This window comes from Psychrobacter halotolerans, assembly GCF_039680845.1.
Lineage (GTDB): Bacteria > Pseudomonadota > Gammaproteobacteria > Pseudomonadales > Moraxellaceae > Psychrobacter.
Genome location: NZ_JBDKWD010000002.1, coordinates 1 through 115,343, shown reverse-complemented (window position 1 = coordinate 115,343; position 115,343 = coordinate 1). Strand labels below are relative to the sequence as shown.

92 protein-coding genes and 1 tRNA gene (1 of these 93 running past the window's edge) are annotated in these 115,343 nt (G+C 44.0%); 49 read left to right on the top strand and 44 right to left on the bottom strand.

Annotation, left to right across the window (positions count from 1 at the left end; translation table 11 throughout):
• The 5 genes from AAJP47_RS04190 to AAJP47_RS04170 all read left to right on the top strand — a co-directional run.
• Nucleotides 1-693 carry the 3' portion of a DUF2157 domain-containing protein gene (locus AAJP47_RS04190; RefSeq protein WP_346716663.1) on the top strand. Its footprint begins 432 nt before the window's first position, so 693 of the gene's 1,125 nt are visible here — the last part of the coding sequence; its start codon lies beyond the left edge, outside the window; it ends in the stop codon at nt 691-693.
• Nucleotides 644-1,870, top strand: a complete 1,227-nt coding sequence (locus tag AAJP47_RS04185; RefSeq protein ID WP_346716662.1) for a DUF4401 domain-containing protein — start codon at nt 644-646, stop codon at nt 1,868-1,870. The genes AAJP47_RS04190 and AAJP47_RS04185 overlap by 50 nt, the downstream gene beginning before the upstream one ends.
• Nucleotides 1,867-2,496 carry a GDYXXLXY domain-containing protein gene (locus AAJP47_RS04180; protein WP_346716661.1) on the top strand — a complete coding sequence of 210 codons (630 nt, stop codon included), beginning with the start codon at nt 1,867-1,869 and terminating at the stop codon, nt 2,494-2,496. The genes AAJP47_RS04185 and AAJP47_RS04180 overlap by 4 nt, the downstream gene beginning before the upstream one ends.
• Nucleotides 2,497-2,803: 307 nt before the next feature.
• A complete protein-coding gene (locus tag AAJP47_RS04175; protein WP_346716660.1) occupies nt 2,804-3,781 on the top strand; it encodes a zinc-binding dehydrogenase in 978 nt (325 codons plus the stop codon).
• 274 nt (nt 3,782-4,055) lie between these two features.
• Nucleotides 4,056-5,075, top strand: a complete 1,020-nt coding sequence (locus AAJP47_RS04170) for an oxidoreductase (RefSeq protein WP_346716659.1) — start codon at nt 4,056-4,058, stop codon at nt 5,073-5,075.
• An 80-nt stretch (nt 5,076-5,155) separates the two neighbouring features.
• Here AAJP47_RS04170 and AAJP47_RS04165 read toward each other — a convergent pair whose 3' ends face one another.
• The 8 genes from AAJP47_RS04165 to guaA all read right to left on the bottom strand — a co-directional run bounded on the left by AAJP47_RS04165 (nt 5,156) and on the right by guaA (nt 12,922).
• A complete protein-coding gene (locus AAJP47_RS04165; RefSeq protein WP_346716658.1) occupies nt 5,156-6,211 on the bottom strand; it encodes a hypothetical protein in 1,056 nt (351 codons plus the stop codon).
• A 308-nt stretch (nt 6,212-6,519) separates the two neighbouring features.
• Nucleotides 6,520-7,200, bottom strand: a complete 681-nt coding sequence (locus AAJP47_RS04160; protein WP_346716657.1) for a DUF2628 domain-containing protein — start codon at nt 7,198-7,200, stop codon at nt 6,520-6,522.
• 200 nt (nt 7,201-7,400) lie between these two features.
• The gene (locus AAJP47_RS04155; RefSeq protein ID WP_346716656.1) at nt 7,401-7,922 is read right to left on the bottom strand and encodes an NADPH-dependent FMN reductase; all 522 of its coding nucleotides are present in this window, start codon (nt 7,920-7,922) and stop codon (nt 7,401-7,403) included.
• Nucleotides 7,923-8,190: 268 nt separating this feature from the next.
• Entirely contained in the window at nt 8,191-9,258 is a 1,068-nt protein-coding gene (locus AAJP47_RS04150; RefSeq protein WP_346716655.1) for an SDR family oxidoreductase, read from the bottom strand.
• Nucleotides 9,259-9,619: 361 nt separating this feature from the next.
• Nucleotides 9,620-10,345, bottom strand: a complete 726-nt coding sequence (locus tag AAJP47_RS04145; protein WP_346716654.1) for an ArsR/SmtB family transcription factor — start codon at nt 10,343-10,345, stop codon at nt 9,620-9,622.
• Between the two features lie 2 nt (nt 10,346-10,347).
• On the bottom strand, nt 10,348-10,731 hold the full coding sequence (locus tag AAJP47_RS04140; RefSeq protein WP_346716653.1) for an amino acid-binding protein: 384 nt from the start codon (nt 10,729-10,731) through the stop codon (nt 10,348-10,350).
• A gap of 15 nt (nt 10,732-10,746) precedes the next feature.
• Nucleotides 10,747-11,049: an antibiotic biosynthesis monooxygenase family protein gene (locus AAJP47_RS04135; RefSeq protein ID WP_346716652.1), complete on the bottom strand. Its 303-nt coding sequence runs from the start codon at nt 11,047-11,049 to the stop codon at nt 10,747-10,749.
• A 262-nt stretch (nt 11,050-11,311) separates the two neighbouring features.
• Nucleotides 11,312-12,922 (bottom strand): glutamine-hydrolyzing GMP synthase, encoded by a 1,611-nt coding sequence (gene guaA / locus AAJP47_RS04130; RefSeq protein ID WP_346716651.1) that lies wholly within the window; start codon nt 12,920-12,922, stop codon nt 11,312-11,314.
• Between the two features lie 579 nt (nt 12,923-13,501).
• Between guaA and AAJP47_RS04125 the strand changes: the two genes are divergently transcribed.
• From AAJP47_RS04125 to AAJP47_RS04115, 3 genes are all read left to right on the top strand, one after another.
• On the top strand, nt 13,502-15,055 hold the full coding sequence (locus AAJP47_RS04125) for a YadA-like family protein (RefSeq protein WP_346716650.1): 1,554 nt from the start codon (nt 13,502-13,504) through the stop codon (nt 15,053-15,055).
• Between the two features lie 144 nt (nt 15,056-15,199).
• Nucleotides 15,200-16,000 carry a hypothetical protein gene (locus AAJP47_RS04120; protein WP_346716649.1) on the top strand — a complete coding sequence of 267 codons (801 nt, stop codon included), beginning with the start codon at nt 15,200-15,202 and terminating at the stop codon, nt 15,998-16,000.
• A 637-nt stretch (nt 16,001-16,637) separates the two neighbouring features.
• Nucleotides 16,638-18,533, top strand: a complete 1,896-nt coding sequence (locus tag AAJP47_RS04115) for a BCCT family transporter (protein ID WP_346716648.1) — start codon at nt 16,638-16,640, stop codon at nt 18,531-18,533.
• A 153-nt stretch (nt 18,534-18,686) separates the two neighbouring features.
• On the opposite strand, the gene AAJP47_RS04110 is transcribed toward AAJP47_RS04115, so the two are convergent.
• Complete coding sequence (locus AAJP47_RS04110; RefSeq protein ID WP_346716647.1) at nt 18,687-19,853, bottom strand: MalY/PatB family protein; 1,167 nt, start codon at nt 19,851-19,853, stop codon at nt 18,687-18,689.
• Nucleotides 19,854-20,170: 317 nt separating this feature from the next.
• Between AAJP47_RS04110 and AAJP47_RS04105 the strand changes: the two genes are divergently transcribed.
• Nucleotides 20,171-20,668, top strand: coding sequence for a cupin domain-containing protein (locus AAJP47_RS04105; protein ID WP_346716646.1), 498 nt, complete (start codon nt 20,171-20,173; stop codon nt 20,666-20,668).
• A gap of 68 nt (nt 20,669-20,736) precedes the next feature.
• Here the strand turns inward: AAJP47_RS04105 and AAJP47_RS04100 are convergent, their stop codons facing one another.
• The 3 genes from AAJP47_RS04100 to AAJP47_RS04090 all read right to left on the bottom strand — a co-directional run bounded on the left by AAJP47_RS04100 (nt 20,737) and on the right by AAJP47_RS04090 (nt 25,163).
• Nucleotides 20,737-22,149 (bottom strand): McrC family protein, encoded by a 1,413-nt coding sequence (locus AAJP47_RS04100; protein WP_346716645.1) that lies wholly within the window; start codon nt 22,147-22,149, stop codon nt 20,737-20,739.
• Nucleotides 22,127-24,274 (bottom strand): McrB family protein, encoded by a 2,148-nt coding sequence (locus AAJP47_RS04095; protein WP_346716644.1) that lies wholly within the window; start codon nt 24,272-24,274, stop codon nt 22,127-22,129. Before AAJP47_RS04095 ends, AAJP47_RS04100 begins: the two co-directional genes overlap by 23 nt.
• Before the next feature lie 73 nt (nt 24,275-24,347).
• Nucleotides 24,348-25,163: a crotonase/enoyl-CoA hydratase family protein gene (locus AAJP47_RS04090; protein ID WP_346716643.1), complete on the bottom strand. Its 816-nt coding sequence runs from the start codon at nt 25,161-25,163 to the stop codon at nt 24,348-24,350.
• 407 nt (nt 25,164-25,570) lie between these two features.
• Between AAJP47_RS04090 and AAJP47_RS04085 the strand changes: the two genes are divergently transcribed.
• Both AAJP47_RS04085 and rlmF read left to right on the top strand, forming a co-directional pair.
• The gene (locus AAJP47_RS04085) at nt 25,571-26,281 is read left to right on the top strand and encodes a LysE family translocator (RefSeq protein ID WP_346716642.1); all 711 of its coding nucleotides are present in this window, start codon (nt 25,571-25,573) and stop codon (nt 26,279-26,281) included.
• Nucleotides 26,282-26,346: 65 nt separating this feature from the next.
• Nucleotides 26,347-27,369 (top strand): 23S rRNA (adenine(1618)-N(6))-methyltransferase RlmF, encoded by a 1,023-nt coding sequence (rlmF, locus tag AAJP47_RS04080; protein WP_346716641.1) that lies wholly within the window; start codon nt 26,347-26,349, stop codon nt 27,367-27,369.
• Nucleotides 27,370-27,589: 220 nt separating this feature from the next.
• Here the strand turns inward: rlmF and gyrB are convergent, their stop codons facing one another.
• From gyrB to dnaA, 4 genes are all read right to left on the bottom strand, one after another.
• The gene (gene gyrB, locus AAJP47_RS04075; RefSeq protein WP_346716640.1) at nt 27,590-30,190 is read right to left on the bottom strand and encodes a DNA topoisomerase (ATP-hydrolyzing) subunit B; all 2,601 of its coding nucleotides are present in this window, start codon (nt 30,188-30,190) and stop codon (nt 27,590-27,592) included.
• A 680-nt stretch (nt 30,191-30,870) separates the two neighbouring features.
• Complete coding sequence (recF, locus tag AAJP47_RS04070; protein ID WP_346716639.1) at nt 30,871-32,061, bottom strand: DNA replication/repair protein RecF; 1,191 nt, start codon at nt 32,059-32,061, stop codon at nt 30,871-30,873.
• A gap of 162 nt (nt 32,062-32,223) precedes the next feature.
• On the bottom strand, nt 32,224-33,399 hold the full coding sequence (dnaN, locus tag AAJP47_RS04065; RefSeq protein ID WP_346716638.1) for a DNA polymerase III subunit beta: 1,176 nt from the start codon (nt 33,397-33,399) through the stop codon (nt 32,224-32,226).
• 446 nt (nt 33,400-33,845) lie between these two features.
• Nucleotides 33,846-35,291: a chromosomal replication initiator protein DnaA gene (dnaA, locus tag AAJP47_RS04060; protein ID WP_346716637.1), complete on the bottom strand. Its 1,446-nt coding sequence runs from the start codon at nt 35,289-35,291 to the stop codon at nt 33,846-33,848.
• 663 nt (nt 35,292-35,954) lie between these two features.
• On the opposite strand from dnaA, the gene rpmH reads away from it, so the two are divergent.
• The 8 genes from rpmH (at nt 35,955) to AAJP47_RS04020 (ending at nt 43,634) form a co-directional block, all read left to right on the top strand.
• Nucleotides 35,955-36,089, top strand: coding sequence for a 50S ribosomal protein L34 (rpmH, locus tag AAJP47_RS04055; protein ID WP_007394757.1), 135 nt, complete (start codon nt 35,955-35,957; stop codon nt 36,087-36,089).
• Between the two features lie 194 nt (nt 36,090-36,283).
• Complete coding sequence (gene rnpA, locus AAJP47_RS04050; RefSeq protein ID WP_346716636.1) at nt 36,284-36,655, top strand: ribonuclease P protein component; 372 nt, start codon at nt 36,284-36,286, stop codon at nt 36,653-36,655.
• A gap of 1 nt (nt 36,656) precedes the next feature.
• A complete protein-coding gene (gene yidD / locus AAJP47_RS04045; protein ID WP_346716635.1) occupies nt 36,657-37,034 on the top strand; it encodes a membrane protein insertion efficiency factor YidD in 378 nt (125 codons plus the stop codon).
• A gap of 216 nt (nt 37,035-37,250) precedes the next feature.
• Entirely contained in the window at nt 37,251-38,933 is a 1,683-nt protein-coding gene (gene yidC, locus AAJP47_RS04040; protein ID WP_346716634.1) for a membrane protein insertase YidC, read from the top strand.
• Nucleotides 38,934-39,125: 192 nt separating this feature from the next.
• Nucleotides 39,126-40,577, top strand: a complete 1,452-nt coding sequence (gene mnmE, locus AAJP47_RS04035; RefSeq protein ID WP_346716633.1) for a tRNA uridine-5-carboxymethylaminomethyl(34) synthesis GTPase MnmE — start codon at nt 39,126-39,128, stop codon at nt 40,575-40,577.
• 88 nt (nt 40,578-40,665) lie between these two features.
• Complete coding sequence (gene nrdR, locus AAJP47_RS04030; RefSeq protein WP_346716632.1) at nt 40,666-41,124, top strand: transcriptional regulator NrdR; 459 nt, start codon at nt 40,666-40,668, stop codon at nt 41,122-41,124.
• Nucleotides 41,125-41,300: 176 nt separating this feature from the next.
• A complete protein-coding gene (gene ribD / locus AAJP47_RS04025; protein WP_346716631.1) occupies nt 41,301-42,356 on the top strand; it encodes a bifunctional diaminohydroxyphosphoribosylaminopyrimidine deaminase/5-amino-6-(5-phosphoribosylamino)uracil reductase RibD in 1,056 nt (351 codons plus the stop codon).
• Nucleotides 42,357-42,959: 603 nt separating this feature from the next.
• On the top strand, nt 42,960-43,634 hold the full coding sequence (locus AAJP47_RS04020) for a riboflavin synthase (RefSeq protein WP_346716630.1): 675 nt from the start codon (nt 42,960-42,962) through the stop codon (nt 43,632-43,634).
• A gap of 148 nt (nt 43,635-43,782) precedes the next feature.
• On the opposite strand, the gene AAJP47_RS04015 is transcribed toward AAJP47_RS04020, so the two are convergent.
• On the bottom strand, nt 43,783-46,605 hold the full coding sequence (locus AAJP47_RS04015; protein ID WP_346716629.1) for a response regulator: 2,823 nt from the start codon (nt 46,603-46,605) through the stop codon (nt 43,783-43,785).
• A gap of 204 nt (nt 46,606-46,809) precedes the next feature.
• Here AAJP47_RS04015 and fmt point away from each other — a divergent pair, with 204 nt between their 5' ends.
• From fmt to AAJP47_RS04000, 3 genes are all read left to right on the top strand, one after another.
• A complete protein-coding gene (gene fmt, locus AAJP47_RS04010) occupies nt 46,810-47,877 on the top strand; it encodes a methionyl-tRNA formyltransferase (RefSeq protein ID WP_346716628.1) in 1,068 nt (355 codons plus the stop codon).
• A 169-nt stretch (nt 47,878-48,046) separates the two neighbouring features.
• Complete coding sequence (locus AAJP47_RS04005; protein WP_346716627.1) at nt 48,047-49,609, top strand: transcription antitermination factor NusB; 1,563 nt, start codon at nt 48,047-48,049, stop codon at nt 49,607-49,609.
• A gap of 80 nt (nt 49,610-49,689) precedes the next feature.
• A complete protein-coding gene (locus tag AAJP47_RS04000) occupies nt 49,690-51,036 on the top strand; it encodes a KAP family P-loop NTPase fold protein (protein ID WP_346716626.1) in 1,347 nt (448 codons plus the stop codon).
• A gap of 2 nt (nt 51,037-51,038) precedes the next feature.
• Here AAJP47_RS04000 and AAJP47_RS03995 read toward each other — a convergent pair whose 3' ends face one another.
• Nucleotides 51,039-51,575 (bottom strand): hypothetical protein, encoded by a 537-nt coding sequence (locus tag AAJP47_RS03995; RefSeq protein ID WP_346716625.1) that lies wholly within the window; start codon nt 51,573-51,575, stop codon nt 51,039-51,041.
• 216 nt (nt 51,576-51,791) lie between these two features.
• Between AAJP47_RS03995 and thrC the strand changes: the two genes are divergently transcribed.
• The 10 genes from thrC to AAJP47_RS03945 all read left to right on the top strand — a co-directional run bounded on the left by thrC (nt 51,792) and on the right by AAJP47_RS03945 (nt 61,889).
• The gene (thrC, locus tag AAJP47_RS03990) at nt 51,792-53,213 is read left to right on the top strand and encodes a threonine synthase (RefSeq protein WP_346716624.1); all 1,422 of its coding nucleotides are present in this window, start codon (nt 51,792-51,794) and stop codon (nt 53,211-53,213) included.
• 207 nt (nt 53,214-53,420) lie between these two features.
• Entirely contained in the window at nt 53,421-54,518 is a 1,098-nt protein-coding gene (locus AAJP47_RS03985; RefSeq protein WP_497198680.1) for a LysM peptidoglycan-binding domain-containing protein, read from the top strand.
• A gap of 61 nt (nt 54,519-54,579) precedes the next feature.
• Nucleotides 54,580-55,824 (top strand): DNA-processing protein DprA, encoded by a 1,245-nt coding sequence (gene dprA / locus AAJP47_RS03980; protein ID WP_497198695.1) that lies wholly within the window; start codon nt 54,580-54,582, stop codon nt 55,822-55,824.
• Nucleotides 55,825-55,994: 170 nt separating this feature from the next.
• Nucleotides 55,995-56,624 (top strand): L-threonylcarbamoyladenylate synthase, encoded by a 630-nt coding sequence (locus AAJP47_RS03975; RefSeq protein WP_346716622.1) that lies wholly within the window; start codon nt 55,995-55,997, stop codon nt 56,622-56,624.
• 116 nt (nt 56,625-56,740) lie between these two features.
• Nucleotides 56,741-57,259 (top strand): GbsR/MarR family transcriptional regulator, encoded by a 519-nt coding sequence (locus AAJP47_RS03970; protein WP_346716621.1) that lies wholly within the window; start codon nt 56,741-56,743, stop codon nt 57,257-57,259.
• Nucleotides 57,260-57,360: 101 nt separating this feature from the next.
• Nucleotides 57,361-58,308 carry a fatty acid desaturase family protein gene (locus tag AAJP47_RS03965; protein ID WP_346716620.1) on the top strand — a complete coding sequence of 316 codons (948 nt, stop codon included), beginning with the start codon at nt 57,361-57,363 and terminating at the stop codon, nt 58,306-58,308.
• A 57-nt stretch (nt 58,309-58,365) separates the two neighbouring features.
• Nucleotides 58,366-58,797 (top strand): hypothetical protein, encoded by a 432-nt coding sequence (locus tag AAJP47_RS03960; protein WP_346716619.1) that lies wholly within the window; start codon nt 58,366-58,368, stop codon nt 58,795-58,797.
• A 217-nt stretch (nt 58,798-59,014) separates the two neighbouring features.
• Nucleotides 59,015-59,512 (top strand): hypothetical protein, encoded by a 498-nt coding sequence (locus AAJP47_RS03955; RefSeq protein WP_346716618.1) that lies wholly within the window; start codon nt 59,015-59,017, stop codon nt 59,510-59,512.
• A 27-nt stretch (nt 59,513-59,539) separates the two neighbouring features.
• Nucleotides 59,540-60,514 (top strand): TIGR01777 family oxidoreductase, encoded by a 975-nt coding sequence (locus tag AAJP47_RS03950; RefSeq protein ID WP_346716617.1) that lies wholly within the window; start codon nt 59,540-59,542, stop codon nt 60,512-60,514.
• A 184-nt stretch (nt 60,515-60,698) separates the two neighbouring features.
• Entirely contained in the window at nt 60,699-61,889 is a 1,191-nt protein-coding gene (locus AAJP47_RS03945) for a metallophosphoesterase (protein ID WP_346716616.1), read from the top strand.
• A gap of 71 nt (nt 61,890-61,960) precedes the next feature.
• On the opposite strand, the gene AAJP47_RS03940 is transcribed toward AAJP47_RS03945, so the two are convergent.
• Nucleotides 61,961-63,400: an alpha/beta hydrolase gene (locus tag AAJP47_RS03940; protein ID WP_346716615.1), complete on the bottom strand. Its 1,440-nt coding sequence runs from the start codon at nt 63,398-63,400 to the stop codon at nt 61,961-61,963.
• Nucleotides 63,401-63,951: 551 nt separating this feature from the next.
• Here AAJP47_RS03940 and grpE point away from each other — a divergent pair.
• The 6 genes from grpE (at nt 63,952) to AAJP47_RS03910 (ending at nt 69,911) form a co-directional block, all read left to right on the top strand.
• Nucleotides 63,952-64,551 carry a nucleotide exchange factor GrpE gene (grpE, locus tag AAJP47_RS03935; RefSeq protein ID WP_346716614.1) on the top strand — a complete coding sequence of 200 codons (600 nt, stop codon included), beginning with the start codon at nt 63,952-63,954 and terminating at the stop codon, nt 64,549-64,551.
• Between the two features lie 181 nt (nt 64,552-64,732).
• A complete protein-coding gene (dnaK, locus tag AAJP47_RS03930; RefSeq protein ID WP_346716613.1) occupies nt 64,733-66,676 on the top strand; it encodes a molecular chaperone DnaK in 1,944 nt (647 codons plus the stop codon).
• 337 nt (nt 66,677-67,013) lie between these two features.
• A complete protein-coding gene (locus tag AAJP47_RS03925; protein ID WP_346716612.1) occupies nt 67,014-67,553 on the top strand; it encodes a porin family protein in 540 nt (179 codons plus the stop codon).
• A 202-nt stretch (nt 67,554-67,755) separates the two neighbouring features.
• Nucleotides 67,756-68,328 (top strand): porin family protein, encoded by a 573-nt coding sequence (locus tag AAJP47_RS03920; protein ID WP_346716611.1) that lies wholly within the window; start codon nt 67,756-67,758, stop codon nt 68,326-68,328.
• Between the two features lie 193 nt (nt 68,329-68,521).
• Complete coding sequence (locus AAJP47_RS03915; RefSeq protein ID WP_346716610.1) at nt 68,522-69,025, top strand: NfeD family protein; 504 nt, start codon at nt 68,522-68,524, stop codon at nt 69,023-69,025.
• A gap of 25 nt (nt 69,026-69,050) precedes the next feature.
• Nucleotides 69,051-69,911 carry an SPFH domain-containing protein gene (locus tag AAJP47_RS03910; RefSeq protein WP_346716609.1) on the top strand — a complete coding sequence of 287 codons (861 nt, stop codon included), beginning with the start codon at nt 69,051-69,053 and terminating at the stop codon, nt 69,909-69,911.
• A 231-nt stretch (nt 69,912-70,142) separates the two neighbouring features.
• Here AAJP47_RS03910 and hemN read toward each other — a convergent pair whose 3' ends face one another.
• Both hemN and AAJP47_RS03900 read right to left on the bottom strand, forming a co-directional pair.
• Nucleotides 70,143-71,684 carry an oxygen-independent coproporphyrinogen III oxidase gene (hemN, locus tag AAJP47_RS03905; RefSeq protein ID WP_346716608.1) on the bottom strand — a complete coding sequence of 514 codons (1,542 nt, stop codon included), beginning with the start codon at nt 71,682-71,684 and terminating at the stop codon, nt 70,143-70,145.
• Between the two features lie 478 nt (nt 71,685-72,162).
• Nucleotides 72,163-74,610, bottom strand: coding sequence for a penicillin acylase family protein (locus AAJP47_RS03900; protein ID WP_346716607.1), 2,448 nt, complete (start codon nt 74,608-74,610; stop codon nt 72,163-72,165).
• A gap of 215 nt (nt 74,611-74,825) precedes the next feature.
• Between AAJP47_RS03900 and AAJP47_RS03895 the strand changes: the two genes are divergently transcribed.
• Entirely contained in the window at nt 74,826-76,382 is a 1,557-nt protein-coding gene (locus tag AAJP47_RS03895; protein WP_346716606.1) for a YifB family Mg chelatase-like AAA ATPase, read from the top strand.
• A gap of 91 nt (nt 76,383-76,473) precedes the next feature.
• Here the strand turns inward: AAJP47_RS03895 and AAJP47_RS03890 are convergent, their stop codons facing one another.
• Nucleotides 76,474-77,166: a phosphoglycolate phosphatase gene (locus AAJP47_RS03890; RefSeq protein ID WP_346716605.1), complete on the bottom strand. Its 693-nt coding sequence runs from the start codon at nt 77,164-77,166 to the stop codon at nt 76,474-76,476.
• 169 nt (nt 77,167-77,335) lie between these two features.
• On the opposite strand from AAJP47_RS03890, the gene AAJP47_RS03885 reads away from it, so the two are divergent.
• The gene (locus AAJP47_RS03885; RefSeq protein ID WP_346716604.1) at nt 77,336-78,181 is read left to right on the top strand and encodes an EamA family transporter; all 846 of its coding nucleotides are present in this window, start codon (nt 77,336-77,338) and stop codon (nt 78,179-78,181) included.
• 11 nt (nt 78,182-78,192) lie between these two features.
• On the opposite strand, the gene AAJP47_RS03880 is transcribed toward AAJP47_RS03885, so the two are convergent.
• Complete coding sequence (locus AAJP47_RS03880) at nt 78,193-78,693, bottom strand: DUF4385 domain-containing protein (RefSeq protein ID WP_346716603.1); 501 nt, start codon at nt 78,691-78,693, stop codon at nt 78,193-78,195.
• Between the two features lie 307 nt (nt 78,694-79,000).
• Between AAJP47_RS03880 and AAJP47_RS03875 the strand changes: the two genes are divergently transcribed.
• Nucleotides 79,001-79,345, top strand: a complete 345-nt coding sequence (locus tag AAJP47_RS03875) for a hypothetical protein (RefSeq protein WP_346716602.1) — start codon at nt 79,001-79,003, stop codon at nt 79,343-79,345.
• Nucleotides 79,346-79,425: 80 nt separating this feature from the next.
• Here the strand turns inward: AAJP47_RS03875 and AAJP47_RS03870 are convergent.
• A tRNA-Phe gene (locus tag AAJP47_RS03870) sits at nt 79,426-79,501 on the bottom strand.
• A gap of 123 nt (nt 79,502-79,624) precedes the next feature.
• Nucleotides 79,625-80,047, bottom strand: coding sequence for a hypothetical protein (locus AAJP47_RS03865; protein WP_346716601.1), 423 nt, complete (start codon nt 80,045-80,047; stop codon nt 79,625-79,627).
• Nucleotides 80,048-80,417: 370 nt separating this feature from the next.
• Between AAJP47_RS03865 and hisB the strand changes: the two genes are divergently transcribed.
• The 4 genes from hisB (at nt 80,418) to AAJP47_RS03845 (ending at nt 83,907) form a co-directional block, all read left to right on the top strand.
• Nucleotides 80,418-81,080, top strand: a complete 663-nt coding sequence (hisB, locus tag AAJP47_RS03860; RefSeq protein WP_346716600.1) for an imidazoleglycerol-phosphate dehydratase HisB — start codon at nt 80,418-80,420, stop codon at nt 81,078-81,080.
• Between the two features lie 278 nt (nt 81,081-81,358).
• Nucleotides 81,359-81,994 (top strand): imidazole glycerol phosphate synthase subunit HisH, encoded by a 636-nt coding sequence (gene hisH / locus AAJP47_RS03855; RefSeq protein WP_346716599.1) that lies wholly within the window; start codon nt 81,359-81,361, stop codon nt 81,992-81,994.
• Nucleotides 81,995-82,190: 196 nt separating this feature from the next.
• Entirely contained in the window at nt 82,191-82,580 is a 390-nt protein-coding gene (locus tag AAJP47_RS03850) for a hypothetical protein (protein WP_346716598.1), read from the top strand.
• A 415-nt stretch (nt 82,581-82,995) separates the two neighbouring features.
• Nucleotides 82,996-83,907, top strand: a complete 912-nt coding sequence (locus AAJP47_RS03845; RefSeq protein ID WP_346716597.1) for a DJ-1/PfpI family protein — start codon at nt 82,996-82,998, stop codon at nt 83,905-83,907.
• Between the two features lie 77 nt (nt 83,908-83,984).
• On the opposite strand, the gene AAJP47_RS03840 is transcribed toward AAJP47_RS03845, so the two are convergent.
• Complete coding sequence (locus tag AAJP47_RS03840) at nt 83,985-85,304, bottom strand: valine--pyruvate transaminase (RefSeq protein WP_346716596.1); 1,320 nt, start codon at nt 85,302-85,304, stop codon at nt 83,985-83,987.
• Between the two features lie 613 nt (nt 85,305-85,917).
• Between AAJP47_RS03840 and AAJP47_RS03835 the strand changes: the two genes are divergently transcribed.
• On the top strand, nt 85,918-87,714 hold the full coding sequence (locus tag AAJP47_RS03835) for a retron Ec67 family RNA-directed DNA polymerase/endonuclease (protein WP_346716595.1): 1,797 nt from the start codon (nt 85,918-85,920) through the stop codon (nt 87,712-87,714).
• 35 nt (nt 87,715-87,749) lie between these two features.
• On the opposite strand, the gene AAJP47_RS03830 is transcribed toward AAJP47_RS03835, so the two are convergent.
• The 13 genes from AAJP47_RS03830 to AAJP47_RS03770 all read right to left on the bottom strand — a co-directional run bounded on the left by AAJP47_RS03830 (nt 87,750) and on the right by AAJP47_RS03770 (nt 103,083).
• Nucleotides 87,750-90,386, bottom strand: coding sequence for an ABC transporter permease (locus AAJP47_RS03830; protein WP_346716594.1), 2,637 nt, complete (start codon nt 90,384-90,386; stop codon nt 87,750-87,752).
• A complete protein-coding gene (locus AAJP47_RS03825) occupies nt 90,386-91,090 on the bottom strand; it encodes an ABC transporter ATP-binding protein (protein WP_346716593.1) in 705 nt (234 codons plus the stop codon). The genes AAJP47_RS03830 and AAJP47_RS03825 overlap by 1 nt, the downstream gene beginning before the upstream one ends.
• The gene (locus tag AAJP47_RS03820) at nt 91,090-91,962 is read right to left on the bottom strand and encodes an arylesterase (RefSeq protein WP_346716592.1); all 873 of its coding nucleotides are present in this window, start codon (nt 91,960-91,962) and stop codon (nt 91,090-91,092) included. Before AAJP47_RS03820 ends, AAJP47_RS03825 begins: the two co-directional genes overlap by 1 nt.
• Before the next feature lie 133 nt (nt 91,963-92,095).
• A complete protein-coding gene (locus AAJP47_RS03815; protein WP_346716591.1) occupies nt 92,096-93,343 on the bottom strand; it encodes an MFS transporter in 1,248 nt (415 codons plus the stop codon).
• A 402-nt stretch (nt 93,344-93,745) separates the two neighbouring features.
• Nucleotides 93,746-93,991 carry a (Na+)-NQR maturation NqrM gene (nqrM, locus tag AAJP47_RS03810; protein WP_346716590.1) on the bottom strand — a complete coding sequence of 82 codons (246 nt, stop codon included), beginning with the start codon at nt 93,989-93,991 and terminating at the stop codon, nt 93,746-93,748.
• Nucleotides 93,992-94,114: 123 nt separating this feature from the next.
• On the bottom strand, nt 94,115-95,233 hold the full coding sequence (locus AAJP47_RS03805; RefSeq protein ID WP_497198694.1) for an FAD:protein FMN transferase: 1,119 nt from the start codon (nt 95,231-95,233) through the stop codon (nt 94,115-94,117).
• Nucleotides 95,234-95,614: 381 nt separating this feature from the next.
• Entirely contained in the window at nt 95,615-96,415 is an 801-nt protein-coding gene (locus AAJP47_RS03800; RefSeq protein WP_346716588.1) for an SDR family NAD(P)-dependent oxidoreductase, read from the bottom strand.
• A 539-nt stretch (nt 96,416-96,954) separates the two neighbouring features.
• Nucleotides 96,955-98,190, bottom strand: a complete 1,236-nt coding sequence (gene nqrF, locus AAJP47_RS03795; RefSeq protein ID WP_346716587.1) for an NADH:ubiquinone reductase (Na(+)-transporting) subunit F — start codon at nt 98,188-98,190, stop codon at nt 96,955-96,957.
• Nucleotides 98,191-98,313: 123 nt separating this feature from the next.
• Nucleotides 98,314-98,922, bottom strand: coding sequence for an NADH:ubiquinone reductase (Na(+)-transporting) subunit E (gene nqrE, locus AAJP47_RS03790; RefSeq protein WP_346716586.1), 609 nt, complete (start codon nt 98,920-98,922; stop codon nt 98,314-98,316).
• Nucleotides 98,922-99,593 carry an NADH:ubiquinone reductase (Na(+)-transporting) subunit D gene (locus tag AAJP47_RS03785; protein WP_346716585.1) on the bottom strand — a complete coding sequence of 224 codons (672 nt, stop codon included), beginning with the start codon at nt 99,591-99,593 and terminating at the stop codon, nt 98,922-98,924. Before AAJP47_RS03785 ends, nqrE begins: the two co-directional genes overlap by 1 nt.
• A 1-nt stretch (nt 99,594) precedes the next feature.
• Entirely contained in the window at nt 99,595-100,509 is a 915-nt protein-coding gene (locus AAJP47_RS03780) for a Na(+)-translocating NADH-quinone reductase subunit C (protein ID WP_346716584.1), read from the bottom strand.
• Entirely contained in the window at nt 100,490-101,725 is a 1,236-nt protein-coding gene (locus tag AAJP47_RS03775; protein ID WP_346716583.1) for an NADH:ubiquinone reductase (Na(+)-transporting) subunit B, read from the bottom strand. Before AAJP47_RS03775 ends, AAJP47_RS03780 begins: the two co-directional genes overlap by 20 nt.
• Nucleotides 101,726-101,730: 5 nt before the next feature.
• Complete coding sequence (locus tag AAJP47_RS03770) at nt 101,731-103,083, bottom strand: Na(+)-translocating NADH-quinone reductase subunit A (RefSeq protein ID WP_346716582.1); 1,353 nt, start codon at nt 103,081-103,083, stop codon at nt 101,731-101,733.
• A 1,111-nt stretch (nt 103,084-104,194) separates the two neighbouring features.
• Here AAJP47_RS03770 and hisA point away from each other — a divergent pair.
• The 3 genes from hisA to AAJP47_RS03755 all read left to right on the top strand — a co-directional run bounded on the left by hisA (nt 104,195) and on the right by AAJP47_RS03755 (nt 107,063).
• Nucleotides 104,195-104,935 carry a 1-(5-phosphoribosyl)-5-[(5-phosphoribosylamino)methylideneamino]imidazole-4-carboxamide isomerase gene (hisA, locus tag AAJP47_RS03765; protein WP_346716581.1) on the top strand — a complete coding sequence of 247 codons (741 nt, stop codon included), beginning with the start codon at nt 104,195-104,197 and terminating at the stop codon, nt 104,933-104,935.
• A gap of 109 nt (nt 104,936-105,044) precedes the next feature.
• Complete coding sequence (locus tag AAJP47_RS03760) at nt 105,045-106,676, top strand: mechanosensitive ion channel domain-containing protein (protein WP_497198693.1); 1,632 nt, start codon at nt 105,045-105,047, stop codon at nt 106,674-106,676.
• 81 nt (nt 106,677-106,757) lie between these two features.
• A complete protein-coding gene (locus AAJP47_RS03755) occupies nt 106,758-107,063 on the top strand; it encodes a hypothetical protein (RefSeq protein WP_346716579.1) in 306 nt (101 codons plus the stop codon).
• Nucleotides 107,064-107,132: 69 nt separating this feature from the next.
• On the opposite strand, the gene rnr is transcribed toward AAJP47_RS03755, so the two are convergent.
• From rnr to AAJP47_RS03730, 5 genes are all read right to left on the bottom strand, one after another.
• On the bottom strand, nt 107,133-109,397 hold the full coding sequence (gene rnr / locus AAJP47_RS03750; protein ID WP_346716578.1) for a ribonuclease R: 2,265 nt from the start codon (nt 109,395-109,397) through the stop codon (nt 107,133-107,135).
• 140 nt (nt 109,398-109,537) lie between these two features.
• Nucleotides 109,538-110,782, bottom strand: coding sequence for a toxic anion resistance protein (locus AAJP47_RS03745; RefSeq protein WP_346716577.1), 1,245 nt, complete (start codon nt 110,780-110,782; stop codon nt 109,538-109,540).
• A gap of 396 nt (nt 110,783-111,178) precedes the next feature.
• Nucleotides 111,179-111,682, bottom strand: a complete 504-nt coding sequence (gene infC / locus AAJP47_RS03740) for a translation initiation factor IF-3 (protein ID WP_346716576.1) — start codon at nt 111,680-111,682, stop codon at nt 111,179-111,181.
• 23 nt (nt 111,683-111,705) lie between these two features.
• Complete coding sequence (thrS, locus tag AAJP47_RS03735) at nt 111,706-113,640, bottom strand: threonine--tRNA ligase (protein WP_346716575.1); 1,935 nt, start codon at nt 113,638-113,640, stop codon at nt 111,706-111,708.
• Between the two features lie 587 nt (nt 113,641-114,227).
• Complete coding sequence (locus AAJP47_RS03730) at nt 114,228-114,584, bottom strand: GNAT family N-acetyltransferase (protein ID WP_346716574.1); 357 nt, start codon at nt 114,582-114,584, stop codon at nt 114,228-114,230.
• Between the last annotated feature and the right edge of the window lie 759 nt (nt 114,585-115,343).

Sequence of the window (115,343 nt, the reverse complement as noted above, 5' to 3'; positions counted from 1 at the left end):
ATCACGCCATGGGTCGTCATCGCGTATTTTCCGGCGCTCTGGTTATTATGGCTGGGACTTATTAACGCCAGTCTGTTGTCGTATTTTGAGGTCATAGGTTTGCCATTTCTCAAGAACGACTTTCAAGAGCTATGCCAAATCACGGTGTTGGCCTTGGTCAATCTCGTTGCGCTGTACGGCTGGCTGACTATTTTTGAGCACAAACGCGCCCTCCCCTCCTCGCAATTGTCTTCTAGCCACGCCAATAGTCATACTGACAAGGCAGATAATAACCCCACAGATCCCGCGCAAACAACGTCCGCCTTGCACTGGAGTACGTATGTCGTCGGTCTAGTCGGCGCGATCTTTATGACCTCCCTTGCCCTTATCGCGGTTTTTGACAACCGCCCTCTTCTAGTCACCTTTATCTCGCTCACGTTATGGCTCGGCTGGTGTGGGTTTATGGTTTGGCAGTTTTATAAGCGGCGCATTGATTTATTGATGCTGACTTATTTGGCGTTTTCTCTGATTGCTGTGCTGATATTTTGGGCAAGTAAAGGGATATTGGATGTGCTGGGTGATAGCGGATTTTTAGCATTGGCGCTGCTACTGATTGCGCTGAGTTCAGCCGCTATCTTATGGTTACGAAAAGCGACACTCTTGGATGACCGCGTTAAAACTGATACGACTCAAGGAGGCGCTAACGATGAATGAGGACAAGCAAGCGCTGACACAGCTCAAAGATCTTGGCTTGGTTGAGGCGAAGCTGGCTGATGACTATTTGGCGTATTCTCCATCAGCGCCTAGCGCTTCCAATAACGCCATGAGTGATAGGCGCAAAGCAAAAGACGATCCTTGGTTTTTACAATTGTCCTTTGGCTTTAGCGGTATTCTCGCCAGCCTATTATTTATTGGGTTTGTAAACTTAATACTGAATAGTACAGGTGTCCTTGATAGCGCGGCACTGACAGGCATTGTTGGCCTGTTATTAAGTCTAGTTGGCTTTCTTTTATTTAAGTATGAGCGTACGCGCGGTAGTACGTTTTTAAACAGTTTGGCATTTACGATTGGTGTGGCCGGTCAAGCGTACGTGATATATGCTTTGACGAGCGGCGATATTGAGCATCCTTTTGATATTTGGCTGTTTTTACTGCTACAAAGCGCCTTAACACTTATCTTCCCAAGCTTTATGTACCGTCTGCTTAGTAGTTGGTCGGTTTTGGTGTGTACGGTATATTTGCTTGACTACTACCATCTACCTGAGGTCAGTTTGGGATTGTTGGCACTAATGGTGGTGGTCAGCCATTTGCAGCGTTATAAACTGCTACAACGTGTTCCTATGAAATGGCAAGCGGAGGGCGTCGATATTATAAAAGCCGTTGGTTATGGTAGTGCGCTGGTGCTTTTAGGCATCTCTGTTTACTTCATTGCCGCTGAGTCTGGACATCGTTTTGATAGTTATGGTGAGACACCTAGCTATAATTATTACTGGGCGCAAGGACTGCTCACTCTTGCCAGCCTTTACGCTGCTTTTCTGATTTTGGCGCGTTACCGTATTAAATGGCGGTCGGTGGTCGGACTGCTCGTTGGCGTGACTATCGCTGTGCTGGGAGTTCTATCGATTTACGTCTCAGGCTTACTGGCGACCAGTTTGATTATCGTGATCGCTATGGCCAACAGCCAGCGCACCTTATTAGGTGTCGGGATTTTTGCCTTGGTTGGTTATATATTTTGGTACTACTATCAACTCGATACCTCTTTGCTGGTCAAATCCGCCTCCATGCTGGTGGTCGGTATCGCGCTGCTGCTTGTGCGCTTTTTGCTTATCAAACGTTATTTTGCTCAGCGGCGTACTCATTCTGCGAGCAATAACAAGGAGCGTTTGTCATGACCGTGTCTCATAATCATGACGCAACAGAGGAACAAATGGCAGTAAGTTTGTCTGACACAGCAACGAGCTTACACCGCACTCCAAAACCGACCCACCCTTGGTGGCAAAGACGTGCTGTGTCCATCACCGTTGCCATGCTTGGTTTGCTCAGCGTGTTAACTTTTATCAGTCTAAACGCCATCAAATACGAGACGCACCTAGCCACTGGTGATACGGTCTTATTAGCACTCGCTCCTGTCGATCCGCGCGGCTTTATGCAAGGGGATTATATGAGGCTCAATTACGCGTTAGAGCGTGAGATTTTGGATACGCGTGCGCAAACAAGAAACCGTGATCAGACAAATGAGGGTTATGTGGTCGTCGCTTTGGATAGGCAAAACGTGGGTCATTTTGTGCGCTTGGCTGACAGCCATGAGACTGCATTAGCCGCTAACGAAATGGCCATTCATTATCGTCTGCGATTGGGTTCAGTCAAGCTTGCGACCAATGCTTTTTTCTTTCAAGAAGGTCAGGCTGAGGCCTTTGAGGAGGCAGAATATGGACAGTTCCGCGTGAATAACCAAGGCGAGCCACTACTGACCAATCTGGTCAACGAAGCGTTTGACGTGATTGCACCAAAAAAATAAATGCTGTGCAGACTGGTAAGAAAAATATGTGCCAGTCACGTCCCACCACGTTGTGTCTCTATTTTGTCTAAAACGGACGGTTATAAGCTGCCTGTGAGCAACGGATAACGTTCCTTAACCAAATGATTACTGATAAAGGCAAGGCAGAGTTGTTACTGTATTGAACGTGTTGCGCGCCTTCATCGGGCGTGTCTATTCTTAATAATTAGTTATCAATAATTAGCCGTTAACAACCCGTTAATAATTGACAATTAATTGATCTTTAAAAGTAAAATTATCCAAACAACAATAAATATAGGAAACGATCATGCGTAGTGCAACTTATAACACCTTTGGTAAACCCACGGAAGTACTGAGCCTAGGCGACAGCCCTATCCCTGAGCCAAAAGCGGATGAAGTCCGCGTCAAAACCACACTGGCATCTATTCACAATCACGATTTGCTTACCATTCGCGGTCAATATGGCTTCAAACCTGAGCTGCCAGCCATTGGCGGTAGTGAAGCGGTCGGCGTGATTGATGCCGTCGGTGACAATGTCAAAGACTTAAAAGTCGGTCAGCGCGTTGCAGCCGCCAGTGTCCAAGCGACTTGGGCTGAGTATTTTGTCGCTTCAAAAGACATGGTATTTACCGTACCAGATAGCTTAGACGACCCCATAGCAGCGCAGCTCATCGCCATGCCACTCAGTGCCTTGATGTTGATTGAGTTTTTGGACTTAAAAAATGGTCAATGGGTCATCCACAATGCCGCAAATGGCGCAGTCGGTAAATCGCTTGCCATGCTAGCCGCTGCCCGCGGTATCAAGACCATCAACCTCGTCCGTAGTGCTGACTCGCTCAAAGAGCTGGACGCGCTCGATATCAAAAACAACGTCAACACCTCAGACGATGACTGGAAAGACCAAGTCCGTAAGCTCGTGGGCGATGACAAGATCAGCGCAGCGGTCGATTCTGTCGGCGGCGATTCAAGTAACGACTTACTATCGCTACTCGGTCATGGCGGTACCTTTGCCTCATTCGGTATCATGTCAGGCAAACCGATGACGCTAGACCCGACCAACATTATCTTTAAACAAGCTGTCATTAAAGGCTTTTGGGGCAGTAAAATCAGTCAAGAGATGAGCGTGGATAACAAACAACGCTTGATCGATGAGCTGATCGAACGCGCGACCAATGGCAATCTAAAACTGCCTGTTGAAGCCACCTTTGATTTGACAGACATCAAAAAAGCAGTCGATGGTGATTTGCAGTCCAGCAAAAACGGTAAAGTACTATTAAAGCCATAATAAACGGGCCATTTGCAACATGATTGCCAAAAAATGGCATCAAAAGATATAAAAAAGCCCATGAGATCGTGGGCTTTTTTTGTTTTAATGGTAACGGTAAGCTGCTAATGATGCAGCTAATTCAATTTAAAAAGAGTGCCGGTTGCTGGGATGAATTTTCTGATGCCTCTGTCGGTAACGCCACAGCAAGCGAGGAAAATTTATACCAGCATAACGCTCTTTTGTTTTGAACGGATTATAAGTATTAATATTAACCATAAATAAGGATACCACCATGTCTAACCATACAACGTCTAACAATACCACTTTTAAAGCTTTAGTCGTCCGCGAGGTCAGCGACGGTAACTTTGAAAAAAGCATTCAAGAGCGCAGCGTCAATGACCTGCCAGATAACGATTTGCTGATCGAAGTGCATTACTCGTCACTCAATTATAAAGACGCTATGTCAGCCTCAGGTAATAAAAGAATCACCAAACACTATCCGCATACGCCCGGTATTGATGCGGCGGGCATCGTCGTCAGTGACAAGTCTGGCACATTTAAAGAAGGCCAAGAAGTCGTGGTATTCGGCTATGATCTCGGTATGGACACACCGGGCGGGCTAGGACAAATGATTGCTATTCCAGCCGATTGGGCAATCGCATGTCCCGAGTCATTGACGCTAAAAGAGGCGATGATCTATGGGACTGGCGGCTTAACGGCAGCGTTAAGCGTACAAAAACTAGAAAAAATGGGCGCGACACCTGCCGATGGTGCAGTCGCGGTGACGGGTGCAACGGGCGGCGTCGGTAGTATTAGTATCGCTATCTTAAAGCATCTCGGCTATGACGTAATTGCCTTCTCAGGCAAACCTGAGCAAAGCGACCATCTAAAAGCAATGGGCGCAAGCGAAGTCCGCCACCGCGACACCATCAATGAAATCGGTAGCAAACCCATCGGCCGTGAGCTATGGGCAAACGCCATCGATACGGTAGGCGGCGATTACTTAGCGAACTTGCTCAAGCAAACCAAAGCAGGCGGCGCAGTGACCAGTTGCGGATTGGCAGCATCACCTGAGTTTTCTATGACGGTCATGCCATTTATCGCAAGGGCGGTGTCATTACTGGGTATTGATTCGGTCACCATACCACTGGCTGATAAAAAAGCGATTTGGCAGCGCGTTGCCACCGACATGAAGCTTCCCAATCTTGAGCAGTACTGTGAAGAGATTACACTTGAGCAAACGCCTGAATACTTAGATCGCTTCACAGATGGAAAAGTGGTGGGTCGTTATGTGGTGAATGTGCGGGGTTAGGTTTTTGGTTTTTGACAGATAAGTTCGATGAATAAGGGCAGCACTCATTTTGGGGTGCTGCTTTTTTTATTATGTATTAGCTACACGGATACTTGTACGTCTTGATATTCTTTACCTCTACCAAACACATATTGATGACAGTTCTGTACAGCGTGTTTGTTATGATGCACAAGTTCAGCCCAACCACATGTTTCCAACGATAAAGCTGTATTTTTTTCTGAAAACATTTCCAAAAACAAACCTATATGGAAATCCACACCTTTTTTAGTAAGCTCATAACTTACCTCGGATTCTTCAGCAAGTACTTTAATTGCATCTTCAGTATAGAATTTTTTTGGATTAAAAAATTTAAAATCAATATATGTGTTTGGGTCTACACTAAACTTAAAAGATACAGAAGACTGACCCTCTGAAGATATGTCATATACTTTATCTGAGAGCAGTTTATCTTCGTTACCTTCGTATCTATCTATTGTTATAATACAGTAGATTTCTCGTTCTTTAAGAGAGTTATAAGTAATATTTTCAATATCTACTTGATCATTATTGATAGCAGCAACTATACCTTCTGTCCATCTTATAAAGCCTTGTAACTCCTCACTTGGGCTGTTATTACCTATATAATTATCGACTATATTACTATTCTTTATTTTCTCCTCGCTTTTATCACTATCTAAAAATAATCTATAAAAGCAGATAAAATCTTTATTGGCTAGTGTATTTTTCAACATGTTCAAATAATGATAGACAAATACATTAATAATCTCTGAAGGTGCTTCTTGTAGCTGTTCTTCCTCGTCCATTTTTTCAGCATTATCTATGATATTTTTTGTATAAACATCAATGTTTTCTTCATATTTTTTTATAGCCAAATCAATAGATTTTAGTAAATCAGCACTGAATATATTATCTTCAATAGTTTCAAGGCCGTTTAAAATACTTTCTAGCTCTACTTTTTCTTCACTTGCTAGCTCTATATGACTGTTCTCTCTATCTTTTACTCTAAATTTATAAAAACCTGTACTATAGTTCTCGTGTTCTATTGGTGCCTCCTCTTCTATAGTATGACTCTTGTCCAAGTTGTCGTAACTTTTCTCACCACCAAACCACGCCTTAATGCTATTAAGAAAACCCATATTTTAACCTATCAAAGACCTTATAAAAACAGCCATACCTATTCAGCTATGGGCGGTTTTATTGACAATATTAATTTATATTCTTGAGCAAAAAACTACTCGAAAGGTAAGACGTACAGTCAAATCAAAGCACGACAAGCCTACCTATGCAATTATAAAGATTAAGTAAACTACCTTATTATACTTAAATAAGACAAATGTTCAATAAAATAGGTGTATTCTCTGGTTTTGGTATCATTTACGAAAAAAAACCCAACCAAGTTGAGTGTTTTTTAGCTACCTATCATTTAAGCACAAACTCGAACCTATCACTCTATCCAATACCATTCAGGGGCAAAAAAGTAAGTCAGGACGACTGATAAAGTAATAATGACTATACTAACGCCAATGGCGCCAACCCACGACGTACCACCTTTTTTAGCCAACTGCTCTCTTATCAAATTTGGATCTGAGGTAACGCCGGTCGTCTTCTGAATCTGTCTAACGCTATGATCAAAATACAGATAATTACCTAAAATACCAGTCATGACAATCCAGACAAACACAAAAGTAGATTGACCCAATACGTTGTAGCTTTCCATCCCCAACACATACATCATGATAAGATCGATGACCGTGATAGCGAGCATAATCAGAGCAGCAGCTATATACATCTTACGATAGCAAAGCCAGAAAATACCTAAGAAAAATCCAGCGACATTAAAACTCCGCATATTCATCTTTGTTACGTCTTTATCTAAAGTGGGTACATGGTTTTTAAACCATTTCTCACGATAATAACTGTCATACTTTTCACCGACAAAGGCGGCCAATAACGTATCAGCAGTATCAGAATCAGAGCCGCGTTGTACACTTTGCGCCTCTTTTGCGATATTAACGGGGGTTAATGGGGGCGGCATTTGTGCTTGAGTATTAGCAAGACGTTGCTCACAATTTGAGCAAACCTGAGCATCACGTGAGTTCTCTTGACCGCAATTAGTACACCGCATCGTATCCCTTATTTTTACTAAAAATGATGGTTTTAATTTTATCGCCAATAAAAAAGCCAATTAAAGTTGACATATTATAATCAACTAAAACAAAAGTTCAATAAAAAATAAGATTATCCTTATCTCAGTTATTTTGGACAAAAAAAACACCCAACCAAGTTGAGTGCTTTTTTAATTATCTCGTACAGTTACATCTAAGCTTACAGCGTATTGATAATTTCATTCAGCTTTTGATTGAACGTCTCATCCGTGACCACGCCTTTTTCTGCATCAAAATTATCAAAGAAATTGGGCAATGACAGAGTACCTTTTACGTCTCCTGCAAAGTAAGGCGCTGAGCCTTGAGCAGCAGCCAACACACTTTGTGCGCCGCCTGGGCCGGGAGAGGTAGACAACATAATAATGGGTTTGTTTTGGAAGACTTTCATGTCTATGCGTGACGCCCAGTCAAATAGATTTTTATAAGCAGAGGTATAAGAGCCGTTGTACTCAGCAAATGAGATGACGACGGCATCGGCTTCACTAATGGCTTGATAAAAATCATGGGCAAGCGGTGGAATACCTGTTTCTTTTTCGCGCTCTTCACTAAAAATAGGCATCTCAAAATCATGAATATCGAGCAATGTGACGTCAGCATCGCTGATTTGCTGGGCGGCATAAAGCGCCAGTTTTTGATTGATGGAGTTTCTACTGTTGCTAGTGCCAAAGGCGATTACTTTCATTTTAGAATCCTTATGATCTGTCTTAAATGGGGGCTGAACATATTGTTAAATGTATCACTGTTATAGTGAGAGGATAGTACCGGTACGTATAGACGCATCATCATAAACACTGCGAGCGGGTTTGTGCCAGTGCTCAATGCAGCTTTATTTGGGTGCTTGATAGCGATATCAACCACAAACATGAGATTTGCTCAGCAACTTTTTTAATCCAAAAATAACTTTCAAAAAAATTGGTTCCAGTCTCGCTCTATCCTTGCTTGTATCCATTTTATTTAGGATCAACTATAGCTTGGGGATTGGGAATTAATCCGTCTTTTACCATATTGTCTAAATGCGCGATGATTTCATCGTCTGTACGCAAACTCATTTCATTAAATCCAGCCTGACGGGCTTTCGTCACATCAAATATCCCATCATTTTCGACATGAAAAATGAAATCGCCAAAACTGCCTTGAGCAATACGGTTAATATCTGATTCTTGTAAATCATATTGCTTTGCCAGCGCTTTCCATTCGGAATCTGACGCTTGATTCAAACGTTGCTGTAGATTAATTGGCTGCGGCTCACCGACGTCCAGTCCAAACCATTCCGCCAATTTTGGCCAGAGATACTTCCAGCGGCATACATCGCCGTTGGTCACGTTATAAGCCCCATCCTTGTCATTGTCAGCCGCCCAAACGACCGCCTTACCCAATAAGCTTGCAGTCGTAAAGTTAATCAATACACGATAAGCTGCGGCAGAACCCGGAAATTGCATAGCAACGCCAAAGTGTTTACACAAGGTGCCATAGAGACCAATCAAGTTACCCATATTCATAGCAGAACCCAGCGAATGACCAATCATGATGTCGGGTCGCAAAGCAGTCCAACTGATACCTTGATTCTCTAACGTGCGAGCATAGTCTTCGTGTTCAAAATATAGGTTTGGTGGATAATGACGGCTGTCATCCTCTCGGGCTGGCGTTTTATATACCCCAAGATGAGCTCCATAAACCTTGCCCCCTTGCAGAAATATCACCCGCTTCAAATCCGCCCCAGCGGCTATCACACTTTCGATGATATTCTTAAACATCAAGCCATTTTCTTGTGCTTCTGTCTTTGCATCATCGGAGGGTTTGATTGCCGCATAAAAAATATGTGTCACATGAGCCAGACTGTCTGAATGCTGCTGTAGTGAGGCTTTATCCAGTAAATCGGCAGATAAGTGTGCTGTTTCATGGGGAGGCTCAGCCGCTCGCGATAGCGTTGTTACCTTCCATCCAGCGTCTTGTAATGCGGCAACAGCCCCGTTTCCAGTCACACCTGAACCACCTACGACAAGCATATGAGGGTGCATGATATCTCCTTAAGTAAATTAGAATTAGTAACGTAGAGTTTTTTGATAGAAGCCAGCCACTAGCAAAGCTGGTTTCAAAAACTCATTTGTCTTACAGATTAGGGGATACAACCACTGCCGTCAACATTGATCACGATACCATTGGTAAAGCCATTTTCAAGAATAGCCCATGCTGCGTGAGAGAAGCCTTTCGTTTGATTAATAAGTCAAGTAGGAAGCGCTTAATCATGTTAATAAAGATGGACTACTACGAGCAACCTTTCGTTTTACAGCAATCAATGATTTTGATAGGTTTTTCAGAAAATACAATTTCTAATCGATAAACCACAAAAAATGCCAATCAGTATGATTGGCATAATCTCTATCTAATGGCTTCAAATTGGTTATCAATGAAGAAATGCCTGCGAAACTCTTGGTGACCTTTCGTCGTAATAGTAACTTCCCGATATCCATGAACGCGCTCAATCCAGTTATTTTTTTCAAAACAATCCAATAAGGATGCGCCTAACTGCCCACCAACATGAAATCTTCTTTCGCTCCAGTCTAAACATGGACAGCATTTTTTCCGCTTAGTTTTTTCATCTATATTGATCCCTAACTGCAAAAATTGTTCTTTTCCTTTTGCCGTCAGGTCACAACCGTCACTGCTAATCCATTTATTCTCTAATAAAAAATTATATAGTTTGACAGCAACTTCCCCTGCCATATGGTCATAGCATGTCCTTGCTTTTCGTAATTCTTTTGGGACTTTTGAGCGAGATGAGTTATTTACTTGAAAAGTGATTCCCATCATATTTTCAAGTAATAAGGCGATATTGTTACTATAGAGACGAAAATACCGATGGCGTCCCTGAGATAAACAGGTAACAAGGTTGGCTTTGAGCAAACGAGATAAGTGAGCACTGGTGGTAGAGGCAGCGATATCTACTATCGAGCTTAGTTCAGTCGCCGTCCACGCTTTTCCATCCATCAAGGCACAAAGGATCTTCATGCGCGAGGGATCAGACATGGCAGCTGCTAGCACTGCCATTTCGGTTTCTTGGTTGTAATCTGTCGCCTCTATCAAAGAGATATTTTTTTTACTCAAGTTCAAACAGCCCACTCAATCGTCGCTTTTTCAGCTAATATAGCGTTATCGGTGACAAGGATCAATCGATTGTCATGATCACTATATTGAACGATAATGTTTACACCATTGTCAGACAATGCTTTGGCAATTGCACCCAGTTCTCCGGGCTGTTCTTGCTTTAGCTTTCGTATAAGTGGAAGTGCGACACTTTTTACTTCAAACCCGTGTTCAGTAAGAACATTCTTGGCCTTCTCACCATCTTCAACCAAAAAGTGAGCATGGCTTTGATTGTTCACCATAAATACGCCACCACCTTCTAACCCGATGCCATTGCTTCCCAATACCTTACCGAAACTGGCTAATTCTCCGGGACTGTTTTTTAAAATGATATGTATATCATGCATATTTATATATCCTTGCTATTGCGAGCTATATTCGCGAGTTGTGGTTAGAATACTGATCTTGTACGAAGAAAAAATAAACCTTTTTCCTTCCTCTTGAGCCAGTTTATGTTGAACGTTTTTTTTCCAATGCTTAATGGCCTCTTCATGTTCCCACCAAGATATAGAGATAAACTTGTCTGGGTTGGTTGTGCTTTGAAAGCGTTCAATCGATATAAATCCATCGATATTGGTAAGAAGTGGTTTCAATTGTTCAGCCAATTGAAAATAACGGTCTTTCTTTTCTGGAACAGCTAAAGCTTCAAAGAACACGGCTATCATGCTTTCCCCCTCAAGTTCATTAAGTTGTCTTGGATATTTTAACTACATAAAAAACTAATGCTTCGGTCATGAGCGAAATGTGCTGGTCGGGTAAGCCGCTTAGCTCATAGAGGAAAGAATTTTAGGAAAGCAGTTAGAAAATATAGATGGGCTAGCTAACAAGTACAGAGCAGATGCTCGTTAAATAGCTATGTCTAAAACACAAAAAAGCCCACGCTATCGTGGGCTTTTTTAATAGTTTTAAGTAACGTTTAGAGAATAATTATTCCCACTCAATCGTCGCAGGTGGCTTGCTCGACACATCATAGGTCACGCGTGAGACATCTTTGATCTCGTTCATGATGCGGTTGGAGACCGTTTCGATCAGATCATACGGCAGATGAGCGAAACGCGCGGTCATAAAGTCTACGGTCTCAACCGCACGTAGCGCAATCACCCACGCATAGCGGCGGCCATCACCGACCACGCCGACCGATTTGATTGGTTGGAATACGGCAAACGCTTGCGCCGTCTTGTCATACCAGCCTGAACGCTCAAGCTCCTGCATAAAGATGGCATCGGCCAAACGCAAGATATCAGCGTATTCTTTTTTGACTTCACCCAAGATACGCACGCCCAAACCCGGACCTGGGAACGGATGGCGATAGATCATTTTTTCTGGTAGACCTAGCGTGATACCCAATTTGCGTACTTCATCTTTGAAGAGGTCACGTAATGGCTCAACCAACTCAAACGCCAAGTCATCTGGCAAGCCGCCCACATTATGATGGCTCTTGATGACGTGCGCTTTGCCTTGATGCGACTTGGCTGATTCGATCACGTCTGGGTAAATTGTACCCTGCGCCAAGAATTCAACGACTTTGCCGTCGCTTTGCTCGCTCACTTCACGCGCGCTATTGGCGAATACGTCAATAAAGGTTTTACCAATGATTTTGCGTTTTTTCTCTGGGTCAGACTCGCCCGCCAGCGCATCTAAGAATAAGTCTTCGGCATCGACGCGAATGACTTTAACGCCCATGTTTTCGGCAAACACTTGCATGACCTGATCGCCTTCGTGCAGACGCAAGAGGCCATTATCAACGAACACACAGGTTAGCTGATCGCCAATCGCTTTGTGCAAAATTGCCGCAACCACTGAGCTATCCACACCGCCTGATAGACCAAGCAATACTTGCTTGTCACCGATTTGCTCTTTCAACTGAGCCACGCGCATGTCAATGATGTTGTCTGGCGTCCACTCGCCTGCACACTCACATATCTGATGCACGAAACGACTAAGGAGCGCCTGACCTTGCAAGGTATGCGTCACTTCAGGATGGAACTGTAGACCGTAATATTGCTTGTCATCATTGGCCATGATTGCAATCGGACAGCTTGGCGTACTAGCGACAATGTCGAAGCCTGCTGGCGCTTCGATGACTTTGTCGCCATGACTCATCCATACGTTGAGCTTGGCTGACTGACCACCGGTACGGCTGTCTTCGATGCCTTCGGTTAAATGCGAATGACCTGTCACCTCAATCGTCGCAGCGCCAAACTCATGAATGTCGCTAGCATGAACCTGCCCGCCAAAACGATCCGCCATCGCTTGCATGCCGTAGCAAATGCCCAATACTGGCACACCCAAGTCAAACACCGCATCGTTGATACGCGGGCTGTCTTCTGCGTGTACGCTCTCAGGGCCGCCTGATAGGATGACGCCTTTTGCGCCAAAATCGATAATACGCTGGCTGTCGATGTCATAAGGGAACATCTCACAAAACACCCCAGAATCACGCACACGGCGGGCGATTAGCTGACTGTATTGCGAGCCAAAATCAAGGATTAAGATGCGATCTTGTTTAATTGCAGGAGTAGCAGCGGCAGTGGTCATAAATCGATGTCCATCAATAGAGAAATTGGTGCCCTATTTTAACAAGTTTAGCCGCATCAGGGTTACTTCCTGAGCAAAATTTCGTTATTCAAGCCGTTTTTATAAAAAAGCGGCTTATGACGCCCATTGTGTCGTTTTAGAGAGTAGCGATTTATTTGATATTGCCACTTATTAAATGATTTCTTCAACATAATAATCATTGTAATTTTTTGAAACTTAACGTTAGTAATGAGTCGAACTGTGTTACAGAAACATGTACAGTAAAGCAGTGAATGCCAATTATGTGAGTTGCTGATGTGCTGTTATTCAGGCGTAAAACATTTGAGTGAAGTTGTTGGCTGACTTTGACATTTCACATTGGATTGGCTCATCAATCGCAGGACAGCGTTTAGGCCAATCTAAGATAGCTCCTTTATTAAGTGACCAATATTAAGTGAACAAGTACCACTATAAGCGCCACTCTCTGGTCAATTGTTAGATTACTCATGTCAGAGCGCCTTAACACTAAGCGCGCAATGATCTCTGTCAACATCCAACCAAACCACTGTAAAGCCATTACGGCTTTTTAAAAGGACACAAATGATGAAAATGGAATTCTCGTCGCGCTCAGCGCTCAAGATCAGCACCCTCACCCTAGCAGTTGCCGCTGCTTCTTTTACTACTTCAACCGTCATGGCCGCTGAATGCCAACTCAATGATGCAAATGGTAATACAACCACCTTAGGCGCAACCAGTAGTGGCGTCACTGCTCTTGCTTGTGGCAATAACGCGGTCGCTGGCGGAACTAACGACACAGTCGCCATCGGTAATGCTGCCACTGCAACTGGAAACTCTACGACTGCGATTGGCGGTGAGGCTTTCACTGGAACTGTCGCTGCAGACACTGACTTAAACGCAGGCTCCCTCACTTCTACAGGTGATACTCCAGGCGCTACTGCCATTGGTTGGCGTGCAACAGCGACCGCAGAGAGAGCGACCGCGGTCGGTCATTTAGCCAGTGCTTCTGGCGTTCGCGCGACTGCAGTCGGTGAAGATGCCAGCGCCAGTTCAGACAATGCGATTGCTATTGGTAACCAATCAGTAGCCTCAGGTCTTGATGCGGTTGCAATAGGCGGCGACAGAAGTGGCGAGCGTCAAACAACTGCCTCTGGTACCTCGTCAACCGCTATCGGTGCTCAAGCACAGGCCACGCAAGCAGGTGCGACTGCGATGGGTTGGCAGTCCACTGCAAGTGCTGAGCGTGCTCAAGCCTTTGGTCATCTGGCATCAGCAACGGGCGTGCGCTCAACTGCAGTCGGTGAGGCCGCATCTGCACAGGGCGAACGCTCTGTGGCAATAGGTAATGAAGCGGTTGCTGGCGGCGCCAACGATACCGTGGCTATCGGTAACAACACACAAGCGAATGGTAATTCGACGACTGCGTTAGGCGGTGAGGCCTTCACTGGCATAGTAGCCGAAGGTACAGACCTAAATGGCGGTAATTTGACATCGACAGGCGAAACAGCGGGTGCGACCGCAGTCGGTTGGCGCGCAACAGCGACCGCAGAAAGAGCTCAGGCTTTTGGTCATCTCGCCAGCGCTTCTGGTGTTCGCTCAACCGCCGTGGGTGAAGATGCGGCTGCACAAGGCGAGCGCTCTGTCGCGCTAGGTAATCAATCAGTGGCAGGCGGTTTAAACAGTATCGCTATCGGTAACGGTGCAACGGCAGCAGCTGACAATCAAATCGCTTTGGGTAACGCAGGCCAGCTTCAAGCCAGCACAGCATCGCAGTCAGGCGGCACCAATATCGTAACAACCGATGCAAACGGTACGCTCGGCACCAGTGTCAGCATAGACTCATTAGCCACTTCACAACAGTTTAACGACTTGCGTAGCCAGTACAATCGTCAAGAAGACCGTTTAGATGAAGCAGAAGACGGTATCGCCATGGCTCTGTCTATGGAGACCCCAGTTATTCCTGCAGGTAAAAGATATGCCATGGGACTTGGCACGGGTTATTACAATGGCAGCACTGCTGTGAGCGCGTCTTTTGCGGGACGAGCAAGTGAAAGCGTGACCATTTCAGCAGGTGCTGGTGTTGGTGCTGATACTGGCAAAGTTGGCGCGCGTGGCGGCGTCTCTTTCGCTTGGTAAACTGCTCCAAACCACATCGCTATCTACCGCTCTCGACAGTCTTTGTGAGCAAAACGCGGTAGATACGCAGTACCTTTTATACTTTTACAATCATTAAATCAATCAAAACGCCTTTAAGGCTCTTAAATAACAGGATAAAAAACGATGAAAATGGAATTATTATCGCCCTCAGTACTTAAAATCAGTGCACTTACACTAGCAATGGCTGCCGCTTCTTTTAGCACCACTGCTGTCATGGCTGCTGATGTCAGCACAACGGCTCTGGCCTATGGCAATCAAGCCATGGCAGGCGGAACCAACGACACGGTTGCACTCGGTAATAAAGCCAATGCGGGTCTTAACTCTGCGACTGCGGTCGGTGGTCAGGCCAACGCAGCCGGTCTAGGCTCAACCTCCATCGGTTGGCAATCAAAAGCCACGGCTGAGCGTGCGCAAGCTTTTGGTCACTTGGCAGATGCCAGTGGCGTACGCTCAACCGCAGTGGGTGAAGCAGCAATGGCTGGCGGCACCAATGATACCGTTGCAGTCGGTAATAAAGCCAGCGCTGGTATGAATTCCGCCACCGCTGTCGGTGGTCAAGCCAATTCAGCAGGTCTAGGCTCAACCTCTATCGGTTGGCAATCAAAAGCCACAGCTGAGCGTGCGCAAGCCTTTGGTCACTTGGCTGATGCCAGTGGTATGCGCGCGACCGCAGTGGGTGAAGCGGCAATGGCACAGGGCGAATCTTCTATTGCGATTGGTAACATGTCAGTGGCAGGCGGTTTGAACAGTCTGGCTATCGGTAATGGCGCCAATGCCAAAAACAAACATCAGGTCGTCCTAGGTAATGCAGGTCAAGTTCAATCGAGTACAGCGTCACAGACAGGCACGGTCAATATCGTGACGATTGATGAAAACGGTACGTTGGGTACGATGCTCGTTGACTATTATAAGTCAGCTCAGTAAACCCCTTATAACGATCAACTTAATCCATCTGTCTGTGCAGACAAGGCACAGTAGATACCATCGATTTTCATCAACCAAATAAAAACCCTGCTATGGCAGGGTTTTTTGACATCTACATATAACCAATCTGTGAGCGGGGATTTAAGCAAATTTTAAATACAAAGCAAAAGTAGTCAGTAAATAAAAATTGATAAGTTATGGAATATAAAGCAATTTGACCGAAAAAACTTGTTACTATGCTGTTCCTCAGTACTTTTTTACTGTGAAACATGATCAGTATCGCCGTCAGTAACAAGCGCTTGTTTCATAATGCCATGTCAGATAATGTCTTTAAACGCAGCGACGCCAAAAGCGCAAATGTCTGCAATCTCTATAAACCGTGCATGAACTATCATCATCCGTTCAAAATAAAAAGGATATAAAAATTTCGACTTGTCACTGCTATGAACGTTTTTTGCCTGCTACTTACACAGAAGCGGCGCAACATTCGAGCCAGTAGCACTATATTCTTTTTAAATTGAATTTAGCATGCACGTAACGCTTTAACATTGAGAGTATCAAAAGATTGGCACAAGACAGATCTGTCGTGCGTACTTGTTACTGTCATTTTTAGCTTCTTTAAAACAGGAAACAACAAATGCGCAACTCCGATAGTGGACAGGATGGCCAAAAGCTCAATAGCAGGGTGGCCAAACCTGTTTCAAAAGAATATCTTCCAGACTATGTAAAAGCACGATCAAAACATCAAAAGCCCCCTCATTTAGGGACTTTTGATGTGGGTATGTCCGTCCCGCAGTGGCGACCTGACCACGTACCAGATACCCGTATCGATAAGTTTACGTTCGGTATGGTGCTGGTCATACTGTTTAGTATCGCTGTCCCCTTAATACTGTTCCCTGAGGAGGGCAAAGCTTGGGTGGGCGTTGCGCGCGCGTTCGTAGGAGACAACTTTGGTTTCGCCTACTTATTATTTGGCGTCCTTGCCATGCTGTTTGTCATCTACATCGTGTTCTCTGATATTGGCAAAATCAAACTGGGACGACCAGAAGAAACCGCTGAGTTCTCCGATGCATCATGGGCGTCTATGTTGTTTTGTGGCGGGATTGGTGCCAGTATTCTTTACTGGGGTCTTATCGAATGGGCGTATTATTATCAAAGTCCGCCTTTTAATATCGCAGGCGGCTCACCTGACGCTATCCGCTGGGCAACCACCTACGGTATTTTTCACTGGGGGCCTGTCGCTTGGTCCATCTATTTAGTACCTGCCGTGCCTATCGCTTATTTTTATTATGTGCGCCAAACGCCGGTACTCAAGGTCAGCCAAACACTGATGCCATTATTGGGCGAAAAGCTGGCTGGTAGCAACTGGGCCAAGATGCTTGATGTGTTATTCGTATTCGGTATGGTTGGCGGCGGCGCAACGACGCTCGGTCTTGCCTCTCCGCTCATCAACGAAGGTTTATACAATCTATTTGGCTTACCGCGTAACGTCACCATGCAGATTGTGGTGTTGTTAGTGACCACCATGATTTTTGCTTATAGTGCTTATCAGGGACTCAAAGGCGGTATTCAAAAACTCTCCAATATCAATTTTTATTTGGCCGTCGCCTTCTTATTATTTATCCTAGTTGTTGGGCCGACCGTCTTTATTTTGAATGCAGGTTTAGAAGCCATCGGGCGCTCGATTACCGAGATGCCGCGCATGATGACTTATATTGAACCCTTTAAAGACTTTCAAGAATTCGGCTTTGAGCACACCACCTTCCCGCAAGATTGGACCGTCTTTTATTGGGCGTGGTGGCTGGTATTTGCCCCAACGATTGGACTGTTTATCGCCAAAATCTCAAGAGGTCGTACGATTCGTAATATGGTCTTAGGATCGATGTTTTACGGCTCACTCGGCTGTGCGATGTTTATGGTAATCTTGGGCAATTACGGTCTCTATCTACAACTCACAGGCGGCGTCGATGTGGTTGCTATTTTGAATAATGAATCGCCGACTGCTGCTATCTTTGCTATTTTAAATAGCTTACCGATGTCTTATTTGGTCATCGCCGTCTTTACCTTTTTGGCCGTTATCTTTACCGCCACCACCTTTGACTCCATCTCTTATATCTTGGCATCGGTTGTGCAAGTGGAAGTGGATGATGAGCCGCATCGTTGGAATCGCCTGTTTTGGGCATTTACCTTATGCTTATTGCCTGCGATTTTGATGTTTTTGGGCGACTTGCAAACCTTGCAAACGGCGTCTATTATCGCGGGTGCGCCCTTGATTATCATTCTCTCTATGATGATGATATCGGTGATTAAAGCGGCGCGCTACGATCTTGCTTATCAGCCAGATTACAGTATAAAAACCATCCATATTGAAGAGCTGCCTGACAATGCACCGTGGGAGGAAGGTGAAACCTCCGAATCGCTTGAAGGCTCGGTCATGCATCAGCAGGAAGAATGGGAGCAGATGCGTGAGGATACGGAAAATGCTGAAAACAATGTAAATGATGCAAATGACGTAAATAAAAAGTCGCCTTAATTAAGTATCTTTAATCTATCAAATAAAAAGGCTGGGCTACGTTGGTAGCCCAGCCTTTTTGCTGTTTTATCTGTGATGATCCGTCCAGTTTAAGAGATGGTCAGTTGAAAATAAAACGGTGATATAAATTTAAACGCGCTACTAGTACAAATTTTACAATGACTTAATGCCACTACTCAAAGCAGTATCAATACGATTTAGCCCTTCTGTCAGTAATGCTCTAGGACAGGCGACGTTTAAGCGCATTTTTAGATGGCCTTCTTGACCATATTTGATGCCCGCATTCAGCTCAACTTTAGCCGCTCTTAAGGTGTCATAAAGCACTTGATCGTCTTGAGCATACGCTGAACAATCCAGCCAAATCAAATACGACGCTTCTGGGCGCATAACCTTGATATCAGGTAGGTGCGCTTCTAAAAACTCTATAGCAAAGTCAATATTGGCTTCGATATAAGCAAGCGCCTGCGCCAACCACTCATCGCCTTGCTCATAAGCACTACGCATCGCGGTATAAGCAAATAAATTTAGCTCGTACTCATCATTTAATTGCTGCTGCTGGCTGATTCTGCCGATCAACTCATCATTTTTGGCAAATATCATTGAGCCTTTGATACCCGCGAGGTTAAAGGTCTTGGTCATCGAAGTCAGACTGACCACCTTATGCTCATAACCCTTTGCTAACGTCAAAAACGGCGTAAATGTGTGACCGCTCAAGGTTAAGTCTTGATGAATCTCATCGCTGACAATCGCCACGTTGTGCTTTTTACAAATCGCAAGGAACGCTTCCAGCTCCTCGCTCGTCCACACGCGCCCGCCCGGATTGTGCGGATTACAAAGCAGATAAAGCTTAACGTCATGCTCTATAATCTTAGCTTCGATATCAGCCAAATCCAAACGATATTTACCCTCATCTTTTTTTAGGGCTGAGGTCACAAGCGTGCGACCGTTTTGCTCAACCTTACTCATAAACGGCGCATAGATAGGATCATTGATCAGTACCGCGTCCCCTACTTCGGTAAAGACGTTCAATATTAACGCCAAACTTGGCACAACACCGGGGGAAAATAAGATGTTTTCTTTGTTAAGCGCCAAGTCATAGCGACTGCCATGCCAGCCAATAATCGCCTCATACAACGCCTCGGTGGGTTTGGTATAACCCAATATGCCATGCTGAACCACTTGCTCAATCGCGTCTAGGATAGGCGGCGCGGCCTTAAAGTCCATATCTGCCACCCATAGCGGAATCGTGTCATCGCTATAGTGCCATTTGGATGATCCTGTACCCCGTCTGTCGATCACTTCATCAAAGTTGTATTGCACCCGCCTTCTCCTTCATTGAATATAGTGGTTTAGAGTACAACATGAATGCCATCATCACCAATCGCTTTATGGGTATATCGTCATCTCAAAATAAAATCGATACATCAATATTGATTCGCTACTGATATAAATTTTACTTGCTTGCTGTGTCTGCGCTGACAGAGGCTGCGTAAAATGTATCGCAGCAGCTTTGTATCGGTTTTAAAGTGAATCAACGATATCAGCGTGCTACGGATATACCTCTCTTTTGTCACGTTTGAAACCTAGCACTATTGGCGAATAGTGAGGTACACTCAAAATATCAATCACGGAGACAGATGATGACCCTACCTGACCAAAAGCCGCAGACGGACACGCACGCTTACGTCCTAACCAAGTCCGATATCGACAATACCACTGAGAGCAAACACGTCCATCAGTTCAATGAAAAGGCCATTCGCCATACCGTCTCGCTAAGTGACATCGTCGGTCTCACAAAATGCGGCCTGCACCTTGTGCGAGTTGAGGCAGGCGATGAGACGACGACACATCACTATCACGAAGAGTCAGATGAGTTCATTTATGTGCTGTCAGGTGAGTTGTCGCTACAATATGGCGATGAGCAGTATCAACTGAGCGCTGGTGATTTTGTGGGTTTCCCTGCACATGGCGCGGCGCACTCAATGCGCAATGATAGTAATGCCGATGCCACTTACCTGATGGGCGGCAGCCGACCACCGATTGACATTACTCTGTATCCAGAGATTAAGCGCAAGATGTATAAGATCCATGGCAAAAAAGAGTATGTGGATTTTGAGGATTTGGGTGAGGTTTGAGGGTGGTATAGTTGATAGCCGATACTACTGAGACGCGTCTCAAAGTAACTATTAAATAATTGCATAATTTAGATAGTAGTGAATGACTCATTATTATTTTGCTCAGAAGACAGCGCTTCAATAGACGTAATCAGCTGCGTTTCATTCTTAGTAATAGCATTTTTAAATTCTTGGTAATTTGCTACCTGTTGCGGAATTGCCAACTTAAACTTATGAATACCACCACCGAAACCATTAAGTAAACCCATATTCAGCGCTAAATTATCGTCTTCTGTAGGAGCAATATAACCACCAATATTAGCTTGATATAAAAACAAATAAGAAAGGACTTGGTTTAAATCGTCACGGTCAATGCTATTTGCTTTCATGCGCTTATATTTGGCGTCCAAAATAATACGATTGTCTTTCACAAAGTCAGGATAACGCCGCACATTATTACCCGAAAACTTCTGTACATAGACATCTATACCACCTTTTCGATTATTATTAGTGGGATGTTTATAGCCGATGGGGCACAATAACGTATTGAGATATTCTTCCCACAGCCACGCTCCATCGAACAAAATACCGTAGGCTTTGTCGTCGTTTTTGGCGTACTTAAGACCTTCATGACGCAGAATTTGTAGGCAGATTTTTTGCAGGCCACTGTATTCTGTAAAGTAGGGATGAACAAAGGGTTTAAGGTTGGTATGGATAATAGTATGCCTGTCCCATGCATGATAAGACGGGGTATGCTGGACAATCAAATTGACGAAAGCAAGGGTTTCGCTGTCACTATGCAAGACGTCTCTTAAATTAGGTTTTTGTTTGATAAGCTCAATGGTATGGCGGATGAGCTGTGTTATCGGATTATCAAAGCTGTGCTCTCGCACACGGTAGGCGACGCTACCTCGAAATGGTAAGTTTCGTTGCAGGTGCGTTTTGATATTTATAGCACCTTTGAGATTGCTGTCGTTATAAGTTTTCTTTTGATACTCTTTGTATAAACTCTGAGACAAGGCTTTTTTGAGGAAATAAGGAAATAAATATACCAAAAAATCAAACACGTTAGTTTGACTATTACTATGCTTTACATCAAACAAGTTAATGCACAATACTTTTTGCAACATATAGTGTAGAAAGTAATCTTCTTCATTACCTTCTTCTTGATTGGCTTGGTCATCATTATCAACAACAGAAGGCTGAGTAAAACGAGATTGGATTTTTAGCTGTGCATTCTGCACACCAATAAAACCCATGACATTTCCTGTCTCTAAAACTGTCTGTGACTCATTAATCTTTAATTCAAAGATTGGTTTACTGGCAATATCGTCTTCGTTATCTTTAAAATGCGCAGGGAAAATCAATAAATTTGGGTATTCTTTCACTAGCTCGCCAATATTTTTACTAGCGAGTAGTGATAAATCAGCTATAACTTTATTAAAGTTTGGCACATTAGAATCTAAATTTAATGAAGTATTATCCGTCGTTACGATCATCATTAGACCCTAACCGTAGATTATAGGCATCTTTTAATCCTTGAATCTGTTGCTCAGCATCAGGATAACCACGCAGATATTCACAAAGTAACGACTCTAAATGGTATGTCCATAACTTGTCAAAATCACCATTATAGTTGGTAAGCTTTAAGAAATACGCTGGGCCAACGTGATAAGCTGCACTCAACCCCTGTATAGATTCGATAGCTTTGTTTAAAACGATTAAGCGCTGCTTGGCTTCGTCTGACCATTCGTCAATTTGACCGTCCCACATAGTTAAACGGTCTTCTGATTTGATTTCTTTCCATGCAAAACGGCGACGCATCGCAAAATCAAACGACTCCACACTGCGATCAATATCGTTCATTGTGCCGATGATATAAACGTTGTCTGGGATATAAAAACCCTTTTTAAAGACGTCTTCTTCGGTTTGCAAGTTAGCATATTGAGTGGTAACTTTGCCACTCTCACCTCGATAGCCAGGGTCAATGGAGAAAAAAAGCTCGCCTAGAACCTTTGAGATTTCAGCGCGATTAATCTCATCCAAGATAAGGATAAACCTCTTGTCTTTATCGCCAGTATTGGCCATTTCCAAATCGTAGTTCGCTTTTATGTACTCACATACTGGTATTACATAAGGCTTCCAATCAATCACTTCTCCTGTTTCAAAATAATTTTGAATATAGCTTTTAGTAACTATCATCGGTGTTTGTTTGACTGTATCAGGAATGGCTGTACAGCTTTTTTGAGAATTTATTTCAACTCTGAATGGTTTTTTTTGAGATGGAGTAATTAATTGTAATCCATTTTCTAGAACATCATCAGTAAACTTTTGATATATCTCATCGAAATTGCTGAGTTTTTGATTGTTCTGATATTTCAGTGCTTCTTTACAGAATTTTTTAAAACTACCGTCTCGTAATTCAAAACCGACTTCTCCAGCTTCACTTTTAATGGGTCGTAAGCCTTCAACAAAGTCAGTATAATCATACGATGGATGAAACTGAATAAGCTTATACTCTGCACCCCACGCTTCAGCTAATATTTTAGCTAAATAGGTTTTACCTGTTCCTGGTGCACCTGTTAATATCAAGTTTTTATTAGCGAGTAGTAATTCACTAATTTCCCGCACTAACGAATTGGTAATAGGCTGTTGAAAATTTTGATTACTTGATTGATTGTTCATAGTTAGCTTGTTTGCAATCTCAAATATTCGTTTGTACAACTCAAACAGATCACCTTTTAAATCATTGATAATACCGTAATAATCTATTAATGGAAGCTTGCTATCGGTCAATGGAACAACCCGGCCAAATAGGTTATATCCACCTTCACTCATGCTTTTTAAAGAGTTTAAATCAATCTCAAAGTCTCTGTTTCTGAGAGTGTTGACTATGTCACTATTTTGAATAGATGAAAATGCTTCGACAAAAGGCTTGATGTGCTCAAGTGACGTTTTATCGTTATTGAATGGGACATACTGAGCGTTAAAACCTAGCCCATAACCAACCTCATCATCCCTCAAAAATATGTGATACTGAATTTCATTGTGTCCACCTTCATTTATAGCCCAGTCTGCATCATCACCTTTATTTTTAAAAAGAATACCTGATGTTGTTGCCCTCTCCTTATTTGATAAAACTTTCCTTGTTTTTCTGAACCCTATTATAAATTCACTCAAGTCTTCGTTAATAGAATTAACGAGAGTACCTAAACTATCAACGTTTAACTGGCTTGAATCAATGAAGTCTAAATCTATTATTGCCTCTATAAGCTCATCACGTAATCGCCACTCAAACAAACCACCAGCTACTTTTTTACCAGTCATGGTAATCAGCCACCAATTTGGCGAACCATCTTCTTTGATTACCTCAAAGCGATTTAGCTTACCTTGCAAGCGGGCACTAAACTGAGTAATAAAGCCACTTATAGAGGTCGGGTGAGTACAATATTTTTCTGCTAGGTATTTGCAAGTCGCTTTATGGTCTGGCTCTAAATAAAAGATGCTTAGCGCAAATTTATAATTATTGGACATGAAGCTATCATCTGACAATATCTCTATCCAGTCTTGCTTATTAATAGGTGGTGGGCAGTTGTAGTCGCCATCCTTTACAATAATTTTTTGCAATGAGGTATCCTGCTAACTAATGAATTTTTAATGATGGTTTTATATGATTATAAAAGAGGTAGACTAAAAACGCCTAACGCCCCCTAAACTCAGCTTCCCTTCTCTCCACCATCGCCATCGCACCCTCACGCGCATCTTCCGAATAAAACAAATCTGGCAAGTAGCTATGGATATTTGCCAGTGCCGCGCCGACGCCGCTACGGCTCACATCTTGTGCTGACGATAGCAGACCTTGTACACCAAGCGGTGCTGCTTGGCAGATTTCTTTGGCAATCGTGAGCGCGCGCTCGTATTCGGTGCCATTTTCGACCACTTCACTGACCAGATTAAGCCGATCCGCTGTCTGCGCATCAAATGCTTTGCCTGTGAGTAGATACGGCATGGCTTTTTGCCAGCCTGCCGCCGCGACAAATCGGACGGTTGCGCCGCCAAACGGCATGATACCGCGCCGTACTTCCATTTGTGCAAAGTTGCAGTTGTCACTTGCGATGACCACGTCACTGTTGAGCATCAGCTCAATACCAGCGGTAAAGCACGTGCCTTGTACCGCGACGACCACAGGTTTGCGGCGCAGTTGACCACTGATGCCCCACGGATCGATTTGATCGTGATCAAACTCAAACGCGCCTTTGTCCCATTTGTCTTGTAGCTCCATCAAATCCAGACCAGCGGTGAAGTGCTCGCCATGTGCGAAGATGAGCGCACAGCGTAGATGATCGTCGTGTTCGTAGTCAGTGAGGGCGTCGGATAATTGCTGAATCATATGGCTGTCAAACGCATTGCGCTTGCCCGCCCGATTGAGTCCGATGAGGCAGATGTGCCCTTGTATGTCGTAAGTGATGCGGTTGTCGGTGCGTTGGTCAGTGCGTTGAGTGGCGTCTTTAGTCATGACTTGATCCTTGTCGAAACCAGTGTTGTGTAGAAGTGTTGTAGAGCCGATCCATTTTAAAAAGGGCATAGATCTACTGGTATGAACTTTTTGACGCCTCTGTCACGCTTGCAAACAGCCAGCGAGTAAAATTTATACCGGTAGAGCGTTACGATCTTATGTGCCACTTTTATGTTGGATTAACTATATCGACCGTTATGGCAAACATAGTTTTAATACTGCCCTTTAATATAGCCACCCTTACGCTAGAACACAAGCAGTAAAGCGGTGATGCACACAGCCTATTATTGCTAAAATCGGGCTTTATTATCAGTTGACCTCACCCATGATAAGTGCAACTATTATTGAGTTTTGTGGTGTTGTTTTATTTGTTTTTTGGCCCAGCGGTATAAAGGAATAACGGTCTTATGGAATTTTGGCATGGCTTTTTGCTTATCACAGGCGTTCACTTGCTGGCAGCCGCCTCACCCGGCCCTGATTTTGTTTTGGTGACGCAGCAAACTTTATCAAAAGGTCGGCGCACTGGCCTGATTTGTAGCCTTGGTATTACGTTTGGCTTGGGCATCCATGTCATCTATTCGGTATTGGGACTGGCAACCGTCATCGCTCATTCGCAGCCGCTACTGACCGCGATTAAATGGTTGGGCGGTGGTTATCTGATTTATTTGGGTTGGCAAGGCATTCAGGCAAAGCCAAAAAAGCCAGTAGACTTAGCGAATTCAATAGAGCGAGTTTCTGATGTTTCACATGAAACGCTTACCGATAAAACATTATCTTCTAGTAAAGACATAGCACTCAATACTCTGCCTAAAGAAACCGACTCGGTATTTGCCATTCTGCGCCGTGGCTTCTTTTGTAATGTGTTTAACCCAAAAGCGCCCGTGTATTTTGTGGCGATATTTACCTTGGTGTTATCACCGGATATACCTGTTTGGCAATTGGCGATTTATGGCGTGTGGATGATGGTGTTGCAGATGTTATGGTTTAGCACGGTGGTGATTCTGTTTTCAGTCCCTGCGATCCATCGCCGCTTTCAACGTTTCGAGCACTGGATAGACCGCGTATTGGGGTCAGCGATGATTGTATTGGGTTTAAATCTTATTTTACGCAGTCGATAAGCCGCTAGTAAGGCGTGAAATCTGCTAAACTGACGCATTATATTCAGACATCAAAGCCCCACACTATGACAAGTAAGCCTGCAAACCCAAAACACAGAAACCGCTCGCCTGCGACCGCCAAAAAGCTCGGTCAGCTGCATCCGCGTAACCCGCACCAAGGTCGTTATGACTTTGCGGTATTGACCCGCGCCTTGCCTGAGCTTGCCGATCACACCATCACCAATCCAAAGGGTGAGCCGACGATCAACTTCTCTGATCACCAAGCGGTGCGCGTCCTGAATAAAGCCCTATTGGCGCATTATTATGGCGTTAAGTTTTGGGACATTCCTGAAGGCTACTTGTGTCCGCCTATCCCGGGACGTGCCGATTATATTCACTATGTTGCCGATTTACTGGCGCAAACCAGCCACGTCAATGCAGACAACACGCCGCCCACGGGTAAAGAGATTCATGCCTTAGATATCGGAACTGGTGCCAGCGCCATCTATCCAATTATCGGTAGTCAAAGCTACGGCTGGCGTTTCACCGCAAGCGATATTGATCCCGTGTCGGTCAATACCGCCGCCCTTATTTGCGAAGCCAATCCAAAGCTAAAAAGTGCGGTAAAAGTAAAGCTGCAACCAGAACCCAAATTTATCTTTAAAAACATCATCGGTCGCCAAGACTATTTTGACGTGGTCGTTTGCAACCCACCGTTCCACGCGTCACTGGAAGAAGCGATGGAAGCCAATAGTCGCAAGCAGCATAACCTGCAACGACATCGCGGCAAAAATGAAAACGAGCAAATCAGCCGTCATTCAACAAAGTCAGGCAATGCGGCGCAAAACCTAAACTTCGGCGGTCAGCATAAAGAACTGTGGAGTGAAGGCGGCGAGATTGCGTTTTTGACTAAGATGGCAAAAGAGAGCCAAGATTTCGCTGAGCACGTTGGCTGGTTTACCACACTTGTCTCAAAGTCAGAAAACGTGAAACCGTTGCAGCTACTACTCAAGCAATTAGATGTTGCGCAAATGCGCATTATCGAGATGAGTCAGGGTCAAAAAAGCACCCGTGTCCTTGCGTGGCGTTTTCATACTGATGAAGCGTAACTACTAGAAGTAGTATCTATTTAAGTTTCACGTGAAACAAAAAAATACCGCCTTGATTATCAAGGCGGTATTTTTATAAAAATTTAAGTATAGTCAGTATAACCGGACTAATATAAAGAAGGGTCAGCGTGACTGGGAGAAATTTTTGCTGCATCTATCGGCGTAGGCACAGCAAGCAAGAAAAATTTTTACTAGTCACGCATGTTACTTACTCATTCTATTAAATATCTAGATTAGACACCGTCAATGCATTCTCTTCGATAAAGATACGGCGCGGCTCGACATGATCACCCATTAGACAGGTAAACATATGATCTGCCGCAATGGCATCTTCAATCGTAACACGCAACATACGGCGGTTTTCAGGATCCATCGTCGTATCCCAAAGCTGATCGGCGTTCATCTCCCCCAGCCCTTTATAACGCTGAACTGATAGACCACGGCGCGCATCTAGCATCATTTGCTGCCATAGATAATCAAAGTCGCGTATTGGAATATCTTTGCTCGTACCCGCACTGGCTTCACGGCGAATAAAGGCATCGTCTGCAAGCAAAGTGTTCCACTCGCTCGATAAGCGCAAGAGCTTACCGTATTCACTGGAATTGATAAAGCTAGAATCCAGTAAATAATGATGTGCCAACTGGTGCACATAAACCGTCACACGGGGCAACCACTGTGCTTTGCTAGACAAGTCGCCGTTATCAGAGGTTGTTTCAGTGGCAATTTGCGGCGTCATGCCCAACAGATCACTGGCAGCAGCATCCATATTTTCTGGTTGCGGCGCATGAATGTTGACCAACTCAATCTCAGGGTTTAAATCACTACCAAAGTGGTCAAGCTGGGTTTGCATCGCCGCTTGCCATTCTTGCATAGCAGACTTGTCATACGTCATGTCGGTACTAAGCTTTGGCGTATGCGTCAAGGCATCCAAAATCACTGCTGGGAAACGAATCTGCAAACGGGCTTTGATTAGCTGCGTTTGGTTGTAGTCATTAAGCAGCGCTTCAAGCGCTTGACCCGTAATCGCAGGTGCGTCGGCACTGATATGCAGTTTGGTACTGTCAATCGTTGATGACAATAAATAAGCCTTAAGCGCTTCGTCATCTTTGAGATACAGCTCTTGACGGCCTTTTTTCACTTTATACAGCGGTGGCTGAGCAATATAGACATAACCACGCTCGATCAGCTCAGGCGTTTGACGGAAAAAGAACGTCAATAACAAGGTACGAATGTGTGAGCCATCCACGTCCGCATCAGTCATGATAATGATTTTATGATAACGGATTTTGTCAGGGTTATATTCGTCAGGACCAATCCCGCAACCAAGCGCGGTGATTAAGTTACCCACTTCAGCTGATGACAGCATTTTGTCAAAGCGCGCACGCTCTACGTTTAGGATTTTACCTTTTAATGGCAAAATAGCCTGCGTTTTACGGCTACGACCTTGTTTGGCTGAGCCACCTGCCGAGTCACCCTCCACGATGTATAGCTCTGACAATGCAGGATCTTTTTCTTGGCAATCCGCCAATTTACCCGGCAAGCCTGCGATATCCAACGTGGTTTTACGGCGTGTCATTTCACGCGCTTTACGAGCTGCATCACGGGCGCGCGCCGCATCAAGAATCTTGTTGGCAATGGCTTTACCCGCACTTGGGTTTTCTAATAAGTAGTCATTGAACTTATCGCTCATTGCCGACTCAACCGCCGATTTTACTTCGCTTGATACCAGCTTGTCTTTGGTCTGACTTGAGAACTTTGGATCAGGTACTTTGACAGAAACGATGGCGGTCAATCCTTCACGCGCATCATCCCCAGTCGCGACGACTTTTTCTTTTTTGAATAAGTTTTCACGATCTATATAGCTGTTTAGACCGCGTGTTAGTGCGGAGCGGAAACCTGATAGATGCGTACCACCATCGCGCTGCGGGATGTTGTTTGTGAAACACAATACTTTTTCGTTGTAAGTGTCTGTCCACTGCAGCGCGACTTCGACACTGATACCGTCGTCTTGTTCGCTGTTAAAATGAAACACTTCATTGACGCCATCTTTGCCTGCATTGATATAGCTGACAAACTCAAGCAAACCGCCTTTGTGTTCAAACTCATGACGCTTGTCGATGCGCTCATCGGTTAAAACAATACGCACGCCAGAGTTTAGAAACGACAGCTCGCGCAAACGCTTGGCCAAAATATCGTATTCAAAGACGGTGCCCGTAAAGACGTCCGCGCTTGGATAAAAGCGAATTTGCGTGCCTGTTTTATCCGTGGCTTCCATCTGCTGGATATCTGCATCCGGCACACCATCCGTGTACGTTTGATGATAATGATAGCCTTCACGCCAGATATTCATCTCAAGCTTTTTCGACAACGCATTGACGACCGATACACCGACGCCATGCAGACCGCCCGACACCTTATAACTATTGTCATCGAACTTACCGCCCGCGTGCAATACCGTCATAATGACCTGTGCTGCCGACACGCCTTCTTCTGGATGGATATCGACAGGCACGCCGCGCCCATTATCCATGACGCTGACTGATTCGTCTTCGTGGATGATGATGTCGATTTGATCACAGTGACCAGCAAGCGCTTCGTCAATAGAGTTGTCCACCACCTCAAAGACCATATGGTGTAGACCAGTACCATCATCTGTATCGCCGATATACATGCCTGGGCGCACACGTACGGCTTCTAACCCGCGCAATACCCGAATGTCTTTAGAACTATAATCAGAGGGTAATCCTGCAGCAGCCACCGCATTTTCGCCGATACTGTCTGCTATCAGTTGTTCTTGGTCTGTAGGTAATGAATCACTCATGTGTATTCCTTAATCTAGCCATAATCAGCCATTTGTTTGACGCACCACTAGGATGACGCCTTATAACGTTATTTAGACGTAACTTTTATTGTTAAAATCTTCGATACCTGTGCTGTCTTAAACGGGTATTGGTCTTGCTATTTACCACCGTAACCTAAGACTGGCGCTGGACTCAAAACATTCTGAGCCAGTATCGTTATCTCTAAAACTGGTTTCTTTTTCTCTACTATCAGTAGCATAAAAAGTAATTTAAAAAATATCATATTTATCAATTACTTAGATGATACAGATATTAAAAAAGAACGATATAACGTTAGCAAACAATTTACTGAGAACAGGACAAAAATAAAGGAATATTTTAGCATTTTTTTGCTTCTAAGTCACTGTTTACTGGCAGTTTTATACTGATAAAACAGACCGTCAAAGCCTATAAATATTGGAAGGAAATCTTAAGGTGAGTAGTAAGAAGTTTGATATAGTGAGTTCGGTATAAAAACGATACAGCGGGACAGATATGAATTTTTTGCAGCCTCTGTCGGCGTAGGCACAGCACGCCAGAAAAATTTATATTAGTTCCGCGCCATAAAATAACGTATCTGTTTTATTTAGAATCGCCTATAGCGTTATAGCGTCATCAGAGAGGAAAGACTGGACTGGAAACCTACAAATTAAATCGTTGTTTAAACCAAAAAGACATCACCTTGTTTCACATGAAACAATCGCGGTTCTGACCACAAACTTTGCACCAACGGTAACACCTCATCGGTCAAACTGGTCATAAATACCTGACAAGGTAACCGCGACAAGGTTGTTAGTAAAACCTTGATCGCTCTATCATCAAGCTCTGCGGTAAGGTCGTCCAATAGCACCACAGGGGTGTTTTGCGATTTAAAGTGGTCGTTAGATTTTTCTTCATTTAATAACAATGGTAGTTGTGATAGACGCAGTGCGGTGATTAACAGCTTTTTCTCCCCGCGAGACAATACGTTGGCCGCCTGCTCCTTTAAAATCGGTAACGTTTTATGAACATCGGTTTGTGGCGTGGCAGTCACATCGTCGCTAGCGGTTTTTGTCTCGTTTGAGCGCCAGTGGACGTGGACATCAGCACGATGATTGCCAATACGAGTATATCCCAATTGCAAATCCTGCTCTAAGCGCTCGTCTAGCTGCACATCAAGCGCAATACTGGTGTCATAGCCTGCCTGATAGCTCAAACTCAACTGCTCCGCGTAGCTCGGCAGTAATTGCGCGATACTATCAGCAAAATACGACTGCCATTCTGCAAAGATACGTTCACGATAATGATGAATCAGAGCAGCATGATTGCTTAACCCTTTATCCCATGATCTTAACTCGGCGAGCTGTACTTGCGTCAAATGATGTGTCTTTTTTAGCAAACTATTGCGCTGTTTTAAGAGACGCTGATAAGCGACCCATTGTGGATGAAACCCTTGTTTCATGTGAAACACTAACCAATCTAATAACTGCCTACGACTGGCACTTCCCTGCTCTAACATGTCCATAGTCGACGGATCAATCAGCAAGGTTGGCAGTTGCTCAGTTAAGATACTTTGGTTGTATACTGTGGTCTGATTGAGACGCAGGATCGTTGTGGCATCGGCTTGCTTTTGAATGGCTAAAGTACTACCATCATTGATCCTAGCGTGGACTGTCGCTGTATTCTGATGATGCTGAATATAACGTTTTGGCTGGTGATGGCGAAAGCTTTTACCGCGTGATAATAAGAATATTGCCTCAAGCAATGAAGTCTTACCACTACCATTTGCCCCAATAATGACATTGCAAGCCGCTGACGGTAGATTGACTTGAGTTAGATTGCGCAGGTGGGAGATTTGTAGACGTTCAATCATAATTCCGACAGCCGCCCATTGAGATTATCTGTTTATTAGATTACAAATGTTTATTTGTTATTGCCTTCAAAAGTGTCGAAAGCTAAGCGTTAACGCGCCAAATAGCGCTAATTACGGCTTAACTTTCAACCCTCAGGAAATAAATATATGATTCAAAATTCACTATATGCGCATTGGCATAATTACATACTGATGGAACTCATCATTTAGCTGATTGACCAAGACAGACGCATTTGATTGGCTCATATGCATTTGTAAATCACCTTGAATGACACCCAATACGTCTTGCAAATACGCCGCATTAAAAGACAGCTCCATCGGCTCGCCCTGATATTTTGCTTGTATCATCTCGACCGCTTCATCTTGCTCAGCATTGTTGGCACGCACTTCTACCATGCCATCGCTGGCAAAATTAAACACCACACCGCGAGACTTTTCATTACTCAAAATAGCCACACGGCGTAGTACATCGGTCATTTTTTCTTGATTGAATAGAGCAAGTTTATCGGTATTGCTCGGCATCACGCGGCGATAATCAGGGAATTTGCCATCAATCAAACGCGCGGTAAACGTCACCATGAGGTTTTGATTGACCTGCCCTGCACTATCAACCTCACCAAACGGCAGGCTCACTTGCAAAAACTCACGACCAAAGCTGAGGGTAACTTGATTGTCTTGCTCACCCAGCATCTTACCAAGCTCAGTGGCCAAGCGTTCTAGTTCAATCACCGCTTTACGCGGCAAGATTGATTGCATATTAAGATCACTACTGACATCGATGACACTACGTGCCAATGCCAGTCTGTGACCATCAGTCGCAACCGTCGTCAGTTGTTGCTGTGAAACATCAAACAACATACCCGTTAGATAATAACGGACATCTTGTATGGCCATGGCAAACTGAGTCTTGTGGATCAAATCGATCAAACGATTGCGACTGATATTCAACGGCGTAATATTTTCAGGATTGCCCAAGCTTGGATAATCTTCACTCGGCAAGGTGCCTAACGTAAAACGACTCTTGCCACTGGTCAGTAAGCAGCGCTCATTCGCTTGCGTGGCAAGATTGATTTGGGCTTGCGCAGGCAATGATTTACAGATGTCTTTTAGCTTGGTCGCAGGCAATGTGGTTGTCCCCGCTTCCACACAAGCACCCGCAGGCAGTTGCAATGTCGATGTCAGCTCCACTTCCAAATCAGAAGCGGTCAAAATAAGCGTTGACTCAGACAGTTGTAGCTTAATATTGCCCAAAATAACCATGTTATGGCGCTTATCAGCAGCCTTGGCAATCAAATTAATGGCTTTTAGTAACGACTCTCGATTAATCGATAATTGCATGCTTAGTTACTCTTATTAGTTACTCTTACTTGAGTGTTTTTTGTATAGAGTTGATCCAATATAAAATAAATACAGTGCTACTGAGTTAAATTTTGCGCCGCCTTTGTCTGCGAAAGCACAGTAAGCAAGAAAACTTGTTTCAATAGCGCCTGATAATAGGTGTACTTTTTTTATTTAGGATTGATTATAGATATCAGATATTGGCTTAATCATACCTTGTCTGCTGACGATAATCCATTAGGTATCTGTCTGCTTATATTTTCGATATTATAAACCCTCTATCGCCAAGTGACTCTAAAACCGATGTAGCGCGGTTAAGGTATAAATCATCCTCGCTTGCTGTGTGCTTTGAACTCCAAAGGCATCGAACAATTCATACCAGCAGCGCGCTGTATTCTTTCTAAAATGAACCGATTATATATAAAATATATCAATGCCGCCGTCTTCTAACCTGCTTGCAGCATCAGCGCTAGCGTTTTGTAATCTTTATCAAACGCCGGATCAGCGACGCGCAATTCATTTACCTTATCACAAGCGTGCATTACCGTCGTATGATCGCGACCGCCAAATGATTGACCGATCTCAGGGAAACTGTCACCCGTCAGCTCTCTTGATAACGCCATGGCTATCTGTCGGGGTCTGGCAATACTACGCGTGCGTTTGCGTCCCATAATGTCTTTAACCGTAACATCATAGTATTCTGCGACCACTTTACGGATATTATCCATATTGACGGCTTGGACACGCATAGCAACGATGTCTTTTAGCGCGTACTGTACCATCTCAAGCGTGATCTGTGCGCCAGTTAAGTTGGCATTGGCAAAAACTTGATTGAGGGCGCCTTCTAAGCGTCTGACATTAGAAACCACGTTTTGAGCAATAAAGAGGGCACACTCTTTAGGTAAGGTCATGCCATATGACGCCGCCTTTTTTTGTAAGATTTGAACTCGAGTATCAATCTCAGGAGGATCGACTGCCACCGTTAATCCCCAAGAAAAGCGCGATCTAAAGCGCTCATCAAACTCTGTCATTTGCGACGGATGACGATCAGAGGCCAAAATCAGTTGTTTGTCACCACTGGTAAAATCCGCAAATAAGGTCAAAAACTCATTACTGCTTTTGGTCTTTCCAGCCAACACATGAATATCATCTACAATTAATAAATCTACTTTTTTAATTTTCTTTTTAAAATCTTCTATTTTATTATTTCTTAAAGAATAAACCAATTGATTAATAAATTTTTCAGAAGTGAAATAATAAAAACTTTGATTATTTTTTAAATAGCGATGTGCTACAGAATGCATTAAATGCGTTTTTCCCAAACCAGAAGGGCCGTATATAAAAAGTGGATTGTGACGATTTTTTGATTGACGCTTGCCGAGCTCATAACAGGCTTTGTGGGCGAGGTTATTTGACTTACCAGTGACAAAGGTTTCGAAGGTAAAGTCGGGGTTTAGATAACTGAGCGATTTTGCATCGGTAGAATCGACTGCTTCTGCATAACGCATATTGGCATCAATATCTGCTTTGGCATTGTTATGATGAACGGTTTCAAATTTGTGTTCTGCTAGGGTAGGGGAGAGCTCATCTTCTGTAAACAAAGAGTCTGCTTGCGATGGACTGTCATTTTCTCTGTCACGGCCCGCATTATCGACCCGTACGACAACCTCTTCGATACTTCCTTGGCTATGCTTGGCAACCAGTTGCTGGATATCTTGCAAGTGGTTTTTTTTGATATAGGTCACAAAATAATCGTTGGGCGCAAGTATGATAAGGGTTTGCGCTTCTTGATGTGCTGACAATGGTCTTAACCACATGGTAAATACGTTGTCTTTAACGTTATACCGTAGGTCATTTAGACATTTGTCCCAAATACTTGCTGTGTCTATCATGAACAGTACTAACCCTATAATTTGAAATAAGAAAAATGTGTTTACGATCTAGATAGGTGTCTTATACCAAGCATCCGTCGCAACCATTCAACCGTAAAAGTCATTCAACCGTAAAAGTCACTCAACCAAGAAGCGGAACAACGCGTACGAAATCGTCTGTCGAATAAGGTGCTAATCTAACATAATTAGCCTGTGGATAACACCTTGTTTTTTGGGGATAAGACTGTGGATAGTTTTGTGGATAAGTATAAAAAGCAAGTTATCCATATTTCACCCACAGGTTATCCACAGGCTTACCCATAGTCTAGTATTTTGATAAATAAGACAAAAACAGACTTAGCCACAGATAATCAAGCTCCCAATAACAACAATACTTATATATATTAATTAATTTATTATTATAGAGTTCGAGGTAAACTGTGGATAACTTCTAAAAAAGAAAGTTTCTGATAGTTGTTTCTAAGAATATTTCTAACAACAAATTCATATTTTGAAAACACCAAACTACCTCTTAAGAAACAGACAGCTGATCAAAATAAGATTGTCTAGAAGCAAAATAAACCAGCAGTAGTAGATAATGAATTAGTTTATTGACCAAATTACTATCAAATGATATAATCCTCCGTTATTACGAATTTAGTCCATTATTTTGATAGGTGAGTTATGAAACGTACATTCCAACCAAGCGTGATCAAGCGTAAACGTACTCACGGTTTCCGTGCTCGTATGGCTACTAAAAAAGGCCGTCAGGTCTTAGCTCGTCGCCGCGCTAAAGGACGTCATCGTCTTACTGTATAATCAGTAGATTACGATAAAAATGACTAGTAACGATGGTTATATTCCAGTCATTTATAGATCGAAATAATCAATTATTACCACTGATACGAAACCATATAGTCATATATTAAAAGCGCCCGCATAGGCGCTTTTTTTGTCTCTATCTTTTACTGTTATTCTCAATCTTGCTATTTGCTCTTATATTAGGTGCTACCATGCCCAACACTGTCCCAGCCACATCTGCCGCCCGCTTTACCAAAGAGCAGCGCTTATTGACCCCAGCAGCGTTCCGTGAGGTATTTGATGCCCCTGAGCGTAAGATCCATCAGAGCCATTTGATGGCTTTTGTACGTACCAATACGATGGACAAGGCGCGGGTTGGTATGGCCATTACTAAGCGTAAAGTACCCACCGCGGTTGCTCGTAATCTTATAAAGCGTCAAATACGTGAACAGTTTCGGACTAAAGCTTTTAAATTAGAAAATAAAGATATTGTTTTTATCATAAAAAAATCTATAAAAGATATAGATAATAAAGAATTAAAAAATCAGGTAAATAATATTTTTAAAAAAATAGAAAAAAAATAAAATGAAAATTTTTTTAAATAAAATTAAAAATATATTTTTTAAATTATTTTTTAATTTTATTGTTTTTTATCAAAAAATAATTAGTCCTATATTACCTGCGCGTTGTCGCTATTATCCTACTTGCTCAAATTATGGCAAACAGGCTTTAGTATGGCATGGGGTTTGGAGAGGCAGCTGGTTGTTGTTGAAACGAATGGGTAGATGTCATCCTTTAGGTGGACATGGTATCGATTTTGTCCCACTACCCTTAGCGTCCTATCAATATCATTATTTGCATTCTACCCACTCATTCCCGTTGCTCGTTGAGGGTATGGGGGTTTATCGTGACAGTAAAAGCTATGTTGCTCGTCTCAATCATTTAATGCGATCTACGTTGTGATAAGAGTGTGGATAACTTGTGGTTATCTTGAATGATAAGTTACCCACAAGTTATCCACACTCTTGGTATCATTTGAAGTGAATTTTTAGTAAAATGATGCACATTTTATGTAAATGACTACCAATACTGTTGTTACATATGGGGACAATGATGTTGTTTGGTCATGACACATGCCCTAATTGTTCATTCCCTAATTTTTTAATCTAGGAAAGGTTTATGCAAAAGATATTTCGGGTGATGATCATCATTGCGATGCTAATCACCGCTTATCTGCTGATTTTGGCATGGCGAGATGATTATGCCGATGAACCAGCTGTGGATGCAGTGCCAGAGACTACTGCTTCAGTAGGTGCTGACATTCCTTCTACGACTGGCGCGGCAGGTGATATTCCGGTACAGACACTACCTACTGATACGAATGCGGTAACGTCTACGCCTGCTCAAGACACAGGGCTAATCACGGTAACGACCGATCGCTATGATATAAAAATCAGTCCAGAAGGCGGTGATATTGTCTATGCGGCTCTCAAGCAATATAACGCGACGCTTGATAGCGATGAGCCTTTCGTGTTGCTAGAAAGCAATAGCAATCGCGTGTATGTGGCACAATCTGGTCTGATTGGTCCAAACGGTATCGATACCGCAGAAGGCCGCGCCACTTACAGTCATACTGCGAATAATTACGTCATGGAAGATGGGCAGCAAACGTTATCTGTACCGCTGACCTACAAAAAAGATGGCGTGACCATTACCAAGACTTTTACCTTTACACATGACAAGTATCCGATTGATATCAGCTATCAAATCCAGAACGCGTCTGCAAATGCATGGCAAGGTCAGATGTTTGCGCAGTTAAAGCGTGATGATAGTAAAGATCCTGGTATGTCTGATAAAGGTGCGTTAAGCATGGCGACCTATTTGGGCGGTGCTTGGGGTACGCCTGACGATCCTTACAATAAGCTGAAGTTTAATAAGTTTAGTGATGGTGAGTTGAATACGACCAGTGATGAAGGCTGGGTGGGGATTGTGCAGCATTATTTCGTTTCTGCATGGACGCCTGAAAACTTCACAGGTAAGTTCTTTAGTCGTGAGACAGGGAATGATTATTTTATTGGCTTTAATAGCCAACCTGTCAATGTGGCACCAGACAGACAAATTACGTTAAATGCTACGTTATATGCAGGGCCAAAGGTACAGTCTGAGCTTAAAGATGTGGCTGTGGGTCTCAATAAAACGGTTGATTATGGTCTGCTTTGGCCAATATCAAAAGTCTTGTTTGCTATCTTGGAAGGGGTTCATAAAGTTGTTGGTAACTGGGGTTGGTCAATTATCATACTGACCGTTTTAGTTAAAATTGCGTTGATGTGGTTCTCTAACAAGAGTTACTACTCAATGGCGAAAATGCGCGCGATTGCACCAAGACTCAAAACGCTAAAAGAAGAGCATGGCGACGATCGTATGAAGATGTCGCAAGAAATGATGGCGATCTACAAAGAAGAGAAAGTCAATCCGATGGCGGGTTGTTTGCCCATCTTGATGCAAATGCCTATCTTCTTAGCCTTGTATTGGGTATTGGTTGAGAGTGTGGAGCTACGCCATGCGCCTTGGATCTTGTGGATTCAGGATTTATCAGCGATGGATCCATGGTTTATTTTACCGCTATTGATGGGTGCGTCGATGTTTACCCAGCAGCAGCTAAACCCGCAGCCAGCTGATCCTATGCAAGCAAAAGTGATGAAGTTCTTACCCATTATCTTTACCGCTTTCATGTTGTTCTTCCCAGCCGGTTTGGTGCTTTACTGGACAGTGAACAACTTGTTTAGTATGACTCAGCAATACATCGTTAATAAAAAAGTTGAAGAAGAGCAAAAACGTCGTACCGTCAAGGTACTCGATTAATGAGTCTTTTTTAGCTGATTAAAGAACCATCGCTTAGGCGGTGGTTTTTTTATGGTTGTCACTTTTGCGTTGTTACTTTTGCATGGCTTTAATCTATAGAGTGTCATCATACAAACTATGCTTTGTCAGTCTGCGTTCAGCCGTCTATAATGGGGGTTTTAGTTATTGAGAGTGATTGTGGATTCCCTAGAGATGGCATTAACCACCCCGCATTCGTCCGACCCCAATTCATCTGAAAATCTTGGCGCTTCTGTATCGACCACGATTGCTGCCATTGCAACGCCTATTGGTCGCGGCGGTGTCGGTGTCATACGGCTGTCAGGGGCGCAGGCTTATGCCATTGCTTGTACGCTCACGGGTAAGTCGGACTTTACGCCGCGGATGGCCAGTTTTTGCCGTTTTTATCAAGCAGATGGTACGGTGATCGACGAAGGGTTGGTGTTGTATTTTAAAGGTCCGCATTCGTTCACAGGCGAGGATGTGGTCGAGCTACAAGGGCATGGTGGTTTGATTTTACAAAACCAGCTGCTAGCTCGGGTCTTTGAGTTGGGCGCAAAACAGGCAAGCGCTGGGGAGTTTTCTTATCGCGCTTTTGATAATGATAAGTTGGACTTGGTACAGGCAGAAGCGATTGCTGATGCTATCGATGCGACCAGTGCCGCTGCTGCCAGTAGCGCTATTCGCTCTTTAAGTGGTGAGTTTTCAAAAGAGATTAATCAATTATTAGAGCAACTGATTCATCTGCGTTTGCACGTCGAAGCGGCGATTGATTTTCCTGATGAAGAAGATGTCGACTTTTTATCTGATGGTGTCATACAAAACAAGCTTGAACAGACCCAAACTAAGATACAACAGGTCTTAGCGACTGCCAAGCAAGGTCAGCTGTTACGTGACGGCATACATGTTGTCTTAGCCGGCAGGCCCAATGCGGGTAAATCAAGTTTGCTTAATCGCCTAGCAGGGCAGGAGCGAGCCATTGTTACTGATGTGGCGGGTACCACGCGTGATACGCTACAAGAGACCGTCGTGCTCAATGGCTTGACCTTACATTTAACTGATACCGCTGGTCTGCGTGAGACTGAGGATACGGTTGAGCGTATTGGTATCGAGCGTGCGCGTACGGCGATCACGCAGGCTGATATGCTGTTAATGGTCTACGATGTCACCCGCGATCTTGAAGAATCGAGCACACCATTGCAGCTGGCAGAGCAGTTATTTGGTGAGCTACCAGAGGCCAAACGCTTGCTGATCATCGCTAATAAAAGCGATCTGTTAAACGATAACAAAATCGAAAAAGCTGCCTCTGCTTCCCAAGCAGAAATAAAAAATCGGGGGTATGAGCAAGTCAATGTTTCATGTGAAACAGGGGCTGGTATCGATACCTTGGTGGAAACCTTGTGTCACAAAGTTGGCTTTCACCCACCAGAAAACAGCTTGATTGCGCGTACAAGGCACTTAGATGCATTACGGCGTACGGCTGAATATTTGGTAGAAGCGCACGAGCAACTGACAGTATTTCAAGCCGGAGAGTTGGTGGCTGAAAGCCTGCGTCAAGCGCAGCAGAGTCTGGGTGAGATCACAGGTGAATTTAGCGCCGACGATCTACTGGGTAAGATATTTGGTAGCTTTTGTATTGGTAAATAACTAGCTAATACCGGATTTAATAAACAATACAACCTGTGTGCTGGTCACCGCATATCAGCCATTTTAATACAATAAAAAGGAAAACCTTATGCACTGCCCGTATTGTAATGCATCAGACACGAAGGTTGTCGATTCGCGTTTGGCGGCGGAAGGTGCTCAGGTCCGCCGCCGCCGCTCTTGCAATAGCTGCCAAGAGCGTTTCACGACTTTCGAGATGGTAGAAGTAGTGATGCCAAGAATCATCAAATCGAGCGGCAAAATTGAGCCCTATGATAATGAAAAATTGCGTCGTTCTATTTTACTGCCTCTACAAAAGCGTCCGATTACCATCGATGAGCAAGAAGCAATGATCAGTCGCGTTGAGAAGCGCGTCAGACAGATGGGCGAGCGTGAGATCAGTAGTAAAGTGTTGGGTGAAATTATCATGAGTGAACTCAAAGCCTTGGATGATGTGGCTTATGTTCGCTTTGCTAGCGTGTATCGCGATTTTCAGGATATCGATGCTTTTCATCAAGAGATTGCCAATATTCGCCCAAATGAAAAGTAGCATGCGGTTTTTGTAGATTGGCAAATCAAATACCAAACTGTTTTTTGATCTTTAGTCCTTCCTAAATAATGTGGATAAGTCGATCATAACGTACTACTGAGATATATTTTTTGCACTGTATTATCGAACGAAATTTATTCAAATTACACTCACCAAACCCTGATTAAGCCACAATTATGCCGACTCAAAACCATGCTCAAGAGGCTCAAGACCGCTACTTTATGATGCTTGCTATCGAACAAGCCAAGCGCGGTTTATATACCACAAGACCCAATCCAGCAGTTGGTTGCGTCATTGTTCAAGCAGAAACGATCGTCGGTCAAGGGTTTCATCCAAAAGCTGGAGAGCCGCATGCAGAAGTGTTTGCTCTAAAAGAAGCAGGCGCGCAAACTGTCGGTGCCACGGCCTATGTGACGCTAGAGCCTTGTAGTCATACAGGACGAACGCCGCCATGTGCGCTAGCTCTCGTCAAAGCACGGGTCAAGCGTGTTGTCATAGCGGGTCTTGATCCCAATCCACAAGTCGCAGGTCGCGGCGTACAATTATTAAAGCAAGCAGGTATTGAGGTTACGGTTGGGATATTGACCGAACAGGCTGAAGCCCTTAATCGTGGTTTTTTAAAGGCCATGCGCACCCAAATGCCTTATGTCCGCCTTAAAATTGCCACCAGTCTCGACGGCCGTACCGCGATGGCCTCCGGCGAGTCAAAATGGATTACCTCAGCAGCGGCTCGCGAAGACGTACAAAAACTACGCGCACAAAGTGGCGCTATCATCACAGGCAGCGAAACCGTTATCGCTGACAATCCTCAACTCAACGTCCGCTCCAATCAATTGGGCGTTTCATGTGAGCAAGTGCCAGCGCCGATGGTCGTCATACTCGATAGACGACAACGCTTAAGTCACAGTGCTGACTCAGAGTATCAATTGTGTCGTCGTTCAGAAACGCTTTATTGGCGTACAGAGGATCTCACTACGTTATTAAAAACATTGGTGCGTGAACACCAGTGTTATGATGTCTTGGTAGAAGCGGGCGCTGGGGTTGCAGGCAGCTTTTTAAGCCAGCAGTTGGTAGATGAGTTAATTGTCTATCAGGCGCCTTGTTTGCTAGGGGTTGAAGCACGACCTATGGTGGCGTTTAACCCGCTGTCTTTGGCGCAGCAGCTACGTTTTAACGTAATCCGCCATGAGCAAATAGGGGCTGATCTTAAGCTGACATTGTCACCACTCTAAGGCTATTGGGTGTTAGACGACTTATCCCACACACGATAATCGCTCCACTATAAAAGAAATACAGTAATACTGGCGACCATTTTGCGCCGCCTCTGTCAGCAACGGAACGGCAAGCAAGGAAAATGGTTGCTAGTATCGAATGATCATAGGCGTATCTTTTTTATTTAGGACTGACTAGATTGACTGTGAACCAATTGTGGATAAGTATCAATACCTATAATATTTATGTTAGGTTTCACATGAAACTGTGTATAACTTTGTTTCACATGAAACTTAAAACTTAGAATTTTATATGGATTATAAAATATTTATATATAAATCAAAGACTTATTTGGTATTTTATAGTTTGATAGACTACCGTCGTATGATATAGGCTTTGTGGATAACTTTTGCTTAAAACCAGTTTCTACCGTACCAAAGCTTGATTTATACTTACTTATCCACAACTTATCCTCTATAAGGCTTAACTCTCTCCATTTTAGTCACAATTTGGATTGAGTAGCCGTTGATACCCTGACGAAATAACTGAAATATAAGGCGTGTTGAATAATCAAACACGCCCTAATGTCTATCATCACAATACAATCATAAAACGAGGTCTATATGTTTACCGGAATCATCGAAAGCGTTGGAACAGTAAAATCCATGCAACCCACAGGCGGCGATATACGTTTGACCATAGAGTCCAATGAGTTAGATTTCAGTGATGTCAAATTGGGCGATTCTATCGCATCAAATGGTATTTGCTTAACGGTCGTCGAATTTGGCAGTAACCATTATTCGGTTGATGTTTCTCGTGAAACCATCGCGCATACCGCGCTAGAAACCCTAAAACCCGGCCACACGGTCAATTTAGAAAAAGCCATGCTACCAACCACGCGTTTTGGCGGTCATATCGTGGCAGGTCACGTGGATGGAGTAGGGGTTGTCAGCAAGCTACAACAAGATGCGCGTTCTATCTATATTGAAATCGAGATACCACAGGACTTGGCGCATTACACAGCGACCAAAGGCTCTATCACAGTCGACGGTATCAGCTTAACGACCAACTTGGTACGCGATAATATTGTCTCTTTAAACATCATTCCGCATACCGCACAAGTGACCAATATCGCCAAGCATTGGCTGGTTGGTAACAAAGTCAATATTGAAGTGGATATCGTGGCCCGTTACTTAGAGCGTTTATTGAATAAATCACAAACGAGCGCTATAAGTGCGCCAAGTCCGCAAAGTCAGATCACAGAAGCCTTCTTAGCAGAAAATGGCTTTATGAAATAAGGACTCAAGCTGTATTAAAACCAATTTTGGCTCAAAATAGATTGGTAAAAGGTGCTCAATAAAGCAACTTGCCTTTTACCTAGAGACAGTAGATATTATCCGTTAGAGTCCCGCTTAAATATTGTAGCTTAATGACTACGATTGCTCGCTAAGCCTTGATAAAGCTTTGCAGCGCGGTCTCTAGCGCCTCTTTATTGATAGGCTTGGTTAAAAATTCGTCCATGCCTGCCTGCATACAAGCCTCTCGATCTTCTGCCGCATTATTAGCGGTCAATGCCACAATCGGAATATCATCGCCTTGGGCACGGATGGCTCGGGTCGCTTGTAGCCCATCCATGACGGGCATGCGGCAATCCATCAAAATCAGTAAAATGTCTTGACGCTGGCGTGCTAGCAGATCAAGCGCTTGCTGCCCATCTTCTGCTACCACACTTCGATAACCCAGCCTTTTGAGTATTCTACAAGTGATTTTTTGATTGGTGGGGCTGTCTTCTACCACCAAAATCAGAGGCGCAAGAGCGGGAGTAGTAGCTTCATTGGCTACTACTTCCACTACCGTCGTTGATTGGACAGGCTGCTCTTCAAAGGGTTGGGTTTGCGCAAGCTTCTGCCTTGCTCCTAAAGTCAAACGCAAGACCTCAGAGAACATCAGTGTCATGTCCAATGGCTTGGTCAAGAAACTATCAAATTTATCCAGTAATACCGATGGGATACGGCGCTCAGGGTTCATGCTAAACAATATTTTTGGCAGCATTGAATAAGCAAAGAGCGGGGCTAAAGCCTGTTGTTGATTATCAGAGGTATGAGCTGTATGAGTAGATACGGTGGTAGCAACGGCGTCATAGCATTCATAATCTAATAGCAACAGGGGTGCTAGTGGCTGGTCGTTGCTTGACCATTTATCGACCAGAGACCGTATGGTCTCGGCGCTCGTAGAAGCATGAATGCTCGCCGATATAGACAAATGCGTACATAACTGCTGCAACTGTTCAGCGATCAGCGGTTGATTGACAATGGCAATTAAATGGATACGACTAAAATGCGGGCTACGATGATAGACGGGTTGATAGTTAGGATGACGACAAGGCAGATACAGATTAAACACGCCGCCTTGATCGCCGTTGTTGGTGAACTCAACAAAGCCACCAAGCAATTGGGCGAAGCTGTTGGCATCATTTAAGCCAAAGCTTGTTGCAACAGTAGGCTGATCCGTTTGATCGCTTGCTGGGATACTGGCTTTATAATCATTTCGATCAAAGTCGCTTAGTAGCTGACGTTGCCTATCTATTATCACACTGGTGTCATTGTCTTTTATGCTAAAACGAACCCAGTGCGAGGAAGGCTCTACCACTTTATTTTCATTATTCTCATTAAGAGGAAGCAGCTGCTCGCTGTTTATTTGCTTGATTTGCGCGTCGGTTACGCAATCAACGGTGAGCGCAACATAGCCTGAGGTTGTGACGGTGATGGTATTTTCTAATAAAGTTAAGAGCGTTTTACGCAGACGGATGTCATCAGTATGGATACAACGCGGACAATCTGGGGAAAAGAAGTAAATCAATTCCAACCCTTGTTGCCTTATATTGCTGATGACAAGGTTACTGGTTTCTTGCGCCAGCTGATAGATATCTACAGACTCGATATTAAGACGCGTCTTTCTCACCTCCACTTCCTCTATACCGAGGGTATCATGGAGTGTCGTCAGCATACTTTGACTGGTGTTGATCAAAGATTTTAATACGTCATTTTGATGAACCGTTAATGTGGCCGGATTGATCGGCTCAAGCGTATCAATGATCTCCTCTAGAGGCACGCGCAGCTGATAGCCTATGAGTGATTGAAGCTGGTTTGATTGATCAAGTTTTTGCTGTAGCTGTTGATTTTGCTGCTGTAATTGCTCAGTTTGAGTGGCAAGCTCATGAATACTATTCAAGAGGACGGTAAAACCATGAACTTGTCCGTATTCACCAAACCACGGCGTGATATGTAGCTGATAAACTTGGTTGTTTTGTAGTCCGTAAACGATCAACGTACGGGTCAGACGAAGGTCCGACAATGTTTGTAATAGCTGCTGCGTTGCTTTGTCCTTACCAGTGACAAAATCTGTTAATTCATGCTCTCCATCTTTTTGCGAAGCGGACATAAAAACTTGTTCAAAACGCTGGTTAAAAAAGCTAATCTGACCGTGGCGCATGATCATGAGCATGGGTAAGGGCGCTTGCTCAACCAAGCGATCAAGTCGATGTTGGAGCGTTTTGATACGGCGATAATCACTGTGCAGCTGATAGCTAATTCGGCTTAGCGCATTGCCCAAATACAAAAACTCTGTCGTTGCTTTTTTATGCAAAAATGGGGGCGGACGGTAAGTCTCCTTTGCTTGGCTACTTAAACTGTCGGTGTAAAGCAGCACTTGCTCCCATTTGGTACGACGGCCGAGCATGTACGTCAATGCGATAATAAAAAATATAATCCCTGCCATCAAAGGCAGCCAATAGCGATAAGATATCCAATCAATGGCAAGTGGTCTATGACGCAATATAATATAAACTTGATGACCGCTTTTGAGCTTGATAGTACCTGCTAAATTACGGTTGTTAAGCGTATACGTACTATGGCTACGCCCATCTTCGTCTGAGGGCGACAAAACAGTGGGAAAGGTCACCGTTGCAAAAGCAGGCTCATTGGGACGGGCGTGATTGTGGATATACGTCTGCCCAGATGGCATCATAAAAATCAGCTGATAGCTTGTATCTGCAAACTTGGGCTGTTCTAAAACCTGTTTGATTTCAGTGTTTAGCGGAACCATATGTTCGATGATTTCATGCTGTAACGCATAAAAAGTAGCAACGCTTTGTTCTTTGTTGTCTTCTTTTACGTCATGGAACAGGGCAAAGTAGTAAAGTGCTAGCATCGATAGCACTGTCAGCCCATAAAATATAAGTAAACGCTGTAAGGACTGAAACTGTAGCATGAACGCGTGGTCCTATATCGACACAAGAAAACATCATGAATAGACAATAAACTTAGCGCGGTGGCAGGTTGGCTCAATCCATTCGGTTTTTTATTATAAAGACAAATCGTGTCATTAGTCACGTCCGATTGCTGCTATTACAATCATGGCACAACCGCACAAACTCCCCTATAATGGACAAACCCCCATATATAATGCCTGATTATGACTACAATTGCTTCAACCTCCGATTCATCCGCGCCTTTTATAGCCAATGACGGTCAATTTGAACCGCGTTTAAGGGTAGTGTTTGCTGGTACACCTGAGTTTGCGGCCATAAGTCTTGAGTCGCTTATCAATCAGCAAGACGCACTGAATATTGATATTGTCGCGGTATACACTCAGCCTGATCGTAAAGCAGGGCGTGGTCAAAAACTGTCCGCTTCTGCCGTTAAACAAGTGGCGTTAAACCACAATATCGCTATCGAACAACCCGCTACTTTTAAAAAATCTAGCACAGAAGGTATGGCGGCGCGGCAGACCCTGCGTACGTATCAACCTGATGTCATGATTGTGGCGGCTTATGGACTGATTTTGCCAGTGGGCGTATTGACCACGCCAGTACACGGCTGCTTAAATATCCATGCGTCTTTGTTGCCGCGCTGGCGCGGTGCTGCGCCGATCCATCGTGCCTTGCTGGCGGGCGATAGGGAAACCGGTATCACCATCATGCAGATGGATAAAGGCTTGGACACAGGTGACATGATCTATAAAGTCAGTTGTCCTATTGAGCCGCAGGACACAGCTGCCAGCCTACATGATAAGCTCGCAGCACTGGGCGCAGAAGCCATCACTGCGGTGTTAACAGACATGCCAAACTATCAGGCACAAGCCATCGCTCAAGAGGACAGTCAAGCCAACTATGCCGAAAAGCTGATCAAAACCGAGGGCGAGATTGACTGGACACAACCTGCTACTGTGATTGAACGACAAATTCGCGGATTGACACCATGGCCTGGGGCTTATACGTTCTTAAACGGTCAGCGTGTCAAGGTTTTAGCCAGTTTGCCCGTTAATACGTCGCAGCACACTCATGAGCCCGCTGGTACTATTATCAGCGTGGGGCGCAAAGCGATTTTGGTTGCTTGCGGTAAAGCAGGCACGCAGCAAATGGCTGACACGTTGGCTTTTACGAACGTGCAGTTTGCTGGTGGTAAACCGATGACGGCTGAACAAGTCTGTCATGGCAACCAGCTAAATGATGGTGACCAGTTCACAGCAGAAGCAAAATAATTTAACCTCACCTAGCTTAATGACTGTTATTTAATAAACCATTATTTGATAAACCGTTATTTGATAAACCGTCACTTGATAAATCGCTAATTAATAAATAATTGTTTAATAATAAGTCATCCAACTTGCACAAGACGCTACCAACCCTGCGTCAAGGAAATCCAATTTAATGAGACAAACCAGCACCGCGTCTAGAAACAATGCGCCTAGAAACAATAAGCTTAAACCGTCAAGCAACCTCATCATGAATGGTAGCGTCCGCGTGCGTGTGATTCGCACCTTGCTTGCCATTCAAAATGGTCAGTCGCTCTCAAGCGTGCTTGATCCATTATTAAACAGTTTGCACGACGGCGACAAAGGCTTTGCTCATGCATTGTTATTGACGACATTACGTCAATGGCACGCGCTGGCACGTCTGCTCGATACCTTGGCAGACAATCCTATTGACGAGGTGGAAGTTCGAACCACGATTCAAGTGGGTTTGGTGCAGTTGTTGTATTTAGAAGTGGCCGATCATGCGGCCATTCATGAAACGGTTGAAGCGGTCAAAGAGATTGAATTTGCCCATGCCAGCGGTTTGGTCAATGCTATTTTGCGTAAAGTCGCCAAAAATCCCAGCAAATTTCGGAAGAAATGCGATAAAAAGCATAGCCTACCAAACTGGCTTGCTTATCAGCTCAAACAAGACTGGAGCGAGCAGTATGATGAGCTTACCCAAGGCTTACGCCAAGCTGCCCCCATGTTTTTACGAGTCAATACGGCCGTTAGCTCAGTAGAGGATTACCAGCAAGCATTGGATGGGGCGGAGATTGACGCGGATTTGGTTGAGCTAACAGGCGGTCTTAACTTGTCTCAATCTTCAGACATAACCTCATTATCAACCAAAGCATTGCACTTGCATCAAAGTACGGGTGTTAATGCGTTGCCACATTTTGCTGAGGGCGCAGCGAGTGTACAAGATTTACATGCACAGCTTGCCGCACCTATTATTCATAATGCGTTAATGCATAAAGTTAAGGCCAACGGTGACAGCACTGACCTACATATTCTAGATGCTTGCGCAGCACCTGGCGGTAAGCTTGCTCATTGGTTAGAACTCTTGAATTCAGCCGAACAATCACCTTTGTTTCACGTGAAACAAGACAGTACCTTATCTAGTATCAAGCTTACCGCTATCGATAATGAAGCGCCGCGTATCGAACGCATTTATGAAAACTTACAGCGCTTGAGTTTGACGCAGCAAGATCTAAAAAATTCTGAGCAAACGCTTGATAAAGCAATGAGCATTGCGCTCAATGTGGTTTGTGCGGATGCGACCAGATGGCAAGGCGCTGATAAAAAAGACACCAGCGAAGCGGTGTTTGATGCCATATTGCTTGATTCTCCCTGTACCGCGACGGGGGTGATTCGTCGTCATCCGGATATCAGTATTTTACGTACTGAGGAAGATATTGAGCAAACGGCTGTTTTACAAGCTGATATTTTGCATAACTTATGGCCGCAGTTAAAAGCGGGCGGTTATCTGCTCTATGTGACTTGCTCGATTTTAAAGCAAGAAAACGTGGAACAAATGCAAGATTTTATCAAGCATCATGATGACGCCGTCGCGATGGAATTTACCGAGGATTGCAATTGGGGCATCGCGCAAACCATCGGCCGCCAGTGTTTGCCGATTGATAGCACCAGTGGTGATGGTTTTTATTATGCGTTGTTGCAGAAAGCTGCTGAATAAACCGTAGCGCAGCAAAGAGCTAATATAAGTGATATTCTAATTAGATAGAATTTTTGTATTAAGACTTTAAGGATGAGGCAATGGAATTAAGAAGACATAATGTCGAAGTTAATGATGCTGACCCTTTTGCAAATGATTGGTTGGAACGCAAGGGATTTGCTGACCAACTAACGAATATTATTGAGAATAATAAACAAGGTGAAGTAGTTATAGGACTTAGCGGGCAGTGGGGTGAAGGTAAAACGACTTTTGTAAAAATGTGGCAAAAACATATGGAGACAAAAGACATTGCTTCCATTTATTTTGATGCGTTCGAATATGATTATCTAGAAGATGTATTTCTATCTTTAGCTATTGAGATATACAACTATGCCAAGGTAAATGGTCTTACTGCAAAAGAAGATTATTTAAACAAGTCTAAGAATACTTATCACCTTCTACAAGCTGTGATAGCAAAGACGTCACCTATCAATATTGACTCAAATTTTCAGGAAAAGCTAACTCATGAAGAGAGCCAAAAAATTGATATTTCTGAAGTTATTAAAAACAGTTTAAATTCTGCGTTAGATAACGCTTTTGAACAAGCTTTAAGACAAAAAGAAGTGTTCAAAGATTTTAAAAAATCTCTATCTCAACTCGCGTTTGAGGCTTCAGAGCAAGATATGCCTCTTGTTATCATCATTGATGAACTAGATAGATGTAAGCCTAGCTTCGCTGTCGAGATATTAGAAAAGATAAAGCACTTATTTTTAGTAGAAGGGGTCGTTTTTGTTTTATCTATGCATCATGAACAATTAGAAGAATCTATTAAAAAGGTTTACGGTCAGAACATAGATGCTCATACTTATTTACAAAAATTCATCGACTATCCAACTAGACTACCAAAAGCTGATCTATCCAACAATAGTAACCGTAGAAAATACTTTTGGAACCAAGTAGAGTTCATAGGACTACCTGTGCGCTCGTCTGAGTCAATGAATAGCTCATATGAGCTGTTTCTAATACTTTCAATTCGTTATGACCTGTCCTATAGACAGTTAAACAAGGCTTTGCAGAATTATAAATACCTTGTAGCTAGTTTAGACACTAATTTTGGTAATTTATATCCTAGAATGTTTTTGATGGTTTTTATAAGCATACTTAAAGTAAAAAGTGGAGCTTTAATCTCTAAAATAAGAAACAACACTGCTACCTATAAAGACTTAGTTGAGAATGCTTTAGAGGTCAGAGGACAGAATGACTTTAATCTTGAAGTACTTCAGAAGCTTATTGAGTTTAGTTTCCTCTCTATTGATAGCTTTCAAGAAGCTCAATATGGTTCTCATGAAAGAGATTTCTATGATAATTTCAGGGGTTCAATAGGGCGACGTGAAAACAAAGTATTAATGAACTTGGTTCAACGTTTAGAGTCTTTCGAAGACTATTAGATTTAGCTAAAAAACCTGACCACTTCCGCAGCTGTCACTCCCAAAATGCTTGCAATAGTCCCGTTATTAAGAAGATCGAGTAGTTTGCTTTTTGCTTCAGGATCGCCGCTTTTTTCAATCTCACTGATTAAGGTCTGTAGATTGATGTTAATATCAGTGGCGTTATGAGTATTGGTTTGACTGTTGTTATTACCAAATTGAGCATTACCGCTGACGTTATAGTTTGTAGTCATTTTTTCTTCCTTGTTGTGAGTGATAGCAGTATCAAAACTGTTCACTAGCTTTTGTAAGCCATTTATCGTATCACCATCAGATACTGTATTGCTTTTATTCAAATACACTTGGTTAAATACGTCTATCACTTGTATATTACAAGCATCATTTCTTAGTAACACAGAATAACCATCTACGAAAGCTATAAATTCGTTTTGAACTTCTTCTAAATCTCTAACAGTGATACTGTTTGGGTTAGCTAAATACGCATTTATTTTTATCTTAAACTTAATTAGCATTTCTATCCAGTCTGACTTATAAGACATTAGACTACCTGTAATAGTTTGAGTTTTAGGTTCATGTTACCTTATATTTCTATAAAAGAGCTATGACTTATCGGTGGTTTTCCAATGCTTGTAGTAGAGGTTGGCAGGTTTTATTCACAAAACAGTATAGACCGTTTATTTAATAAAGCTTATCGCTAAAAATATGCTACCCTTTTTCTATTTTAAATGAATATGATTCTTTGACAGGACACTCTAATGAAATATATCAGTACCCGTGGTCAGACAGCGCCGATGGATTTTAGTGATGTGCTTTTGATGGGGCTGGCGCCAGACGGTGGTCTGATGCTGCCTGAGCACTATCCAACAATTGATAGTACTGTGCTCGATGAGTGGCGCACGCTGAGCTATCCACAGCTTGCCATGGCGATTATGCAGCGTTTTGCGACCGATATTCCAGCAGCGGACTTGCAGGATATTATCGAGCGGACTTATACGGCTGACGTGTTCGGCTCTGATGACATTGTTCCTGTTCGTAAGCTCGAAGACAATTTATATATCTTAGGATTATCAAACGGCCCAACGCTGGCATTTAAAGACGTGGCCATGCAATTTTTGGGCAACGCCTTTGAATATGTGCTCAAACAAAAAGACGCCCGCATCACCATTATTGGTGCAACCAGCGGTGATACGGGTAGTGCGGCAGAATATGCACTGCGCGGTAAAGAAAACATCGAAGTCTTTATGCTATCGCCGCACGGCAAAATGAGTGAATTTCAGCGCGCGCAAATGTATAGCTTGAGCGATGACAACATTCACAATATCGCTATCGATGGCATGTTTGATGATTGCCAAGATATCGTTAAAGCGTTGCAACAAGACGCGACGTTCAAAGCCGCTTATAACTTAGGCACAGTCAATTCAATCAACTGGGGTCGCATACTGGCGCAGATCGTTTATTACTTTAAAGCGTATTTTGCGGTCACCACCAATAACGATGAAAAAGTCAGTTTCAGCGTACCGTCAGGTAATTTTGGTAATATTTGTGCCGGTCACATTGCCCGCGAAATGGGTCTGCCCGTTGAGCGCTTAATCGTCGCCACCAATGAAAACGACGTCTTAAATGACTTTTTTAATAAAGGTGCGTATCAACCGCGCCCCACTGACAAAACCTACGTCACGTCAAGCCCGTCAATGGACATCTCAAAAGCCTCGAACTTTGAACGCTTTGTTTATTTGCTACTAGAAAAAGACAGCGCCCGTGTCCACGAGTTATTTGATGGCGTAAAATCCGGTCAAGGGTTTGATTTGTCAGATGTGATGGAGGCGGTCAATACGCGTTATGGGTTTGCCGCTGGTAAATCGACCCACAACGACCGTTTGCAAACCATCAAAGCCCTTTATGAGCAGCACGGTGAACTGGTCGATCCGCATACCGCTGATGGCATTAAAGTCGCTAAAGAATTGCAGTTAGATAATGAAGTTATCATTTGCGCTGAAACCGCACTGCCTGTGAAATTTGCCGATACGATTATAGAGGCAGTCGGTCAAATCGACATTGCCCGTCCTACGCATACCGAAGGGTTGGAGGATTTGCCGCAGCATGTGGTGGTTCTAGACAATGATGCCAAGCTGGTTGCGGAGCAAATCCGTCAGCATGTCACACCAAACCCAGCTTAATATATTGAGCATTTTTAGCTATATCTTCTAAAAAACACCACGCAAGTAGTGGTTTTAAGGTTACGCCATTGTAATAAATTGTTTATGATTGTGTTATGGTGGATATGATTGTAATATTAGAAATAGCGTCGGCAGGACTTTATTGTTCCGGACGCTTTTTTAGGAATCATATCAGCCAAAACTGTGGTCTATATTGTGGATATAATAATGAAGATGAGCTTAAAAAAGATAGCGAGAGCACTGTTACTCACAACATTTAGCAGTGCCATGCTGATGACCACAGCCTACGCCAATAATCCACCACCAACCATTAAAGCGGATGCGCCCAATCGCTATGTCGTCAAAAAAGGCGATACTTTATGGGACATCTCAGGACGTTATTTAGACAGTCCATGGCGCTGGAAAGAAATTTGGGCCACCAATAAGCAAATCAAAAACCCAAATCTTATTTATCCCGATGACATCCTTATCTTATGTGTGATCCAAGGTCAAACCCTGATTGGTGTGGATACAGGTGAGGGCTGCGCTGGCGTTGAAAAACAACTAACCGGCAATGCGGTTGCCAGTACGGTAACGATTACCTCAACGGCCAATAGTATTCCCGCGATTCCTTTATCTGCCATCCAGCATTGGCTAGACAAAACCATCATCGTTGATCCTCGCGATTTTAACACCACGCCTTACATTTTGGCTTCTAAAAACCGCAACTTGATTACCGCCAGCGGTGATAAAGTCTATGCCAAAGGTGTACCGCTTATCGTGGGTCAACGCTACGGTGTCTACCGTGAAGGCGAGCCATATGTTGATCCTAATACCCAAGCGGTGATCGGCTTAGAAGTGACGCAAGTAGCAACAGGGTTGGTCACTTCTACAGAAACCAATGGTGTGACAAGCCTACAGCTCACGAACAGTTACGGTAAAGAAGTGCGCGAAGGGGATCGCGTATTCGTTGAGCTTAATAACTCTATTCCGCCAGTCTTTTATCCTGAGCCTGCCTCTGTTAGCCGTGGTGGCTTGATTGTGCGCGTCATGGATTCAATCAGCTCAGCGGCAAAGGGGAGTGTGGTCGCCATCAACTTAGGCAGTGCTGAGGGTGCCAAACCCGGTGATGTTCTAACCGTTTATCAAAAAGGGCCATTAGTGCGCGATAAGATGGACAACGATATGCCGGTACGCTTGCCCAATGAGCCAAGCGGTACGGTCATGGTCTTTAATACGTTTGATCATATTAGTTACGCTTACGTATTGGATTCTGAGCTACCACTGAGCGTCGGTGATCAGCTACTACCGCCGCCTTATTTATAACGATCTATCACTGGTTTAATGAATGAGCCACGCTAAGTCCGACGACGCGAGATAAATGACTATGATGGCCGTACCTGCTTTATTGACTGACGATCAGCGTGCCATATTGGCGCTGTGGTTTGAGGTCAACGCTTCTCTTTCCGCCTATCACAAGCTTATTACCTCTTTTGGTCATGCACGGCTTGCTTGGCAGGCCAAAGTAGAGGCGTGGCGGCAGTTGGGTCTGCATCATACCCATCTCAAACGTCATGAGCAGCCAGAGCAAACGCGCAGCAGTATCGACACCATCCAAAAAGCGTTAACAGAAGGACGTTATGGTCTGCTGTTTGCTGACCAACCTGATTATCCTGCTCAGCTCTTAGAGATTTATGACCCACCACCTTTGTTGTTTTATCGTGGCAATCGTTTGCGCTTGCAGCAAGCACAGATCGCTATTGTCGGTAGCCGAAAGCCCACAGCCCATGCACAAAAAACCACGTTTGATATGGCGCAGTATTTAGCGCAAGCGGGTTACATCGTCACCAGTGGACTTGCTATGGGTGTGGATAAACGCGCGCATTCAGGAGCGTTGTCACAGGTAGAGTCTGACTATCAAGGTCGCACAGTTGGGGTGATGGGGACGGGCATTGATGTCAATTATCCCAATCACCATGATCGATTATTCGATCAGATTGTCGAGCAAGGGGGCTGTATTATCAGTGAGCTACTACCGCACACCCAGCCACATAAACATACCTTCCCGCGTCGCAATCGCTTGGTGGCAGGATTGAGCCTAGCGACGATTGTGACAGAAGCCAAGGTGCAAAGTGGCTCATTGATTACCGCGCGCTTAACCTCAGAACAAGGCAAGCAAGTCTTTGCGATTCCCAGCCATATTGACAATAGCAATGCTGAGGGTTGTCATCATTTGATCCGTGAAGGCGCGACCTTGGTTTATCATCCGCAGCAAGTGATCGAGGATGTTAACAATCAACTGGCCCATGTTAATTATACGGATCGTTCAGCCAATGGTGCTGATGCACCTGCCTTTAGTGTCAATAATGCTCGTCGTCCATCCTTTCAACCTACCGCTGAAGGTCAAGCACCTATTACTAGCCATCAGTCGCCATCGAACATCAAACCGAGCGCTATTGCTGTACCTGAGCACTTAACCGCAGTGTATGAGCAACTTGATTGGCATGGACAGGATTTGGACGCGCTTATCACGGCTACCAAGCTTGCACCGCCACAACTCATTGGACAGCTGATGGAGCTTGAGCTACTCGGTGTGATTGGCGTCCAAGGTGGCCGTTATTTGCGCGTTTAGAATGAGCGTTATCTTGATCACAATATGACGCCATCTTGACATAACAATACCGTGTCTTTTTAACGTCTCAATCGCTTTTTTAGCCGTTTATACTCCTCATGCTCCAAGGTAGCACTGCTGCTGTGTTATGATTTCTACTGTTTCTTCTACTCTCATAAACGATTCAAGCTATGAACCAATCTACTCCTATGACGACCACTTCTGTGAGGCAAGCAGCCGACTGCTTAAAAGCAGGACAGCTATTGGCGTACCCAACCGAGAGTGTGTGGGGTATCGGTTGTGACCCGTATAATGAAGCAGCCGTTCAGCGTATTTTGGCCATCAAGCAGCGGCCACAAGACAAAGGCATGATCGTCATTACCGACAGCATTACGCGTTTGGCACCGTTATTGGCTCCCCTAAATGACGCGCAACGCGATGCTATCGTAGCGAGTTGGCAAACAGATAGTAAGCGTACAGACCTGCAATACAAGCAGGCGCATACTTGGTTACTGCCTATTCCGCCGAAGTTTGCTGATGTTATTCCTGTTTGGATTACCGGTCAGCATCAGACTGTGGCCGTTAGAGTGATTACTCATCCTATGATCCGTGAGCTTTGCCAGCAGTTAGTCAGTGCTCAGAACCCCTTTGGCTTGCTTGTGTCCACCAGCTGTAATCCTTCAGGGCAGCCGCCTGCTAAAAACTTCACAGAAGCCTATGCTTATTTTGGTGAACAAATCAGCTACTTGCCAGCCGAGACGTTGGGCTATACGTTGCCAAGCCAAATACGAGATGCTATAACAGGATCAATCATCCGCTAAAGAATTTTTAAGGGTTTAAAAGTTAATTTATAAAGTTATTTCACTATTGACAGAAATAAAAGAATGGCGCAAGATAAGTTTATTAAAATTGATAAATAATAAAGCGAGTGCCCGTTATGAAACTAAACCCTGTTACTGAAAAATTTATTCTACATTGGGGTGAGATGGGTACGCAGTGGGGCGTTAACCGCACTATGTCGCAGATTCATGCCTTGCTTTATATCATTGGTAAACCGCTGAACGCGGAAGAGATCACTGACACACTAGGGGTTGCGCGCTCCAACGTATCAAACAGTATTAAAGAGCTACAAAACTGGGGTTTGGTACAAAAAGTTTCTATACTCGGCGATCGACGCGATCACTTTACGACCAATACTGACGTTTGGGAGCTGGCGCGTATCATCGTCATTGAGCGACAAAAGCGCGAACTTGATCCAACCGTGCAGTTTTTACAAGAACTGATGGACAGTCCGGAATTTGAGAATGAGAACAGTGAGGTAAAAACCCGTATTCGTGAAACGCAGGAGTTCGTTGATACCGTCACCACTTGGTCGTCTGAAATGCTTAAATTACCGACAAGTGCGCTTAAAAAGATATTAAAACTGGGCGCAAGTATTAAAAAGGTTCTGCGCTAAGCTATTTAAAAATAAAAAATTTGCGTGATAATTTCAGTTTCGACAGAAATAAAAGAAAAAATTAAGGATGTTTGAATAGTAATCATAAAGGGATGGATAAAATGAAAGCAAATACTGCCCACAACAAACCTCAAGCGATTAAGCGCGCGATTGGCTTAGTAGAGTGGCAAGACTTGCGCCAGTTGACGCGTGGTCAAATTGCTTACAACCTCATTTTACCTTATCCGTTTTTACTACTGTCATGGTGGTCTGCCAGTCAATCATGGTATGTATTGGCCTGTATGTTTTCTTATTTATTTTTTGCCTCCGCTTTTCGTCAAGCTCACGATGGCTACCATCATAGTCTAGGCACAGGCAAACATACGACGACCGTCTTGTTACTGTTGTTGAGCGTGTTATTGATGACCAGCTTACACAGTATTCGAGCCACGCATATGGAGCATCATCGTAACCCGCTGGGCGATAGTGATATTGAGGGCAATCTGGCAAAGTTGTCATGGTGGCAAGCGATGCTCGGCGGCGTGAGCTATCGGTTTGCTATCTATCGTCAAGGGTTACGCCTAAGCAGCCAGCGCAATCAGCGCATCGCTTGGTTAGAGTTTGGTTTGATTGCTTTGGTCATTATGGTGACGCTTGTATTAATCCTCATGAATGTCTCTACTCTTAGTTTATTGACACAAGTACTGCTCTATCACCTAGCGACCATGATGCTCGCCAATGCCAGTGTCGGTATTATCGCGGTGTGGGGCGTGCATCATGATTGTGAGGAGACGCTCGCTCGTACTGAGCGTAATCCATTGATCAATTTGCTGACCTTTAATTTGCTTTATCACGTGGAACATCATCTATTTCCTGCGGTACCTTCCAATCACTTACCTGAGCTTGCAAAGCGTCTAGATAAAGTCGTGCCGCATCTGACTGAGCAGCATGTAACGCCTGATAGAGCAGCCGTTATAAGCGTTATAGACAATCGCTGGCAAAAAATAAAAGAGGGCAGGCGCAAACGTCATGATGAAAATGAGTGTCCGATTCGTAAGCGTTTTGCGTAGTGAGACTATTAAGTTAGACAGTCAACAAATTAGACAGCTAAATAAAAGGATGATTGTATGCAAATATTATCGACTCAGCCAAGTGATCGTTTAAATGTTTATCCTGAGAAAAAAGTGCATAGAACTTTTATACTTTCTGGTACTTTGTTTCAACTAATCTTATTTCCATTTGCTGCAACTTTATTCACTGCTGACGCTAGTATAGGTTTAATGGCTATTTTGTTTTTTCCAATATATATCCTCGGTGGTTGTCTATTTGGACTGGCCATCATGTCTATCGTTAGCACTTGGCATGTCCATAAAAAGCGATTTATTAAAAAAGGATGGTGGATACAGACTTTTTCAGTTGGTTATCTTATAACAACGGTCTTCTACGTTATTTTTCTGAGTTCTATGATAGGTATCCTTCCTTCGCTGGCTATTGGTCTGGCAGGAGGTGTAAGTGCAGTATTAGCAGGTATGTCGGCTTTACCTACAGCACCAATATGAATTTTTATGCAGGGTTTTGGGGCAAGTGGGTGATGAATGAGTTTGTAGAGGACACGCTAGGCTTATACAAAAATCGTTTAGAAAATATGTAAACAAAATGACCTTAATAATATGATTATAAAAATTACTAATCATCAATTATCCATCGCAAATCCATCGTCGCTACCAACGCCCTATTTATACTCAATTAACGACGAACGTTAAGAGGATAAATATCATGAAAATAGACAACGATCTGATAGGTTACCCTTATATACAAGTGGTTATTTTGTTTGCAAGTATTGGTAGTGCGGTAGGCGGCGTGATTGCAAAGCTGAGTCTGTTGCTTGTCTTTAGAGAAGCTGACTTTGCCCAAATTGGTTATCAGCCTTTGCTATATGTCGGTTTGCTTGGTTTTATTCCTGCGCTATTGACGGGCATTATCGTCGCTGGTAAGAACCTATGGCGTAATGATAAGAAGAGCATAAGTCGGGTGTTTGCAATCGGGTTTGTAACCTCAGCGTCTTATATAGGAATCATCATTCTATATTTGGGGATAAATTCATGGATAGAGATCGGTGTGCTAATCGCTTTTATGATTGCTACAGGACTGTTTGGCGCTATTAACGCCGCCATCGCGAGCGCCATTGCCTTACCAAAGTCATGTAAAAGCCGTTTTGACAACAGCGGCAAAATAGAACAGGATAATTCTCAAAGGTTATCTTCTTTTAAATAACGATAAACACAACGTAAGGATGTGACTATGAATGTTTTAATCAGCGGTGGCTCAGGATTTTTAGGAAGGGCACTGAGTAAAGAGCTTCTAGAGCGTTATCAAAATAATGATAGAAACATGCATATTACGTGGCTCACGCGTGATAGCAGTCAAGCGCATCCTAACAATGTTGCCATGATGACTTATGATGAGCTTGCAACGTCTGATAGCCATTTTGATGTTGTTTTAAATCTAGCAGGTGCTGGTATTGCCGATAAGCGTTGGAGCGATGAGCGTAAAGAGCAACTGCTTGCCAGCCGTATCAAACCGACCAATGCGCTACTGGCATTTATCAATCGTACCGCTGTGAAACCCAAGTTACTCATCAGCGGTTCAGCGATTGGTTGGTATGGTACGCAAGGAGATAAGCCTTTAACCGAAAGCAGTGGCTTTGAGACCGACTTTGCTCACAAGTTGTGTGAAGAGTGGGAAACGTTGGCGTTAAAAGCAACCGATGATGGCGTGCCTGTGGCAATCGTGCGTACGGGTGTGGTCATGCATCCGGACGGCGGTATGCTAGGCAAGCTTTTGACCCCTTTTAAAATGGGTGTTGGTGGACAATTGGGTGATGGTAAACAGATCATGAGCTGGATCAGCCGTGAAGATTGGGTAGGGGCAGCGATATTCATCATGGAGCAGCACCTTGCCAGCCAAACCGATGCGCAGCAAGGTATCTTAAATGGTGAAAATGCGCTTAAAACTGACAATGACGTGTCGGCGGTGGTTTACAACTTGACGGCGCCCAATCCAGTGTCCAATCACACATTTACCAAGACACTTGGCACGTATTTACACCGTCCAACCTTTTTTACATTGCCAGCGGCGTTACTCAAGCTGATGTTTGGCGAGATGTCGACCTTACTAATCGATGGTCAAAAAGTATTGCCGCAAGCATTACAAGATTTAGGTTATGAGTTTAAACAACCAACGCTCAAGCAAGCCTTAACAGAGCAAAAAGGGTAATGCTCCTCTTTGTTTCATGTGAAACATAGCTTTTATTCATACAACGCGTGTTTCATGTGAAACATAATAAACCCTCTTAAAAACCTCTACTACGACCCATAAAAGTAGTGGAGGTTTTTTGATTGGCAGCAAACATAGCCCGTGTTTATTTTAGTTTTTGCCCCCATTATTTTAGTAAGGTGGTTTGAATAGTAACAATCAAGGATTGCCCATGCGCTATGCGTTTTTTATTACCATTTTTGCATTATTACAGCTCTTCAGTCTGGGTACGGCGCTAAGCTTGCAGTGGTGGCTACAGCCTTGGCAGATTGCCACCTCACAAACCATGATATGGATTGCTGTCTTTGTGATTACCAACGGCTTACTTTTACTAAGCGTAAAAAGGGCGTTTGCCAATAGTTATCGCTGGATAAGTGGTTGGATGCTTGTTATGCATTTTGTATTGCTGACGGCGTTACTAACGAGTTTGTTGTATGGCGGATACGGGCTAATCATGTCCACGATGGGCGATGCAATCACAACGCCTGTCTCAATGACCTCTGTTTCGATAGATAATGGCTTACGAGCACTGGCAGTGACAATCTTCATAGGACTGTTTATGCTTTCGCTGTACAGTGCGTATGTCCCTGTGGTACGCCGCGTGTCTGTCCAGATTGATAAACCGCTGCCTAAACCCTTAAAGTTAGCAGTAGCCAGTGATTTGCATCTAGGACGCTTGTTTGGCAGCAATGCGATAGACAGATTGCAGCGCTTGGTTGTCAAACATAAAGCCGACATTTTGCTGATGCCAGGCGATATTATGGATGACAACACGCAAGCGTTCGCTGACTATGAGATGGCCGTTAATTTAACTAAGCTGGTGAAAAGTGTGCCCTATGGAACGTATGCCACGTTAGGCAATCATGATTTGTATGGTCATGAGCAGCCGATCAGTGAGTCGCTGCGCAGCGCTGGGGTCACATTGCTAAACGATGAGGTTCAATGTATCCATCATGGAAGTGCACCCATTTGGCTGGTGGGGCGTTTTGACAATCACAAATCCCAGCGTGTGGCGACCACTGAGTTATTGACGCAGGTAGATACAAAGCAGCCAATTATATTGCTCGATCACAGACCAAGCAATATTACCGAACACAGTCAGTTGCCGATTGATTTACAAGTATCAGGGCATACTCATAATGGTCAAATTTTTCCAGCAAACTTCATTGTAAATGCCATCAACCGCTTGGGTTATGGCTATGAAGCCATTGGCAAAGGTCACTTTGTGGTGTCTTCTGGTTATGGCTTTTGGGGGATTCCTTTTCGCTTGGGCTCGCGCTCTGAGATTTGGTTAATCAGCTTGACTGGCAACCCTGTTCGCAGCGCCCATTTGTAAGCTGGCAAGTACTAAATGTTAATTAAGCAGAAAGTATTGAGCAGTAAACAGTAAACAGTAAACAGTAAGCATCAAGCCGCTAACCGAGAGTCAGCATTGATGAGCTCATGTACGAAGTGGGCAAAGCCATCAATGATATCGCTGGTTTCTTGACCAAGATCTTTATGCACGCTCATAAAATGGATGAAACCATGAGGCGCGCCAAGTACTGTTTGTATACTGACAGCGATGCCATGATTTTCTATTTGTTTGGCATAGGCAAATGCTTCATCACGCAGCACATCCAATTCAGCAGCGATCACATAAGTGGGGCACACTTTGCTGTTATCACCAAGCATGGGCGAGTTAAGAACATGCTGGCGTGGTAACAGACTGTTTTGAAAACAGGCATCCCCAAATACTGCGACATCCGCATGATCTAATAGCAAACCCTCCCCGTACAGATCCCAGCTTGGATAGTTAGTCTCGATGTCAGTCACAGGATAGATAGGCATTTGGGCTAGCGGCGCGGGTAGACGTTGTAGTAAATCAAACATTTTCTGACCATTATTGCCCAAGTCTAGCCAAGCTTGTTTATGCGGCGCGGTTAATTGCTGCGCCATTAGCGTCGCCAGTCCGCCACCTGCACTATCACCAGCGAGAACAATACGTGATGATAAGGCATCTAAGGTGTGGCAGTGCTCAGTCAACCAAGCGTAAGCGGCAATACAATCTCTGAGTGCATCTGGTGAAGGATTCTCAGGCGCTAAGCGATAATCAACACTGACAATCGACCAGCCCGTGCGCGCGCAAACGGCGTGGCAGAATTCATGATGGGTATCAATATTACCTATACAAAAGCCGCCGCCGTGAAAGAACAACATCACCGTTTCATCCGGATTATGAGGGCGTCGCTTTTTAAATTTCAGTCTCCTAGGTTTGCTGTCTGCTCGATAGCAACGAACCGTCATATCACCTGAATCGGCATCCGCGATCACCTTGTCTGTCCAGCGAACAGGTCTCTCACCTTTTTTGGTAAAGCGTTTTATATTACTAAACATCGCCGTGTTGGCTTGCTTCCACACTTTTGGCGCTTGCATGGCCACAGCATCGATGGCAAATCGTTCTCGTAACTCGGACATCTGCGCGAGCTCTAACGGGGTTTTGAGGTAACGGTTCACCGCGAGTATCAAGCGCAGGTGGGCATCGGCATGGGGATATTGCCTTGATGTTGGCCCTTTTAAATAGCCAATCATGCGCTCCAATATGAGCGGTGGCAAGTGACCCACGCCTTTCATCGTGTGATGCAATGTATGCGGTTGATAGCGGGTTAGTGGCTTGTAGCTCAGTACTTTGTCTTTAAAGGTATGATGCTTTTTTGGGGTATTACTATTTATATGGTTGCTTGTATCGTTCATTGCTCGGTCATTAGCTGCTACCTCATTGTCTACTTGGACAATTGAAGCGAGCTTTACCGTCATCAACGCTTTATTCAATAAGCTATTAACTGATAACACTATTGAATTAGACATAATATTTCTCACCAATGAGGGTCAGCAACATTGTTTGATAGTGTTGAGGCTTGCTTAACCCATATCTGTTTATTGCTATGATAATGTAATCAACCATAAACTGGGTATTTTTTTGGTAATAGCTTAGGAGTTAAAGGTAAAAAATTTGGAATGGCTATGTCTTGCTACGGAGGTGGTATTTGTATGTTTACTGATCTTATATCTCTACCGGCTTTGTATGTTTACTGATTTTGTATTTTCAATGACTTTATATCTCTACTAACTCTATGTCTCTATCGACACGCTATTTCTACAGCGATTTTTAAAGCGATAAAGTGTTCTAGAAACCTTTTTCTTCCTATTTAACCTGTATTTGTTGTTAATGCGAAAAATTCCTTTGCTTTAGGCTTGAAATTTATAGCCACTACCTTTATCAAGCAGCTAGTAAAACGCATTCATAACAACAATGAGTAACCACGGTTAGTATTTATAAAAGCCACAATAAGTGCGGCGTTTAGTCAGGTTATTGTGGCTGACATCAATCGTCATTATTAATATTCTAAGGAGCCATCATGAGCGAGCAAAATAACAACCACGAATCCCCTGAACAAAATGTGGCGCATGATAACATCAATCACAGTGACAGCATTTTAGAAGAAACCATGAAAGAATTTGATCCAAAAAACAACTCAGGTGAAGAGGTGATTATCGACAACGAAATCGATCTAGATACCTTTAAAGCACGTATTGCTGAGTTAGAAGGCGAAGTTAAGCAGGCTAAAGAAGGCACTGCTCGCGCCAATGCAGAAGCTTATAATGCGCAAAAACGCATGGAGCAAGAAGCCGATAAAAGCAAAAAGTTTGCTTTGCAGAAATTTGCCAAAGAGCTACTAGAAATCGTTGATAACTTAGAGCGTGCAATGGAAAACGCCGATGCCAACGATCCAGTCGCAGAAGGCGTACAACTCACGCATAAAGCGCTTGTGGCGGTATTGAACAAAAATGGCGTAGAAGCGGTTGACCCACAAGGCGAAAAATTCAATGCAGACCTGCATGAAGCCGTTGGCATCGATCCAGATGCAGAAGCCGATACCGTTGGCACAGTATTGCAAAAAGGGTATAGCTTGAATGGTCGTCTACTACGCCCAGCAATGGTACGCGTGGGACAATAAATTTTAAAACCATAAACCTTACTATTATTAGGGTTTATCGAAAAAAGTCATAGGAAATACCATTTTTGCTTAATTCTTGACTTGAAAAAATCAACCGATAAACCGATATATAGCAACAAGTGACCGATTATGGTCAGCAGATGAAACCATTTATATTTAAAACAATTAGGAGCATTTGATTATGGGTAAAGTAATTGGTATCGATTTAGGTACAACAAATTCATGTGTGGCAGTGATGGAAGGTGACAAAGTTAAAGTCATCGAAAACGCTGAAGGCACGCGCACAACCCCATCTATCGTCGCATACAAAAATGATGAAACCTTGGTTGGTCAATCAGCCAAGCGTCAAGCAGTCACCAACCCAAACAACACGCTATTTGCTATCAAGCGTTTGATTGGTCGTCGCTTTGATGACAAAGTCGTGCAAAAAGACATCGGCATGGTGCCCTACAAAATCGCCAAAGCAGACAATGGTGATGCTTGGGTAGAAATTAACGGCAAAAAGCTAGCGCCACCACAGGTTTCTGCGGAAATCTTGAAAAAAATGAAGAAAACAGCAGAAGATTATCTTGGTGAAAGCGTGACTGAAGCGGTTGTGACCGTCCCTGCTTACTTCAATGACTCACAGCGTCAAGCCACCAAAGATGCCGGTAAGATCGCTGGTCTTGATGTAAAACGTATCATTAACGAGCCAACTGCCGCTGCACTTGCTTATGGTATGGACAAAAAGCAAGGCGATAGCACCGTTGCTGTTTATGACTTGGGTGGTGGTACTTTTGATATCTCAATCATCGAAATCGCTGATGTTGATGGCGAGCAGCAATTTGAAGTACTGGCAACCAATGGTGATACATTCCTTGGCGGTGAAGATTTCGATTCTGCGTTAATCGACTATTTGGTTGATGAATTCAAAAAAGACCAAGACGTTAACCTAAAAGGTGACTCTTTGGCCATGCAGCGTCTAAAAGAAGCCGCAGAAAAAGCGAAAATCGAGTTATCAAGCGCGCAGAGCACGGAAGTTAATCTACCGTACATCACCGCTGACAGCAGTGGTCCTAAGCATTTGGTTGTAACGATCAGTCGCTCAAAACTAGAAAGCCTGACAGAAGCATTAGTACAACGTACCATTGCTCCTTGTAAGATTGCGCTTGAAGATGCTGGCCTAAAAATTGGTGACATCGATGACGTTATCTTGGTGGGTGGTCAGACTCGTATGCCATTGGTACAACAAAACGTACAAGAATTCTTCGGTCAAGAGCCACGTAAAGACGTGAACCCTGACGAAGCAGTCGCAGCGGGTGCAGCGATTCAAGGCGCGGTATTGTCTGGTGACAAAACGGACGTTCTATTATTAGACGTGACGCCATTGACGCTTGGTATCGAAACAATGGGCGGTGTGATGACGCCAATCATTGAGAAAAACACCATGATTCCGACTAAGAAATCACAGGTATTCTCAACGGCAGAAGACAATCAGCCAGCAGTAACGATTCAGGTGTATCAAGGTGAGCGTAAAATCGCTAACCAAAACAAACAGCTTGGCCGTTTTGATTTGACGGACATTCCACCAGCACCACGTGGTCTACCACAAATCGAAGTGACCTTTGACATCAACGCTGATGGCATCATGAACATCTCAGCGAAAGACAAAGGCACTGGTAAAGCGCAAAGCATCCAAATCAAAGCAGACTCTGGTTTGTCGGATGAAGAAGTCGAACAAATGGTGCGTGACGCTGAAGCCAACGCGGCAGAAGATGAGAAATTCGCCAATCTTGCGCAAGTGCGTAACGAGACAGATGGCCGTATCCATGCCGTACAAAAAGCGTTGAAAGAAGCGGGCGACAAAGTCACTGACGAAGAAAAATCAACCGTAGAGACGGCGATCACTGAGCTTGAAACGGCGGCTAAAGAAGATGATCATGAAGACATCAAAGCCAAGCTTGAAGCGTTAGACAATGCGTTCTTGCCGATCAGTCAGAAGATTTATGCTGATAGCGGTGCAGGCGCAGAAGGTATGGATCCAAGCCAGTTCCAACAAGGCGCGGACAATGCTGCAGAAAGCAACCAAGCGGATGATGACGTCGTTGATGCTGAGTTCACTGAAGTAGACGAAGACAAAAAGTAAAGTCTGCATCAGTATTAGCGATCAAAATTTGCTAATTGTCTTATAAAAAGAACGCACCTTTCGAGGTGCGTTCTTTTATTTTGTAAGGGTTAGGCTTAGCAATTAAATAGGAAGTATTGCTGAAAAATGAGCCTGTAACAGAATGTTTCATATCTCGGCCTTTGTAACCCGTGCACTGATAAATACTTTCAAATCTTAACTTCCATACTATTAAACACTGACAGAGTGTTTGAAATAGTTTGTTACTATGTACTCATCGTTAGCAAACAAGGCGATGCGGTCAAAAGACCAATATAAATGAATAACTTGTTTGTCCAAATTTTTTAAGGAATTAACAATGAAAACATTACAAAAAACACTTCTTGCATTAACCGCTGGTTCTTTATTAAGCGTGGGTGCACAAGCTGCCGTTTCTTATGGTAACGGTTATACTGGTCAGCCATATGCTGGTGTAAAAGTGGGTCAGTTTGACCTAGACGTAGATGGCGCTGATGACCCGACTGCTTATGGTGTCTATGGTGGTTACAACTTTGATCCTAACTTTGGTATCGAAGCTGAATACGTAGGATCAGATGATGCTGACTACCGAGGCGGCGACATCGACGCTAAAACATACGGCGCTTATGGTACTTACCGTTATGCTTTCCCAAATACTGGCTTATATGCCAAAGGTAAGCTAGGTGTGGCTAAAACTGAAGTAGAAGGTGACTATGTTGCTGGTATTTCAAGAGTCTCTTTCTCAGATGACGATACCAGTCTTGCTGGTGGTGTAGGTCTTGGCTACTCAGTAAACCCTGACTTCAGTGTTGAAGCTGAATATGACATGTTAGGTAATGATACTGACCTAATGACAGTTGGCGCACAATTAAAATTCTAATGCTTTGTTAAAGCTAGTATTAATCAAAAAACGATCGCTTCGGCGGTCGTTTTTTTTATATTGTCTTAAACATAAAACAGTTGTGTGCTTTTGAAGATAATGTTGGTAATATATGATTATCATCTACAGATAAGATGATATTTTAACGGCCAACAGTCTTGGTAAAAATTGACTGTCAATTGAAATATCCTTAGGAAATACCATGAAAATTTTGCAAAAGACACTACTGGCTTTAACAACAGGCGCTTTATTGAGTGTCAGTGCACAAGCTGCAATCAATTATTCAGGACAGCCGTACGCTGGTGTAAAAGTTGGTCAATATAGTCCAGATGACGTGGATGATGATGCTGTATCATATGGTGTGTATGGCGGCTATAAATTCACTTCGAATTTTGGTATTGAAGCTGAATATTTAACCACTGGCGATGCTGATGCTTTCGACGAAATCTCCGAAAAATCTGAGTACAATGCAGACGTTTACGGTTTGTATGGTACCTATGATTATGTATTTCCAAATACTGCTCTATACGCAAAAGGTCGTTTAGGCATTGCAAAAAACAAAATCGATGTAGACTATACAGATAAATTTGATTCTAGCGAAAATGAAAGTTTTGGCTATTCTGACACAGGTGTGGCTGGTAGTTTAGGTCTTGGCTACAATATTACTCCTATGGCTGGTATTGAAGCTATGTATAACTTTTATCCTACCATCGAAGATGATGGGGCTGATTTAGATTCTAATGGTATCACCTTGGGTGCGCATTACAAATTCTAAGTCTTATGTCTCAATCAAAAAACGATCGCTTCGGCGGTCGTTTTTTTTGGGCGCTATATTTCAATTTTTTATTTGCAAGTTTTTTACTGTACGATATATTCAGGGTAAATTGATGATTTTTAAGGAGTTATAAAGTCTAAAAGTGTGTTACATTAAAAGCTAGAATCGTAGAGTAACAATAGGAGAAGTTGTAATGATGGAGACTCTATGGATGATTGAACCTTGGCATTGGTTGGTGCTGGGCTTTATATTGCTGATTATCGAGATGTTTGTGCCAACCTTTGCAAGCCTTTGGTTTGGTGCCGCTGCCATTATTGTGGCGGCCTTAACTTGGTTGCTGCCTATTTCTATCTCTGTTCAAATCATTATTTGGTTGATACTTTCTGCGGTTTTTTTGGTGGTCTGGTTCAAGTTTGTACAACCCTTATCGGTGGACCGAACCAAAGCGGGATTGGGCGGTAGTGTCATCATAGGTGAGACAGGAATGATCGTCATACCACCACAGTCTGATAGAGCAGGCGTCGTACGTTTTAGTGTGCCCATTGTGGGAGCGGCGGAATGGATGTGCCGTACCACAGGGGAGGTAATAGCAGTCGGTGAGCGAGTTATAGTCACGGATATTGTTGGTAACGAGTTGATTGTGAGTAGTATGCAGCCACAAAGCACGCTCATCAACAAGCGAGCTCTCCAAAAATAGATAAGCATAATAATAGGGATGAATGATGGAAAGTTTTAGTATTGTCATGATCGTACTGGTGGCACTGGTGGTGTTTACCATTTTTAAAGGGGTTCGGATTGTACCGCAAGGATACAAGTGGGTCGTGCAGCGCTTGGGCAAATACAGTCAGACGCTAGAGCCGGGACTCAACCTTATTATTCCTTACGTGGATGATGTGGCCTATAAAGTGACGACCAAAGATATCGTCCTTGATATTCCTTCACAAGAAGTCATTACACGAGACAATGTCGTAATTATCGCCAACGCGGTCGCCTATATTAATATTGTACGTCCTGATAAAGCGGTTTACGGTATTGAAGACTATGAGTATGGTATTCGCAATTTGGTACAAACCTCGTTGCGTTCAATCATCGGTGAGATGGATCTGGATAATGCGTTGTCTAGTCGTGATGAAATCAAGGCCAAGCTCAAACATGCCATCTCAGAAGACATCTCTGATTGGGGTATTACGCTTAAAACAGTAGAAATTCAAGACATCAATCCCTCGCCTACCATGCAGACCGCCATGGAAGAGCAGGCAGCCGCAGAGCGTCAACGCCGTGCTACTGTGACGCGCGCTGACGGTCAAAAACAAGCCGCTATCTTAGAGGCAGATGGTCGCTTGGAAGCGTCACGCCGTGATGCAGAGGCGCAGGTGGTACTTGCTAAAGGGTCTGAAGAGTCGATTCGCCTTATCACCAATGCGATGGGTACCGAAGAGATGCCGATTGTGTATTTGCTGGGTGAACAGTACATCAAAGCGATTCGTGACTTGGCAGAGTCTGATAACTCAAAAATGGTGGTCTTACCAGCTGATATTCTCAGTACGGTAAAAGGGATGGTCGGCGATAAGTTAAAAGTTTAAAGAAAGACTACTGTAGTCAATAATATAGATATAAAGCTTTATAACACGTGACTCGTAAAAATTTTTCTTGCTTGCTGTGCCCATGCCGACAGAGGCGGCAAAAAATTTATTCTAGTCACGCTGACTATTTTTTATACTGACATGATTATATCTTGTTATAAAAAAAGACCTCAAGTGAGGTCTTTTTTGTGGTTGATAGCTGCTTAAAAATTGGCTTAAGCAATCATCTATCTAAATCACTTTTGAAAAACGGTTTTTGTGCTTCTTATCAAGATATTCATCAAATACCATGGCGACGTTACGACCCAGCAAGCGACCTCTTGGTAAGACACGAATACCCGCCGCATCCATATCAATCAAGCGATCCGCTTGCATCTCGCCCAATTGTTGAATCTCATCGATAAAATAAGTAATCGCATCAATCCCGAATTTTTGATTCACGTCTTTGAAGTCAATATAGTCGTGACACAGCAGATTCATGATGACGTATTCACGTAAGCGATCTTTGATTGAGGTTTTAATGTATTTGACCGCAGGCATCAGCATAGGATTGTTTTGCGCGGCATTAATATTGGCCTGATAAGCCTCTAAATCCGTGTCGTTTTGTAGGATATAGCGCGTATTGGCGTTGGCAATTTGGCTGATAGAAGACACGCCAAATCCCAGTAAGTCACAGTCGCCCATGATGGTGTAACCTTGGAAATTGCGATGTAACTTGCCTTCGCGCTGAGCAATCGACAGCTCATCGTCAGGCTTGGCAAAATGATCGATACCAATATATTGATAACCCCCTTCTGTCAAAGTATTGATGGTATTACCGAGCATCGCAAGCTTATCAGCTGCGCTGGGTAAGTCCTCATCTTTGATTTGACGTTGGGCTTTAAAGCGCTCGGGCAAATGCGCGTAGTTAAACACCGACAGACGATCAGGCGACATCTCAATAATACGGCGTACCGTCTTTTCCAAGGTGTCTGGCGTTTGATGCGGCAAGCCATAAATCAGATCAATATTGATAGAATGAAAACCAAGTTCGCGCGCCTCAGTTAAGACATTTTCAATCAATTCGGCTGAATGGACGCGATTGACAGCGATTTGAACCGCTTCGTCCAAATCTTGTACCCCCAAGCTAATGCGATTAAACCCAAGGTTACGTAGTACTTTTAATGTGTCACCACTTAGCTCGCGCGGATCAATCTCAATAGAGTAGTCCCCTTCGTCTTCTGGCAGAAAATCAAACTGCGTCTGCAAAAACTCCCACAGCTGAACCATTTCTTCATCACGTAAAAACGTAGGCGTACCACCGCCTAAGTGCAACTGCTTAACCACAGGGTTGCTGCTGTCCTCAGGCGCTGATAGCAGACGTCGTTTGTGCTTAATCTCAGCGATGAGGTACTGTAAGTAATCGCCTGAGTCGCTGTTCTTTTTAGTGATGATTTTATTACAAGCGCAGTAGTAGCAAAGATGCCGACAAAAAGGGATGTGAAAATATAAAGATAGCGGGGCGCGGGTTTCACGATTTTCAAGAATTTTGGTTTCAAGGCCTTCAGGAATAGGTGAGAACTCCAATGCCGTCGGATAGGAGGTATAGCGTGGTCCTGATCGATTGTACTTATGAATGATCGCTTCATCAAATGGCGGTAGCTGCTTGCTGGTGATACTACCGCGCGTGCTAGCATAAGGACTGTCGAGCTGCACAACAGGGCGCGTGGTCGATGGCTGCGCTTCCGCATTGTTGTAAGGCTGCGGGTTGTTTTGTGCTGAATGGTCTGTCATGCGGTATTCCTCGTTTTATCCTAGGATGGCGACTTATATAGTCAGTAAAAAGTAATATCGACACATCATACTCGGCTCATATCAATTTTCTTGCTTGCTATGCCTGCGCAGACAGAGGCTGCAAAAATTGATATGAGCAGTACCGTAGCGTTTTTATTGTTCTTTAACTATATATTATCAATGGCTACATACAGAGTGACCATTATAACAAATCCTTATTAGTAGTGGGGTGGTCCGTGCGTACACAAATTTTAAAAGGAGACTATAGTAATGTCACTATAAAAAAGAGCCAGCGTGGCTGGGGTGAATTTTTTGCAGCCTCTGTCAGCAACGCCGCAGCCAGCAAGAAAAATTGTACCAGTCACGCATTATAATGTCGTGTATCAATTTTATTGAGTATAATTTTCAATTCAGTTTTTTGCTTAAAAAAACCCCAGCATTGCGCTGAGGTTCCTTTGTGTCCGATCATTTATGCTTACTATTCTCTTAATTGAACCATATTACCAACGGCTTGCTCATTGATATCCGTCTTATTAAAAGGCAGGCGAATCCAGTCTTTTGCTGAGTAGCGACGCGTCTGATCACGGTGATACGGGCGCGTACTGTCTGCTGATTGCGAGTAAGCCAATAGCGCCTCTACCACAGGGCCTTGACTGTCAAAGGTGACCGTCTGCATGTACGTTGGGCCTGAATTGATAGGTTTATACGTACCATCATCATTCAGACCTGGCCCTTGCGCCACGTTAAAGATACCTTCACGACCAAGCCCGCCATGCATGGGAACTTTTGAACTGTTACTGGCATCGACGACATATTGCAGGTCGGCCAATGAGGCATCAAGGGCGATATTTTTGTTAGTAAAAAAGGCAATCGCATCGCCTAGTGCTTGACGTGTGCTGTCGTTAATAATCAAGTCACGAGGCGTATTCACCGGATCATTGACGTCAAATTTTACATTAAACGCAGTGTCGGTGGTTTCATCGAACTTAACCTTGCGCCAAAACTCTCTGAACACATGAGCGCCTTTGCTATCAAGGTTGTTGCGGCGATCCCAATTGCTTAGCACTGAACACGCTTGAGTGGCGTCAATCGTACCACCACTGGTCAATGGCAGCACGGGGTTTGCCGTACAATCTGCCAAGACATCATCGAGTACCAATTCGGCAACGTAACTGCGGTTGCCATAAACGACATCTTGCAAATTATCTAAGTTAAAGGTATTGCCGCCCAGCTGGTCTTTATTGCTCAAACGATCTGCTATCTGGGTGAGTCCCATACGGGTACGCATCAACAAGGGGACACCGTTGACAGGGTTTGGTCCTAAGAAGGGTACTAGATGACGACGTAGCATTGGTGAGAATCCTGTTAATGGCTGATTGGGATTGCTTAACCAATAGCTGTCGTTTGAGTTGGCAACGTAGTCATCACGAATCAAGAAAGGCAAGTTTGAGCGTCCAAAAATACCTGCTTGCGGTGAGTCACTATCATTACCCCATTCACAGGCAGCTGTACTACCGTTAAGCGCTGGCAAGTCAGAGGCAATCAAAGCGCCAAGGAATGGCCCTGCGTTGGCACTACAAGCCTCTAGCTGTTGCTTGGTAACGTGCGGCACGGTTGAGATATCAGCATACAAGGCTTTGCCATAACGATCGGTGGCAATGGTATTGACAAAGCCAAGCCCCAGCGTGTCCTGCATTCTATCGACCAAATCCTCCACACTTTTTGCTTGGTTCATACTGCGCCATTGATTGAGTGCTCGCGGGTTTTCAGACGCGGCATCGCGAATGGTAAAGGCCAAATTATTGGCACCCCATGTCGGCAGTTGCGGGTTGAGCAAGTTGGCAGCTAGCATCGGCCCGTATTGTGACAGATAGATGGGACGAACCAAGGTCTGATCATTTGGCAATTGAATGGTGACAGGTACTGCTTCGATATCGCGCTGCTCAACCACACCCTCGCTATTTTGGTATAGATATTTCATCGGATCGCCATTCACCAAACTAAGCTGGTAGAGCGTGAAACGCTTGGCAGTAGATACCGTATGGCTCCACGCCACGTCTTTGTTAAAGCCAATATTGGGGAAGGGTTGACCTTGTTGCGCCACACCCATGACATCAAGCTCACCTGGCATGGTCAAATGAAACTCATAAAAACGCTGCATACCGTCCCATGGCTCATGCGGGTTGCCATATAACACACCGCTTTCAGTGCCAGTCACTTCGCTACCAAACGCGTAGGCGTTACTACCGCCGTTCATCACATTGATGGTGGACATATCAAATTTGACGTCGGGTTCTGGGCCAACGGTACGCATTCTACTGCTACTCATCACAGTATTTTGATCAGGCGGCGCAGCAGCGGCAATGGGCGCGACAAAGTTAGACAAGCCGCCTCGCAAGTTAGCTTTGCCGTATAAGGCCAGCAAGTCATCAATGGTGATCTCGCGTACCCATGCTGCGCCCGCGCAATCAGGATCAATGTTATCGACACCTTTATCACGTAGATAGCGACTGTAGCCGGCCGCGTAGCCTGTGACTGCATCAATGACTTCTGGATCTTGAGCGGCTAAAAAGTCAGCGCGGCGTTCTGGCGAGTTGTACCACGTATAAAACACATCGTTTGCCACATTGCCATCGTCGCCCAGATACAACATGCTTTGACCGCGAGCCACGACGATTTCACGTGCCAACGAGCAGATATTGTCCTCGGCAAAGGCATAACCCACGCCGTAGCCCAGTCCTTTATAATCGCTAGCGGTGATATGCGGTATGCCAAACTCAGTACGCTGAATATCTGCTGAATAGGTTTGCGGCGGTGTGATCGAGCGGTCATTGTCATTGTCAAAACAACCCGCCAGTCCAACTGATACCGCGAGCGAAAGTAGCGCGAGTTTGGGCACGCGCCGATTAAGCACTTGAATGCTCATAAGCTTATCCATCCATGGTTTGTTAAGGTGATATAAAGCGTCAAAAACGGTAACCATCACGCTTTATATGAGCAATAAAATCCTTTTATTGCTTATTTATCATATAACAATTTTCCCGCTTTATTCCAGTAAATAAGTTATATCGCAAGACACGACATTTGCGCACTGAATCATAATACTTTATCATCACTCACTCCCTTTATTTGGAAGCCGTGATGTCGTTTGCTCAAGTCTATACCCGTTCGGTCGTCGGTCTGCATGCACCCAAGGTCATTATTGAAGTGCATCTGTCGCAAGGATTGCCAGCACTGACCATTGTCGGGCTACCAGAAGCTGCCGTACGAGAAAGCAAAGATCGCGTACGCTCCGCCATTCTAAATTCCGGTTTTCAGTTTCCCAATCGGCGTCTGACGATTAACTTGGCACCTGCTGATTTGCCAAAAGACGGCGCGCGTCTTGATCTGCCTATCGCCATTGGCATCTTGGCGGCAAGCGGACAACTTGAACCAGAGGTGTTATCAGGGTTTGAATTTATCGGTGAGTTGGCGCTCAACGGCGAGCTGCGACAAGTGACGGGTAGCCTCGCCGTAGCAAGAGCAATAAAATCTGAGATATCTACTTCTAAAGCAACACAGAAGGCGGGGGTGGAAGAACAAGAGCTGAACGCGCCGCAACTTATCGTACCGATGCAAAACAGTACCGAGGCCAGCCGTGTTGATGGCGTGACGATACTGGCCGCAGAAAGCTTAAAAGCCGTTTGCCAGCATTTACAGTCTTTGAGTGATCCTAATGATGTGGAGGGACGTTTAGAAGTGGTACAGCCCAGTCCCACGCCAAAGCAGGTTGGTTATCAAGTGGACTTAGCCGATGTCAAAGGCCAGCATCACGCGAGACGCGCATTGGAGATTGCAGCGGCAGGTGGTCATTCATTGTTGTTTACTGGGCCGCCCGGTTCAGGCAAAACTTTGATGGCATCACGATTACCCACGATTTTGCCAGATTTGAGTGCCGAGGAGGCGTTAGAGGTTGCCAGTACTTACTCTGTGGCCGATAGCAATTACGACTATGGCACACGGCCGTTTAGACAAGTTCACCATACCATATCAGCAGTGGCGTTGGTTGGTGGCGGTTCCCGTCCCAAACCTGGAGAAATTACGCTTGCTAATAAAGGCGTTTTGTTCCTTGATGAGTTGCCAGAGTTTGATCGTACGGTGCTAGAAGTCTTGCGTCAGCCACTAGAAGCCAAGCAAATCACCATCAGTCGCGCCAACTCGCAAATGACCTTTCCGGCCAATTTTCAATTGGTTGCGGCGATGAATCCATGTCCGTGTGGTTATGACGGCGACACATCCGGTCGTTGCCGCTGCCGACCTGAACAGATTAAACGCTATCAAGACAAACTGTCAGGGCCGCTGCTGGATCGCATCGATTTGCACATTACTGTACCTGCCTTACCGATTGCCGACTTGCAAAACGCTCAGGCTGGCGAAACTTCCGAGCAAGTACGACTTCGGGTCGCGGATGCTCACAAACTGCAATTAAAGCGGCAGCAAAAAGTCAATAATGAGCTGAGCCCTAGCGAGATTGATCAATATATCCAGCTAGGAGAAGGCGAGCAGCAGCTTTTACAGCTCGCGCAGCAACGCCTAAACTTATCAGCGCGCGGTTATCATCGCGTCCTGCGAGTGGCACGGACGATTGCTGACCTTGCTGCCAGCATCGATATCACGAGTGCACACGTGTCCGAAGCACTCAGCTACCGTGGTAAATAAAAGTGGGTCGGTTGAGACTTAGAAATGATAGTCTCATCCCTTGTGGAGAATGATGTTATAAATACTGCTCTTACAGATACGACCTCATGTATTAAGCGTTAGTTTGCATAATCCAATCAACCAAATCCGCAAAATGATCAAACGCTTCATTCGGGTTTAAATCGCGGATATCTTGCCCGTAGTTATAACCATAAGACAGACCAAGCGTATCCATGTTGGCGTTTTGACCTGCCAATATATCGTTTCTAGAATCGCCAATCATGATGGCTTTGTCAGGGGTAATACCGAGTTGAGTACAGACATGCAATAGTGGCATTGGATCGGGTTTTTTTGCGGACAAACTATCACCGCCCATCACTTCAGAGAACAGATCTTGCCAGCCAAATGTTTGCAAGATTTTTGGCACAAAGCGAATGGGCTTGTTGGTCACTAAGGCGAGTGTGTAGCCAGCGGCGTGTAGTTTTTTAAGGCCGCTATCGACATCAGGATAAGCGACGGTTTTGCTACCACCAATCTTAGTATAAGCATCAAAAAATAGCTGCTCGGCATGATCGGCTTCGGATTTGTTGAGATCACCTTCTGCCACGTCTACTTTGCCAACCAAAGCGCGCTCCACGAGCAACCGTGAACCATTACCTATCCAGTTGCGTATCGTGTCGATAGGGTAGGTGTCTTTGCCAAGCGCGGTCAGCATGGCGTTGGTCGCATCGGCCAAGTCGGGTACACTATCAATTAACGTACCATCGAAATCAAAAATCAAAAGTTGCTTATTGTTTATTGTCATTATTGGTTATCCATGTGATAAATGTCTTGAAGTAATATCTTGAAGCATTGATAAAGGCTTTTATCAACTTAACAAAGCACTAAGCTTTGAATCAGAGTAATGATTGTTAAGAAAAGCCAAGTGGTTAAATTTTTATATCTATCGTCTCGTAAAGATAAGGTTTTTAGCCATGAGTACATTGGTATTTTTTGCCGTGATTGGGGCGGCTGTTTTACACGCTGCGTGGAATGCTTTAGTCAAAAGTGGCGTTGATAAAAAAGTCAGTATGGGCGCTGTCATTCTAGGACACATGCCCATCGCATTGATGGTTCTATTCTTTGTTCCCATGCCAGCTTTTGAGAGTATGCCCTATCTAGCAGCAGGTATTTTACTGCATTTTGGTTATCAGTTGTTTTTAATGAAATCGTATGAAACGGGGGATCTTACGCAAGTCTATCCCATTGCCCGTGGCTCAGCGCCGTTGATTGTCGCCCTATTTTCTGTGACTATGCTGGGCGTTCAGCTCGATCTGATACAGATGCTGGCTATTCTTATTATAGGTGGTGGTATTATCAGTCTGGCTTTGGTCAGACAAGCAGATGGACAAAAAAACAATCAGGCCGCATTACTTGCCTTAACAACAGGCTTGTTCATTGCCAGCTATTCTTTGATTGATGGTTTAGGCGCTCGTATCTCAGGCACGTCATTAGGATTTTTTAGCTGTCTGGCGATCGGTAATGGCCTTCTGATGGGCATTTACTTATCACTTAGCTCAAGAACGGCTCTAAAAACCATAGCAACAAAAGGCCGCAGTGTGTTTCTGTTTGGTGGCAGCGCATCATTCATTGCTTATGCCATTGTCACATGGGCGTTTACCCAAGCCCCGATTGCACTGGTTACGGCTTTACGAGAAACCAGCATCGTTTTTGCTTTATTAATCGGTGTTTTCTTCCTAAAAGAGCGGCTTAACTTGGTAAAATTACTTTCAACTTTTACCACCTTAGTGGGTGCTGTGTTGCTACGTTTTGCTAAATAAAGGCAGTGCATTTACTCAATGTCTTTATAGCGCTCGCGATGGGCTTTTTTCATTTTTAGATAGTCTTTATTCTCACGGCATTCGTCCCATTTCACTTTAAAAATACGCGCCGATTCTGCCTTGATGGGATCTTCCGCTTGCCGTGGCAGCTCGTCGCGTCCGTGCGCGCCGCTTTGACCTTTTTTGTCATCGGGCACAGGTCCATCGTACTTTTTGCCGCCTTTGTGATTGGCATAGCGGCGCGCGCGAGTATAGCCCATCTGGATAAATTTACGCGCCATGTCGGCACCGACGAAATCATCGTCGGCCAGATAATCCAAAAACATCTGATAAATCGTCTCGCTGCTCTCTTTGGCGATATCAGGCGTGGCAAAGCGCCAGTGTGGCAGTATCTCAGATTTATAAGGTTCGACCAATAACACGCCTTGCTCGCCGCGCCCAACTCGATATAGCTCAGGCTGTGCGCGTAAGTCCAGAGTCTTATAGTCCAAATCGTAATCAAACTCTCTCATAACGCTACCTGCTATTATTATGTTTGTTGAGTATACTGAGCAGAGTAGTTGTAAAAACAGAGCAAAAATGTTGTTGAGCTGTGACAGTCGCAAGGTTACAGACAGGGCATAACGATTTATAGTCATTGAAACGTAATATCGATACATTATGCACTGCTAATATCAATTTTTGTAGCCTCTGTCTGCGCACACGCAGCAAGCAAGAAAATTGATATTAGCAGTGCCGTAGCGCTTTTATTATTTTTTAACTATATTATAAAATACTTAAAACGCGCTAGCATCTTCCATGATTAGGAACCCAATCATCATGCATAAAATAGTGACCTATTGTTCGTCTTATATGATGTCGTCAAGAATTGCTGTTACTTTGTCAGCAATGCTCACGGTAGGCGTCCTAGCGACGCCAGTTGCCTATGGTGCGTGGTTCGAAAATTTAGTACCGCAAGGCGAGACTTATACGGTCAGAGAAATAGATCGGGACTTGGCGTTCGTCATCGACGGATTTATTTATGATGCGCGCACTTCTTGCTTTTTAGCAGTGGACGATCGGGTGGTGTTTTTTGAAGGGCGGCACGGCATTGATTACCGCGCGACGATTTATGACTTGGATTCGCGTGAGCGTTGTGAAGTCTTATTGCGAAGACGCTTATAAGAAGTACGCCATAAAAACATTCAGCCATAAAAAAACCCTCAAATATCACTATTTGAGGGTTTTTAGAATCTAGTAACGAATGGTGGCTCGAGGCAGGATCGAACTGCCGACACACGGATTTTCAATCCGTTGCTCTACCTACTGAGCTATCGAGCCGTCTTCGTTGAGGTCGCTATTAAACTAAATATACGCGTTGCTGTCAAGCTATTTTCGCATTATATATAATAAAAGAGCAAAAATAAGCAAATTTCGATGAAATTAAAGGTTTTTACACCGTATTTACTCTTTTACGCGCAGTAGCTCATATTCGCTCATGATACGGTGAATATCAGCATCCGCAGGGACAAACTCACGCACGCCTTTTTTAACCTCGGCATCATAGACCAGTTTAATGAACTTGGCATCGATGGCGCGTTTGCGGTTTTCTGGATGCACGGTGAGATATTGCAAACGCTTGGCATTGGTTTGTCCATCATCGAAACAGGCCACCGCCGCGATGGGTTTGTCATTAAACATACCAACATAGAGACATTGACCACGCTGAAACCCTTTTTCAACGAGACTCAATACGTCTGCGCCATCAGGCTGTGTATCATCGTTATCATACAAGGCGTGTAAACGTTCCGATAGCTCATTTTCACGAGTTGGCTTTTTAATCAGTGGGGCATCCAGACTATTGATGGCGAAGGCTTCTAAAGGCATGGCAAATCCTATAAATAGACGGTTTTTATATGATATGGAAGGTGATATGGTCAATCTATTTTAAAAAGAGTACGGTTCTACTGGGATGAATGTTGTGACACCTCTGTCAGCTTGCGAACAGCCAGTGAGGAAGTTTTATACCAGTAGAACACTAGGTTCGTATATACCCTTTTCACCTTAGATTGACTACTTAGCGTGACATCAACGTATCGGTCATGATTGATTAAACTGAAGTCACTATTTTAGCAGATTGCCATAAATTTGTGCGCGGTTTGCGGCTTGGTCGTGGCAGTAAATGTTAGGGTTTGCTATGATGAGGACAGACAATCACGCCTATGCTAAAAACCCAATTTATTGATAGAGAGTAGCCATGACCGCCAATTCGACGCCCGCCAATGCCACTGAGCAGATCCCCTCATCAAGTGCCAACCTATATGGCCGCGCCGCTCGTACCGCGACGGTTGAGCGCAATACGGCTGAGACGCAAATCACTTGTACCATCAATCTCGATGGCACTGGTCAAGGCGTGGTGGATACAGGCGTCCCGTTTTTGGATCATATGATCGATCAGATTAAGCGTCACGGTTTGTTTGACTTGGACATCAAGTGTACGGGCGATACCTTTATCGACGATCATCACAGTGTTGAAGACACGGGCATTACGCTGGGACAAGCCTTTAATAAAGCGCTTGGCGATAAAAAAGGCATCCGTCGTTACGGGCATTTTTATGCGCCGCTTGATGAGTCGCTGACCCGTGCGGTCGTTGATCTTTCAGGACGTCCTGGTCTGCATATGGACATTCCGTTCACGCGCTCGCATGTGGGCAGTTTCGATGTCGATTTATTCAGCGAGTTCTTTTATGGTTTCGTCAATCATTCATGGATGACCGTGCATTTGGACAATTTAAAAGGCAAAAACAGCCATCACCAAATTGAGTCAGCGTTTAAAGCCTTTGCGCGCGCCCTGCGTATGGCGTGTGAATACGATGAGCGCGCACTGAATACCTTACCATCGACCAAAGAGGCATTCTAAAGTGCATTTAAGGCGCTGCTACGGTGTCAGTCAAGCTTGGCGTACTAGTTGTACAGCCTGCACTTGGCTTCCTTGTAGCAGAACCTTATCTACACCTTAGTAATAGCCAATATAGTCAGTGAAAAATAATATCGATACATCACGCACTGCTGATATCAATTTTTCTTGCTTGCTGTGCCTGCGCAGACAGAGGCTACGAAAAACTGATATCAGCAATACCGTAGCGTTTTTAGGCTATTTTGACTATAGTATAAATATTTAAAAATGAGAGCCAGTTAATGACCAAAGTAGCACTATTAGATTATGGCATGGGCAATCTACACTCGGTTGGCAAGGCGTTATCCAACGTTGGCGCCGATGTGTCGATTACCAATGACCCAAAAGTGGTGGCGGCGGCAGATAAGATCGTCTTTCCAGGCGTCGGTGCCATGCGCGATTGTATCGCTGGTATGCACGAGGCTGGTATTGATGAGGTTGTCAGACAGGCGATATTTAACAAGCCAGTGATGGCCATCTGCGTCGGTATGCAAGCGTTGTTTGAGCAATCCACTGAGAATGGCGGCACGGATTGTCTTGGTATTTTAAAAGGTCAGGTAAAAGCGTTCGATCCGACATGGACAGATCAGCAAGGTGCAACCATCAAAGTACCGCACATGGGCTGGAATACCATCAGCGGCATGGATGTTGAGCATCCGTTGTGGCAAGGTATTGAAGACAACGCGCATTTTTATTTTGTGCACAGCTATTACTGTGAGCCTACCAATCACTCGCAAGTGGCCGCCGTTTGTGATTATGGTCAGCCATTTTGTGCCAGTATCATGCAAGACAACTTGTTTGCCACCCAGTTCCATCCTGAAAAAAGCCACACCGCTGGTTTGCAGTTGTTAAAAAACTTTGTTGAGTGGAACATCTAAACGAAGGCGAATGAAACTTTGATGTAATGATGGGGTAGGTTGAGTTAAGTCATTTATAATCTGAGCGAGGAGAGTAAAGCACTGCTTTGCCCTTGCGCGAAAGAGTTTGCATGGTCGCAAACTCTTTTTTATTTTTAGCCGGTATTTTTGCTATATTGTCAGCTCTTTTCTAATTGCTTATATTTGGAATACTCTAGTGGACTTTACCGCTTTTAAAATCAATATTATTGAAGTAACTGGCCTTGCCAAAGATGCCTTACATATCTACGTTGGCGTCGGTGTTTATCTGCTTTGTCTCCTTGCGCTACGTCCTATCATCAAAAGCCAAAGCATTAGATCGTTCATCGCTTTAATCGTCGTGACTGGCATTGCATTGTTGGGTGAGTATTTAGACAATCGAAATACGCTTGAAGCGTCAGGCTTGATTGGGTTAAGCGATGATCAGATCATCGCGAGTATCCGTGATTTGATTAATACTTGTTTGCTACCGTATGTGCTTTTTGCGCTTAAGAAGTGGACGACTATATTTCGACCAACCATCAAATCTACCTCGTTGACCAGACGTCATAAAAAAGCGGACTATTAATCGGTCCGCTTTTATTGCTATAGCTAAAGGTTTTTACTTGGCTTCTAAAACAGCCCTTACCTAACTGACTCTCTTCATTTAAATGCTTAGCAACTTATTAACCCACATTTACAAAGCTTACGAAATATAAAATTTCCTGCCTATTTAACGCTTACTCAGTTTGCTATCTTAAAATTAAAGGGTAGCGATGTAGACGTGACACATAATCGATTCAACTTAAAGCCGAAACAAGGCTACTGGTATGGATTTTGCGCAGCATCACTTAGTTGGCTATCCTTTCACTATAACGAATACCGTTTCTAAAAGTTAGAGTAACGCGGAAAACATGGGCGAGCACTACACTAAGTAGGCTTAGCAAGTTTGACAAAGTTAATCGACTTTTCAGGAAGTGGGATAATAATAAATAGGAAGCACTATGAATATTCAAGACATACTAGACAATGCCAAAGACACCTTAGGTTTAGAGCCACAAGAAACCGAGACAGGGATTTATATTCCGTCCAAGTCATCACTAAAATTGGCAGCACCAAATAAAACCAACTACGATCATACCGAGTACGACACGCCGTATACAGGCAACAAAAAAATCCTCATGGTCTGCACCGAGCAGCAATACATGACCATGGAAAACGGTAAAAAGTTCGATACGGGTAACCATCCGGTTGAGATGATGGTGCCTTTGTTGCATTTTAAAAAAGCAGGCTTCGATGTAGATATCTTTTCGCCAACAGGGCAGTCTGTCCAAGTTGAGCAATGGGCGATGCCAGAAGACGATGAGGACGTCAAACAAATATACGCCGAGTATCAATCAAAGCTTGAGAATCCAAACAGTATCGCGGATTTCGTCAAAAACGATATGGCCGAGAGTAATGACTATGCCGCGATATTTATCCCCGGTGGTCATGGTGCGATGCTTGGTTTGCCGGAAGACAAGAGCCTTGGCGAACTGCTCCGTTGGAGTCATGACAAAGACTTATTTGTCTTAGCGATTTGCCACGGACCTGCGGCTTTGTTGGCGGCTGACTTAAGCAGCGTTGATACAGCAAATAAGGACGCTAACTCCGAGCGTGACTTTATTTTCAAAGGCTACGAGATAGTTGCGTTTCCAACCGCCATGGATAAGCAAATGCCAAAAATCGGCTATTTGCCCGGCACGATGCCGTGGTACTTTGGCGATAAGTTAGAAGCGCTAGGCGTCACTATTGATAACAAACTAGCGACAGGACACACGCATCAAGATAGAAAGCTCATCTCAGGAGATGGCCCTTTAGCCGCCAATGAGTTTGGTAAGCTTAGCGCTAATGAGCTATTAAAAGCACTTAACTAAAATAAAAGTAGTCATCTCAAAGTATAAAAAAACGGACTCTTAATCAGTCCGTTTTTTATTTTTATAGCCAATGATTTTTACTTGGCGTCATCATAAAGCGCGCGTACTACTTCTCCAATCACTTTAATACCATCAGTCAGCGTTTGCTCATCAGCGGCGATACTCATACGAATGCACTCGTGCGCGTGCTGGTAGTCCGTAACATCGACGCCGGGGAAGAAGTACTCGCTTGGCACGATAAGCGTACCTTTTCCTTTTAGACGCTCGTACAGCTCACGCGTGCTAATCGGCAAGTCTTTAAACCACAACCAAAAGAATATCGCGCCTTCAGGCTTATGAATCATCAATGGATAATCGCCCAATGCTTCTTTTAGCAACTTCACAGCAAGTTTCGCCTGTTTTTGATAAAACGGTTTAATCTCATTATCAGATAGCTGCTTGATACGATCATTTGCGACTAATGGCGTAGCAATCGCAGCGCCAAAACGTGTCGGTGCTAGATTGACCACCGCATTCATCGCGCTAACCGCTTCAATTACTTTGGCATCAGCCACGATAATACCGGTACGCATACCGGGTAGGCCGATCTTTGACAGGCTAAAGCAAAGAATCGTATTGTCATCCCACGTCAGATGCGCATCAGAGTAAATGATATTAGGGAAGGGCATACCGTAGGCGTTATCGATAATCAGTGGCACGTCATAGCGTTTGGCAATCTCGGCCAAATGCGCCATTTCGTCATCGGTTAACACGTTACCCGTTGGGTTGGTCGGGCGTGAGCAACAAATTGCGCCAATACGACCTTCCTTTAACGCTGGCAAGTTCTCTAATGCATCAAAGTCCACGCGATATTTAAAGAAGCCTTCCTCACCATCGTGCGTCACTTCATCAATATGTGGCAATACCGCCGCGAAGTGTTGCCCTTCCACATGCACATCACTATAGCCAATATATTCAGGGGTCAGAGGTAGCAAAATCGATTTATCAACAGATTCGTTCTGCTCGTCTGTGAATGCACCGCCAAACAGATTAAACAGATAGAAAAACGCGTTTTGTGAGCCATTGGTCAGCGCGATGTTTTCTGCTGTCAGGTTCCAATCATAATGACGATTAAAGAAACCGACCAACGCATTGATAAAGCCTGCATCGCCTTGCGGATTGGAGTAATTTGCCATACTAATAATCGCGCTACTGTTGGCTTCACCTGTATCGTTATCAACGCCCAGCGACTTATACGTCTCTAAAAACAGCTCATTGACGGCCTCAATTTTGGCAGGATTACCGCCGCCCAGCATGTTGATCGGCTGATCGCTTTTTAGCGCATCGCCAAGATCGTCCATCAATTGTGAGATGCCAGTGGGCTGGGTAAATTTCTGACCAAACTTTGAAAATTTCATGCGGTTACCGTGAGTGTTTGAGGGGTTATTTGATGAATAAAGTTGGGCTAGTATAGCAAATGGTAGGGATAAGGTAAGCACGCAGTAGTGTTGATATTGGTTTATATGTCTAAACGATAAATGAATTAAAAAAACGCCAGCTAAATGAATAGAGAGCGTTTTGGTTTGAGGTTTTAGAGGAATGAAGGTTTTATAGCGGAAAGCTGTTTTACGCTCATAGTTGGTAGTCTATGAGGTACAGCATCTAAGTTATAGATTCAATCAGAGCTAAAAAGCATTGTTATAGTGACTATTGACAACTAAACTAAGAATGAATAAATGCAAGGTAAGTTAGATTTGAAAAACTTTTGAAGAGAGTGAAGCTGAGACGTAACTTACCAAATAAGATAATTTCTATCGTCATTCTCAACAATCTTGAATAGGTAATGAATTTAATATAACCTAACTGTTCCCTTCTGGGAAGATTATTGGGATGCGTATCGCAACCTGTTCTGACAATGTAAGAACTTCTGTCTGATTCCTGCAAGGATTCTGATAGTCCTAATGGTATTTATAGTATTTGTACTGTGACCACATGAGTTCCCAGAAGGAACCTAATAATACGATGCAAAATATGAGTAATTTACAAGCACTAAGAAGATGCGAAGATAGAGAAGACTTAGCTACTATTCTAGGCTATTCCCTCAAACAGTTTACAGCAATAATCTACGCTCAAAGTCCAAAAAATAAATATAATAGTTTCACTATTCCTAAAAAGACGGGAGGAAATAGAGATATATTAGCTCCTAAGAGTGATTTAAAACAGTTACAGCAAAAGCTTGCAACGCTTTTAAGTAATTGTTATGAGGAAATAGAATGCAAAAGACTAACTAAGCTACCAAAGCCTGTTTCAATTTTAAGTTTTTCTTCACATGGTTTTAGACGCAAAATAGGTAATGAACGGTCTTTAGAGAAATTTAATTTTGATATTTATAGTAATGCAAAGAGTCATATAAATAAGAAATACGTATTGAATTTAGATATTAAAGATTTTTTTAAAAGTATAACTTTTTCTCGTATTGTAGGCTACTTTGTAAAAAACAGAGATTTTCTTTTAGATGTGGATGTCGCAGTTACTATAGCTCAAATTGCGACGTATAGAGAGTTAGATGGTACAGAAGGGTATCTACCACAAGGTAGTCCTTTATCGCCTGTTATCAGTAATCTTATAGGTAATATTCTTGATATTAAAATCCTACGTCTAGCCAAAAAATATAAGCTAGATTATACAAGATATGCAGACGATATTACACTTTCTACGAACCTTAAAGACTTTCCATATCAAATTGCTGTACATCGACAAGATCGATGGATTGTAGGTTATCAACTAGAAAAGGTAATTACTTCTTCAAAATTCGAAATAAATAAGTCTAAGACGCGTCTGTATACTAAGAATGAAAGACAAGAAGTAACGTCTTTGTCCGTAAATGAGAAAGTGAATATAGGTAAGGATTACTATAGGTACACTAGAGCTATGGTGAATACATATTGTAGGACAGGGGTTTACTTTAAATCTTCTAAGCATAGAAGAAACGATATAGTAAGTGATAACTCATTGAATGGAATACTTAGTTTTATTTACTATATCAAACACGATAGAAGTCTAATAGAAGATAATAGTTATAATAAATATAGTGATATGAAGGGTATTCAAAAACTATATACAAAATTTTTATTCCATTATAATTTTATTTATCCATACATGACTACAGTAATAGGTGAAGGTTTTACTGACCCTCGCCATTTGAGAATTGCTTATAAAAATATTTATAATGTTAAAAAGGCGGATATAAAGTTTACTTACTTAGGTAATACTAAACGTTTTTCTTACTTTACTGGTATGAAAGGAGGGACAGGTCTATTAAATAAATTTTTAAACACATATCAGCTTATAGATAAATCAATAGTTACTAGCCAGTTCCCCTGCATCATTATTCTAGATGGTGACAAAGCAGGTAGCGATGTCGTTGAGATGGCTAGAAAGCTATTCAATAAAGATATAAAGAAGTTAAATATTCCAAAAGTTGAAGTAATGGAATTTTATCACGTTTATAATAATCTCTATATTTTACAGTTAGAAAAAAATATTGATATAGAAAAGCTATATAATGATGAGTTACTTCAAACCAAAATAGACCAGCGAACTTTTAAACCTTCTAATAACAAGACTGACCAAGCTAAATTCTATGGTAAAAAAGAATTTTTAGAGAAGGTGGTAGAACCTAATAGAAGCAAAATTGATTTTTCAGATTTTGAAGTTGTTTTTAGAACCTTGAAGTATATCCAAGCTTATCATTTTATATTTTATCAATCTGAAGTCACCACCATGCTTAAACTGACAGAAAATAATGTATTAAAAAACCCCAATTAAGGGGTTATTCTTTGTAAAACCAAAATCTAATACAATTAAATCATCGCCCGTACCCTAGCCATAATCCCGCGCCCAATCACCAATCTCACATAGATAACGGCAATCGCCAGCAGTAAGCCGATCAATGCCGCACCGCCAATACCCAAGCTCATCCACGGCACACTAAAGCGCAGATTAAACCATTGAGTGATTGCCGCCCACGCGCCCACGTTTGCGATAATAACCGCAAACACAGCCGCGCTAATACCCAGCACACTCAGCTCTAAAATATTGAGCAGATACAAGTCGCGTTTTTGCATACCAAGTAGTCGGAACGACGCGCTTTCTTTCATGCGATCTTGCGAGGTAGACAGCAACGAGCTGATTAATACCATCACGCCTGTGAGTAGAGCGAGTAGGGTAAACACATAGACAAGTCGGCTCATTTGTACCACTAGCTCTTGGATTTGCTGCGCGATTGCTGTGCCATCGATAGTCGTAACGGCTGGGAACTGGCGTACCAGCTTGCCTTGTATCTCTGGAATTTGCTCATCTGGCACATGCGCGGTGGCAAATTGAATTTGCGGTGCTGCTGCCAAGACCGATGGCTCAAACAAGAAGTAAAAATACGGACTTGGTCCTTGCTCAAAACGCGAGCGAATACTGGTAATCTGCCCGACGATTTCAATCCCTTGGATATTAAAACGCACTTGATCGCCCATACCGACATTGAGCAGATCAGCTGCCGTGTCTAAAACGGACATAGGGACGACGTCTTGAGTGGGATTTTGCTCGTTCTGGGTGTTCACAGGTGCATACAGCTGATTGTCTTCTACCGCATCAACGATGAATTCTGTATCCATAATCGTATCAGCATAGCTCAGATTAAACACACGCGTGGGATCATCGAAACCATCCGCAGGCTCAATGTCTTGTACGGGCACATCATTGGCCGTGACCACGCGCGAGCGAATCACTGGATAATAGCTCACTGGCGCGCCGATAAGGTTATTGATTTCCTCGTGCTGATCGCTTTGAATGTCGAGCAAAAACAGATTAGGCGCATCCTCAGGATAAGCGTTAATAAACTGAGCGTTGATACTGTGGTTAAGCGTGGTAATCAGGGTTAAGACGGCGACCGATAGCGACAAGGTCACAAAAAACAGCGCGGACTGATTGCCTTTACGCGCAAGATTATGAATCGCAATGCGCGGCATCCAGCCAATCGAAGCGCGCTTTGCAAGCTTGTTAAGTAGCCACAACCAACCTCGTGCCAACGCCCAAAATATCGCCACAAAGCTGATGAGTCCGAGCAGTATTTGCGCGCCGAGTATCCATGAGCCAACTTCATAAGCAAAAAACGCATACAGTCCGATTAGCATCAGTCCGTACCACAATATGGGCACACGTCGATACCAAGGCAGGTTTTGGTTTTGCGTGCTTGCGCCTTGATTGAGCAAAGTCGCAGGTTTGGTGGTACCCAGTGAACGTAAACCGCGCTGGGTAATCAGTAGCGTCAGCACTAAGGCAATGATGCTGGTTTTAATCGCACTGATAGGATTGATGGCTAATCCCACATCTGGTGGCAAGATTGCCATGAGGTACGGCTGACCCACTTTCAGTAACCCAAAACTGAGGACAATCGCTGCCACACAGGCGATGACAGCGGTGGTCACCAATAGCTGATAGTAACTACGTTTGAGTGAACTAAGTGGCTCACCGAGCGCCAAGCGAATCGCATTATTAGACTGCTGCTTGGTCACAAAGGCGGTGATGACGCCGTACATGGCAACCGCCGATAATAAAAGCACGGCGATGACGAGTAATTTTAAAAACATCAAGACATTGTCAGAGATGCGCGAGACAGACGTGTCCGCTGACTGAGCGTCAGACAGCTCAATGTCAGGATAATTGGTCAGTACTTGTGTGAGCTGATTGCGCTGCTGTTCAATCCATTCGGGCTCACCTGCCAGCTCGATGCGATAGTTGACGCGGCTACGTTGACCCAACAGATTGGTGGCGGCTAGCGCATCTTGTTGCATTAGGACGCGACCACCGAAGCCAAACGCGGTTAAGGGACGATCAGGCTCTTTGGTCAGCACATCACTGATGGTAAATTTCGCATCACCGATGGTAATACGATCACCGACATCAGCGTTTAAGCCGTTCAGGACTTCAGGCGCGACCACCACGCTATCGGCGTTGAGCTGTTGCCAAAGCGGTTTGCCTGATGCCAGTACCGCTTTTCCATAAAGCGGATAGCTAGGGGAGACCGCTTTGACGCGGGCAAGTAACGTCTGCTCATCGGTCACGACCATCGCACTAAACTGATAATCGAATACCTTTTGCGTATCAGTAACCGTGTCTACTTGCGTCAATACATCGCTTGGCCAGTCTTGCTGACTGTTCAGTATCAAATCGCCACCCACCAGCGCGCGCTGATTGTCATTGACATAGGTATCGACCGACTGCTGGATAGAATCGAGGGTCAAATAAGTAGCAAGCGATAGCGTCAGCGTTAATAAAAACAACACCGGATAGATCCAGCGTTGCCACCAGCTACGACTCAGGGCTTTTGAGCCTAAATGCTGTGCTAACACTCGGCTGATAATAGATTCAGAGGGAGTATCGGAAGACGTACTGTTTATCGAAGTACTATTCATGGACGACTGATCCGTTGAGGTTTTGGTCATTAAGATACAATCCGTCCATCGTGCATGGTAATAACGCGATCTGCCATATCAGCGAGAGCGGGATCATGGGTGACCACGACCAATGCTGAGCCCACTTGTTGGCGCAAGTCTAATAATAGTTGCATGACTTGATTGGCGTTTTGCTCATCCAAGTTACCCGTTGGCTCATCGGCAAAGACTATCTTTGGGTGCGAGACCAGCGCGCGCGCCACAGCCGTACGCTGCTGCTCACCGCCTGATAGTTGATTGGGCAAGCTGTCACGCCTGTGTCCCAAATCCACCGCGTCGATCAGCTCATCCACGCGCGCTTTATTCGGGCGTCTGGCAATATCCAGCGGAAAGGCAATGTTTTCTGCTACCGTCAGTGTCGGCAGCAAGTGAAACGATTGAAACACAAAACCCATCTCACGCTGACGGATGACGGCAAGTGCGTCTTCATCGAGTTTGCTTAAGGTTTGCTCGCCCAATGTAACAGAACCACTATCTGGATAATCGAGCGCGGCAAGCAGTCCCAATAGCGTTGACTTACCAGAGCCTGACTTACCCATGATCACCACGAACTCACCTGCATTAATATAGATGTCGACTGCTTTGATAATAGACAAAGTCTGCTCACCGACTTGCACGGTTTTGGTCAGTTGAGAGGCGCGAAGTAGGACGTTTGAATCAGAAGGAACGGTTGCCGCTGAACGTGTCGGAGTCATTATAGCGCCTCAATTGGCATGGTTTTTGGTTCAGGCTCATTAGCTGTGGTAGCCGTGCTTTGATTGGCGTCAGCAGGCTTTAACGCTTCAAGCTTAGGCGCTAACACAGGTAGGATGTTGTCATCGACGATGATGGTGTAGCCATCTTTGGTTGGGTGAATGGCATCGGCTTGATTTAAGTCAGGATTACCGCCTACGCCTTCTAAGAAAAAAGGAATGAGGGTCACATTCATATCTTCAGCAACGCGTGGATAAATCGCGGCAAAAGACTTCACATAATCAGAGCCCATATTGTCATAAATCTGCATACCGCCCAAAATTACTTCACTACCATTGTCTTGCAGGCGTTTGACGGCGGTACGAATGTTTTCCTCAACGGTCGCCACATCGATACCGCGAATGGCATCATTGGCACCAATGGTCAAAATCGTGATATCGGGTTTGGTCTGGAGCACCCAATCCAATCGGTTAACCAAGCCGGTACTGGTTTCGCCGCTTAATCCTGAATTAATCACTTTGGCGTTTTTATAGCCTTGCTCATGCAAGCGCGTTTCTAACTGTGCCGGATAGTTGTCATCATTGGCGACGCCCAGTCCTTCTGTCAAAGAGTCACCGAGCGCCAATACGGTCAAGGGTGCTTTTTGCTGCTCAATGGAAGGGCTGGTTGGCTCATTGTTAGATAGGGCATTAGGGCTTGTCACAGCGCTTTGCGTACTGGTAGTCTGGTTGGCGGTGTTTTGACTGTCATCTGCCATGTCCGTGTCAGGCTCTTTTTGACAACCGCTGATTGCCACGACCACGGCCAGTATAGCGACGGCAGGTAAACGCCGAGCAAAATAAAAAGGGACATTATTAAAAGGTACGTTCATCATGGTCAGTCTGTCCTATAGGCTATCAAACCAGTGTAGCAAAATAAGACAGACACCAATATTATCCGAAGGTTACTTTATAAATTACTTTTTATGCGAAAGTTACTTTATAAAATTGCTTTATTTTTCTTAAAAATCATATCTTTTGACCATCTACCATGACGGGACGACTGACCAGCCAAGCAATCACCACGTTTGCTACCATCAAGACTAGCATGATTAACAGCGGCAAATCCCAAGTACCCGTCGCTTCGTGTAGCCAGCCTGTCCCTAATGGGCCAAAAAAGGCAATAAAATAGCCGACCGCTTGCGCCATACCAGACAGCTCACTGGATTGATTGGTCGTATACGTGCGCATCGAGAACAACATCATACTCAAGGTAAAAATCGCAGAGCAGCCAATGCCCATGAGCGCTGACCATAACCATGCCAAATCAACAGACAAATAACTGAGCCCCAAAACGCCCACCACGTTTAAAACCGCAGCAAATACCGCCAATGCCTGAATCGGTCGACCACGGTTGATCAGCCACGTCAGACTTAAAATCGATATGGGCGCCATAAACTGAAACACCGAGCCCATTTGTCCGGCTTGAATGGCTGGTAATCCTTTGCTTAACCAAATGGACGGTAAAAAACTGGCAACGGTATAAAACAGCAAAGACTGTAAACCCATAAAAATGGCGATCTGCCAAGCAAAAGGTGTGCGCCACATAGAGCGCTCTGATGTATTGGCAATCGGCAAGGCGAGTGATGGCTGGCTAGAGGAGCCAAGCTGTATCCGTAAAAATACCCAAATAATAATGGCAAAAATACCGAATAGTGACCAGCCGCCTAATGCCCATTGCCAGCCTACTTGCTCGGATAAGGGTAATACCACGCCTGAGGCGATGCCCGCCGTCACCGTCATAGTGAGACTTAGCAGCCCTGTTAACAACGGAATCTGTTTGGGGGTGCGCTGCTTGATGACCGGTGCCGCGAGCGTATTGGCAAAACCGATGGCTAGCGTGAGCAGTAATGTACCCGTCAAAAAACCGGGCCATGTCGGAATCACGGTACGAATAATCATGCCAATGGTTAATAACGAAATCATCACGATGAGGGTGTTTTCAAGCCCGAAGCGTTTGCCAATGGAGGGCGCAATGAGGGCGCCGATAGCAAAGGTGAGCATCGGTACTGCGCCCAGCCAGCCAATTTGAATTTCAGAGATATTGAGCGCTTGTTGTACGACAGGCGCAATAGAACCAAGCGCCACAATGGGAGCGCGCATATTGATGGCAAGCAAAACCATGGCGCCCAGTACCAGCCAAAATGTGAAACGCGAAGAGGGCGGCTTCGAGGGTAACGAGTGCGACTTGGATGGCAAATCAGATGTGGTAGACATAACAGCACGACTATGAGTAGAGTAAAAAAGAGAACACGTCATTACACAGCGCCAAAGAATGGTCGCTTGCGAATAACACCCAAGAACATGTAAGAAAACGCACCGAGACGGTGATCGACTTTGTAAGTCAGAACGAGGAGTTGCTGGCAGCCTGTCAAACAAGCTTGCTACTCTATAAGATAGGATGAACCTTATTCATGATCAGTAGCTTTTGATTTTGCGCCGTATTTCTTAAGTGGTATTTTTTAAGTAGTATTTCTTAAATACTATGCCTTAAGAGATTACTGATAAATTTCTGATAACACAACCAAAAATAGCGTCAGTCCCTTTTTAAGGACTAGACGCTATTATAGGAACAAAAGTAAGGAAAAAGCCACCAACGTATGAGGATAACTCAAATACCTAGACAGATTTGCCTAGTTGCGCTGCTCTCAAAGCGCTTTCTTGCTGTTCGGCGATTAGGGAATCACATTTATTGGGATCATTGCCACAAAACGAGCAATTTTCATCACCCATCAGTTTAGCAACGCCGCCACAAGATCCTCTCAGGGGCTTTTTCTTGACCATATAACCGATACCCATAAACACGAAGAATAGGATAAACACAGTAAAGGTGATGGCAAGCATGGGAAGCAGTTGACTAAGCATAGTGGCGACCTCGGTTTTTAAAAATAGGGCAGTTATTTTTTACGTTAACTGCTTAATAGTATAGCAAATTTTTGCAGGCCTCGTTGGTGCTAATCGTGTACTGTCACGCGAGTTACCAAAACCTTATGATTTTTTGTCAGCGCGTAACGCTTGCATGGCTGGGGTTTGTACCACTTGCCAGTCGTCAACACTATCGTGAGCATCATCCATTTTGACGCCATCGGCCAATACCACAAACATCACCGCCAGATTTTTTTCTTTAGCGAGCGCTAATGCTTTTTTATAGTGCATGGCGGTGAGCGCCGTTGCCCAAGCGTCTGCCAGCGCAACGGACTCGGCAGCAACGGTCACTGAAGGTGCGCCGCCAGCGATTGGGTCACCAGTGGTGGGGTCAATGGTATGGCTATAGCGTTTCCCATCAAACATGACGGAATTGCGATAGTTGCCAGACGTTGCCAAGTGCATCTGATTGCCCGTATTGATGGGTTGACGAATCGCTGATATCGTTTGGCGCTCGCTGACGGTGCTGCCTTGGATAGGCGCATCGATAGCAATTTGCCATGGTTGCTGCTGATTGTTCACCCCAGAGGTGGCAATTTCACCGCCAATCTCTACCATATAATTGCGAATTTGATACTTGTCTTTGAGCACATCCGCAATCACATCGACCCCATAACCTTTGGCGACTGCTGAGAAATCAAGACCAATCCCATCTTTGCTCTTATGGATGGTTTGATCCTTTTGCATAACCCCTTCAAAATCGACTAACGCTTTTGCTTGGGCGATCTCTGCCGCCGTTGGCGGGCTTTGGAGACGATCCACGGTCATGGTACTACCAAAGCCCCACGTCTCTACCAAGGGCATGACGGTAGGGTCAAACGCGCCGCTCGACTGCTCGTAGACGATGCGGGACACATCAAGCACACGACTAAAATCAGCATCAATGGCGATAGGTGTGTCTTTGTCCGCTCGATTGAATGTTGAGATGGTAGAGTCCGCTTGATAGGTAGACATACTGGTATTAATCTGCTGCAAACGCTCGTCTATCGAGGCTTGTATAGCCTCTTCGTCGGCATCGTCAGGTAGCTGATAGCTGATGTGGTAACTGGTACCCATCGTCTCGCCGCTCAGATAGTTGTAATCTGGTGTTTGCTGGCACGCACCAAGCCCGAACGCACTGGTCAGACCGATCACGCTATATAGAACAGGGCGAATGTTTTTAGGAGAAAATAACGCGTACATTGATGCAGTGGAGAGTATCGTTTTCATAAGATCGTTGCTATAGCGGAAGGTGAATTTGGCTTTTAATAATAAGCGGTACTTATTTTACACCTCGTACCGCCCATAAGCCAATCGTCAAAAAACCAAACAAACCATTTAAGTCGCCCGACCTTTCAGCTTTTATAGCATTGGATAGTCAATCTAGAATAAATGGCGTACATACAGTCATTATGTTCTACCGGAATAAATTTGCCTTGCGCGCTGCTAACACCGAGCTTCCGCAAAATTTACCTCAGTAGAACCAACCGTACTCTTGTTAAGGTATACCAGCTCTGTAAAGCTTGGTATAAAGCTGTTTTCGACTCACGTGACTTCTAACTTCCAATTTACGTAAATTCTAATTTACGTGACTTTCGACTCACGGATAAGCGTATAAAGCTTGGACGGAGATAGTCTATTCACTTTTACGGCAAGTTTTTCTTTCGTGCCAGCGATAACAATGTATTCTTCACCTTTGGTCAGGGCTTTTACCGCTTGCTTGGCAAACGCCGTCGCGGTCATTCCCTTATTAGTGGCGTCATCCATGGTGCCTTGAGCGCTACCATCGCCTGTCAACGCATTGATAGAGACATTGGTTTGGATAAACCCTGGAAATATCGTCGCCACCTCTATACCTTGATCATGCAATTCAGCACGCAAACTATTCGCCCACATATGAATGGCGGCTTTGGCAGCGCCATAAGCACTGCGATACTGCGTCCCTAATAAGCCCGCAACGCTTGACATCATCACTATTTTGCCGCCGCCCTGTGCCATCATGTCTGGCAACACCAATCTGGTCAACCGCGTTTGTGCAAAGTAATCGATCTCCATAATTTTGCGTTCAACGTCCTCATCCGTGTCCATGATGAGCGCGCGCTGACTGACACCTGCATTATTGATCAGCCAATCAATGTGACCAGCTTGAGTTTTCACCGTCTCATAAGCGTCTGCTGTTTGCTTGGCGTCACTGATGTCAAATGGCACGATAATATGCTTTTTGGATTGTTTGCAGCGTTTTTTAACGGCGACTAACTCGCCTTTATCACGGCCACTTAAAATAAGGGTGGCGCCGCGGTTGGCAAAATTAATGGCCAGCGCTTTACCAATACCGCTAGAAGCGCCCGTGATCCAAATGACTAAATCCTTGTACTGAGTTTTCATAAGCATCCTTTGTTTATGTTGAAATCATCCATAATATAGGACAGTCCAAGCAATCCACCATTTAAATTTGTAGGTTTAACAAATAGATAGCAAAGGCGCTTCTTTCATAATATTTTTTTATTGATAGTCGATCTTTTTCAAGATGCTTTTTAACTTTCAAGATGTTTTTTAGACAGAGTACGGCTTTACTGCAATGAGCTTTCATATAGTTGATCCTAAATAGAATGGATACAAGACATGATAGCGCGAGACTGGAACCCATTTTTCTTGCTTGCTGTGCCTACGCAGACAGAGGCTTCAAAAAATGAGTCCCATTCTCGCTGTGCCTTTTTTATATTGGATTGACTATAGCCTCTGTATGAGCAGCACGTAGGGCAAAGCTATAGCAGTGAAATATTATGACTGTATGCGCCACTTTTATTTTGAATCGATGATAACAGCGGTAATCAAAACGTATTTTTGAACACAAAAAAAGAGTCTCAATTGAGACTCTTTTTGTAGACATTCTTAAATATGCTTTTTTTGCTTAATGACTTAATCTAACCACCAAAGTCATCAAGCATGATGTTTTCATCTTCAACACCTAAGCTGTGCAGCATGTCGATTACCGCCGCGTTCATCATCGGTGGCCCACACATGTAGTATTCACAATCTTCTGGGTTTGGATGATCTTTTAGATAGTTTTCAAGCAGCACATTATGGATAAAGCCTGTTGGGCCTTCCCAGTTGTCTTCTGGTAATGGATCAGATAACGCCACATGCCATTCAAAGTTATCAAACTCTTCTTCTAGTTGATCGTAATCTTCGACATAGAACATCTCACGAATAGAGCGTGCACCGTACCAAAAACTGATCTTACGATCTGAGTTCAAGCGTTTGAGCTGATCAAAGATGTGTGAGCGCATTGGTGCCATACCCGCACCGCCGCCAACGAAGATCATCTCAGCTTCCGTTTTCTTAGCAAAGAATTCGCCATAAGGACCTGAAACGGTGACTTTATCGCCAGGCACTAGACTAAATACCCAAGAAGACATTTTGCCCGGTGGGATATTGTCAGGGCCACGCGGTGGTGGACTTGCGATACGGATATTAAATTTGATGAGGCCTTTTTCTTCTGGGTAGTTGGCCATTGAATAAGCACGAATAACAGGCTCATCAACTTTTGAGACGTATTTGAAAATACCAAATTTTTCCCAGTCTTCTCTGTACTCTTCATCCACCACAAAGTCTTTATAATGGACTTCATGCGGTGGCGCTTCTAATTGTACATACCCACCAGCGCGGAAGTTCACTTCTTCGCCTTCTGGAATTTTAAGCACCAACTCTTTAATAAAGGTAGCAACGTTATCGTTAGAGATAACTTCACATTCCCATTTTTGTACATCAAAAAACTCAGGATCAATCTCGATCTTCATGTCTTGCTTGACAGCTACCTGACAAGCCAAGCGCATGTGATCACGGATTTCACCTTGAGTAAAATAACCTTCTTCGGTGGGCAGAATAGAACCGCCACCCTCAATAACGCGGCAGCGACACTGCGCACAGGTACCACCACCACCACATGCTGAAGATAAAAAGATACCTTCGCTTGCAAGTGTTTGTAGTAGTTTTCCGCCTGCTGGTGTCACTACGTCATTATCGGGATTATCATTGATATGGATGGTAACGTCACCTGAACTGACCAGTCTTGAGCGTGCCGCCAAAATAATGGCGACAAGGCCCATGATGATCAAGGTAAACATAGCAACGCCACCAATCGCCGTAGCATAATCCATGATATGTATCCTTAATCTATGGGGTAGGGGCGGGTGAGCATGAATGTAATGCAATACCCGAACGCCTACCGAATAAATGAATTAAATAGGTCAAATAGCTAAATAGCTCTTTAAGTCTGTCGCTTAAATGGACATACCGCCGAACGACATAAAGCCAAGCGACATCAGACCAACCGTAATAAAGGTAATACCAAGACCACGCATTGGCGCGGGAATGTCTGAGTATTTTAGCTTCTCACGGATACCAGCCAACGCCGTAATGGCAAGCGCCCAACCAAATCCTGCGCCCACACCATAGACCATTGATTCACCGAAATTATAGTCACGCTCCACCATAAACAATACCCCACCTAAGATGGCGCAGTTTACGGTGATAAGAGGCAAAAACACCCCAAGCGCGTTATATAGACTTGGTACAAACTTATCCAAGAACATCTCAAGAATCTGTACCGTCGCTGCAATCAAACCGATATAACTGAGCAAGCCCAAAAAGCTTAAATCGATATCAGGGAAACCTGCCCATGCCAATGCACCATTTTTTAGGATGAACTGGAAAAGTAAGTTGTTTAGTGGAACCGTAATGGCCATAACGACGACAACGGCAACCCCAAGACCAATGGCTGTTGATACTTTTTTGGACACCGCCAAAAATGTACACATGCCTAAGAAGTAGGCCAGCGCCATATTCTCAATAAAGACTGAGGTTATAAATAAACTAACATAATGTCCCATTAGTGACCCTCTCTATGTGCCATGCCTTTAGACTGCGGCTTCATTACGTATTCAGCTTCTTCAACCTGCTCTGGTTTCCACGTACGGACAATGGCAATAAACAAACCAATGATAAAGAAGGCCGATGGTGGTAATAATAGTAGGCCGTTTGGTATGTACCAGCCGCCATCAGTGACTGGTTGTAGGATTGTAATACCAAACCAAGTACCTGACCCTAACAGCTCACGTATCGATGCGACGAACAGCAATACCGCAGAGTAGCCAAGACCGTTACCAATACCATCTAAAAAGCTGGGTACAGGCGGGTTGCTCATCGCAAACGCTTCGGCGCGGCCCATTACGATACAGTTGGTAATGATCAAACCAACGAAGACCGATAGTCCTTTACTGACATCATAAGCCACCGCTTTTAGTACCTGATCAACCAAGATAACCAACGAGGCAATAATCGTCATCTGGACGATAATACGAATGCTTGATGGAATCTGCTTACGGATGATAGAGATAAAGAAACTTGAAAATGCCGTGACCAGCGTCAAAGCCACACACATCACCATGGCATTGGCCATGCTGGTGGTGACCGCCAACGCCGAACAGATACCTAGGATCTGTAAAGCAATGGGGTTATTATCAAAAATAGGCGAGGTTAAAATACTTTTAGTGTCAGCCATGTTATGCCTCCTTGCCGTTTGCTACTGACTGCGATGCTGCCAGTTCGGTGTTAGGTTGAGCAGTTTGGGTAGTAGGCTGTGTTGACTGTTTTGCTTGTGCCTCTGCATTGTCAACTGATTCACCATTTTCTTTACGCAGCGCGTCTAGATAAGGCTTATAGCCTTGATCACCCAACCAAAACTGGATCATGTTGCTGACGCCGCGACTGGTAAGTGTTGCGCCACTGATGCCATCGACCCAGTTCTCTTTTGGATTGCCCGCTTTGGTCACGCCAGTGGCTACGTTGCCTTCTTCGTCATAAGACTCGATACCACTCCACTTAGCACGCCACTCTGGCTCTTCGATACGAGCGCCAAGACCTGGGGTCTCTTTATGCTCATAAAAACTGATACCTTTAATGGTATTCATATCACTTTCAAGCGTTAAGAAACCATAAATCGTACCCCATAGGCCGTAGCCCTGAATCGGTAATACAATCAGCTCAGGCTTGCCAGCGTCATCTTCTTTGACATAGACTTTGGCGTATTTTGGCTTACGACCAATACCAGCAGGATCGTTACTACCCAAGTCATCACTCAATGCTTGGTTTTTGGTCGCTTGACTGGCGTCATAGGCGTTACGATCAGGAATACCAGCTGCTTTTAACGCATCATCATCAAGATAGTTGCCTTTGTTTAGATCAATGATTTTGACATCAAAGTCTTTAAAACGTTCGGCAACATCTTCTTGGGTGTCAGACGCTGCATTGTACATATCTGCTGCAACCAAGATGTTTTTATTACGGTCTAAGCGTGCGTTTTCTACTTGCGCGGGTTTTAGACCAACGGCAACGGCTGAGACCAGTACGGAACACACCAAGCATAGCGTCAAGGCCACACTGATGGTTTTCGCATTATTACTTTTGGGCTTGGACATAGCGAACCCTCCGAGCGGTTTGGCGTTTGATGTTTGCTTGGGTCACAAAGTAATCAAACAATGGAGCAAATAAGTTGGCAAATAGAATGGCCAGCATGATGCCTTCTGGGAAAGCTGGGTTGATGACTCGAATCAATACGGTCATAAAACCAATCAAAATACCATACGCCCAGCGGCCTTTATTGGTATGCGCTGCTGAGACTGGGTCGGTTGCCATAAAGACGGCACCAAATGCAAAGCCGCCAATGACCAAGTGCCAATACCAACGCAAATTCATCATCATGTTGTCATCAGAACCAACCATGTTGAAGATAAGAGAGGTGGCAACAAGACCAAGCACACACCCGCCCATAATGCGCCATGAAGCAATGCGTGTCCACAATAGGACAGCAGCACCCAGCAAGATCGCAAGCGTTGATACTTCACCAATACTGCCTTGCATATTACCTAAGAAGGCATCACTCCACGTAATGGCATTGCCATAGACGTCGACGAAATCTTGTGGAACAACGCCAAGCGCAGCAAGACCAAGGGGCGTTGCGCCTGAAAAACCATCCACCGCTGTCCATACTGAATCGCCAGACATATACGCAGGATAAGCAAAGTATAAGAATGCACGACCCGATAGGGCAGGGTTAAGGAAGTTTTTACCCGTACCACCGAATACTTCTTTGGCAACGACCACACCGAAGATAATACCTAGGGCAACTTGCCACAATGGAATATCGGGTGGTAGACATAAGGCAAACAGTACGGAGGTCACAAAGAAGCCTTCGTTGACTTCATGACCACGCACCACGGCAAAGATAATCTCACAGAGAATACCGACCGCAAAGGTGACGATATAAATCGGTAAGAACTGCATGGCACCGTAAACAAAGCTTGCCCAAATGCTATCTGGGTTATAGCCTGCCATACTGGTAATTACTGTGCGCCAGCCTTCAGGTTGCAAGCCAAGCTGCGTGATCGCTGTTAATGCTTGATGACCGATGTTGTACATACCCCAAAACATTGCTGGAAACGTACAAAGCCACACGGTAATCATAATGCGTTTTAAATCAATACCATCACGTACGTGTGATGAGGCGTAAGTCGTTGAGCTTGGTTGACGCAAAAACGTGTCAAACATCTCAAAAATGGCATAATATTTTTCGTGTTTGCCACCTTTAGTGAAAGACGGCTCCATACGATCGAACATATTGTGTAAAAATTTCATCGTGGTTAGCCCTCCAGCTCAATGCGCGTTAAGTTATCACGCAAAATATCACCGAATTCATATTTGCCGGGAGATACAAAGGTGCATAATGCTAAATCTTCTTCGTCCAATTCGAGTACGCCTAAATCAACCGCACTAACAATATCTTCGACAATTAAGGCTCGTAGTAATTGAGTGGGCAGATAATCTTGTGGCATCACTTCTTCATAAACGCCGATTGGCACCATGGCTCGCGGAGAACCATTGCTGGTCGTTGTGAAGTTGTACTTTTTGCCACCAAAGAAATGTGAAATATAGATAGGTAGCTTTGAAAAGCGGTTTTTGCCTGGGCTAAAGAAGTGAAACGCAGGACGTTCACGGCCTTCAGGTAACGCGCTGATTTGGTTGTGAAAGCGACCAAGATAAGCGACATTACTAAACACTTTGCGGCCAGACAAGACAGAACCTGAAATAATTCGGTTCTCGCCAGCAGCCAGTTGACCTTTCGTCAATGCCGTAATATCCGCACCGCGCTCAGTAACCACCAGATGTGGATCGGTAACCGCAGGGCCTGCAAGGCTAAGCATACGGCGCGTATACAAACGACCGGTGGTAAATAGCTTACCAATCGCAATCACGTCTTGGTAACCAATCGTCCAGACAGTAACGCCGCGCATGATTGGATGCAAAAAGTGAATATGCGTACCGGCAAGACCTGCCGGATGCTTACCAGCAAAAGCATGATACTCAGTGACATTATTAGTCGCGGTTTTGGCGACTGGCGTCAACTGGGCATCGCCATGATGGCAGACAAAGGTCTTAGGACTGAGCGCCGATAATACGGCAAGTCCGTCATTGAACGCTTGCAGTTGCTCGTTGATCAGTAGCATTGGGTCAAACGCCAATGGATTGGTATCCATTGCTGTAACAAAGATGGCGTGTGGGCGGGCACCGATTTCTGGGGTGCGGCTATAAGGACGCGTACGAAACGCGGTCCATTCACCAGAGGCAAGTAGTTGGGTTTCAACGACGTCTGAATCTAGGTCAGCAAGTTGCTGGGAGTCATAGCGCTCAAATTCTACTTCTTCACCGTTTGGGTCAACCGCAATCACAAGACTTTCAAACACACGACGTTCACCGCGTTTAACCGCGACGACTTTACCAGCAGCAGGGGCGGTGTAGATGACGCCTACCCGTTTTTTGTCTTCAAAAACGGGCTGACCTTTGGCTACAATGTCACCTTCTTTGACGTTCATCGTGGGTTTCATACCCACATAATCATAGCCAATAACTGCCACATGGGTGGGTTGGTGCTCAGATATCTCGCGGGAGGGTTCACCGGTGATGGGCAAATCCAAACCTTTTTTGATGGTAATCATAAGCGAAAACTTAGTCCATAGTCTAAAACGATACCAGACGTCCTGTTTGGTATATCGGCAGCATGAACATTTGCGTCATTAAATAAAGCCCACAAACCGCTAGTCCTATAGTAGGATAGTGATGAAAGGTTTTAAAAATAACGCATGATCATGACTACTAGTAAGAGTATTAACGCTGACCTCAGACTCCTTAACAACACGTTAATGTCTTATTCGAATTACCAAAGTGGCGACTGGCTACCAAGGTGTATGTTAAAACCATTCCCTCAAAATTAATCGCTAAAGCCATGAGCTTAAGGTGACTACTTTCAAAACAAACAGTCTTATCACACGTTTCATTGAAAATTAAAACTTGTAATGCCAGTATGATTGGCGGCTCTTATCGGTTGAGCATCCTATAAAGCAATGCTTAATTATATAAGAATTAGCCAAATAATGATCTATTGAAATAGATGACAAACTGGTTAAAAGACAAACCAGCCAAGCAACTGATAAGTAGAATTCACTTATTGTAAGCAGATGCTCTAGCGCCAGTAATGACTGTTATAAATAGTTAGCTAGTGATAGAAACGGCGTGAAAGGCATCTCATTAGAGTTTGGTGGTGCAGAGTAGCCTGTTTATAGGCTACCAATTGAAATTTCTAATATAACCCTTCTTAGCAATATAATATGGCCGCTAACCTCATATTCATGTCGTTAGCTATTGTACTGCTTGACTCGTCCTGACTGCTAAGCGATCTTAAGTCCAAAGCCACTCACTAAAAAGCCACTTCATAAAACAACTCAATCAAAAGCCTAGCGTATGGTTACTATCACATAGAAACAAATAAAAATTTACCTAGGATTATACGCTAAATTGACCTAAAATTGCCAGTCAGTAATTGAATTTACCTAATGTTTACAGTGAATATTCAGATAGAAACTTATAGTTATGGTTTTTTACTTAAGTAATGATGCTTACCTTTTTGACTGATTTTTAGTCTGTGATTGATTTTCACGGATTTGTCAGTCACCCTATCTATTGGGTGGTATTTACTGTTTTTGATTGATGATTAATATTAAGTTTCCAAGATTTATTCGATGTTATGCTTTATAAGATAAGGAATGTTGTATGTGTGCTGTGCCTGTCATTATCCCTGCTATTGACTTAAAAGATGGGAAGTGTGTGCGTTTAAAACAAGGCCGTATGGAAGATGATACGGTATTCTCTGATGATCCAGTCGCCATGGCAGCGCGCTGGGTCAATGAAGGAGCGCGTAGGCTGCATCTGGTCGATTTGAACGGGGCGTTTGACGGTGTGCCTGTACACAGACAAGTGGTGCATGATATTACCAAAGCTTACCCGAATCTGCCTATCCAGTTGGGCGGCGGTGTCAGAAACATGAACACCATTGAGCAATATATTACGGCCGGTCTGACTTACATTATCATTGGTACAAAAGCGGTTGAAGATCCTAGCTTTGTTGCTGAGGCTTGTCGCGAGTTTGCAGGACACATCATCGTTGGTATCGATGCCAAAGACGGTATGGTGGCCACGCATGGTTGGGCAAACGTCACTGATACCAAGGCTACTGAACTTGCTAAGCGTTTTGCTGATGTGGGTGTGTCTTCAATCGTTTATACCGATATCGCTCGTGATGGCATGATGCAAGGCGTCAACGTCGAACAGACGGTGAACTTGGCTCGCGAAGGTGGATTGCCTGTAATCGCATCAGGCGGTGTGACAGATATGAAAGATATTGAGCTACTAAAACCTTATGGCGACTGTATTGAGGGTATTATCACGGGTCGCGCAATTTACGAAGGCACGTTAGACTTGGGCGAAGCGCAGACTTATTTGGACCGTGTGTAAGTAATACAAAGCGCAGGCATACAATGTTCGCGACAATAAGTTAGTAAAACTGCAAAGGATGCTTATGGCCACCTATTTTGACCACTCAATACGGCGTCATTCATTATGGATGCAAGGTCAGAAGGTGTTGCTATTGAGCACGCTGCTACTAAGCCTCATTTGTACGTTACCCGCCTATGCTGCCGATGAACAGACGACAGGCATTACCACCGTATTGGGGGTGGAGCGTGCAGCAGAGAACATACCTGATGATTCTGCCCTTTCCGAAGATGAAAGCGCAGAATCGTCTACATCCGCCACCTCTCAAACGTCACCTATCTCTCAATCGTCACCTACCTTGCCGCCCGTCATTGGCGGTCAAAGTACCAATAATGCCGAGATTGAAACCACCCCTTCTTTGCAAAAGGACGGTGACATTCGTCAACGTATCGAAGGGATCTTTTCTGAAATCGAAGGCTTGCAAGCCATTGATGTGAGTGTCAACCAAGGCGTGGTTATCTTAACGGGAGAAGCGCCAAACGAAAAAAAAGCGCAGCAAGCCGTTAATTTGACCAACCGTCTGACCGATGTGGTCACCGTTGATGATCGAATTGATCGAACGTTGGATGTACAAGACAATGTCACGACCGTTTATCAAGGCTTAAAAGCGCAGGTCAAAAACCTCGTCAAAGCGCTGCCTTTATTGCTAGTGGGTTTGGTTATATTTGCACTGGTGACATGGCTGGGCAGCTGGTTGTCCAATCGCAAAAAAATGTGGCAACGTTTAACGCCCAATCCGTTTGTTGCTGAGCTATTGGCACAGACGGTCAAAGTTATTTTTATCATTTTTGGTCTTATCTTGGCACTGAGTTTGATCGGTGCAGAAACCGTCTTAGGTACGTTGCTTGGCGGTGCTGGTGTCATTGGTATCGCTGTTGGTTTTGCAGTCAAAGACACCATCGAAAATTATATTGCATCTTTGATGCTCAGTATTCGTCAGCCCTTTCGCGCCCGCGATCATATTGTGATCAATGGGCAAGAGGGGATTGTGGTACGTTTGACATCACGTGCGACGATACTGATGACGTTAGACGGCAATCAGCTGCGCATTCCGAATGCAGAAGTCTTTAAAGGTACTATCTTAAATTACACCAAAAACCCTGAACGCCGCTTTACGTTTGAGCTGGGCGTGGATGCCAATAACGATCCGTTGGCCGCCATCAAAGTGGGTTTAGATGCTATAGACAAGCTGGCGTTCGTCTTAGAAAAGCCAAAAGCCATTGCGGTGATCAACAATGTGGGTGATTCTAATATTGTCTTAGAGTTTCAGATTTGGGTAAATCAATCAGAAACGGACTTTGCCAAAGCCCGTAGTATCGCCATTCGTGAAACCAAGCACGCCTTAGAGAACGCAGGCTTTAGCTTACCAGAACCCATTTATCGCTTACGCTTCAATAAAAAATTAGAAAAAGCCTTCGAGCACATGCAAGGTGGTAACACTATCAGCAGTGAGACTGTCAATGGCACGAAGGTACCGCCCATTCCTGCAACCATTGACCACGATCAGGCTGATGCGCCAAGTGTTGATGATAAAGACAAACAACAAGCCAAAGCGCGCGCCAAGCAAATTTTGCAAGGAGATAATGCTGAAGAGGTGTTGGATGCGCGTCCTGATGATAAGCTGATGGAAAAGGTAGAACAAGAAATCGCCGAAAGCTCAGATGAGACCGATTTATTGAATAGTAATAGCCCGCAAGAGTAAGCCATAAAACCATCGGCAAACTAGGCACAAAAAATGCAGTAAAACGTGTCTCTGATTCTTACTTAACGATGAGACACTTTTATGCAAATAAAACATCTGATTATATTCGCGTTGGTTGGTATGGTTGCGTTACTTGGTTTCAATCTTATCATGGGCAGTCAGCATGAGAAAAATAGGGAAGCCGCCATCAGCAGTGCCATGTCTGAAGAAACGACAGGCGCTGGTGTATCTGATACAAAAGAAAGCGACGGTAGCTCGACCAGTATTGCCAATAAACCACTGGGTGAGCAACCCAAAGCCATTTTAGATGATGCCACTACCAAGATTGATCAGGCGCAACAGGCCGATCAAGCACGATTGGCACAGATGGATGATGAAGCAAAATAAACTAGCACACATAAAAAAAGGCTAACGATCACGTTAGCCTTTTTTATTCTGTTAAAATTTTAGCTACTATCAGCTTTTCTTGTTAGCGCCTCTGCTGCGGCTATTGCCTTTTTTAGCGGGACTTTTTTTAGATTGACCTTTTTTGGTTTGGTTCATCTCACTAGATTGCAGCTTTTCTTTTAAATCAAAGTCAATTTGCAGCAGATCCATATTCACACCCGCTACTTTTACTTTGACTAAATCGCCAAGTCCAAATAAGGTGCCTTTGTCCTTACCGATCAGCTGCTGTTGCTGCTCATCGTAAACAAAGAAATCATCACCGACGTTTGAGATGTGTACCAATCCATCGATATACAAGTCGCTCAATGTCACGAATAAGCCGAAGTTGGTCACCGTCGTCACCACACCTTCAAACTCTTCGCCAACATGGTCAGTCATATAATGGCATTTAAGCCAAGATTCAACGTAGCGTGAGGCTTTTTCTGCACGGCGTTCTGTGTCTGACGTTTGCGTACCCGCAGCTTCCAAAGAAAAGTCCATGACAGGTTGTTTACTGTTCGTCACTTTTGCTTTGATGGCGCGATGTAGCATCAAATCCGGATAACGGCGAATCGGTGAGGTAAAGTGGCTATATTCATCATATGCCAAACCAAAGTGACCGATGTTGTCAGGGGCATAGTTGGCCTGCATCATTGAGCGCAGTAGCATGCTATGGATACTAATCGCATCGGGTCGGTCTTTAGTCGCTTCGATAATACGCTGATAATCGGCTTGGGTTGGATTCTCTTCTGGGAACGGCAAACCAAAATTCTTCGCATATTCGTGAATACGCATCGACTTTTCGTTATCAGGTTTATCATGGTTACGATACAAGACGGGCAATTCATGCTTTAGGGCAAAGTTTGCAGCGCAAGTATTGGCAAGCAGCATACATTCTTCAATAAGCTTCTGAGAATCACCACGCGTTCGTGGCAAGATAGCATCAATACCACCTTTTTCGTTGAACTTGATGTACGTTTCAACCGTCTCAAACTCCATGGCATGACGCTCTTCGCGCTTTTTGAGCAGCAATTCATACAATTGATAAAGGGTATCAACCGATTTTCTCACGTCTTTATTATCAGTTAAAGAAGCAGGCACACTCTTATCTTGTGGATTATCAAGATAAGCATTGACTTGGTTGTAGGTTAAGCGTGCTTGTGAGTGCATGACAGATGGATAAAACTCATAACCCGTCACCTTGCCTGCGCGTGATATTTTGATATCAGCAACCATACAGAGGCGATCAAGATTTGGGTTTAATGAGCACAAACCATTAGACAGCACTTCAGGTAACATTGGTATGACGCGATGCGGGAAATAAACTGACGTACCACGCTCAAACGCATCTTGGTCAAGCGGCGAGTTTGGCGTGACGTAATAGCTCACATCCGCAATCGCTACGACCACTCGATAATTGCCACCAGAGCGTTTTTCAGCATACACGGCATCATCGAAATCGCGTGCATCTTCACCATCGATGGTTACAAGTGGTAAATGACGTAAGTCTTTACGACCCTTGAGATCTTTTTCGGTCGGTTCTTGATAGTCACTGGCCTGTTTCAGTGCCGCCTCACTAAAGTCTGAGGGAATATCATAATTGAGCAACGTGGTCTCAATGATGAGCTCACGATCATTGTCATCAGATAAGACCTCAGTGATTTTACCGGTGGCAAACTCATGCTGATTGGGCCAATCGATGATGTCAACTTTGACAGGTGCACCTTGCTTGATATTCAAGGCTTGTACGTTATCATCAGTGACAGTAATGGGTTGGTGGTTATTGGGACTACCCAGCTCAACACAATAGCCGTCTTCGTCACGAGCAAGCGTGCCGATAAAGTTGTTTTGTCGACGTTCAACCACATCGACAATACGACCTTCGGTACGACCACGATTGTCTGTTGATGTACCGACCGCAGCGACTGTATCGCCGTTAAATACCCAGCGCATCTGCTTTTCATGCAAGAATAAATCTGGCATATCACTTAACAGGACAAAACCAAAACCTTTAGGGTGCGCAGACACTGTGCCTGTGACCACATCTTGTTGTGTAACAGTGCGATAACGATAAGGACGACCTTCACGGTTCACTTGTCCATCACGCGCCATCGCTTTTAGGCGATTGCCTAACGCATCAAACTGGTCAGGGTCTTCGATATTGAAAGCCTTGGCCAGTTGTTGATGCGTGACTTCACCATGCTCAGTAATCGTGCTTAATATCAGCTCACGACTGGGGATGGGATTGTCGTATCTTTTTGCCTCACTTGAGGCGTTTGGATCATTCCAACTCATAAATTACCGTATCTATTTTTAAAATTATTAATAGGGGCTATCTTAACACGAACGACGTTGCAATATCTTGCGTCAATTGCCTTAAGTGTATTCAGTAGCAAGGGTTATCGCCTCTATCTGGCGAAAATGGTTTAAATAAATCAAATATCAATATCAACGGTATTCGATTTATTGGTTATTTTTTTGCTGTCTATTTCTTTAGAGACTTCCAAGACCGTGGTTTGATTGGATTTATCAAGGTATTTCTGCGCTTTATCAACTTCAGTGGTTAAGGTATTGACGGTCTGCTTCATGTTTTCTAGCGCTTCAATCTTATAATTACTGATCATATCCATCGTATCATAAACATTATTGAAGGCATTTTGAAGTTTATCAAGCTCAATACTGCTATTGGTTGCTTGTTCATGAATTTCACCCGACTGACGCTTTAGCATGGCTGAAGTGGATTCAATCAAGCTACTGGTGGTTTTGTTTAATGCCGTGATCTGATCAAGCACCAGTTTTTGATTGGTCATGGCTTGAGCGACGACGACAGCCGTACGTAGGGCTGATACAGTAGTAGTCGTTGCGCGATCCACCCCTTTAATCAGCTCCAAGTTATTACGACGAATGGTATCCAAAGCCAAATACCCCTGAACATTAACCGCCAACTGGGTCAAAAAGTCCGTGTTCTTCTGACGCACATAAAACAGCATCTCTTCTTTAATAATACGCGCTTTTTCGGGATCCGTTGATTCTATGGCATAGATTTTTTGCTCTAACTGCTCATCAATCTTTTTACCAACATAGACATACTGACGGATGGACTGCATGAGCGCCCACATATTAACTTTTTCTTGCTCGATCATCGCATTGTCTTTGAGTAGCTCATCCTTACCATTATAAAGACTGGTGACCACTGCATTGATATGCGACTGGGCAGATTCGTATTGACGAAAATAATCTTGTACTTTATTACCAAACGGAATGAGACCGAATAACTTACGCGAACTGGTCAGCTCTTTTTTGCTTGGATCCAAATCTTCCACAATGCCGCGTAGTTCTGTCAGCGATTTGGCAATAGGAGAGTTATCAAATAAGCTGTCATTGAGACTTTTGGCGGGCAAATCGAGCATACGATTGGAAACCTGCGCCGATTCGCGAATCTCTTTGGTACCCAAATTATGAATAGATTGTACATTTTGCTGAAACTCAGGACTGTGTACGGAGTTATTAATCACATGATCGACAAAAGCGTCAACTTTGGCATCAAGCTCTGGAATTTGATTTTCATCCAACTTGACCATTTGATCGGCTTCACTTTTTTGTACTTCTTTTACAGGTTCAGGCGCAGTCAAAGAAATACTGGGAGTCGTCGCGTTTTCAGGTGGGGTCAATTCTTGCATGAAATTTCCTATAATATCTAAAATGAACGGAGTTTCGAGATGATGACTGTATTAAGGTATTAAGAAACCAATATAAAACATCAATCTTAGAATACGTTGATTAGAAGTATGATTTTTGTGTGCACGCCACTATTTTTATTTGAATCATATCGATAGAATGCAGTAGAGCTTTAGACTAACTGGTAATGAAAAAGTTGAGAAGAGAGATTTTGTAAAGTAGCGTCGACTTATTATGTTTAAAAATAGTCAATTGTGTTTAAAGATAGCCAACGACAGACTCAAATAATAAAAAACCATCAATATCCCGCAGCATATTGATGGTTAAGATTAAAGGTGTTTGTATCTACTTATAACATCAACTAACAGCCACCACTAATGAGTAACCTGCTTAATGGGTTACTTCTTTTTAGTTGGCCCAAGCAGCATACCCATTTGACGACCTTCCATCTTAGGGTACTGTTCGACGTTTGAGATATCAGCGGTATCTTCAATGATACGATCAAGTTGTTTGCGACCAATCTCTTGGTGCGCCATTTCACGTCCGCGGAAACGAATGCTAATTTTAACTTTGTCTTGATCTTCCAAGAAGCTGACAATCTTTTTGAGCTTAACTTGATAATCGGCTTCTTCGGTACTAGGGCGTAGCTTCATCTCTTTAAGCTGAGTCTGCTTTTGGTTTTTCTTAGCTTCTTTCGCCTTTTGCTTTTGATCATAGAGGAAGTGCTTATAATCCATGATTTTGCATACTGGTGGCTTGGCTTCAGGAACTAATTCGACCAAATCTAGGTTTTCATCACGTGCCGCTTTCATGGCGGTTTCGATATCGACCACGCCCATTTGCTCGCCGTCTTCTTTAACGAGACGGACTTCTTTGACATTGATATCTTCGTTGATGTTCAAACGGTTTGACTGTTTAATAGGTATTACTCCTCATCTGTTTTTGGGGTCTGTCGGCCTTTTCTACCAACAGCGGTCTGTACTAATGTAATAAATTCAGAAATGCTCATGACGCCAAGATTCTCACCTTCGCGTGTTCGGACGTTGACGCTGCCCGATTCAACTTCTTTATCCCCTAATACTAGCATATAGGGAACACGTTCTAATGTTTTCTCTCGTATCTTAAATCCAATCTTTTCGTTACGCAAGTCACTAGTAGCGCGAATACCCGCATTTTTAAGCTCACTAACCACGTTTTCACAAGCATCCGCTTGCTTATCTGTGATATTCATGACCGCTACTTGCTGCGGCGCAAGCCACACTGGCATCCAACCGGCGTAGTTTTCAATCAAAATGCCAATAAAGCGCTCGAATGAACCCAAGATTGCACGGTGCAACATAATAGGCACTTCACGCTCATTTTGCTCGTTCACAAATTCAGCATCGAGGCGCTCAGGCATATTTGGATCAACCTGAATCGTACCGCACTGCCAAACGCGTCCTAAAGAATCTTTGAGACTGAACTCGATTTTTGGACCATAAAACGCGCCTTCACCTGGCAAATAGTCCCAATCAAGACCTGAGCTATCAAGCGCATCTGCCAAGGCTTTTTCGGCAAAATCCCAAGACTCATCGCTACCCACGCGTTTTTCAGGGCGTGTTGAGAGCTTCATAATGATGTTATCAAAGCCAAAATCTTCATATACCGCAAGGGTTAGCTTAATGAAGTCGGCGACTTCTTGCTGGATTTGCGCTTGCGTACAGAAAATATGGGCATCATCTTGCGTAAAGCCGCGTACTCGCATCAAACCATGCAATGAGCCGGACGGTTCGTTACGATGGCATGAGCCAAATTCTGCCATACGCAGCGGCAAATCACGGTAAGATTTCAAACCTTGGTTAAACACTTGCACGTGACAAGGACAGTTCATTGGTTTTACCGCGTAATCACGGTTTTCACTAGCGGTCGTGAACATATTGGTCGCATAGTTGCCCCAATGTCCAGAACGTTCCCATAGGCTGCGGTCCACGATTTGTGGGGTTTTGATCTCTTCATAGCCGTTATCGTATTGTACTTTTCGCATATACTGCTCAAGTACTTGATAAATCGTCCAACCATTGGCATGCCAAAACACCATACCCGGCGCTTGCTCTTGCATATGGAACAAGTTAAGCGCTTTACCAATCTTACGATGGTCGCGTTTCTCTGCTTCTTCAATGCGCTGAATATACGCTTTTAAATCTTTTTTATCCGCCCACGCTGTACCATAAATACGTTGTAGCTGCTCGTTCTTGGCATCGCCGCGCCAATACGCACCCGACATCTTGGTCAATTTAAATACTTTTAAAAACCGTGTGTTTGGTACGTGCGGGCCACGGCACATATCAACATATTCTTGATGATGATAAAGACCAAAGGCTTCTTCGCCCGGCATATCGTTGATCAGCTTTAGCTTATAATCTTCACCGCGTGACTGAAAAATTTCAATCGCTTCAGCACGTGGCGTCATTTTCTTAATCACGTCATAATCTTGCTTGATCAGCTCCATCATGCGTTTTTCAATCTTTTCCATATGCTCAGGTGTAAAAGGCGTTTCACTAAAAATATCGTAATAAAAACCTTCTTCGATCACAGGACCAATGACCATTTTTACGTCAGGATAGAGCTGTTTGACAGCGTGACCCAATAAATGAGCGCAAGAATGGCGAATAATATCAACACCGTCCGCATCTTTTGGGGTGACGATTTCAACATTAGCGTCAGCAACGATGGGATCGTGCGCATCGACCAACTGTCCATCTACGCGTCCAGCGACCGTCGCTTTAGCAAGTCCTGTCCCAATACTTTGCGCCACTTCCATGACTGTCGTATTGCCTTCGAAGTTCTTTACGCTACCATCGGGTAAAGTAATCGCTACCATAATCTATTCACCTGTTTTTGGGTCCGTTGGCAGTGATGATTGCAACCATCAATCATATAACCGCAAGACCGCATCAATTATATTCAATCATTGTGATATGTGATAAAACAATATGCCTGCTTTTTCTGCATTAAAATAATCTGCATACAACCTTAGCAACCAATCATGGAGAATACCGGACTGGACTATGATAAGGAGCAGTATTTTACCTATATAGAAGAGATCCAATAATAGGGCAGAGAAACAACGCTGTACAAACGACTATTATAGCAAAAACTGGGTATTAAGACTATTGGGTATTAAGACTATATAGTAGGAAGTGAGTACCATATAAAGTGGAGACAGATAAGTAGAAAAGCAAGTTTTGCGTCACTGGTAAAGCGATAATGACTCAAGATACTTATAATAATGGGGGCTTTATTGACGAATCCAATGATGGCGCAAACGACTGAGACAAGTTTGCACATTATTGTGTGTCGTATCCATTATCCATTTCAAAGTAGGCTAAACAGATAAACTGTCAAAATCAGAGTAGTAATATCAAATTGTCAAAAGATAAGTATTTAAGCATCTAAGCATCTAAGTATCTAAGTATCGATGCGTTGCAACTCCGTCAACGCCAAATCACGGTAGTAAAGATCCTCGCGCACGTTGAATCCCATATTTTCCCAAAAGCCATTACCAAAATGATTGTTTTGAAAAATGAACAAACCTACTTTGGTTATTTCCAGTTTCTTCATTTCGTTTAACACACTTTTTACCAAACCTTGACCGATACTTCTATAACGATAATCTTGATGTACCGCCGTGTGATACAGATAACCACGGCGCCCATCTTCCCCAGCGATGATGACGCCGACGATCCGATCGTCATCTTCAGCGACAAAGTTCAGGGTTGGGTTGCGCTGTAGCATACGTTTAATGCCTTGTTGCGAATCATCCACATTATTTAACCCCATTCCTGGGGTAAGAGACCACAGTTCGTAGACCGAAAGATAGTCATCAATTTTCATCATTCGAATATTCATCAGATAGTGCCTTGATTTAAATAACGGTTAACTACTTAGAACGTAGTAATATAAAAGGGATATTAGTTTACCTTCCTATTTAACGCTAACTATAAGCAGAGCGGTCTCAGACAGATGAATCTCTACTAAGTAGCAAAACAGTCTACTAATATGAACCTATATAGTTGATCCTAAATAAAATGGATACAAGAAATAATAGAGCGAGACTGGAACCAATTTTTCTTGCTTGCTGTGCCTTAGCAGGCAAGGGCATCAAAAAATGAGTCCCATTCTCGCTGTGCCTTCTTTATGTTGGATTGACTATATATAGATAAAACCATAGCACGAGTAAAACCTAATGATTAAGAAAGACGGTCATATATAAGCGTAAGTCAGTAATCAAAAAATAGTTTAGAGCTAAACTTTTGAAATTACAGGCAATATTTTTTAATTTAAAAACAACCAAAATAACCCCTTGACCCAGCATCAAACCTGCGTATAATGCGTCCCAGTCGGAGAGGAGCTGCTTTAGTATTACAGATTGAGTCTGTGAAACGAGAGTTAGCAAAGATTAGAATTAACTGGATTCTTCATAGGAGAAAAAACTTCAAACTAAACTAAAAATACTTCTTGACTTCATAAATAAAGCGTCTATAATACGCACCTCATTAAGGCAAAGCAGTTAAGAAGATAGTG

Bases quoted from the DNA above. Each gene is read 5' to 3' on its own strand.
- AAJP47_RS04185 (WP_346716662.1), top strand. From the start codon at position 644: ATGACCGCGTTAAAACTGATACGACTCAAGGAGGCGCTAACGATGAAT.
- AAJP47_RS04180 (WP_346716661.1), top strand. From the start codon at position 1,867: ATGACCGTGTCTCATAATCATGACGCAACAGAGGAACAAATGGCAGTA.
- AAJP47_RS04175 (WP_346716660.1), top strand. From the start codon at position 2,804: ATGCGTAGTGCAACTTATAACACCTTTGGTAAACCCACGGAAGTACTG.
- AAJP47_RS04170 (WP_346716659.1), top strand. From the start codon at position 4,056: ATGTCTAACCATACAACGTCTAACAATACCACTTTTAAAGCTTTAGTC.
- AAJP47_RS04165 (WP_346716658.1), bottom strand. From the start codon at position 6,211: ATGGGTTTTCTTAATAGCATTAAGGCGTGGTTTGGTGGTGAGAAAAGT.
- AAJP47_RS04160 (WP_346716657.1), bottom strand. From the start codon at position 7,200: ATGCGGTGTACTAATTGCGGTCAAGAGAACTCACGTGATGCTCAGGTT.
- AAJP47_RS04155 (WP_346716656.1), bottom strand. From the start codon at position 7,922: ATGAAAGTAATCGCCTTTGGCACTAGCAACAGTAGAAACTCCATCAAT.
- AAJP47_RS04150 (WP_346716655.1), bottom strand. From the start codon at position 9,258: ATGCACCCTCATATGCTTGTCGTAGGTGGTTCAGGTGTGACTGGAAAC.
- AAJP47_RS04140 (WP_346716653.1), bottom strand. From the start codon at position 10,731: ATGCATGATATACATATCATTTTAAAAAACAGTCCCGGAGAATTAGCC.
- AAJP47_RS04135 (WP_346716652.1), bottom strand. From the start codon at position 11,049: ATGATAGCCGTGTTCTTTGAAGCTTTAGCTGTTCCAGAAAAGAAAGAC.
- guaA (WP_346716651.1), bottom strand. From the start codon at position 12,922: ATGACCACTGCCGCTGCTACTCCTGCAATTAAACAAGATCGCATCTTA.
- AAJP47_RS04125 (WP_346716650.1), top strand. From the start codon at position 13,502: ATGATGAAAATGGAATTCTCGTCGCGCTCAGCGCTCAAGATCAGCACC.
- AAJP47_RS04120 (WP_346716649.1), top strand. From the start codon at position 15,200: ATGAAAATGGAATTATTATCGCCCTCAGTACTTAAAATCAGTGCACTT.
- AAJP47_RS04115 (WP_346716648.1), top strand. From the start codon at position 16,638: ATGCGCAACTCCGATAGTGGACAGGATGGCCAAAAGCTCAATAGCAGG.
- AAJP47_RS04105 (WP_346716646.1), top strand. From the start codon at position 20,171: ATGATGACCCTACCTGACCAAAAGCCGCAGACGGACACGCACGCTTAC.
- AAJP47_RS04100 (WP_346716645.1), bottom strand. From the start codon at position 22,149: ATGATGATCGTAACGACGGATAATACTTCATTAAATTTAGATTCTAAT.
- AAJP47_RS04090 (WP_346716643.1), bottom strand. From the start codon at position 25,163: ATGACTAAAGACGCCACTCAACGCACTGACCAACGCACCGACAACCGC.
- AAJP47_RS04085 (WP_346716642.1), top strand. From the start codon at position 25,571: ATGGAATTTTGGCATGGCTTTTTGCTTATCACAGGCGTTCACTTGCTG.
- rlmF (WP_346716641.1), top strand. From the start codon at position 26,347: ATGACAAGTAAGCCTGCAAACCCAAAACACAGAAACCGCTCGCCTGCG.
- gyrB (WP_346716640.1), bottom strand. From the start codon at position 30,190: ATGAGTGATTCATTACCTACAGACCAAGAACAACTGATAGCAGACAGT.
- recF (WP_346716639.1), bottom strand. From the start codon at position 32,061: ATGATTGAACGTCTACAAATCTCCCACCTGCGCAATCTAACTCAAGTC.
- dnaN (WP_346716638.1), bottom strand. From the start codon at position 33,399: ATGCAATTATCGATTAATCGAGAGTCGTTACTAAAAGCCATTAATTTG.
- dnaA (WP_346716637.1), bottom strand. From the start codon at position 35,291: ATGATAGACACAGCAAGTATTTGGGACAAATGTCTAAATGACCTACGG.
- rpmH (WP_007394757.1), top strand. From the start codon at position 35,955: ATGAAACGTACATTCCAACCAAGCGTGATCAAGCGTAAACGTACTCAC.
- rnpA (WP_346716636.1), top strand. From the start codon at position 36,284: ATGCCCAACACTGTCCCAGCCACATCTGCCGCCCGCTTTACCAAAGAG.
- yidD (WP_346716635.1), top strand. From the start codon at position 36,657: ATGAAAATTTTTTTAAATAAAATTAAAAATATATTTTTTAAATTATTT.
- yidC (WP_346716634.1), top strand. From the start codon at position 37,251: ATGCAAAAGATATTTCGGGTGATGATCATCATTGCGATGCTAATCACC.
- mnmE (WP_346716633.1), top strand. From the start codon at position 39,126: ATGGCATTAACCACCCCGCATTCGTCCGACCCCAATTCATCTGAAAAT.
- nrdR (WP_346716632.1), top strand. From the start codon at position 40,666: ATGCACTGCCCGTATTGTAATGCATCAGACACGAAGGTTGTCGATTCG.
- ribD (WP_346716631.1), top strand. From the start codon at position 41,301: ATGCCGACTCAAAACCATGCTCAAGAGGCTCAAGACCGCTACTTTATG.
- AAJP47_RS04020 (WP_346716630.1), top strand. From the start codon at position 42,960: ATGTTTACCGGAATCATCGAAAGCGTTGGAACAGTAAAATCCATGCAA.
- AAJP47_RS04015 (WP_346716629.1), bottom strand. From the start codon at position 46,605: ATGCTACAGTTTCAGTCCTTACAGCGTTTACTTATATTTTATGGGCTG.
- fmt (WP_346716628.1), top strand. From the start codon at position 46,810: ATGACTACAATTGCTTCAACCTCCGATTCATCCGCGCCTTTTATAGCC.
- AAJP47_RS04005 (WP_346716627.1), top strand. From the start codon at position 48,047: ATGAGACAAACCAGCACCGCGTCTAGAAACAATGCGCCTAGAAACAAT.
- AAJP47_RS04000 (WP_346716626.1), top strand. From the start codon at position 49,690: ATGGAATTAAGAAGACATAATGTCGAAGTTAATGATGCTGACCCTTTT.
- AAJP47_RS03995 (WP_346716625.1), bottom strand. From the start codon at position 51,575: ATGTCTTATAAGTCAGACTGGATAGAAATGCTAATTAAGTTTAAGATA.
- thrC (WP_346716624.1), top strand. From the start codon at position 51,792: ATGAAATATATCAGTACCCGTGGTCAGACAGCGCCGATGGATTTTAGT.
- AAJP47_RS03985 (WP_497198680.1), top strand. From the start codon at position 53,421: ATGAAGATGAGCTTAAAAAAGATAGCGAGAGCACTGTTACTCACAACA.
- dprA (WP_497198695.1), top strand. From the start codon at position 54,580: ATGATGGCCGTACCTGCTTTATTGACTGACGATCAGCGTGCCATATTG.
- AAJP47_RS03975 (WP_346716622.1), top strand. From the start codon at position 55,995: ATGAACCAATCTACTCCTATGACGACCACTTCTGTGAGGCAAGCAGCC.
- AAJP47_RS03970 (WP_346716621.1), top strand. From the start codon at position 56,741: ATGAAACTAAACCCTGTTACTGAAAAATTTATTCTACATTGGGGTGAG.
- AAJP47_RS03965 (WP_346716620.1), top strand. From the start codon at position 57,361: ATGAAAGCAAATACTGCCCACAACAAACCTCAAGCGATTAAGCGCGCG.
- AAJP47_RS03960 (WP_346716619.1), top strand. From the start codon at position 58,366: ATGCAAATATTATCGACTCAGCCAAGTGATCGTTTAAATGTTTATCCT.
- AAJP47_RS03955 (WP_346716618.1), top strand. From the start codon at position 59,015: ATGAAAATAGACAACGATCTGATAGGTTACCCTTATATACAAGTGGTT.
- AAJP47_RS03950 (WP_346716617.1), top strand. From the start codon at position 59,540: ATGAATGTTTTAATCAGCGGTGGCTCAGGATTTTTAGGAAGGGCACTG.
- AAJP47_RS03940 (WP_346716615.1), bottom strand. From the start codon at position 63,400: ATGTCTAATTCAATAGTGTTATCAGTTAATAGCTTATTGAATAAAGCG.
- grpE (WP_346716614.1), top strand. From the start codon at position 63,952: ATGAGCGAGCAAAATAACAACCACGAATCCCCTGAACAAAATGTGGCG.
- dnaK (WP_346716613.1), top strand. From the start codon at position 64,733: ATGGGTAAAGTAATTGGTATCGATTTAGGTACAACAAATTCATGTGTG.
- AAJP47_RS03925 (WP_346716612.1), top strand. From the start codon at position 67,014: ATGAAAACATTACAAAAAACACTTCTTGCATTAACCGCTGGTTCTTTA.
- AAJP47_RS03920 (WP_346716611.1), top strand. From the start codon at position 67,756: ATGAAAATTTTGCAAAAGACACTACTGGCTTTAACAACAGGCGCTTTA.
- AAJP47_RS03915 (WP_346716610.1), top strand. From the start codon at position 68,522: ATGATGGAGACTCTATGGATGATTGAACCTTGGCATTGGTTGGTGCTG.
- AAJP47_RS03910 (WP_346716609.1), top strand. From the start codon at position 69,051: ATGGAAAGTTTTAGTATTGTCATGATCGTACTGGTGGCACTGGTGGTG.
- hemN (WP_346716608.1), bottom strand. From the start codon at position 71,684: ATGACAGACCATTCAGCACAAAACAACCCGCAGCCTTACAACAATGCG.
- AAJP47_RS03900 (WP_346716607.1), bottom strand. From the start codon at position 74,610: ATGAGCATTCAAGTGCTTAATCGGCGCGTGCCCAAACTCGCGCTACTT.
- AAJP47_RS03895 (WP_346716606.1), top strand. From the start codon at position 74,826: ATGTCGTTTGCTCAAGTCTATACCCGTTCGGTCGTCGGTCTGCATGCA.
- AAJP47_RS03890 (WP_346716605.1), bottom strand. From the start codon at position 77,166: ATGACAATAAACAATAAGCAACTTTTGATTTTTGATTTCGATGGTACG.
- AAJP47_RS03885 (WP_346716604.1), top strand. From the start codon at position 77,336: ATGAGTACATTGGTATTTTTTGCCGTGATTGGGGCGGCTGTTTTACAC.
- AAJP47_RS03880 (WP_346716603.1), bottom strand. From the start codon at position 78,693: ATGAGAGAGTTTGATTACGATTTGGACTATAAGACTCTGGACTTACGC.
- AAJP47_RS03875 (WP_346716602.1), top strand. From the start codon at position 79,001: ATGCATAAAATAGTGACCTATTGTTCGTCTTATATGATGTCGTCAAGA.
- AAJP47_RS03865 (WP_346716601.1), bottom strand. From the start codon at position 80,047: ATGCCTTTAGAAGCCTTCGCCATCAATAGTCTGGATGCCCCACTGATT.
- hisB (WP_346716600.1), top strand. From the start codon at position 80,418: ATGACCGCCAATTCGACGCCCGCCAATGCCACTGAGCAGATCCCCTCA.
- hisH (WP_346716599.1), top strand. From the start codon at position 81,359: ATGACCAAAGTAGCACTATTAGATTATGGCATGGGCAATCTACACTCG.
- AAJP47_RS03845 (WP_346716597.1), top strand. From the start codon at position 82,996: ATGAATATTCAAGACATACTAGACAATGCCAAAGACACCTTAGGTTTA.
- AAJP47_RS03840 (WP_346716596.1), bottom strand. From the start codon at position 85,304: ATGAAATTTTCAAAGTTTGGTCAGAAATTTACCCAGCCCACTGGCATC.
- AAJP47_RS03835 (WP_346716595.1), top strand. From the start codon at position 85,918: ATGAGTAATTTACAAGCACTAAGAAGATGCGAAGATAGAGAAGACTTA.
- AAJP47_RS03830 (WP_346716594.1), bottom strand. From the start codon at position 90,386: ATGACCAAAACCTCAACGGATCAGTCGTCCATGAATAGTACTTCGATA.
- AAJP47_RS03825 (WP_346716593.1), bottom strand. From the start codon at position 91,090: ATGACTCCGACACGTTCAGCGGCAACCGTTCCTTCTGATTCAAACGTC.
- AAJP47_RS03820 (WP_346716592.1), bottom strand. From the start codon at position 91,962: ATGATGAACGTACCTTTTAATAATGTCCCTTTTTATTTTGCTCGGCGT.
- AAJP47_RS03815 (WP_346716591.1), bottom strand. From the start codon at position 93,343: ATGTCTACCACATCTGATTTGCCATCCAAGTCGCACTCGTTACCCTCG.
- nqrM (WP_346716590.1), bottom strand. From the start codon at position 93,991: ATGCTTAGTCAACTGCTTCCCATGCTTGCCATCACCTTTACTGTGTTT.
- AAJP47_RS03805 (WP_497198694.1), bottom strand. From the start codon at position 95,233: ATGTACGCGTTATTTTCTCCTAAAAACATTCGCCCTGTTCTATATAGC.
- AAJP47_RS03800 (WP_346716588.1), bottom strand. From the start codon at position 96,415: ATGAAAACTCAGTACAAGGATTTAGTCATTTGGATCACGGGCGCTTCT.
- nqrF (WP_346716587.1), bottom strand. From the start codon at position 98,190: ATGGATTATGCTACGGCGATTGGTGGCGTTGCTATGTTTACCTTGATC.
- nqrE (WP_346716586.1), bottom strand. From the start codon at position 98,922: ATGGGACATTATGTTAGTTTATTTATAACCTCAGTCTTTATTGAGAAT.
- AAJP47_RS03785 (WP_346716585.1), bottom strand. From the start codon at position 99,593: ATGGCTGACACTAAAAGTATTTTAACCTCGCCTATTTTTGATAATAAC.
- AAJP47_RS03780 (WP_346716584.1), bottom strand. From the start codon at position 100,509: ATGTCCAAGCCCAAAAGTAATAATGCGAAAACCATCAGTGTGGCCTTG.
- AAJP47_RS03775 (WP_346716583.1), bottom strand. From the start codon at position 101,725: ATGAAATTTTTACACAATATGTTCGATCGTATGGAGCCGTCTTTCACT.
- AAJP47_RS03770 (WP_346716582.1), bottom strand. From the start codon at position 103,083: ATGATTACCATCAAAAAAGGTTTGGATTTGCCCATCACCGGTGAACCC.
- hisA (WP_346716581.1), top strand. From the start codon at position 104,195: ATGTGTGCTGTGCCTGTCATTATCCCTGCTATTGACTTAAAAGATGGG.
- AAJP47_RS03760 (WP_497198693.1), top strand. From the start codon at position 105,045: ATGCAAGGTCAGAAGGTGTTGCTATTGAGCACGCTGCTACTAAGCCTC.
- AAJP47_RS03755 (WP_346716579.1), top strand. From the start codon at position 106,758: ATGCAAATAAAACATCTGATTATATTCGCGTTGGTTGGTATGGTTGCG.
- rnr (WP_346716578.1), bottom strand. From the start codon at position 109,397: ATGAGTTGGAATGATCCAAACGCCTCAAGTGAGGCAAAAAGATACGAC.
- AAJP47_RS03745 (WP_346716577.1), bottom strand. From the start codon at position 110,782: ATGCAAGAATTGACCCCACCTGAAAACGCGACGACTCCCAGTATTTCT.
- thrS (WP_346716575.1), bottom strand. From the start codon at position 113,640: ATGGTAGCGATTACTTTACCCGATGGTAGCGTAAAGAACTTCGAAGGC.